Origin of the sequence: Halomonas sp. 328 (assembly GCF_015645095.1) — a bacterium.
Classification (GTDB): domain Bacteria; phylum Pseudomonadota; class Gammaproteobacteria; order Pseudomonadales; family Halomonadaceae; genus Bisbaumannia.
Genome location: NZ_JADOTW010000021.1, coordinates 1 through 86087, shown reverse-complemented (window position 1 = coordinate 86087; position 86087 = coordinate 1). Strand labels below are relative to the sequence as shown.

Sequence of the window (86087 nt, the reverse complement as noted above, 5' to 3'; positions counted from 1 at the left end):
ACCCGCCCTGGTATTTCTGGGCGAGTATTCAGGAGCACTGGACACATCAGGTGCTGCGCTTATTGGTTGAATTCAGGTATCGCTTAAAGCCGCATAAGCGCATACCTCCCATTGCCGGCCAGCGCCCAGATTAACAGGCGATAGAGGGGCCCCTGACCGCTCTCCCCCCGGCTATGGATGGGCCCGCAGTAGTCAGGAGGCGACGGCCAGCGCCGCCCCCCACACCTATGCTACTCCCGCGGTTCCAGCCGGTAGAGGCCGCCGTCGCTCTCGTCGCTGAGCAGGTAGATGCGGCCGTCGGGGTCGGCGCGCACGTCGCGGATACGGCCGATCTCTCCCTCCAGCAGCACCTCGCGTACCACCACGCGGTCGCCGTCGATCACCAGGCGCACCAGGCGTTCGCTGCGCAGGCCGCCGGCCAGCAGGTTGCCTTGCCAGCCGGGGAAGGCGTCGCCACTCACCAAGGCCAGCCCCGAGGGGGCGAAGCGCCCCTCGAAGACGAAGGCCGGGTCGCGCATCCCGGGGCGGCTGTCGTCGCCAATGGGGCGCCGGGTCATATAGTCCCGGCCCAGGCTCACCTCCGGCCAGCCGTAGTTTTCGCCGGCCTCGATCAGGTTGAGCTCGTCGCCGCCCAGGGGGCCGTGTTCGCTGGCCCAGAGGCGGCCCTCGCCGTCCACCGTCAGGCCCTGGATATTGCGGTTGCCGAGGCTGTAGAGCTCGTCGAGCACGGCGGGGTCATCGACGAAGGGGTTGTCCGCCGGCACGCCTCCCGCATCGGTCAGGCGCAGCACGCTGCCGGCGTGGTCGCCGCCGTCCTGGGCGCGGGATGGGTCGCGGCCCCGGTCGCCGATGCTCATGGCCAGGCTGCCGTCGGGCAGGAAGGCCAGCCGCGAGCCGTAGTGACGGCCCGGGTCGGAATAGCGGTCCTGGACGAAGAGGGGCTCGAGCTCGGTCAGGCCGCCGTCGCCGAGCCGGGCCCGAGCCAGGGCGCTGGCGCTGCCGCCGGGCCCCGGGCGGGAGTAGGTGAAGTAGAGCCAGTCGTTGTCGCCGTCGCCACTGCCGTAGTCGGGATGAAGGGCCAGGTCGAGCAGGCCGCCCTGGCCGCGACTGACGATCTCCGGCAGGCCGTCGAGGGCGCGCCGTTCATCGCCCTCCAGCAGCCAGAGGCGACCGCCGCGCTCGCTGATCAGGGCACGGCCGTCCGGCAGCAGGGCCAGGGCCCAGGGGTGGCTCAGCTCATCGGCCAGGCGCACCAGGCGGAAGTCGTGGCGCTCGCTGGTCAGGCGCTCGTGAAGCACCTCGGCGGCCTGAAGGGGCAGGGGGGCGACCAGCAGGCCGGTGAGCAGGGCGCGGGATAGCGGCATGGGACCTCTCCTGTGTCGACGATGCCTCCAGCCTAGGCGCGGGGGCGTTCGGTCGTCCAGGCGCACCCGCCGGCCGTCGGCAAGGCGCTCGCCGGGGGGGGAGCCCCCCCGGCCCGGCCGGCTTGATCCGGGTCAGACCGGCGGCAGCAGGCCCTTTAGCAAGGCCAGCAGCAGCGGCAGGTAGAGGAAGGCCAGCAGGGTGGAGCAGAACACCAGGCTGGCCACATAGGCGGGCTCGCGGCCGGCGCGCTGGGCGAAGAGGTAATTGAAGACGGCGATGGGCATGCTCATCTGCAGCACCAGGATGCCGTGGGCCAGGGGCGGCAGCCCCAGCAGCCACCCCACCAGGTAGGCCAGCGTCGCCGCCGCCAGGGTACGGATCAGGCTGAAGCCGACCCCGGCGCTCAGGCTCTTGACCTGGATGCTGGCCAGCGAGACCCCCAGGGTGATCAGCATCAGCGGCACCGTGAAGCCGGAGATCAGGTCCAGGGTGTTGTCGAGCCACAGCGGCACCTGGGTGTCGCTGAGCAGGATCGCCAGGGCGATGGCGATGGCATAGACGGTGGGGGTGCGGGCCAGGGTACGCAGCGGATTGCCCTGGCTGGCCATCACGGTGCCGAAGGTGAACTGCACCAGGGAGACGGTGACCATCACCGCGATGGCGAAGGCGAAGCCGGCGCTGCCGAAGGCGTAGAGCACCACCGGCAGGCCCATGTTGCCGGTGTTGGGGTACATCATCGGCGAGATCACCACCCGCCAGGGCTTGCCGAGCAGCGGCGCCACCAGGAAGCTGGCCAGGCCCATGGCGGTGAGTACCAGCAGGGTGCCGAGCATGGTCAGGCCGAAGCTTCCGGCATCCACCTCGGCCCCGGAGAGGGAGGCGAGGATCAGCGCCGGGGTGCCGATATTGAAGACCAGCTTGGTGACGAACTCCACCGGATAGGGGTGGCCCAGGCGCACCCACAGGAAGCCCAGGCTGGCGCCGATAAAGACCGGGGCCATCACGGCAAAGAGTTCGACAAGCATGGGCGCTCCTCGCTGGCGGTAAGGGGACGCCCATTGTCGTGAATCGGATGCTTAGAGGGCAAACGAATTCACCCGAATCCGGCGTTCGGGAAAAAGTTTGTCAGTCGCGACACTCGTGTCGCAAACGCACCGGGTCGTGACGTCGCCAAGCATCTTGGCCCCCAGGCCCAGGGATACCATCGCCGCAAACCACAACAATCTCTGGAGGCCGACATGACCCTGCGCAACGAGAGCCTGGCGCAATACGACACCCCCCTGGCCGCGGCTATCGCCGAAGAAGTGGCCCGTCAGGAGGCCCATATCGAACTGATCGCGTCTGAGAACTACACCAGCCGCGCGGTGATGGAAGCCCAGGGCTCCCAGCTCACCAACAAGTATGCCGAGGGCTACCCGGGCAAGCGCTACTACGGTGGCTGCGAGTTCGTCGACAAGGTCGAGGCGCTGGCCATCGAGCGCGCCTGCGACCTGTTCGGCGCCGACTACGCTAACGTCCAGCCCCACTCCGGTGCCCAGGCTAACGCCGCCGTCTTCATGGCGCTGGTCTCCCCGGGCGACACCGTGCTGGGCATGAGCCTGGCCCACGGCGGCCACCTGACCCACGGCGCCGCCCCCAACTTCTCCGGCAAGCACTACAACGCCGTGCAGTACGGCCTCAACCCGGAGACCGGCGAGATCGACTACGAGGAAGTCGAGCGCCTGGCCCGCGAGCATCAGCCGAAGATGATCATCGCCGGCTTCTCCGCCTACTCCCGGGTGGTCGACTGGCGCCGCTTCCGCACCATCGCCGACGAAGTGGGCGCCTACCTGATGGTGGATATGGCCCATGTGGCGGGTCTCGTCGCTGCCGGTCTCTACCCGAGCCCGCTGCCCCACGCTCATGTGGTCACCACCACCACCCACAAGACCCTGCGCGGTCCCCGCGGCGGCCTGATCCTCTCCGCCCATGGCGACGAGGCCCTCCACAAGAAGCTCAACGGCGCGGTCTTCCCGGGCCAGCAGGGCGGCCCGCTGATGCACGTCATCGCTGCCAAGGCGGTGGCCTTCAAGGAGGCCATGAGCCAGGACTTCGTGCGCTACCAGCAGCAGGTGATCACCAACGCCCGGGCCATGGCCGAGGTCTTTATCGAGCGTGGCTATGACGTGGTCTCCGGCGGCACCGACGACCACCTCTTCCTGGTCTCGCTGATCAAGCAGGGCGTCACCGGCAAGGATGCGGACGCCGCCCTGGGGCGCGCCCATATCACCGTCAACAAGAACTCGGTGCCCAACGACCCGCAGAGCCCCTTCGTCACCTCCGGGTTGCGCCTCGGTACCCCGGCGGTCACCGCCCGCGGTTTCGATGCCGCCGAGTGCACCGAGCTGGCCGGCTGGATCTGCGACATCCTGGATGCCCTGGCCGAGGGCGGCGACACCGCGGCCGTGGAGACCGAGGTGCAGGCCAAGGTCGCCGAGGTGTGTGCCCGGCATCCGGTCTATGGCGCGGCCAACAGCGTCGCCGCCGAGAGCGCCGTCGAAACCATCGCTTGAACCGGCCGCCGGGCCCACCCGGCGAGGCCGAACTGAGGAGACCCCTATGCAACGCTATTCTGGCTTCGGGCTGGTCAAGCACGCGCTTAGCCACCACGAGAACTGGCAGCGCCAGTGGCGCAATCCCACGCCGAAGAAGCAGTACGACGTGATCATCGTCGGCGGCGGCGGCCACGGCCTGGCGACCGCCTACTACCTGGCCAAGGAGTTCGGCGTCACCAACGTGGCGGTGATCGAGAAGGGCTGGCTGGGTGGCGGGAATACCGCGCGCAACACCACCATCGTGCGTTCCAACTACCTGTGGGACGAGGCGGCGGCCCTCTACGAGCATGCCATGAAGCTGTGGGAGGGGCTCTCCCAGGACCTGAACTACAACGTGATGTTCTCCCAGCGGGGCGTGCTCAACCTGGGCCACACCCTGCAGGACATGCGCGATATCCAGCGCCGGGTCAATGCCAACCGCCTGAACGGCATCGACGGCGAGGTGCTGGACGCCAAGGGCGTGCAGGAGCTGGTGCCGATCATGGACTGCTCTTCGAACGCCCGCTACCCGGTGATGGGGGCCTCCTGGCAGCCCCGCGCCGGCGTGGCCCGTCACGACGCCGTGGCCTGGGGCTATGCCCGGGGCGCCGATGCGCTGGGCGTGGATATCCTCCAGCAGACCGAGGTCACCGGCTTCAAGATCCGCGACGGCCAGGTCTATGGCGTGCACACCAACCGTGGCGATATCGAGGCCAAGACCGTGGGCTGCGTGGCCGCCGGTAACTCCAGTGTGCTGGCCAAGATGGCCGGGTTCAATCTGCCGCTGGAGTCGCATCCGCTGCAGGCCCTGGTCTCCGAGCCGATCAAGCCGGTCCTCGACACCGTGGTGATGTCCAACCACGTGCACGGCTACATCAGCCAGTCCGACAAGGGCGACCTGGTGATCGGCGCCGGCATCGACGGCTACAACGGCTATGGCCAGCGTGGCAGCTACCCCACCGTGGAGCACACCCTGCAGGCCATCGTCGAGATGTTCCCGATCTTCTCCCGGGTGCGCATGAACCGCCAGTGGGGCGGCATCGTCGACACCTGCCCGGATGCCTGTCCGATCCTCTCCAAGACCCCGGTGAAGGGCCTGTTCTTCAACTGTGGCTGGGGCACCGGTGGCTTCAAGGCGACCCCGGGTTCGGGCCATGTGTTCGCCGCCAGCCTGGCCAAGGGCGAGATGCACCCCATCGCCGAGCCCTTCTCCATGTTCCGCTTCCATAGCGGGGCGCTGATCGACGAGCACGGCGCCGCCGGCGTGGCCCACTAAGGAGAATTCGCCATGTTCTACATCTATTGCCCCTACTGCGGCGAATACCGCGAGGAAGAGGAGTTTCACCCCAAGGGCCAGGCGCATCTCGAGCGACCCAAGGACCCGGAGGCGTGCAGCGACGAGGCGTGGGGCGACTACCTCTTCTTCCGTGACAACCCCCGGGGCGTGCATCACGAGCTGTGGGTGCATGCGGTGGGTTGCCGCAAGTTCTTCAACGTCACGCGTCACACCGTGACCTACGAGATCCTCGAGACCTACAAGATGGGCGAGCAGCCGTCGATCACCGCCGATGCCCAGGGCCAGCCCCGCGAGGCCGTGGCGGCCAGCCGTCAAGAAGGAGTGCGCGCATGAGCCAGTCCAAGAAACAAGTGCACCGCCTGGCCAAGGGCGGTCGGATCGATCGCTCCCGTACCTTGAGCTTCACCTTCAATGGCCAGAGCTACCAGGGGCACCCGGGGGACACCCTGGCCTCGGCGCTGCTGGCCAACGGCGTGGATATCGTCAACCGCAGCTTCAAGTACTCGCGGCCCCGGGGCATCGTCGCCGCCGGCGCCGAGGAGCCCAATGCCATCGTTCAGCTGGGCAGCACCGAGGCGGCCCAGGTGCCCAACGTGCGCGCCACCCAGCAGGCGCTGTTCGCCGGCCTGACCGCCCGCAGCACCAACGGCTGGCCCAATGTGCAGCGCGACCTGATGGGCCTGTTCGGCAAGCTGGGCGGCAAGTTCATGCCCCCGGGCTTCTACTACAAGACCTTCATGGCCCCGGCCTCGCTGTGGATGACCTACGAGAAGTACATCCGCAAGGCCGCCGGCCTGGGGCGCAGCCCCATGGAAGCCGACCCGGACATCTATGATCACCTGCACCAGCACTGCGACGTGCTGGTGGTGGGTGGCGGTGCCGCCGGCCTGGCCGCGGCCCTGGCCGCCGCGCGCAGTGGCGCCCGGGTGATCGTCGCCGACGAGCAGGAGGAGATGGGCGGCTCGCTGCTGGACAGCTGCGAGACCCTGGATGGCAAGCCGGCGGACCAGTGGGTGGCCAAGGTGCTCGAGGAGCTGGCCGGGTGCGAGAACGTTACCCTGTTGCCGCGCACCACCGCCAACGGCTACCACGACCACCACTTCGTCACCCTGCACGAGCGGCGCACCGAGCATCTCGGCGAGACCGCGCCCCTGGCCAAGGGACGCCGCCAGGTGCGCGCCCGCATGCACCGGGTGCGTGCCGGCCAGGTGATCCTGGCCACCGGCGCCCACGAGCGGCCGCTGGTCTATGCCGGCAACGACGTGCCGGGCAACCTGCTGGCCGGCGCCGTCTCCACCTATATCCGCCGCTATGGCGTGGCGCCGGGCCACAAGCTGGTGCTGACCACCAGCAACGACTACGGCTATCGCGCCGCCCTCGACTGGAAGGAGGCGGGTCGCGAGGTAGTGGCCATCGTCGACGCCCGTCAGTCGCCCGCCGGCGAGTGGGTGGAAGCCGCCCGCGCCCAGGGCATCAAGATCATCACCGGCAGCGCGGTGATCGAGGCCAAGGGGTCCAGCCGCGTCAGCGCGGCGCGGGTCGCCAAGATCGATATCGACGCTTTCCAGGTGAACGGTCCGGTCCAGGAGCTGGCCTGCGACACCATCGCCAGCTCCGGCGGCTATAGCCCGGTGATTCACCTGGCGTCCCACACCGGCGCCCGGCCCACCTGGCGCGACGATATCCTCGGCTTCGTGCCGAGCCTGGTGAAGGGCGTCCACGCCTGTGGCGGGGCCAAGGGCACCTATGCCCTGGGCGAGGTGCTCGCCGAGGGCGTGGAGGTCGGCATCAAGGCCGCCGCCGTCACCGGCCACGCCGCCCCGGCGGTGAGCCTGCCCCAGGTCAAGACCCTCAAGCAGGGCCCGGCCGCGGCGCTCTTCCAGGTGCCCCACGAGAAGCCGACCCTGCGCGCGCCCAAGCAGTTCGTCGACCTGCAGAACGACGTCACCGCGGCGGGCATCGAGCTGGCCACCCGCGAGGGCTTCGAGTCCATCGAGCACGTCAAGCGCTATACCGCCATGGGCTTCGGCACCGACCAGGGCAAGCTGGGCAACATCAATGGCATGGCCATCGCCGCTCGCTGCCTGGGTCGCCCCATCCCCGAGGTGGGCACCACGGTGTTCCGTCCCAACTACACCCCGGTGACCTTCGGCGCCATCGTCGGCCGCCACTGCCGTGACCTCTTCGACCCGGAGCGCTACACCGCCCTGCACCAGTGGCACGTGGAGAACGGCGCCGAGTTCGAGGACGTGGGCCAGTGGAAGCGCCCCTGGTACTACCCGCAGCGCGTCAACGGCAAGGTCGAGACCATGCACGAGGCGGTGGCCCGGGAGTGCAGCGCGGTGCGCGAGAAGGTCGGCATCCTCGACGCCTCGACCCTGGGCAAGATCGATATCCAGGGCCCCGACGCCCGGGAGTTCCTGGCCCGGGTCTACACCAACAAGTGGGAGAAGCTGGCGGTCGGCAAGTGCCGCTATGGCCTGATGTGCAAGGACGACGGCATGGTCACCGACGACGGCGTGACCAGCTGCCTGGCCGACAACCACTTCCTGATGACCACCACCACCGGCGGCGCCGCGGCGATCCTCGAGTGGCTGGAGCTGTGGCACCAGACCGAGTGGCCGGAGCTGGACGTCTACTTCAGCTCGGTGACCGACCACTGGGCCACCATGACCATCACCGGCCCCGAGGCGCGCAAGCTGCTGGCCGAGATCACCGATATCGATCTCGACAAGGAGAGCTTCAAGTTTATGGAGTGGCGCTCCGGCAAGGTGGCGGGCGTGCCGGCGCGGGTCTATCGCATCTCCTTCACCGGCGAACTGACCTTCGAGATCAACGTCCAGGCCAACTACGCCATGCACGTCTGGCAGACCCTCTTCAAGCACGGCGAGAAGTACGGCCTGACCCCTTACGGCACCGAGACCATGCACGTCCTGCGCGCCGAGAAGGGCTTTATCATCGTCGGCCAGGACACCGATGGCTCGGTGACCCCGGAAGACCTGGGGATGCAGTGGTGCGTGGGCTATGACAAGCCGTTCTCGTGGATCGGCAAGCGGGCCCTGACCCGCTCCGATACCAAGCGCGAGAACCGCAAGCAGCTGGTGGGCCTCAAGCCCAAGGACCCCAAGGTGGTACTGGAGGAGGGTGCGCAGATCGTCTTCGATCCCAAGCACGCCATCCCCATGCCGATGGCCGGGCACGTGACCTCCAGCTACTACAGCCCGACCCTGGACTCCGGCTTCGCCCTGGCGGTGGTCAAGGGTGGCCACAAGAAGATGGGCGAGACCGTCTACCTGCCCATGGCGGACGGCCAGACCCATGAAGCCGAAATCGTCAGCCCGATCTTCTACGACCCCAAGGGAGAGCGCCAGAATGTCTAACGCGGCTACCTTCGATACCCGTACCGATAGCGCCATCCCGGTGGAGTCGCCGCTGGCCTACAGCTACCGCCGCAGCGGAGCCCCGGCGGCCGGTCCCGAGAGCCGCGTCACCCTGCGCGAGCGGGCCCTGCTGGGCCAGCTGGTGCTGCGCGGCGGCGCCATCGTCCTCGACGAGGCGGTGCGCGAGGTGCTGGGCCTGAACCTGCCCGGCGAGCCCCAGGAGCTGGTCCAGGACGAGCGCGGCGAGCGCTCGATCCAGTGGCTCTCCCCGGACGAGTGGCTGGTGATCGTCCCCGGCGGCGAGGAGTTCGAGCTGGAGACCCGGCTGCGCGAGCGCCTGGGTGACGCCCACTACGCCATCAGCGACCTCAGCGGCGGCCAGACCCTGCTGGAACTGGAAGGCGAGGCGGCCCGTGAGCTGCTGATGAAGACGGTGATCTACGACGTTCATCCCAGCCATTTCCCGGTGGGCCGGGGCGTGACCACGGTCTTCGCCAAGGCCACCGCCATCGTCCGCCGCCCCTCCGAGGAGCGCTGGGAACTGGTGGTACGCCGCAGCTTCGCCGACTACTGTTATCGCTGGCTGCTCGACGCCGGCGAGGAGTACGCCATCGGCGTGGTACGCTGAAAGCAATGATCAAGGCCGGGGGCAGGGTGTACCTGCTCCCGGCTTGGTCATCCCCTGATTCTTGGTGCTTCGCACCTTGGCGTGAGTACTCTTGTGGGAGCACGGCTTTGCCGCGCGATATCGCCCGAAGGGCGATCCTGACTGGCAGCAGGTGTCAGCCAGGCCATGGTGTCATGCACGATCCGCGAAGCACCGGCCTTTTCGAGTGAGGCGCCAATTATGAGCCAAGCATCTTCCACCTGGATCCTGGCCGCCCAGTGCCCCAGCCGTCTGGGCACCGTGGACGTGGTCACCCGCTTCCTCAAGGAGAACCGCTGCTATATCACCGAGCAGCACTCCTTCGATGACCGGCTCAGCGATCGGTTCTTTATTCGTACCGAATTCCGTCCCCTGGACGACGACTTCTCCGCCGAGGCCTTTCAGGTCGCCTTCGCCGAGCGCGCTGGCGAGTTCGCCATGACCTTCGAGTTGACCGCCCCGGGCACCCGCATGCCGGTGGTGATCATGGTCTCCAAGGCCGACCATTGCCTGAACGACCTGCTCTATCGCTATCGCACCGGGCAGTTGCCCATCGAGATTCGCGCCATCGTTTCCAACCACCCGGACCTGGCTCCCCTGGCCGAGTGGCACGACATTCCCTATCACCACTTCCCCATCACCGCCGAGACCAAGGCCGAGCAGGAGGCCCAGGTGTGGGAGGTGATCGAATCCAGCGGCGCCGAACTGGTGATCCTGGCGCGCTATATGCAGGTGCTCTCCAGCGACCTCTGCACCAAGCTCAGTGGCCGGGCGATCAATATCCACCACTCCTTGCTGCCCGGCTTCAAGGGCGCCAAGCCCTACCACCAGGCCTACGACAAGGGCGTCAAGCTGGTCGGTGCCACTGCCCACTACATCAACGACGACCTGGACGAAGGGCCGATCATCACCCAGGGCGTCGAGCCGGTCAGCCACGCCGACTACCCGGAAGACCTGGTGGCCAAGGGCCGTGATATCGAATGCCTGACCCTCTCCCGCGCGGTCGCCCAGCACGTGGAGCGGCGGGTCTTTCTCCACGCCAATCGCACCGTGGTGTTCGGTCGGTAAGGGGCCTATCCCCAGGCGCCTTGATTGCCCGAAGGGCGACCCTACCTGTCCCTCAGCCACCCTCCCGCAATGCCTTGTCCTCACCCCAGGACAGCGCCCAGCGGGAGGGTGGCTTTTCGCGGTACTGGGCCAAGCCCCGCGCGGCTTATGTCGTCAGCCTCCCACTACTTACCTGTCTGCCTTTATGCTAGAGAGAAAGAGGGGGGCATGGGACATGCCTCCATGACGTTTTATCTGCCACAGGCTGGGCGTTAACCATCAAGGAGCAGCCGATCATGGAAGTCGTGATTCAGGAAGAAATCTCGGGATGTGGCATCGCCTCGGTTGCCAATATTCTTGGCAAGTCCTATGCGGAAATGAAGGCCGTGGCAAATGCCATGGGCATTTATGCCGAGGATGAATCGCTGTGGTCAGACACCCGCTATGTCAGAAGGCTGCTGGCCAGCGCCGGGATCGAGGCCTCTGCCGGTGAGACTCCCTTCGAGTCGTGGAGCAAGCTGCCCGATCTGGCCTTGCTGTCTATCAAGCACCATCAGGAGGAGGGGAGAGACTTCTGGCACTGGGTGGTGTTCAGGCGCCTGGAGGGGCAGGCCGTGGTGCTGGATTCGGCCAGCTACCTGCCCTCGAATATCCGCACGGATTTCGATGCAATGCAGCCAAAATGGTTTATCGAAGTGAAAAAGTAAGATTCTTCGCACTTCGGCGTAAATACCATCACACCTCATCCTGGCCAAGTCCCAGGGCGCCTGCGGCGTCAATCGCGAGGGAACCCGGGGCGCCGGACCGCCTCGCTCCCACCACCCCAGTGGCCACTCTGCCTAGGTGTTTAGTCCCGGAGTGTAATGGGGGAGCCTCGGCCCGGGCCCCGGCCCTACTGGGCCGGGTAGCGGGTGGCCTGGAGGGAGTCCTTGATCTTCTTCAGGTGGCCGAGGAAGTCTTCGCCGCGGCGCAGGGTCACGCCGGTGGCCAGCACGTCGATCAGCGCCAGGTGGATCATCCGCGAGGTCATCGGCATATAGACGTCGGTGTCCTCCGGGGCGGTGACCTCCAGGGTCTCGGTGCACTCCTTGGCCAGGGGCGAGTCGGGGGCGGTGATGCCCAGCACCACGGCGCCGTTCTCCCGGGCCAGGCGGGCGATCTCCACCAGCTCGCGGGTGCGCCCGGTATAGGAGATGATCACCACCACATCGCCGGTATGGCAGGCGGCGGCCACCATGCGCTGCATCAGCACGTCTTCGTAGGCCATCACCGGCAGGTTGAAGCGGAAGAACTTGTGCTGGGCGTCCTGGGCCACCGGGCCCGAGGCCCCGAGGCCGAAGAAATGGATCTGCTTGGCCTGGATCAGGTAATCCACGGCGCGCTCGATGCGCTTGGCGTCGAGGGCGCGGCGGGCATCGTCGAGGGCGGCCACGGTGGCGCCGAAGATCTTGTCGCCGTAGTCGGCGGCGCCGTCGTTGCGCTCCACGTTGCGGCTCACATAAGGAGTGCCGCCGGCCAGGCTCTGGGCCAGCTTGATCTTGAAGTCCGGGTAGCCCTTGGCGTCGAAGTTGCGGCAGAAGCGGTTGACCGTGGGTTCGCTGACCGAGGAGGCCTGGGCCAGGGCGGCGATGCTCATTCCGGTCGCCGAGGCGGGGTCCTGGAGGATGACGTCGGCGACCTTGCGCTCGGAGCGGTTGAGCTCGTCGAGGCGGGCGCGGATGCGTTCGATCAGGTCATGGCTGGCCATCGTGGGTCGCGTTCTCTCTGCTAACTTGGGCGGTGACTGGGTCGTTGAGACGCGCCCCTGTGACTCGATCCCGGGCGCGCTATCATGTAGTTATTTCACTACATTGTCTGGCACTATCCTAGACGGTCACTCCTTAGGGCGCTAGGCATAGGTGCCAGGAGGGCCCCCAGGGGTGACACTTTGGTTGTAAAATTACCTAAAATAGTTGCCTGTCACGGCATGTATGGCGTATTTTTTAGGTAAGTTAACCATTTTTCAGAGGGTGCGGCATGACCCAAGAGACCCGTTCCGTCGCCTCGGCGACACCCAGCGTCGATCTGGCGATGTTCGGCGCACTCGGCGACCTGGCCCTGCGCAAGCTGTTTCCGGCGCTCTATCACCTGGAGCGGGAGGGGCTGCTGGGCGAGACCACCCGCATCCTCGGCCTGGCGCGACAGTCCATCGAGACCTCGGCCTTCCGCGACAAGGTGACCGCGGCGCTGAAGACCTATCTCAAGGGCGAGACCCTGGACAAGGCCTGCCTGGCCCGCTTCCTCGAGCGCCTGGAGTTTATCAGCGTCGACTTCGCCAAGCCCGAGGGTTATGCGGCCATCCGCGACTGGCGCCAGCAGGCCCCGGATGCCCGCCCGCTGATGATCTACCTGGCGGTGCCGGCGAGCATCTATGGCGCCATCTGCCATAACCTCAAGGCCGGCGACTGCCTGGACGACAGCGCCCGGGTGGTGGTGGAGAAGCCGATCGGCTACGACCTGGACTCCTCCAATGAGATCAACGACGCCATCGGCGCCGTCTTCCCCGAGTCGCGGGTCTATCGCATCGACCACTACCTGGGCAAGGAGACGGTGCAGAACCTGATCGCTCTGCGCTTCGCCAACCCCTTGTTCGGCACCCAGTGGAACCAGAACCATATCTCCCATGTGGAGATCACCGTGGCCGAGAAGGTCGGCATCGAGGGGCGCTGGGGCTACTTCGACCAGGCCGGCCAGCTGCGCGACATGGTCCAGAACCACCTGCTGCAGCTGCTCTGCCTGATCGCCATGGACCCGCCCTCCAACCTGGACGCCGACGCCATCCGTGACGAGAAGGTCAAGGTGCTCAAGGCCCTCAAGCCCTTCACCCCGGAGGTGCTGGAGCGGGACGTGGTGCGCGGCCAATATATCGCCGGCTCGGTGGACGGCCAGGGCGTGCCCGGCTACCTGGACGAGGAGGGTGCCAACACCACCAGCCGCACCGAGACCTTCGTGGCCATGAAGACCGAGGTGGCCAACTGGCGCTGGGCGGGGGTGCCCTTCTACCTGCGCACCGGCAAGCGCATGCCGGAGAAGCTGTCGCAGATCGTCATCCACTTCCGCCAGCAGCCGCACTATATCTTCGACCCGGATCAGCGCGGCCTGGCCAGCAACAAGTTGATCATCCGCCTGCAGCCGGAGGAGGGCATCGCCCTGCAGGTGCTGACCAAGGACAGCGGCCTGGACAAAGGCATGCGTCTGCGTCCGGGGCCCCTGGACCTCGACTTCAACAGCGCCTTCCCCAAGTCGCGGATTCCCGATGCCTACGAGCGGCTGCTGCTGGAGGTGATGAAGGGTCAGCAGTACCTGTTCGTGCGTCGCGATGAAGTCGAGTTCGCCTGGCGCTGGATCGACCAACTGATCGGTGCCTGGGAGGCCCGGGACGATGCGCCGCGGCGCTACCCGGCGGGCTCCTGGGGCCCGGTCGCCTCGATTGCGATGATCACCCAGGATGGTCGTAGCTGGTATGAAGACTACTAAAGACGGCCGATGGGCCCCGGGGGGCCGTGTCGGCTCACTCCAGACCGCCATGATCACCCAGGACGGTCGTAGCTGGTACGAGGATTACTAAGATGAGCGATCTGTCCCGTGAACATCTGGCCGTGCAGCTGGCCGAGGCGGTGGCCGAGGCGCTGCGCGAAGACCTGAGCCGCCAGGAGCGGGCCCTGCTGGTGGTCTCCGGGGGCTCGACCCCGAAGCCCTTCTTCACCGCCCTGTCCCGGGCGCAGCTGCCCTGGGAGCGGGTCGACGTGACCCTGGCCGACGAGCGCTGGGTGGCCGAAGACGCCGCCGATAGCAACGCCCGCCTGGTCCGCGAGACCCTGCTGCGAGGCCCCGCCGAGGCGGCCAACTTCGTGCCTCTGACCAGCGACGCCGCGACCCCCGAGCAGGGCGTAGCGGAGGTCGCCGAGCGCGTCATGGCGCTGAGCTGGCCGGCCAGCGTGGTGATCCTCGGCATGGGCGGCGACGGCCATACCGCCTCGCTGTTCCCCGACAGCCAGGAGCTGGGGCTGGCCCTGAGTACCGCCGAGCCTCTGGTGGCGGTGCGCACCCCGAGTCAGCCCCAGGCGCGCATCACCCTGAGCGCGGACCGACTGCATCAGGCCCGTCGCCACTTCCTGCACCTCAGTGGCGAGGACAAGCGCAGCGTCCTGGGCCGGGCCCTGGCCGGCGACGACGTTCGCGAGCTGCCGATCCGCGCCTTCCTGGCCTGCCCCCTGGCGATCTACTGGGCGCCCTGAACTTTCCGATTACCCGGCCGGGTGCCCGCGCCCGCCCCGATGTGGAGTTCCCGACATGACCATCGATAAACAGCTGCCTTCCACCCGCACCACCGAGATCGACAGCATCTGCCTCAAGGCGGAAGTGATCCCGGTAATCACCATCGAGCGCCTCGAGGACGCCGTGCCCCTGGCCCGCGCCCTGGTGGAGGGCGGCCTGACGGTGCTGGAGGTGACCCTGCGCACCGACTGCGCCCTGGACGCGGTGGCGCGCATGAAGGCGGCGCTGCCCAAGGCCAGCATCGGCGTCGGCACCGTGCTGACCCCGGCCCAGTATCGCCAGGCCGAGAAGGTCGGCGCCGACTTCGTGGTCACCCCCGGCGCCACCGAGGCCCTCTACCGTTACGGCGTGGAGAGCCCGGTGCCGATGCTGCCCGGCGTGGCCACTGTCTCCGAGCTGATGACCGGCTGGCAGTACGGCTACCGCCGTTTCAAGTTCTTCCCCGCCGAGTCCAGTGGCGGCGTCAAGGCGATCAAGGCCTTCGGCGCGCCGATCCCCGAGGCACGCTTCTGTCCCACCGGCGGCATCACCCTGGACAACGCCGCCGACTACCTGGCGCAGCCCAACGTGATGTGCGTGGGCGGCTCCTGGTTGACCCCCAAGGCCCTGATCGAGGCCGAGGACTGGGACGGCATCCGCGACCTGGCCCGCCAGGCCGCCGAGCGCTTCCACCACTGAGACCCTGTACCGCTTCTCTCTCGACAGCCCGTAGCTACAGGCTAGTGCTGTGCCTTCGACCCGCCATCCGGCGGGTCTTTTTTATCCAGACAACGGCAACGCCCCGCCCTGGGGGGCGAGGCGCTGGTTTGAGCCGCTGGTGTCGAGGCGCTGGCGTTAAGCCAGAGGAAGGTCAGTGCCTCGCCAGGTCCTCCCGGGTGGGCAGGGCGGCGTAGGCGCCGGGGCGGGTCACCGCATGGGCGCCGCACTGGCAGGCGGTGGTCACCGCCCGGGTCAGGAAGGCGTCATCCTGGTGCCAGTCGCTGGCGATGCCGGCGCTCTCCAGGTGAGTGGCCAGCTCCGCCAGCAGGCCGCCGATAAAGGCGTCGCCGCCGGCGGTGGTGTCCACCGCCTTCACTTGGGGCGGGGCCACGCTCAGCTCGCGGCCGGCACCCAGCAGGCGCACCGGGCCGGGGCCGTCGGTGATGACGATGGCCTTGACCCCGGCGGCCAGGCGCTCGGCCAGCCAGGCGGCTTCGGGGTGGTCGCCGCGCAGGTCGTCGACCTCCTCCCGGGAGAGCTTGAGCAGGTCGGCGCCATCCAGCAGCCGGGTGACCAGGGGTGCGTCGGCCCGGCCGTCCGCCCAGAGGTTGTGGCGCAGGTTGGCATCGACGCTGACCAGGCAGCCGGCGCGGCGGGCCGTCTCGGCCATGGCCAGGGTGGTCTCGGCGATGTCTGGTTCGGTGAGGCTGTTGCTGCACAGGTGCAGGATGGCCGGCGCGGCGAAGACCCCCTGGGGCAGGTGCTCCAGGCGGTAGAGCAGGTCGGCGGCGGGCGGCCGGTAGAAGTCGAAGGTGCGCTCGCCGCTGGCGTCCCGGGAGACGAAGGCCAGCGCCGTGCGGGCGGCCCGGGTGCGCACCACGCCGTCGGTATCGACGCCGTGGGCGGCCAGCTCCTCGGCGATGAAGTCGCCGAAGTGATCGTCGCCGAGCATGCCCAGGAAGCGGCTCGGCACGCCGAGGCGTGCGCAGGCCACCGCCACATTGGCCGGGGCGCCGCCGGCATAGGGGGTAAAGGTTTCCGGGGCGTTGCCGGCCGCCTCGCCGAGGCGACTGGAGAGCATATCGACCAGGGCTTCGCCGAAGGCGATCACCGGGATCATCGGGCCTGCTCCTTGCCGCGCTTGGCCTTGCCGGCCTTGGCGGAGCTGCCTTGCTCGGGGGCCGTCTTGGCCGCCTCGGCCTTATCCGCGGCGCGGGCCGGGTCGCGGCCCGGGAAGTGCTGGCGGACCAGGGCCAGCAGCCCCTGGGTGGAGGCATCGAAGTCCTGGGTGCGTTCGTCGATGCGCTCGCTGATCTCGCCGGCGATGCGCTTGCCCAGCTGCACGCCCCACTGGTCGAAGGAGTTGATGTTCCAGATCACCCCCTGGACGAACACCTTGTGCTCGTAGAGGGCGATCAGGGCGCCCAGGTTCTTGGGCGTCAGCTCGTCGAGCAGCAGGGTGCTCGAGGGGCGGTTGCCGGGGCAGCTGTAGGGGTCGAGCTGGCCGCCCTCCTGGCTGCCCTCCATGAAGGCGTTGGCCTGGGCCAGCATATTGGTGAGCAGGGCGAAGTGGTGGTCCTCGAAGCCCGGCTCCGGCTTCAGCGAGGCGATGAAGTCGATGGGCACGAAGCGGGTGCCCTGGTGGAGCAACTGGAAGAAGGCGTGCTGACCGTTGGAGCCGGTCTGGCCCCAGACGATGGGCCCGGTCTTGTAGTCGACCGGGTGGCCGAAGATATCCACCGACTTGCCGTTGGACTCCATGTCCAGCTGCTGCAGGAAGGAGGGCAGCTGATGCAGGGCCTGGTCGTAGGGCACGATGGCCTGGGTCTCGGCGCCCAGGAAGTTGATGTACCAGATGCCGATCAGCGCCATCAGTACCGGCATGTTCTCGGCGAAGGGGGCCGAGATGAAGTGCTCGTCCATCTCATGGGCGCCCTCGAGCAGCTCCATGAAGCCGTCGAAGCCGACGGACAGGGCGATGGGCAGGCCGATGGAGGACCACATGGAGTAGCGCCCGCCGACCCAGGCCCAGAACTCGAAGACGTTCTCCTCGCGGATGCCGAACTCCATGGCCGCCTTGCGGTTGGTGGAGGCGGCGACGAAGTGGGCGCCCACGTCGGCGTCCTCGCCGGCGTGGTCGAGGAACCAGCGTCGCGCCGTCTTGGCGTTGAGCAGGGTCTCCTGGGTGGAGAAGGTCTTGGTGGAGACGATGAACAGGGTGGTCTCGGCATCGAGGCCGCTGAGCACCTTCTGGATATGGGTGCCGTCCACGTTGGAGACGAAGTGGAAGCTGAGCTCCGGGTGGCGGTACTTGAGCAGTGCCCGGCAGGCCATGTTGGGGCCGAGGTCCGAGCCGCCGATGCCGATGTTCACCACGTGCTTGATGCGCTTGCCGCTGTAGCCCTTCCACTCGCCGCTGCGGATCGCCTCGGAGAAGCGCTGGATCTGCTCCCGGGTGCGGCGGATCTCCGGCATCACGTCCTTGCCGTCCACATGGACCGGCGAGTCGCCCAGGTGGCGCAGGGCGGTATGCAGCACCGGGCGGTCCTCGGTGACGTTGATGATATCGCCGGAGAACATCTGGGCGCGGCGCTGGACCAGGGCAGAGTGGTCGGCCAGCTCCAGCAGCTTGGCCAGCACCTCGTCGGAGACCAGGTGCTTGGAGTAGTCGAGGAAGAGTCCACCGACCCGCAGGTTCATCTTGTCGAAGCGCGCCGGGTCGGCGGCGAAGTAGTCGTGGATGCGGTCCTTGCTGGTCTCGCGGCAGAGCCGCTCCAGGGCCTGCCAGGTGACGCTACGGGTCAGCTGAAACATGGGTTCCTCCGGGTCGTGACTGTGGTTGTTAGTAGAGCCTCAGGCCACGCGATGGCAGCGCGCGGCCTCCAGCAGGGCATACCAGGGCGGTGGCGCCAGGGCCGGCTCGGGGGCCTGCAGCAGCGCCTCCAGGCGCTCGGGCTTGAGGGTGCCGACCACCGGGACCGGGCCACCGGGCAGGCGGCGCAGCCAAGCCAGGGCCAGGGCGCCGGGGCTGCAGCCGTGGGCCTCGGCCTCGGCGGTCAGAACCCGGCCCAGGCGATCCTCGAAGACGCTCCCGCCACCCAGCGGCGACCAGGCCAGGGGCGCCAGGCCGTCCCGCAGCAGGGCGTCGTAGCTGCCGTCGAAGAGCGGCGTGCTATGCCCCAGGGAGAGCTCCAGCTGATGCACCGCCAGCTTGTGGTGCATGGCCCCCTGCAGGCGCCGCCACTGCTCCGGCAGGAAGTTGGAGACCCCGGCGGCAGCGATCTTGCCGGCGGCCACGGCGTCGTCCAGGACGCGACCGGTGGCCTCGGCGTCCATCAGCGGGTCGGGGCGATGCAGCAGGAAGTGATCGAGGCGCTCGACCCCCAGCCGGGCCAGGGCCGCGTCGATGGCCGCGCCCAGGTAGGCCGGCGAGGCGTCGTAGTGCTTGACCGCATAGCCGGAGGCGTCGCGCTGGGGGGTGATGATGCTCGCCTTGGTGATGATGCGCACCCGCTGGGCCAGGCCCGGGCGGCTCTTGAGGGCGGCGCCGAACAGCGTCTCGCCCTGGCCGTCGCCGTAGATATCGGCGTGGTCGAACCAGTCGAGGCCCTGGTCGAGACGCGCTTCGATCCAGTCGGCCAGGCGCTCGGGATCCTGCAGGTCCCGGGCCTCGTGGAGGCGCATCATGCCCAGCACCAGGGGCACGTCGAAGGCGGCGCTCATGGGGTGTCCTCCGCGAGAGAGAGGGTGGTGCCCAGCAGGTGCTGGGCGCCGGGTACCAGCCACACCGGGTCGAGGCGGGTATTGGCGGCCTCCACGCAGAGGAAGCGGCGGGCCGCCTCGGCGGCGGTGTCCTCGGGCGGGGCCTCGCCGGGGTGCCAGACCACCGCCGAGTCGCTGCCCTGGCGGGCGATGCGCAGGCGGCGCCGGCCGTCGTCGAGGACCAGCTCGGCGTTGCTGTGGTAGATGCGATCCACGGCGCCGCGGATCCCCAGCTCGCCCTGCTGATCGGCCTCGGCGAAGTCGCGGTGCTTGTCCAGGTAGCGGGCCCCGGCCAGCCCCTCGACGCGGCAGGCCTGGGCGTCGCTCACCGCCAGGTAGCTGTGCAGGGCGCCGCTGAGCTTCACCGGGGTCTCGCCGGTGTGCTCGGTGATCAGTTCCACATGCAGGCGGTTGGCGTTGGCCTGGACCAGCAGCCGTGGACTGAGCTGGCTATGCAGGCGGCTCTCCGGGGAGAGGTGCAGCTCGATGCCGCCCTCGTGCTCGTCCACCGCGTCCAGGCGCCAGTCCGCCTTGCGGGCCGGGCCGTGGAAGGGGCCGCTATGGTCTTCCGATTCGTCCGCGTAGCGTTCGTCGGCGAACCAGGGCCAGCACAGCGGGATGCCGCCGCGGATCGCCCCGGGCAGGGGCTGGGGCGAGGGGGTGACCCAGAGCCAGCCGCCGGCGTCATGGCTCGTGGGGCGGAAATGAAGCACCTGGGCACCCTGGAGGGAGAGCGCGAGCTCTCCCCAGGCTTCGTTGGCCAGCCACACCTCGCGGCCTTGCCATTGGGTGCGGCGCTGGCCCTGGGTGGCATCCAGCAGCTGGCGCAGGGAATCGGGAATCATCGGGCTCTCCTGGGGGACGTTGACAAGACCTAGTCGACCTCGGGGTTGTGGAGGGCCTCGGCGGCGCCCAGCAGGCCGGGCCAGGCGGCGGTGACCACCTGCACCGGGATCGCCGCGGTGTAGTCGCCCATGCGCCCCTTGGCGGCGAAGGCCTCGCGGAAGCGGCTGCGCGGCAGCCAGTCGAGCAACCGCGGCAGGATGCCGCCACACAGGTAGACCCCGCCCCGGGCGCCCATCGTCAGGGCCGCATCGCCACAAACGTCGCCGAGGATCTTCAGGAACCGCAGCAGGGTATCACGGGCCACCGGGTCTTCTCCCGCCGCCTCGCTGACCTCGGCGGGGCTGGCGTAGCGGGGCGGGGCGCCCTTCAGGGAGCAGTGGGCCAGGTAGAGGTCGAGCAGCCCCTGGCCGCAGAGGATGCGCTCCACGCTGACCCGCCCGTAGCGGTTGCGGAAGTGGCGCAGCAGGTTCTGCTCGCGCTCGTCGGTGGGGGCGAAGGTGACATGGCCGCCCTCGGTGGGCAGCGGGATCCAGGCCTGGCGGCCGGGAAAGAGTCCGGCCACGCCGAGCCCGGTGCCGGGGCCGATCACCAGCCGGGCGGTATGCGCCAGGGCCTCGCCGGGCTGCACCTCGACGAGGTCCTGGTCGGCCACATGGGGCACGCCGAGGGCCTGGGCGGTGAAGTCGTTGATCACCTTGAAGAGCGTCAGGCCCAGCGCCTGCTGCGCCTCGCGCCGGGAGAAGGCCCAGTGGTTGTTGGTCATCTTGACCCGGTCGCCGCGGATCGGGCAGGCGAAGGCCAGGCAGGCCTCCCGGGGCGCCTGGGCCCCGGTGGCGCCGACCCGGGCCAGGTAGTCGTTGACCGCCTCCACCAGGCCCGGGTAGTCGGCGCAGGGTAGGCTGAGGATATCGTGGGGCTCGAAGGCGCCGGGGGTCACCAGGGCGAAGCGCGCATTGGTGCCACCGATATCACCGATCAATGCCGGTCGAATCATCGTAAGCTGGCCTCTTTAAACAGTCGCAGATACAAGGCTTAGGCGTCTTCGTCGTGGATCTGGCCGGCCTGCTGGGCCAGGTCGTCGGCCTCGAAGCCGCCGAACACCGAGGCGCCATGCTCGGAGCCGCTGGCCAGGTGACGGAAGCCGGCGAACAGCTCGCGACCCAGCCCCTGGTGGTAGTGCTCCAGGTGGGGCTCGCCCAGCTCGCGCTCGGCCAGGTCATGGGCGGAGACCCTGACCTCGAGGGTGCCGGCATTGGCGTCCAGGCGGATGATGTCGCCGTCGCGCAGCCGCGCCAGGGGGCCGCCGTCGAGGGCCTCGGGGGTCATATGGATGGCCGCCGGGACCTTGCCTGAGGCACCGGACATGCGCCCGTCGGTGACCAGCGCGACCTTGAAGCCGCGATCCTGGAGCACGCCCAGGAAGGGGGTCAGCTTGTGCAGCTCCGGCATGCCGTTGGCCTTGGGGCCCTGGAAGCGCACCACCACCACCAGGTCGCGGTCCAGCTCGCCGGCCTCGAAGGCCGCCTTGAGCTGGTTCTGGTCCTCGAAGATGCGCGCCGGGGCCTCGACGAGGCGGTGTTCCTCGGCCACCGCCGAGACCTTGATCACCCCGCGCCCCAGGTTGCCGTCGAGCACGGTGAGCCCGCCAGTGGGGGCGAAGGGCTCGGCCACACCGCGCAGCACGTCGGCGTCGAGGCTCTCGGTGGGACCCTCACGCCACACCAGCTTGCCGTCCTCGAGGAAGGGCTCCTGGGTGTAGGCGGTCAGGTCGGTGCCGAACACCGTGGGGATATCGGCGTGGATCAGGCCGGCCTGGATCAGCTCGCGGATCAGCAGGCTCATGCCGCCGGCGGCCTGGAAGTGGTTCACGTCGGCCTGGCCGTTGGGGTAGATGCGGGTCAGGCTGGGGGTCACCGCGGAGAGCTCGGTGAAGTCGTCCCAGGTGATGGTGAGTCCCGCCGCGGCGGCCATGGCCACCAGGTGCAGGGTGTGGTTGGTGGAGCCGCCGGAGGCGAGCAGGCCGACCATGGCGTTGACGATGGCCCGGGCATCGACCTGCTTATAGAAGGGGCGATAGGTGCCGCCGGCGTCGCTGTTGCGGATCGCCTGTTCGGCGGCGTAGCGGGTCAGGGCCTCGCGCAGCGGCGTGCCCGGGTTGACGAAGGAGGCGCCGGGCAGGTGCAGGCCCATGATCTCCATCATCAGCTGGTTGGAGTTGGCGGTGCCGTAGAAGGTGCAGGTGCCGGGGCTGTGGTAGGAGGCGGACTCCGCCTCCAGCAGCTCGTCGCGGCCTACCTTGCCCTCGGCATAGAGCTGGCGGATGCGCGCCTTCTCCTTGTTGGGCAGGCCGCTTTGCATGGGGCCGGCGGGCACGAAGAGGGTCGGCAGGTGGCCGAAGCGCGCCGCGCCGATAAACAGCCCCGGGACGATCTTGTCGCAGACGCCCAGGTAGAGGGCGGCGTCGAACATGTTGTGGGAGAGGGCCACGGCGGTGGCCATGGCGATCACCTCCCGGGAGAAGAGCGACAGCTCCATGCCCGGCTGGCCCTGGGTGACGCCGTCGCACATGGCCGGCACGCCGCCGGCGAACTGGGCGGTGGAGCCCATGGCCCGGGCCGCTTCCTTGATGATCTCCGGGTAGCTCTCCAGGGGCTGGTGGGCGGAGAGCATGTCGTTATAAGACGAAATAATCCCCAGGTTGGCGCTGTTCATCAGCTTGAGGCGGCCCTTGTCGGTCTCGCCGCAGGCGGCGAAGCCGTGGGCCAGGTTGCCGCAGGAGAGCTCGCCCCGGTGGACGCCCCGGCGGTGTTGCGCCTCCATGCGCGCCTCATAGAGGGCGCGGCGCTCGGCGGAGCGTTCGGCGATGCGCTGTGTCACACGGTTGACGACGTCATTGAGCGGGGGAGTCTGGGCAGTCATGGCAACCTCGTCTGATCGAAGTGAGAAGACTTCGCCGGCCCGGCGATGTCCGATGTTGTAAACTTAGCAAAAAAATACCTTGAAAGCTCCCCGACTTTGGGCCAAATTGGGGGTCATAGATAGTAATCTTTCACTGTTACCAGGCGTCGGCTCCTTTCAGCGGGGTCGCCGTCATCGACTCGACAGCACAAGAACGCGAGGATGCCAGCATGACCCTACGTGTCGCGATCAATGGCTTTGGCCGCATCGGCCGCAATGTCCTTCGGGCCCTCTACGAAAACGGTTACCGCGACCGGGTTCAGGTGGTCGCCATCAACGACCTGGGCGACCCGGCCCTCAATGCCCATCTGTTGCAGCGCGATAGCGTCCACGGCCCCTTCCCGTTCAAGGTCGAGCATGACGAGGAGAGCCTCAGCGTCGACGGCGATCGCATCGCCATCTCCTCCCAGCGCGACCCGGCCCAGTTGCCCTGGTCCGCCCTCAACGTCGACCTGGTGATGGAGTGCACCGGCCTGTTCACCAAGCGTGAGGCCGCCGCCAAGCACCTGGAGGCGGGGGCTCGCAAGGTGCTGATCTCCGCCCCCAGCCCCGATGCCGACGCCACCGTGGTCTATGGCGTCAACGAGGACGTGCTCGAGGCCGGGCACCAGGTGGTCTCCAATGCCTCCTGCACCACCAACTGCCTGGCGCCGGTGGCCAAGGCCCTGCAGGACACGGTGGGCATCGAGAACGGCCTGATGACCACGGTGCATGCCTACACCAACGACCAGAACCTCTCCGACGTCTACCATAGCGACCCCTATCGGGCGCGCAGCGCCACCCAGTCGATGATTCCCACCAAGACCGGTGCCGCCGCCGCCGTGGGCCTGGTGCTGCCGGAGCTCAACGGCAAGCTGGACGGCCTGGCGGTGCGGGTGCCGGTGATCAATGTCTCCCTGGTGGACCTGGTGTTTACCGCCGGCCGCGACACCACCAAGGAGGAGATCAACGCCATCGTTGCCAAGGCCGCCGAGGCCTCGCCGGTGCTGGCGGTCAACGCCCTGCCGCTGGTCTCCATCGACTTCAATCACGATGCCCACTCTTCCACCTTTGACGCCAACCACACCCGCGTCAATGGTCGCCTGGTCAAGGTGATGGCCTGGTACGACAACGAGTGGGGCTTCTCCAACCGCATGCTGGACACCGCCCTGGCCATGGCCGCGGCGCGCTGATCCGCCCCAGGCACGATATGGCGTCGCCATGCCCACGGCGACTCACGGCTCCGCTCCGGTGTCATGGTGACGTCATGTCCTGCGCTTCACGGGTGCCCTTCGGGCACCCGTTCTCGTTTCTGGTTTCTGCCGCCACGCTTGACTTCCGCGCTGGCCAACGGTGCTTGTCCGGCGCTAAGCTGCTAGGCTTAGTCCCATCAGCGATGGACGCTGAATGGTCACTAACATGGAGCAGCGGCCGTGACAGGCAGAGTGAGATTCCCGCCCCCCGTCGATGTGCAGCCCCTGCTGGGGCTCTCGCTTCGCGATACCCAGAAGGGCCGTGAAGGGCGCATCGTGGGCGTCGATCAGTCCCAGGCCACGCCGGTGCTCTGGGTTTGCTGGGCTCCTGGCCAGGGCAGCGAGCGCGTGGAGCTGACCCGCGAGCAGTTCGAGGCCCTGCTGGCCGCCTGCCGCCCTCCGGCCCCCAGGCCGTCATACCGGGCCGCCGAATCCACGGCTGACGCCGATACCCAGGCAGGGCCCGAGCCCCGACGCCAGGTCGCGCGGCGTTAGTCCCCCCGCCTTTTCGCGTCGTTTGGCGGCGCCCACTTTCCTGGCCAGGTCGTCCGGCGCTAGCTTTTCCGTTTTCCCATCTCGGCTTTTTCGCGTCGTTTGGCGGCGCCTACTTTCCCGGTGGGCGTCGCTTCGCTATGGTCGGAAGGTTGTCATCCGAGAGTCTGTCCGTATGCATGGAACTGCGCGCCCCGCCCTGCGGGTGCAGGCCCTGGCCGCCATCGACGAGGTGGCCGCCGCCCGCTGGAATGCCCTGGTCGGGGAGGATTACCCTTTCCTGCGCCACGAATTCCTGGCCGCCCTGGAGGCGAGCGGGGCGGTGTCCACCGCCACCGGCTGGACGCCGCGGCACCTCTGCCTGTGGCAAGGCGAGCGACTGGTCGGGGCCCTGCCGCTCTATCACAAGGCTCACTCCCGGGGCGAGTACGTCTTCGACTGGGGCTGGGCCGATGCCTGGGAACGGGCGGGGGGCCGCTACTACCCCAAGGCCCTGAGTGCGATTCCCTTTACCCCGGCCCCGGGACCGCGGTTGCTGCTGGCGCCGCATATCGACCCGGCGGAGGCACGGCAGCAGCTGGCCGCCGATTGGGAGGGTGGCGGGCTCTCCGGCTGGCACCTGCTGTTTGCCGAAAGCGCCGAGGTGGATGCCTGGCTCGCGGCCCGGCCGAACCTGGTCGTGCGCCACGGGGTGCAGTTCCAGTGGCGGGATGCGGGCTTCGGCGACTTCGAGGGGTTTCTGGCCGCCATGACCTCCAAGCGGCGCAAGGCGATTCGCCGTGAGCGGCGCCTGGTCGCCGACCAGGGGCTGCACCTGGAGCGCCTGGAAGGCGAGGCCATCGATGCCGAGGCCCTGGACCACTTCTACCGCTGCTACTGCCTGACCTACCTGGAGCGGGGCCAGCGCCCCTACCTGTCGCTGGCGTTCTTCCAGCGGCTGCGGGAAACGATGCCCGAGGCGCTGCTGCTGGTACAGGTTCGACTGGAGGGGCGGCCGGTGGCGGCGGCGCTGAGCCTGCAGGGCAGCCGCACCCTCTACGGTCGCTACTGGGGCAGCGAGGTGATGGCCGACAGCCTGCACTTCGAGGCCTGTTACTACCAGGGCATCGAGCACTGCCTGGCCAAGGGACTGACCACCTTCGACCCGGGCACCCAGGGCGAGCACAAGCTGGCCCGGGGCTTCGCTCCGAGCCGCCTGCGCTCCCTGCACCATATCGCCGACCCGCGGCTGCGCGACGCCGTGGTGCGTTTCTGCGCCGAGGAGGCCCAGCACCTGGCGGCCTACTGCGACGCCGCCGAGGCGGCCCTGCCGTTCAAGGATTGCGTGGGGAATGCGACCGGATAACCCACAGGGCTATCACAGTCGGAATCGCCGAGGGGCGCTGGGGGCAGAATGGAGCGGGGGTTTTTTGCCAGGGATGGCAAAAGTAGCGCCCAGGGAGGGGTTCACAGCGCCCCGCGACGGGCTGCCCCCAGGGTAGCCCCGGATCCCAAAGCTAACGGTGATAGTCCTGGATAACCCCGGCCGCGACTCGCCGCCATGGCGGCGATAATGGCATAATCGCCGCCGACCTTTTCCGTGGATGGGATGACCTCATGCTCAAGTGGCTGGCCGGCGTGCTGCTGGTGCTGATCGCCCTGCTCCAGTACCGCCTCTGGTTCGGCGAGGGCGGCCTGCGCGAGCTGGCCGAGACCCGGGCCCGGGCCGATGTGGTGGAAGCGGCCAACGAGCCGCTGCGCGCCCGCAACCAGCGCCTGGCCGCCGAGGTGAACGACCTCAAGACCGGCCTCGATGCCATCGAGGAGCGGGGCCGCAGCGAGCTGGGCATGGTACGCAGCGACGAGCAGTTCTTCTGGGTGCCCGGGGTGGTGATCGAATCGGCCCTGATCGAGCAGAACGCCCTGCCCCTTGACGCCGGGGAGGGCCGCCCATGAGCCGTCGCCTCTGGCTGATCGTGCCCGCCGCCGGGCAGGGGAAACGCATGGGTGCGGACCGTCCCAAGCAGTACCTGGAACTGGCCGGCCAGCCGATCCTGGCCTGTACCCTGGCGCGGCTGCACCAGGCCTTCCCCGAGGCGCGGCTCTGCCTCTGCCTCGATCCCGACGATGCCTGGTTCGATCCCCGCTGGGTGCCCTTCGCCGACTGGCGGCGCAGCCCCGGCGGCGCCGAGCGGGTGGATAGCGTCGGCGGCGCCCTGACGGCCATCGCCGCCGAGGCCGACGCCGACGACCTGGTGCTGGTCCACGACGTGGCTCGCCCCTGCGTCACCGTCGATGACCTGCACCGGCTCCGAGACGCCGCCCTGGCATCGCCCGCCGGGGCCATCCTCGCCGCGCCGGTGGCCGACACCATGAAGCGCGACGATGGCCGGGGCCATATCCGTGCCACCGAGCCCCGGGACGGCCTCTGGCACGCCCTGACTCCCCAGGGCTTCGCTTACGGGCTGCTGAGTCGTGCCCTCGAGGCGGCCCGGGCCCAGGGCGTGGTGATCACCGACGAGGCCTCGGCGGTGGAGGCCCTGGGCCTGGCGCCGCGCCTGGTGAACGGGCGCCGCGACAACCTCAAGGTCACCCATCCCGACGACCTGAGCCTGGCGGGGTGGATCCTCGCCGCCCAGGACGAGACCAGTCGCCACCCTTATCGCAATTCTGATCGCAACCCTTTTGGCAACCCCGGAGAGTCCACCTGATGCGCCTGAGAATCGGCCACGGCTTCGATGTCCACCGCTTCGGCGAGGGCGACCACCTGATGCTGGGCGGGGTACGCATCCCCTTCGATCACGGCTTCGTGGCCCACTCCGACGGCGATGTGCTGCTGCATGCCATCTGCGATGCCCTGCTCGGCGCCTGCGCCCTGGGCGATATCGGTCGCCACTTCCCCGACACCGATGCTGCCTGGGCCGGCGCCGATAGCCGCGACCTGCTGCGCCACGTCCATCGCCTGGTGACGGAGGCCGGCTACCGGCTCGGCAACCTGGACGCCACCCTGATCGCCCAGGCCCCCAAGATGGCGCCCCACCTGGCGGCCATGGTGGACCACCTGGTCGAGGACCTGGACTCGCCCCGGGACGCCATCAACCTCAAGGCCACCACCACCGAGCGGCTCGGTTTCACCGGTCGCGGCGAAGGCATCGCCGCCGAGGCGGTGGTGCTGCTGGAACGCCAGGCATGAGCGAGATCCACTGGCCGCCGAACTGGCCGCGGGTCCTGGAGGCACGCTTCGGCACGCCGCCGCCGGGGGAATATCGCGCCACTCCCGAGGCCTTCCTGGTGGAGGAACTGCTCGACTTCGCCCCGGAAGGGCAGGGCGAGCACCTCTGGCTGTGGGTGGAGAAGCGCGACCTGACCACCCCGGAGCTGGTCAAGCGCCTGGCCCGGGCCTGCGAGGTGCGGCCCCGGGACATCGGCTACGCCGGCCTCAAGGATCGCCAGGCGGTGACCCGCCAATGGCTCTCGGTGCATCTGCCGGGCCGCGAGGCGCCGGAAGACCTGGAAGCGCGCCTGGGGGAGACCCCGGTGAGGCTGCTGGAATACCACCGTCATCCCCGCAAGCTCAAGCGCGGAGTGCACAAGGGCAACCGCTTCCGCCTGCGCCTCACCGGCGAGGCCTGCGAGGCCGCCGACTTCGATGCCCGCTGGCAGGCGCTGATCGAGCAGGGCGTGCCCAACTACTTCGGCCCCCAGCGCTTCGGCCACGAGGGGCGCAACCTGGGGCGCGCCGAGGCCCTGTTGGCGCGCGGCTGGCGCAAGCGTGCCGATCCCGAAGGCCTGCTGCTCTCCGCGACGCGCAGCTACCTCTTCAACCAGTTGCTGGCCAGGCGCATCGCCGAGGGCAACTGGGCCCGGCCGCTGCCCGGCGAGCTGGTGATCCTGGACGGCACCGCCAGCCAGTTCCTGGTGGAGACGCCGGACGAGGAGCTTCTGGCCCGGGCCGAACGCCTCGACCTGCACCCCAGCGGCGTGCTCTGGGGCAAGGGGCGCCTGGGCAGTGGCGACCAGGCGGCCGAGTATGAGCAGGCCCTGACGACGCTGGCGCCGGCGCTCTGCGCCGGCCTCGAGGCCGCCGGGGTGAGCCTGGGGCGGCGCGCCCTGCGCCTGCGCCTGGGCAATCCCAGCCTGCAGCGCGATGCGGGCGGCGTCTGGCTCGCCTTCGACCTGCCCCGGGGTGGTTTCGCCACCGCCGTGCTGCGGGAATTGATCAGTCACCCGACCCTTTAAGCTCCCGGCGGCATTTCGCCGGACGTATCATCCGCTCAGTCGGCGGACAAGACGAGGACCCAGGATGCGACGACTGCTGCTCTCCAATGACGATGGCGTCCATGCCCCGGGGCTGCGCGCCCTGCATGACGCCCTGACCGGCCTGGCCAGGCTGCGGGTGGTGGCCCCGGATCGCGACAAGAGCGGGGCCAGCAACTCCCTGACCCTGACTCGACCGCTGGCCCTCAATGCCCTGGACAACGGCTTCTACAGCGTCGACGGCACCCCGGCGGACTGCGTCTACCTGGGGGTCAGCGACCTCTGGGAGGAGACCCCGGACCTGGTGATCTCCGGCATCAACCATGGCGCCAACCTGGGCGACGACGTCCTCTATTCCGGCACCGTGGCGGCGGCCATGGAGGGGCGCAACCTGGGCATGCCGGCCATCGCCATGTCGCTGGTGGGCCATCGCCATTTCGAGACCGCCGGCCGGGTGGCGGCGAGCCTGGTCAATGCCGCCGACACCCTGTCGCTGCCGCCGCGCAGCCTGCTCAATGTCAATGTGCCGGACCGGCCCTGGAGCGAGATCCAGGGCTTCAAGGTGACCCGGCTGGGCTTTCGTGGTCCCGCCGCCCGCCCGTTGCGGGTGCAGGACCCCCGAGGCCGCGAGCGCTACTGGATCGCCGCCGTGGGGGAGAGCGCCGACGATGGCCCCGATACCGATTTCGCCGCCGTGGAGGCGGGCTATGTCTCCATCACGCCGCTGCAGACCGACCTGACCCGGCATGCGGCCCTGGCTGACGTACGAGGCTGGCTGGATGCACTCGCTTGACCTGCGCGGTATCGGCATGACCTCCCAGCGCACCCGGGACCGCCTGGCGCGGCGCCTGGCCCGGGCCGGCATCGAGGAGCCCCGGGTGCTGGAGGTGATGGCCGCCGAGCCGCGCCACCTGTTCCTCGACGAGGCCCTGGCCCATCGGGCCTACGAGGATACCGCCCTGCCCATCGGCCATGGCCAGACGCTCTCCCAGCCGGGGATGGTGGCACGCATGAGCGAACTGGTGGTCAATGAGTCACCACGGCGGGTGCTGGAGATCGGCACCGGCTCCGGCTACCAGACCCTGATCCTGGCGCGGCTGGTGCCCGAGGTGTGGTCGGTGGAGCGCATCGCCGCCCTGCACCGCCGCGCCGCGGGGCGACTGCGGCGGCTCGGGGCCCATAACACGCACCTGCGCCTGGCCGATGGCGGCCACGGCTGGCCGGAGGCGGCGCCCTTCGATGTGATCCTGCTCACTGCCTGCGCCAGCGAGTTGCCCGAGGCGCTGCTGGAACAGCTGACCGAGGGCGGGGTGCTGATCGCGCCCCTGGAGGAGCGCGATGGCCAGCAGTGGTTGACCCGGGTTCAGCGCCAGGGGCAGGGTTACGATTACCGGCGGCTCGAGCGGGTTCGCTTCGTGCCGCTACTGGAAGGAGTCATTCGTTGAAGTTCAAGGCTAGCGTTTTCCTCAAGGGGGCCGGCATGGGCGCCGCCGATGCGGTGCCCGGGGTATCCGGAGGCACCATCGCCTTCGTCACCGGCATCTACGAGGAGCTGATCCATACCATCAAGCAGTTCGGCCCCAGCGCCTTCGGCGCCTGGCGCCGCGGCGGCCTGAGCGGCCTGGCGCTGCACCTCAACCTGACCTTCGTGGTGCCCTTGCTGCTGGGCATCGGCATCAGCCTGGTCAGCGTGGCGCACCTGGTCACCTGGCTGCTGGAGGCCCATCCGCTGCTGCTGGATGCCTTCTTCTTCGGCCTGGTCGCCGCCTCGGCCCTGGTGGTCAGTCGTAGCCTGACGAACTGGCGCCTCTGGCATGTGTTGCCGCTGATCGGTGGCCTGCTGCTGGCCCGGGCCCTGCCGGGGCTGATGCCCCTGGTGGCGGAGCTGGGGGCGGAGTCGCTGATGCTGGTGGTGGCCGGTGCCATCGCCATCAGCGCCCTGCTGCTGCCGGGGCTCTCGGGCAGCTTCCTGCTGCTGACCATGGGGCTCTATGCCACCGTGATGGAGGGCATCAAGGGCTTCGATCTGGCGCTGATCGCCCAGTTCGGGGTGGGCTGCGTACTGGGGCTGTTCTTCTTCTCGCGGCTGCTCTCCTGGTTGCTGCACCATGCCCGGACCGGCACCCTGCAGCTGATGATCGGTTTTATCGTCGGTTCCCTGCCGCTGCTCTGGCCGTGGCGGGAACTGGTGCGTTACCAACTCGGGCCGGCGGAGCAGATGATCCCCCTGGATTATCGCTACCTGCTGCCCCATGACTATGCCCTGCTCACCGGCGAATCGGCCCAGCTCGTCCCCGTGCTGGCGCTGATGCTGGCAGGCTTGATTCTGGTGCTGGTGATCAGCCGACAGGCCGGATCCCGGGCACCCCAAGGAGGACATTGATGCGTAAGGCACTCTTGGTATCGGCGGTGGCCCTGGCCATGGCGGGCTGTGCCGCCCAGCAGCAGCCCGGGGGTCAGGTTTCCGTGCGTGATCTCTCGGTGGCTCGGGAAGCCACGGCGCCCGCCAGCTACACCGTGGAGCCCGGCGATACCCTCTATGGCATCGCCTGGCGCCACGACATGGATTATCGCGAGCTGGCGCGACTCAACCAGATCGGCCCGCCCTACCTGCTGCAGCCCGGGCAGCAGCTGCGCCTGGGCAGTGGTGAGACGGGGCAGGCCCTGGCCGGCAGCGCCGAGGCAACGCCGGCCCGCGGCGTTCAGGTCACGCCCCTGGGCGAGGCCCCGGCGGATCGCGATCTGGACTGGCTGGCCCCGGACGAGTCCGCCATCGAACGCAATCGGCAGCTGAGCGCCACGCCCCTGGAGGGTGAAGCGGTAGCGGCGGCCGGCCAGGTGGCCGAGGCCGAGACGGCGGCTCCCGGTCCGGTCGTCAACCCCGAGAGCCCGGGGGCCGATGGTCGCCTCAGCGAGCGCGACCTGGCGGAGCGCGAGGCGCGCCAGGCCCAGGAGACGGCGAGCCGTGAGCCCGCCGTTGAGAGCCCCCGCGCCGAGAGTCGGGATACTGGGGCTCGTGAGGTTGCCGACACCGAATCGTCATCAGCCCCGGTGGATACTGACTCCCGGGAAGCGGCCGCCGCCCCGGCCGAGGAGGCCGCCCCGGCCAGCCGCAATGGTCAGCGCACCTATACGCCGGTGGCCGAGGTGCCCTGGCAGTGGCCGGCGGAGGGCGAGCTGGTGGGCAGCTTCGGTGATGGGGGCAACATCACCGCCGGCATTGATATCGCCGGACAAAAGGGGCAACCTGTCAAGGCAGCCGGGCCGGGGATCGTGGTCTATGCGGGCAGCGGCGTCAGGGGCTATGGCAACCTGATCCTGCTTAAGCACAACGACGAGTACCTGAGCGCCTACGCCCATAACGACAGCCTGCGCGTCAGCGAGAACGACGTGGTGGAGGCGGGCGAGGTGATCGCCACCATGGGCGATACCGACGCCGACCGGGTCAAGCTGCACTTCGAGGTACGCCGTAACGGCCAGCCTCAGGACCCCCTGACATTCCTGCCGTCGCGCTAACGCGGCGGCACCTTATAACAACAAGCATGGATAGAGAGGCGGCCGCCCTCGGCGGCCACTGTTCCAGGGTCTGATGAATGGGGTAGCACTATGAGCATACTCGAACGCGATCTGCAGGACATGGACATCGAGTCCGTCGACGAGGCCATCGATGACGATGCGGAGGTGGTCGACGAAGACAAGGCGTCCGATGAGTTCGAGAAGGCCCTTAGCCGTGAGGAGAACACCTACCATCACAGCCTGGACGCCACTCAGATCTACCTCAACGAGATCGGCTTCTCGCCGCTGCTGACCCCCGAGGAAGAGGTCCACTTCGGGCGCCTGGCCCAGGCGGGGGACCCCGCCGGTCGGGCAAGAATGATCGAGTCCAACCTGCGCCTGGTGGTCAAGATCGCCCGGCGTTACCTCAACCGGGGCCTGTCGCTGCTCGACCTGATCGAGGAGGGCAACCTGGGGTTGATCCGCGCCGTGGAGAAGTTCGACCCGGAGCGGGGCTTCCGCTTCTCCACCTACGCCACCTGGTGGATTCGCCAGACCATCGAGCGGGCGCTGATGAACCAGACCCGCACCATCCGCCTGCCGATCCATGTGGTCAAGGAGCTCAACATCTACCTGCGGGCGGCCCGGGAGCTGACCCAGAAGCTCGATCACGAGGCCACCCCGGAGGAGATCGCCGATTTCCTCGACAAGCCGGTGGCCACGGTGAAGAAGATGCTCGGCCTCAACGAGCGGGTCTCCTCGGTGGATTACCCCATGGGCAGCGAGAGCGACAAGCCGCTGATCGAGACCCTGGCCGACGACAACGAGCAGGGCCCGGAGTCCTGGCTGCTGGACGTGGACGTCAAGCAGCACGTCGACGACTGGCTGGCGGAGCTCACCGACAAGCAGATGGAAGTGGTGGTACGTCGCTTCGGCCTGCGGGGCCACGAGGCGGCTACCCTGGAAGAGGTGGGCGAGGAGATCGGCCTGACCCGGGAGCGGGTGCGGCAGATCCAGGTGGAGGCCCTGAAGAAACTGCGCCGGGTGCTGGAGAAGCAGGGCCTGAACCTGGACGCCATCTTCGAGTGATCCGGGGGGTAGCGAGAGTCCGAGGGGGCGGCGCCAGTGGCGTCGCCCCCTGTTCGTTGGGGGATATCACTCGCCTTTCGTCGACAGGTTAGAGCTTCTTTCTGATCGATCGGTATATGACAAATAAAGTTATTGAAATTCATGCCATATTTGGTGGTTAGATGGCGTGAAATCGGCGCTTTTCTGGCAAATAATCATGCCTTCCCGACGAGTTGCCGAAAAATACCCCGGAGACAACGATGGCACGTCCCCTGATCGCCGATATCGACCTCGAGGCCCTGCGCCACAACTACTGCCTGGCCCGCGACCTGGCGCCCGACAGCCAGGCGGTGGCGGTGCTCAAGGCCGATGCCTACGGGCATGGGGCCGTGGCCTGTGCCCGGGCCCTGGAGGACCTGGCCCCGGCCTTCGCGGTGGCCTGCATCGAGGAGGCCATCACCTTGCGCGAGGCGGGCATCACCACCCCCATCGTGCTGCTGGAGGGGATCTTCGAGGCCGGCGAGCTGGAGCGGGTGGATGCCCATGGCCTGTGGATCGCCGTGCACAGCGACTGGCAGCTGGAGGCGCTGCTCGCCTATCGTCCCCAGCGACCGATCCCGGTGTGGCTCAAGGTGGACTCCGGCATGCATCGCCTGGGCTTCGCCCCGGAGCAGGCCGAGGCGGCCTGGGCGCGGCTGGCATCGGCCCCCGGGGTGGTCGGCGATCGGCTGCTGATGAGCCACTTCGCCACCGCCGATGCGGCCCATCCGGCCTATTTCGAGACCCAACTGCTGCGCATGCAGGCCCTGGCCGAACGTCTCAAGGCGCCCCTGTGCCTGGCCAACTCCCCGGCCACCCTGGCTCATCCCGAGGCCCACGGGGCCTGGAATCGCCCCGGGGTGATGCTCTACGGCAGCGATCCCCTCGAGGTGGCCAACGAGGCGAGCCGTGGCCTGAAGCCGGTGATGACATTGCGCTCCGAGATCATCGCCGTGCGCGAGCTGGCTCCCGGCGAGCCGGTGGGCTATGCCGGTCGCTGGAAGGCGCCGCGTCCGGCACGGATCGGCGTGGTGGCCTGCGGTTATGGCGACGGCTACGATCGTCACGCCGTGGATGGCACCCCGGTGCTGGTCGATGGCCGGCGCACCGCCATCGCCGGCAAGGTCTCCATGGACATGCTCACCGTGGATATCACCGAGCTTCCCGAGGCGGGGATCGGCAGCGAGGTGGTGCTCTGGGGCCGGGCAGCCAATGGCACCGTGCTTGGCGTGGACGAGGTGGCCCGCCACTGCGACACCATCAGCTATACCCTGCTCACCGGGGTGCTGCCGAGGGCCCCGAGACGCTATAATCGCGACTGAATTGGCCGGCCAATCGGGGACAGACCCCCATTGAGGCCCCGCGAGTCTGGAGGCTTTCTGCATGAATCTGAGTCATCAATGGGGGTCTGTCCCCCAATGAGCTTCGCCCACCCCCGCTACTGGCCCACCTGGCTGGGCATCGGCGCCATGCGTCTCGGGGCCTGGCTGCCCTGGCGCCTCAAGCTGGCCCTGGGCAAGAGCATCGGCCTGCTGGCCTGGCGGCTGGCCAGGCGCCGCCGGCATATCACCGAGACCAACCTGCGGCTGTGCTTTCCGGAACTGGACGAGGCGCAGCGCGCCGCGCTGGTGCGCGAGACCTTCATCGCCAATGGCATCGGCCTGCTGGAGACCGCCACCGGCTGGTGTCGCGACCCGGAGCACCTGCGCCACCGGGTCACCTTCAAGGGGCAGGAGCATATGGCGCGAGTCCAGGCCGAGGGCAAGGGCGCGCTGATCATCGGCATCCACTTCTCCACCCTGGACCTGGGGGGGGCCCTGCACTCGCTGTTCTTCCCCGCGGACGTGGTCTATCGGCCCCACGATAACGCCCTCTTCGAGCGTTTCATGACCCGCGCCCGTTCGCGGATCTTCGGCGCCGCCATCGATCGCCGCGATCTGCGCGGCGTGGTCAAGCGCATCAAGTCGGGCCACCATGTGTGGTACTCGCCGGACCAGGACTTCGGTCGCGATGCCAGCGTCTTTGCGCCCTTCTTCGGCATCGATGCCGCCTCCATCAAGCTCACTGCCAAGATCGCCAAGATGACCGGCGCCCCGGTGATGCCGCTGATGTTCCACCGCAACCCGGATAACCGCACCTACACCCTGGAGTACCTGCCGCCGCTGGAGAACTTCCCCAGCGGCGACGAGGTGGCCGATGCGGCCCGGGTCAACGCCTTTATCGAACAGGCGATCCGCAAGCACCCGGAGCAGTACCTGTGGCTGCACCGGCGCTTCAAGACCCGCCCCGAGGGCGAACCGGGGTTCTACTGACGCTTCGCGTCAAGCTGGAAGCTAGAAGAAGAGAAAACCCCACGGACCTTGCGGTCGTGGGGTTTCTTCCAGCTTCAGGCTTCCAGCTTCAAGCTTAAGCGTCGATCCGCTTGTACTTCATGCGGTGCGGGGTGTCGTTGCCGACCCGCTTCTTGTGATCCGCCTCGTACTCGGTGTAGTTGCCCTCGAAGAACACCACCTGGGAGTCGCCCTCGAAGGCGAGCACATGGGTGGCGATCCGGTCGAGGAACCAGCGGTCGTGGGAGATCACCATGGCGCAGCCGGGGAAGGCCAGCAGGGCTTCTTCCAGGGCGCGCAGGGTCTCGATGTCGAGGTCGTTGGAGGGCTCGTCGAGGAGCAGCACGTTGGCGCCCTGCTTCAGGGTCTGGGCCAGCTGCAGGCGACCGCGCTCCCCCCCGGAGAGGTCCGACAGGCGCTTCTGCTGGTCGTTGCCCTTGAAGTTGAAGCGTCCCACGTAGGCGCGCGAGGAGACCTCATAGCCATTGATATTGAGGATATCCTGGCCGTCGGAGACCGCTTCCCAGACCGTCTGCTTGTTGTCCAGGGCGTCGCGCAGCTGCTCCACGTAGGCGATTTCCACGGTCTCGCCGATCACCACCTCGCCGGCATCGGGCTGCTCGGTGCCCTTGACCAGCTTGAACAGGGTCGACTTGCCGGCACCGTTGCCGCCGACGATGCCGACGATGGCCCCCTGGGGCACGGTGAAGGAGAGGTCCTCGTAGAGCAGCTTGTCATCGAAGCGCTTGGAGACACCGTGGAACTCGATCACCTTGTCGCCCAGGCGCTTGCCGGGCGGAATGTAGATCTCGTTGGTCTCGTTGCGCTTCTGGAAGTCGCCGGACTGCATCTCCTCGAAGCGGTTCAGGCGCGCCTTGCTCTTGGCCTGGCGGCCCTTGGCGTTGGAGCGCACCCACTCCAGTTCGTGCTTGATGGCCTTCTGGCGCGAGGCTTCCTGCTTGGCCTCCTGCTCCAGGCGCTTCTCCTTGGATTCCAGCCACTGGGAGTAGTTGCCCTCGAAGGGGATGCCCTGGCCGCGGTCGAGCTCGAGGATCCAGCCGGCCACGTTGTCGAGGAAGTAACGGTCGTGGGTGATCGCCACCACGGTGCCGTTGTAGTCGTGGAGGAAGCGCTCCAGCCAGGCCACGGACTCGGCGTCCAGGTGGTTGGTGGGCTCGTCCAGCAGCAGCATGTCGGGGCCGGAGAGCAGCAGGCGGCACAGCGCGACGCGGCGGCGCTCGCCCCCGGAGAGGTTGCCGACCTTGGCGTCCCAGGGCGGCAGGCGCAGGGCGTCGGCGGCCACCTCGAGCTTGCGCTCCAGGTTATGGGCGTCGGCAGCCTCGATGATGTTCTCCAGGCGCGCCTGTTCGGCGGCCAGGGCATCGAAGTCGGCGTCCGGCTCGGCGTAGGCGGCGTAGACGGCATCGAGCTTGGCCTGGGCCTCCTTGATCTCGCCCAGGGCCTCTTCCACGGTCTCGCGGACGTTCTTGGCGTCGTCGAGCTCGGGCTCCTGGGGCAGGTAGCCGACATTGATGCCCGGCATGGGGCGGGCCTCGCCCTCGAACTCGGTGTCGACGCCGGCCATGATGCGCAGCAGGGTCGACTTGCCCGCGCCGTTGAGGCCCAGCACGCCGATCTTGGCACCGGGGAAGAAGGACAGGGAGATGTCCTTGAGGATCTGCTTCTTGGGGGGCACGATCTTGCCCACCCGGTTCATGGTGTAGACGTATTGCGCCATGGAAAGCCACTTCGGTTGAGGGGTTTTTTCGCTGGCACGATGATAGTGCCCGGGGCCCGGAAAGGCCAGCCAGTGGCAAGTTCGGACGGGCTATCGCAGCTGGAATGGCTCAGGGGCGCTGGGGGCAGGCTGGAGCGGGGGTTTTTTGCCAGGGATGGCAAAAGTAGCGCCCAGGGAGGGGTTCACAGCGCCCCGCGACGGCCTGTCCCCAGGGTAGCCCCGGGCCAAAAAGCTAACTCCAATAGCCCTGAGGCGGTCGGCTGGGCGATGACACGTCGAGATAAAAGAGCGGGGCGCCCTGGGGCGCCCCGCCGGGTGGGTTGTGATGGGGGTTAGAGCAGCTCTTCGGCGGCCAGGGCCAGCCGCGAGCGCTCGATGCTGCGTAAGGTGATATGGCCGGCATGTGGCCAGTGGCGGAAGCGCTGCACCAGCGCTGCCATGCCGCAGGTGTTGGGGGTGAGGTAGGGGGTATCGATCTGCCCCACGTTGCCCAGGCAGACGATCTTGGTGTTGCGCCCGGCCCGGGTAACCAGCGACTTGAGCTGCTTGGGCGTGAAGTTCTGCGCCTCGTCGATGATCAGGAAGGTGTCGTTGAGGGTCCGGCCGCGCATGAAACCCGGCGAGCGGATCTGCACCCGGGAGCCGATCAGCGAGCGAGTGGCGTCCTCGCTCCAGCTGCTGGAGCCATCCTTCTCGTCGCGCAGCAGGTTGTCCATGTTGTCGTGGAAGGCGCCCATCCAGGGCGACATCTTCTCCTCCTCGGTGCCCGGCAGGAAGCCGATGTCCTCGCTCATGGAGATCGGCGCCCGGGTGAAGACGATGCGCTCGAACTGCTTGCCGTCCAGGGTCTGCTGGAAGGCCGCCGCCAGGGTCATGTAGGTCTTGCCGGTACCGGCGCCGCCGGCGATGGTCACCAGGTCCACCTCGGGGTCCATCAGCAGGTTGAGGGCGAAGTTCTGGCGGCTGTCGTGGGCATGCACCCCCCAGACGCTGGCCTTGTGGCGGTAGTTGGTGAGCAGCTGCAGGCGCGCCCGGCCCGGCTCCAGCTCGCGGACGATGGCCTCGAAATGAGCGCCGTTCTCGTCGTCGGAGACCAGCATGCCCACGTGCCAGTCGTCGGGCAGCTCGCCGCGCAGGGCATAGAAGGTGTGGTGGTCGGCGCGCTCCACCTCCACCTCGACGGCCAGCGATTCCCAGAGGGCCGTGCCGTCATGACCGGCGTCGGCGACGATCTGGGCGCCCTCGGTCATGGCGTCGCTGTCGTCGAAGGCGCGGTCGGTGAGGTAGTCCTCCACCGGCACCTTGAGGGCGGCCGCCTTGACCCTGAGGTTGATGTCCTTGGTGATCAGGATCACCGAGGCATCCGGGTACTCGTCGCGTAGCCGGCAGGTCTCGGCGAGGATCTGGTTGTCGGGGCTCTCTTCCAGGTGATCCAGGGGGGCCAGGTCCCGGTAACAGAGAAAACGCAGGCGACCGCTGGGGGCATCGTTGGCCCGGGGAATGGGAATGCCGTGGGGGATCTCGTCGAAGTCGACCTGGTTGGTCAGCTCCGAGAGGGTACGGCTGACCTGGCGGGCGGTCCGGGCAATTTCACGAATGCCGTTCTTGTGCTTGTCGAGCTCCTCGAGGACCGTCATGGGAATGGCGACGTCATGTTCCTCGAACTGGTAGATGGCCGTGGGGTCATGCAGCAGGACATTGGTATCCAGCACGTAGAGCCGAGTGGGCTTCTTGTCGATTCGCACCATCGTTGGAAGCGCTCCTTGGTTGACGGCATGATCGACATTGGCAGTGACACCTTACGGTCATATGACAGCCTGTCATAAGGGCACCGCGCCAATGCCGCTTCCCTGGTATGACCTGCCTCCTCTATGGCCGGGGATACTCCCTTTGACCCTAGAATGCGCCGACGATTTCGCGATCGCCAGCGTCCTGGTTCAACGTTTTTTAGCGTCTGTCGATGTGCCCGGGAAGTGCCGGCTCCCGGGCGGAGCCGGCGGGGAGTCCCGCGAGAACGATAGCGTGATAACATTAAGGCGATTCTTATGAAGGCGTGCCGCCGCTTCCCATGGCGAGCCTTCCCTGGATCGTCGCTTCCTGGAGATGGCATGACACTATTGCGTGGCTTCCTGTGGCTGCTCGGTTTCCAACTGCTGGGGCAACTGGCCGTCGAGTGGCTGGCGCTGCCGGTCTCCCCTGCCATGGCCGGGCTGCTGTTGCTGCTGGCCTGGCTGCTGGTAACGCGGCGGCTGAACGAGGGCGTGGCCGCGGCGAGCCAGGCGCTGATACCGCTGCTTGCGATGCTGATCATGCCCGGGGTGGTGGGGGTCTTCTTCGTGATCGACGAGTTCGCCGGCCACTGGACGGCGGTGATGGTGGCCCTGGTCCTGGGGACCCTGCTCAGCGTGCTGACCACCTTCTGGCTGATGCGGCGCCTGATGCCCGGGGACGCCGCGAGCCTGGATGATAGTAAGGAGTCGCGGCCATGAGCGCTTATCCGATGCCAAGGGACGATGCGAGCCTCGATAGCGAGGAGCCGCAATCATGAGCCATTGGCACGCCGTCCTGGACGGCCCGATCCTGGCCATCGCCCTGACCCTGGCCGCCTATCTCGGCGGGGTGCGCCTGTTCGAGCGGCTCGGCCGGCCGAACTGGTGTCCGGCGGTGTTGATCGGGGCGCTGCTGACCGCGGCGGGCCTCTGGCTGCTGGGCATCCCCTATGCCGATTACCGGCACGATGTCGCCTGGCTGACCCTGCTGCTGGGCCCGGTCACCGTGGCCCTGGCGGTGCCGCTCTATCAGCAGCGTCGGCATATCCTCGCCCTGTGGAAGCCGATCCTCGGCTGCCTGCCACTCGCCGCCGCCCTGGCGGCCTGCTATGCGGTGGCGATCGCCTGGCTGCTGGGTGCGCCGCCCGCGGTGCTGGCCTCCCTGGCACCGAAGTCGGTGACCGCGCCCCTGGCCATCGGCATCCAGGAGCAGATCGGCGGCTCGCTGTCGTTGATGCTGGGCGGCCTGCTGATCACCGGGGTCGTGTCGACCCTCTGCGTGACCTGGCTGGCGCGCCTGCTCGATATCCGCGACCCGCGGCTGATCGGCTTCACCCTGGGCGTGAACGGCCACGCCATCGGCACCGTCCGCGCCTTCGAGCTCGGCCCCACGGCCGGCGCCTTCGCCTCCCTGGGCATGAGCCTGACCGGGGTCTTCACCGCGCTCTTCCTGCCGCTGGCCTGGCGGCTTACCGGCTTCTGAGCGACGGGCCTCTTTCAGGCCTGGATCAGCACCCGCTCGCCGTCCAGGCGCACCGCCCAGGTGCGCAGGCGGATATCGTCGTGCTCCAGGCACTGGCCGTCGGTGAGACGGTAGTGCTCCTTGTAGATCGGCGAGGCCACCACCAGATGCCCCTTGAGATCGCCGACGATGCCCCGGGCGATCACATTGGCCTTGGCGATGGGGTCGTGGTGATCGATGGCGAAGAGTTCCTGCTCTCGGTCGGGGGTGGCGGGAAGGTAGAAGAGGGCCACCTGGGCTGGGCCCTCGGCGGTCTCGATCCAGGCGGCGACGCCGGAGAAGGGCACCAGGTCGGCGCGGTCACAGAGAGGTTGCCAGGTCATCTCGGTCTCGTGCTTAAGGGCGGTAGCGGTGGTCATGGGGAGTCTCCATTGGTGCGGCCCGGTGGGGTCAGACCCCGCTCGAGTCGCAGCCGGTTGTCGGGCATCGTGCTAGCGGTGCTGGCGCCGCCGGGGTCTGACCCCTGGCGGCGTTTCATCACGCAGGGCGCAGCTGGCCGCGCTCGCTGGTCATGATGATGTCCGGGTCGGGGCGGCTGTCGTTGACGAAGCTGCGGAAGCGCTTGAGCTTCTCCGGGTCCTTGATGGCGCCCGCCCACTCGCACTCGTAGCTGTCCACCACCGCCTGCATCTGGCGCTCCAGCTCATCATTGATGCCGAGGCTGTCCTCCAGGACCACCTGCTGCAGGTACTCCAGGCCACCTTCCAGGTTCTCGCGCCATACCGAGGTGCGCTGCAGGCGGTCGGCGGTGCGCACGTAGAACATCAGCACGCGATCGATGGTCTTGACCAACTGCTCGTCGTCGAGGTCGGTGGCGAACAGCTCGGCGTGGCGGGGGCGCATGCCGCCGTTGCCGCAGACATAGAGGTTCCAGCCGTTCTCGGTGGCGATCACGCCGATGTCCTTGCTCTGGGCCTCGGCGCACTCGCGGGTGCAGCCGGAGACGGCGAACTTGATCTTGTGCGGCGAGCGCAGGCCCTTGTAGCGATGCTCGAGCTTGATCGCCATGCCCACGCTGTCCTGGACGCCGTAGCGACACCAGGTGCTGCCGACGCAGGACTTCACGGTGCGCAGCGACTTGCCGTAGGCGTGACCGGTCTCGAAGCCCGCCTCGATCAGCTCGCCCCAGATCGCCGGCAGGTCCTCCTGGCGGGCGCCGAAGAGGTCGATACGCTGGCCGCCGGTGATCTTGGTGTAGAGGTCGTACTTCTGCGCCACCTGGCCCAGCACCACCAGCTTGTCCGGGGTGATCTCCCCGCCGGCGATGCGCGGCACCACCGAGTAGGTGCCGTTCTTCTGCATGTTGGCCATGAAGGTGTCGTTGGTGTCCTGCAGCGGGATATGCGCCGCATCGGTGATCGGCTCGTTGAAGCAGGACGCCAGGATCGAGGCCACCGCCGGCTTGCAGATATCGCAGCCCAGGCGATGGGTGTGTGAAGCGCCATGCTTTTCCATCAGCTCGCTGAAGGTCTTGATGCCCTCGACGCGGACGATGTCGAAGAGCTCCTGGCGGGTGTAGGCGAAGTGCTCGCAGAGGGAGCGGTCCACCTCGACGCCGCGGCTCTCCAGTTCATGGTCGACCACGCTCTTGAGCAGGGCCGCACAGCCGCCGCAGCCGGTGCTCGCCTTGGTGTCGCCCTTGACCGTGGCGAGGTCCGCGGCACCGGCGTCGATGGTCGTGCAGATATCGCCCTTGGTGACGTTGTGGCAGGAGCAGATCATGGCGCCGTCGGGCAGGGCGTCGGGGCCCAGCGCCGGGGCGCCGTCGCTGGAGGGCAGGATCAGCGCGGCGGGATCCTCGGGCAGCGCCAGGCCGTTGGCATAGTACTGCATCAGCGATTCGTAGTAGCTGTTGTCGCCGACCAGCATGGCGCCGAGCAGTTTCTTGCCGTCGCCGGAGACCACCAGCTTGCGGTACTCCTGCTTGATCTGGTCCAGGTAGCGGAACATCCGCGCGCCGGGGTGCTGGGTGCCGTGGGCGTCGCCGATGGAGCCCACGTCGACGCCGAGCAGCTTGAGCTTGGTGCTCATGTCGGCGCCGCGGAAGGTCTCGGGGTCACGGCCCAGGGTATCGGCCATCAGGGTGTCGGCGGTGACCCGGGCCATCTGGTAGCCGGGGGCCACCAGGCCGAAGATGCTCTGGTTCCACAGCGCCACCTCGCCGATCGCCAGGATCATTGGGTCGCTGGTCAGGCAGCGGTCGTCGATCACCACGCCGCCGCGCTCGCCGATCTCCAGGGCGCTGTCGCGGGCCAGCTCGTCCCGGGGGCGGATGCCGGCGGAGAAGACGATCAGGTCGGCCTCCAGCACCTTGTCGTCCTGGAACACCATGCGATGGCGGCCGGTGTCGCCGTCCTCGATGCGCTGGGTGGCGCGCTCGGTGAGCACCTGCACGCCCAGCGCCTCGATCTTCTCGCGCAAGAGCTCGCCGCCCTCGGCGTCCACCTGCATGGGCATCAGCCGCGGGGCGAACTCCACCACGGCGGTGTCGAGATTCAGGCCGCGCAGGGCGTTGGCCGCCTCCAGGCCCAGCAGGCCGCCGCCCACCACCACGCCGGTGGTGGCGTTCTCGGCGGCGGCGCGGATGGCGTCCAGGTCCTCCAGGGTGCGGTAGACCAGGCAGCCCTCCCGGTCGTTGCCGGGAATCGGCGGCACGAAGGGGTAGGAGCCGGTGGCCAGCACCAGGCGGTCGTAGGGGTAGCGGCCCAGGGGGGTGACCACCTCGCCTTTGTTGCGGTCGATGGCGGTGACGGCCTCGGAAAGGCGCAGTTCGATGCCGTGCTCGGCGTAGTAGTCCGCGGTGGAGAGGGCCAGGGACTCGGCGTCGCGGTCGGCGAAGTACTCGGAGAGGTGCACCCGGTCGTAGGCGATATGGCGCTCCTCGCCGAAGACGGTGATGGCATAGCGCTCGGTGGCGCCGCGTTCGACCAGTTGCTCGACCAGGTGGTGGCCGACCATGCCGTTACCGATGATGATCAACTGCTGTTGCGTGGACATGTTATGCGGCCTCCTTCACGGGGCGGGGCTGAGTGGCAGAATTGGGATCGTCGAGCAGGGCGTCGGCATCGGCCGCGCCCAGCAGCAGGGCAGGGCGGCAGGCGCCGAGATCGCGGCCGGCCTGGGCCTGGGCGAAGTACCAGGGGCCCATGGCGGTATCGCCATAGAGCACGGCGCCCTCCAGGCGGCCGTCGCGCAGCAGCAGGCGGCGGTAGTCGCCCTGGTCGGGGTCCTGGTAGACCAGCACCTCGTGGTCGTCGTCGGCCTCGGTGGGGCCGAAGGCGTAGAGGGCGATGCCGCTGATCTTGAGCTTGGTGGCGGTCGCGGCCTCCCGGTAGCCGGGCGTCGGCTCGCCGCACAGGCGCGCGGCCAGCACCTCCACCTGGCGCCAGATCGGCTCCACCAGGCCATAGGTGTGGCCGGCGAACTCGCAGCATTCGCCGAGGGCATGGATATGCGGATCGGAGCTGGTGAGGTGGTCATCGACCCGGATGGCGCGGCCCATGGCCAGGCCGGCAGCCTCGCCCAGTTGGGTATTGGGGGTGATGCCGGCGGCGATCACCACGCAGTCGGCGGGCAGCCGGCGCCCGTCCTCCAGGTGCAGCGCCGCCACCCGGCCGCGGCCGTCGTCCTCCAGCCATGCCAGGCGCGCGCCGGTATGGATCGCGAGGCCGCGGCCGCGAAGCTCTTCCTCCAGCAGGGCGGCGGCGGTGGCGTCGAGCTGGCGGTTCATCAGCCGGTCGGCGCGTTGCAGCACGCCGGCCCGGGCGCCGCGCTTGCGCATGCCCTCGGCGGCCTCCAGGCCCAGCAGGCCGCCGCCCACCACCAGGGTCTCGGCACCGCTATCGGCGGCGGCCATCAGCGCCTCGGCGTCGTCCAGGTCGCGGAAGCCGTGCACGCCCGCCAGCTCGATGCCGGGCACCGCCGGCATGGCCGGCCGCGAGCCGGTGGCCAGCACCAGGCGGCCATAGTCGAGGGTGCGTCCGGCGTCGGTGGTCAGGCGCCGGGCCTGGCGGTCGATCCCGGTCACCCGCTCGCCGAGGATCAGCTCGATGCCCTGGTCGGCGTACCAGTTGGTATCGCGCAGGGTCAGGGCGTCGCGGGCCATCTCGCCGGCCAGCCAGGGAGAGAGCAGGATGCGGTTGTAGGCCGGGGCGGTCTCCTCGCCCAGCACGATGATGCGTGCCGGCCGATCGGCCCGCTTGATCAGGGCCTCCACCAGCCGGTGGCCGGCCATGCCGTTGCCGATGATCACCAGGGGCTCGTCCGGGGTGAGTTGAGGCATGGGGAGCGTCTCCTGTCGTGGCGAAAACCAAAAACGGCGTCTTCCCCGGGCCCGTAGGCCAGGGGAAGACGCCGTTGTCTGAATCCTGTCGGGGCGATCGCCGTTGATGCCCCGTGCTGATCAAGAACCTTCAAGAACCCGGCCAAGATGCCGGGGTAAGACGATTTTTTACGTGATTACATAGGGTTGCTATTCGGCTGTGGATCCGGGGACGCGCCACCTTTGGCGTCCTCTGCACCGGCCTGGTGCAGGGCCGCGTCGTAATGCACGGGGTCATGGCAGGTGCGCAGGCTGGCCAGGTCCAGGCGCCGCCCCTCCCGGCGCAGGGCCTGGTCCAGGTGCTCGGCGAAGCCGGCGGCGCTCTCGGGATCGGGGCGCAGTACCTCACTGCCGCACAAACGCTGGCGAATCGGCGTCTCGTTGAGGGGCAGCCGCGAGAGGTGGGCCACCGAGCGATCCAGGTAGGGGGGCAGGGCCAGCCACTCCAGGGTGCGCCGGGCATGGCCAGGATCCGCCGCCAGCCAGTCGCTGGCCTGGTGCAGGGCGGCGATCAGCCGGGCCAGGGTGGTCGGATAGCAGCGCGCCCAGGAGCGGGTCACTCCCAGCACCTTCTCCGGGGCCTCCGGCCACAGCTGGGCGCCGGTGGCGACGATGCGCCCCGCGCCCCGGTGCTGGGCCAGGCTGCCCCAGGGCTCGCCGACACAGAAGCCGTCGATCTCCCCGGCCTCCATGGCATCCACCATGCGCGGCGGCGGCAGCACTACCAGCTCGACGTCGCGGTCCGGGTCGAGGCCGCCCAGGTCGAGCCAGTGGCGCAGCTGATAGTGCTGGCAGGAGTAGGGGTAGACCATGGCCAGCCGCGGTGGGCGGGACAGCGTCGGCAGGGCCGCGGCCAGGGCCTGGGCGCTGCGTGCCGGGTCCACCGCCAGGTGGGCGTGGCTGGCCTCGGCGAGGCGCTCGGAGAGCACCAGGGCGTTGCCGTTGCGGGACAGGGTCACCGGGGCCAGGGTCTCGCAGGGGGCCCGGCCCAGCCCCAGGCTCATGGCCAGCGGCAGGGGGGCGAGCATCTGGGCGCCGTCGAGCAGGCCGGCGGCCACCTTGTCGCGCAGGGTCGACCAGGTGTTCTGGCGGGCCAGGGTCACGTCCAGGCCCTGGTCGGCGAAGAAGCCCGCCTCCCGGGCGATCACCAGCAGGGCAGAGTCCAGCAGCGGCACGAAGCCCAGGGTCAGGTCGGGACGTTCGGCATCCGGTAGGAAGGTCATAGGCCGTTCTCCAGGCGTTCGAGGATATCGATGACGTTGTCGGCCACCTGGGCGAGACGCTGGCCACGGTCCATGGCCAGCTTGCGCAGCATGCGGTAGGCCTGCTCCTCGTCGGTATTTTGATGCTTCATCAGCAGTCCCTTGGCGCGCTCGATGCGCTTGCGCTCGCTGAGCTGGTTGCGGGTCTTGTCCAGCTCGCGGCGTAGCGACTGGAAGGCGTCGAAGCGGGCGATGGCCACCTCGATGATCGGCTTGACCCGGCCGGGCACCAGGCCGTCCACCACATAGGCGCTGACCCCGACCTTGAGGGCGGCCTGGAGGGTCTCCGGGTCGTGCTGGTCGGCGAAGAAGACCACCGGGCGGGGGTTCTCGCGGTTGAGCAGCGCCATGCTGTCCAGGGTGTCCCGATCCGGGGACTCCATGTCGATGATCACCACATCGGGGGCATGGCGAGCAACCATCTCGTTGAGGCTGGCGGGGCTGGTCAGGCGGCAGATCACCCGGTGCCCCTCGTGGGTCAGGGCCTCCTCGACCATGGCGGCGCGCACCACTTCGTCGTCGACCAGCAATATCTTCAGGGAGGTGGGTGGGGACATAACGGGACTCGCTGGAAGATCAGGTCTTATGCCTAAGCAAGAAACGTTCCAATTGTCCGGGGATCGGGAGAGGGAAAATGGGGCTATCGCTGTCGCAGGCCTCTTGCAGGCAGCCCGGGGCTACCCTGGGGGCAGGCCATCGCGGGGCGCTGTAAACCCCTCCCTGGGCGCTACTTTTGCCATCCCTGGCAAAAAACCCCCGCTCCATCCTGCCCCCAGCGCCCCTCATCAACTCGGCGGCGATAACCCGAGGGAGGGCATCGGCCTCCAGGCGGCTCGTCGATGGCCCGTACTGGAATGAGCCACCCTCGGCCTGCGCCGCCGGGGTGCAGTCACGCCTGAAGGTGCCTTCTTATGGTGCGTGGGGTATCGCGGGGGCGCCGGGCGGGACCGGCTTCTCCATAGATAAAAATTGAATAATCAATAACTTGCTAGTTGCTAGCGTGAGCATGGCACAGGGCTTGCTTTAATCGAGGTAACCCGGGACCAATGGCGGTCCTATTGATAGCAGCAGTTCAGCGAACACGACAATGGCGTCCTGCCCACGGCCTAGCGGCCGAGGGAGGGCGCCATCGTCGTTTCAAGAGGCAAACCTATGCATCAGGCGCGAACCACCTGTCCGTACTGCGGCGTCGGCTGCGGCGTCGTGGCGGAGCTGGAGGGCGAGCGGATCGTCGGCGTCAGCGGCGACAGCGAGCATCCGGCCAACTATGGCCGCCTCTGCGTCAAGGGCTCGGCCCTCCACGAGACCCTCGGCCACCGGGGGCGCCTGACCCGTCCCCGGGTCGATGGCGCCGAGGTGGACTGGGAGACGGCGCTCGACGCCGTGGCCGAGCGCCTGGCGGCGACCCGTCGCGAGCACGGCGACGGCGCGGTGGCGGCCTACCTCTCCGGGCAATTGCTCACCGAGGACTATTACGCCGCCAACAAGCTCTTCAAGGGCTTCCTCGGCACCCCCCACCTGGACACCAACTCGCGGCTCTGCATGGCCTCGGCGGTGGCCGCTTACAAGCGCAGCCTGGGCGCCGACGCCGTGCCCTGCAGCTACGAAGACCTGGAGGAGGCCGAGCTGGTGGTGCTGGTGGGCTCCAACCTGGCCTGGAACCACCCGGTGCTCTACCAGCGCCTCAAGGTGGCCAAGACCCGCAACCCCTTGATGCGGGTGGTGGTGATCGATCCCCGGGTCACCGACAGCTGCGAGATCGCCGACCTCTACCTGGGCCTCAAACCCGGCAGCGACGCCCGGCTGTTCACCGGCCTGCTGGCCTGGATGGCCGACAAGGGCAAGCTCGACCGGGTCTACCTGGCGCAGCACACCCAGGGGTTCGACGAGGTCCTGGCCGCGGCCCGGGAAGACGATGCCTCGGTGGAGGCCATTGCCGCCGACTGCGACCTGGACCCGGAGCGCCTGGAGACCTTCTACTACTGGTTCGCCAGCCAGCTGCATGTGGTGACCCTCTACTCCCAGGGGGTCAACCAGTCCTCCAGCGGCACCGACAAGTGCAACGCCATCATCAATTGCCACCTGGCCGGCGGCAAGCTCGGCCTGCCCGGGGCCGGGCCCTTCTCCATCACCGGCCAGCCCAACGCCATGGGCGGCCGCGAGGTGGGCGGCCTGGCCAACCAACTGGCCGCCCATATGGACTACCACACCCCGGGCGCCCTCGACCGGGTGACCCGCTTCTGGACCACCGGGTCGCTGACCCCGACCCTGCCCGAGGGCCCCGGCCACAAGGCGGTGGAACTCTTCGAGGCCATCGAGCGGGGCGAGGTCCGGGCGCTATGGATCATGGCCACCAACCCGGCGGTCAGCCTGCCCCGAGCCGATCGGGTGCGGGCGGCACTCGAGAAGTGTCCGCTGGTGATCGTCTCCGAGTGCATGGCCGATACCGACCTGCTGGCCTATGCGGATATCGTGCTGCCGGCATCGAGCTGGTCGGAGAAGAATGGCACCGTGACCAACTCCGAACGGCGTATCTCCCGCCAGCGCGGCCTGTTGCCGCCGCCGGGGGAGGCGAAGCACGACTGGTGGATCATCACCCAGGTGGCGCATCGCCTGGGTTATGGCGAGGCCTTCGACTACTCGCATCCTTGCGAAATCTTCGACGAGCACGCCCGGCTCTCCGGCTTCGAGAACCTTCCCGGCACCCCGGGCGAGCGGCTATTCGATATCTCCGCGCTGGCCGGGCTCGATCGCGCCGCCTACGACGCCCTGGCGCCCATCCAGTGGCCGGTCACCACCGCCGCGCCCCAGGGCACCGCCCGGCTCTTCGAGGATGGTCGCTTCGCCACCCCGGATGGCCTGGCCAGGCTGATCCCGGTGCGCCCGCGGGCCCCCGAGCAGGCGCTCTGCGAGGCGCGGCCGCTGCGCCTCAATACCGGGCGCATCCGCGATCAGTGGCACACCATGACCCGCACCGCCCGGGCGCCGCGGCTGATGAATCACCGCGCCGAGCCCTTTATCGAGATCACCCCCGAGGATGCCCTGGCGCTGGGCGTCGGTGACCAGCAACTGGCCCGGCTGCGTGGTGCCGGCGGCGACTACCTGGGCCGGGTGCGGCTCACCAAGGGGCAGCGCCGTGGCGAGGTATTCGTGCCCATGCACTGGAGTGATCGCTTCAGCGGGAACGCGCGTATGGGCAGCCTGCTGGAGGCCCACCTCGATCCCGTCTCCGGCCAGCCCGAGTCCAAGCATGGCGCCGTGGCCCTCGAGCCCCTGGCCGTCGCCTGGGAGGCGACCCTGCTGGTGGCCGATGACCTGGCGGTGACGCCCGGCTGGTGCACGGAGGCCGCCTACTGGGCGCGTATCCCCCTGGCCCATGGCCAGCGCTGGCAACTGGCCGGGGCCCCCGAGAGCGCCGGTCGCGACTGGCTGGCCTGGGTGACGCGCGAGCTGCCGGTGGCCCCGGCGCTGTGGCTCGACGATCCCACCGGTGGTCGGCTGCGCGCCGCCGGGATCGAGGACGGACGCCTGCGCTGGTGGCTGATGGTGGGCCCCCCGGCGGAGCTGCCGGGGCTGGCCTGGCTCGATGAACGTTTCGCCGAGGCCGCCCGCGGCGAGGCCCTGGCCCCCGAACGCCGGCGCCGCCTGCTGGCCGGTTGCGACGATGGCGCCGCCGATAGCGGACCGGTGGTGTGCAGCTGCCACCAGGTGGGCCAGAAGGCGATCGTCGCGGCGATCCGCGGCGGTGATATCAGCGTCGAGGCGCTGGGCGCCCGGCTGGCCTGCGGCACCCAGTGCGGCAGCTGCATTCCCGAACTCAAGTCTCTGATCGAAGAGCACCGCACGGCGTGTGCCGCGGAGGAGAAGGCCCCATGCGAACCCTGAATCAGACCCTCAAGACTCGCGCCTTATGGTACGCCCTGCTGGCGCCGCTGCGCGGCCTGGCGCGGTTGATCGGTGCCCCCGCTCCCTGGCGGACCGATGGCGCGGATCACCGGAAGGGCACGGCCCTGGGCGGTGACTGTCGCCCCGGCAGCGTCTACCTGGTGGGGGCCGGCAGCGGCGCGGCGGAGCTGCTGACCCTCAGGGCTGCCCGCCTGCTGGGCGAGGCCGATGCGGTGGTCTATGACCGCTTGGTGGGGGATGAGGTGCTGGCGCTGATTCCTGCCCACCGGGAGCGCTACTATGTGGGCAAGGCGAGTGGCCACCATAGCGTGCCCCAGGCGGAGATCGGCGAGCTGCTGGTGGAACTGGCGGGGCAGGGCAAGTCGGTGGTACGCCTCAAGGGCGGCGACCCCGGGGTCTTCGGGCGCATGGGCGAGGAGCTCGCCGCCCTGGATGCGGCGGGGGTGCCCACCGAGATCGTGCCCGGCATCACCGCCGCCTCGGCGGCCTGCGCCGGCATGGGCATCCCGCTCACCGACCGGGCCCATGCCCAGCAGCTGCGCCTGGTCACCGCCCAGCTGTGCCGCGCCGACGGCGAGCCCGACTGGGCGGCGCTGGCGCGTCGTGACGAGACCCTGGTGTTCTATATGGGCCTGGCCAAGGTCGAGGCGATCTGCGACGGGCTGCGCGGCGCCGGCCTGCCCGACGACTGGCCGATCATGTTGGTGGCCAATGCCAGCCTGCCCGAGCAGCGGGCGCTGATCGGCACCCTGGCTGAGATGCCCGCGAAGTTGGCGGCCGAGCCACTGCCCTCGCCCTGCCTGATCGTCGTGGGCAGCGTGGTGCGGATGGCGGCGAGCCGGGCGAGCCTCAAGGCGCTCGCCGAGGCTCGGTTGGCCGAGGCCTGATTCGGCACGAGAAGAGGGAACCCCCGGGCGCGGTGCCAGTCATAGAGGCGCCGGGAGGCGGTGTTCGCCTCCTGTGACGTCCAAGGAGTGTTCCGATGAAGACCGGCAAGATTCGCGATAACGCCCTCAAGGCCGCGCTACGCACCCCGCTGTTCAAGCAGCGGCGCGAGACCCCCAAGAAGGGCAAGGGCAGCTACTCACGCAAGGGGCGGGCGCCTCGCCAAGCGGCCTGAACCGGCCGTTTCGCCAGGCGTCTGCCCCTGACTGCGGAGTTGTTGCCGATTGCCTATTACCTATTTACGCCTTAGCCGCCTGGCCCGACATGAAGGAGAAGGACAATCGCGAGCCCCCATAGTGTCAGCAGCGTATTGGATACCGCATAGGGAACCGTGTAACCCAGCATGGGCACATTGCTCTTGGCAACTTCAGATACCATGGCACTCGAAGCCGTAGACGTCCTTGCGCCACCGCAGCAGCCAAGGTTTATTGCTGGATCAAGCCGAAAGATATACTTACCGATCAGCGGGGCGAGTATCATAGGCATGCCGGTAGCAAAAAGGCCGGCGAAGAAGATGCCAAACCCCGCTTGCTGAAGGCCTGATATAAAAGTAGGACCTGCGCTGATACCCACCACCGCAATAAAGACGTTCAGCCCCACCGAGTTCATGAACCAGAGCGTTGACTCCGGAACATTGCCTATTCTCGGATTGACCGTGCGATACCAGCCAAGAAGAATACCCGCTACCAGCGCACCGCCTGAAGTGCCCAGCGTGATGGGTACGCCATGAATGGGCAGGATCAGCGAGCCAATCAGCCCTCCAATGCAAATCCCTAGCCCGACCAGAACCATATTGGTGATGGTGGCGGGCCTATCAGCATAGCCTAGCGCCTCGACTACCCTGGCGGTATGCATGGCGGTGCCCGAGATGCGCACGATGTCACCACGGTGAAGCTTGGTATTGGCCAGGATCGGGACTTCCACGCCAGCGGATCCGCGGCGAATGCTGTTCAGATAAACCCCGCGGGCAAAGGGCTCCTGTGCCAGCTCGATCAACTGACGCCCATTGGCGGACTTGGCGGTTACGAGAACGTCTACAGCCTCCACCGGGATATCGATGAGCTCTCGATCCTCCACTTCCTCGGTCATATTGGACAGTGTTACCAGCGCTTGCCGACGGCCGGAGACTGCCACCACATCGCCTGCTTTCAGAACCAGGTCGGGGCTCGGCTGAACGCGTTGACCATCTTGTCGCAACCCCTCGATAAAGAGCCGCTCACCCGCCGCTGCTTCTGCCTGGGCAACGGTCAACCCATCAACGCGACCGCCTGCCGGGATGCGGAAGGCCCGTATTTCATGCTGGTTCCAGGCGCTTTCCATGCCACCTTCCGGGGCCCCGACAGAGTGCTCACGCTCGTATCGTGCACACTCAGCGGCGATGTCAACGCGAAGCAGCTTCGGGCCGAGGTAAGCCAGAATCCAGCCAGTCCCTACCGTGCCGAAGATATAGGTGATGGCATAGGCAACAGGAATGAGGTTTTCCTGTGCGACGATCTGCTCTGGCGACATGCCGGTACGGGCCATGGCATCCGTGGCGATCCCGATGGAGGCAGAAATCGTTTGCGAACCTGCCAGCAGGCCAGCCGCCAATCCTGGGCCATACCCTGCCACCATGGCGGCACCCGCCACGCAGGCAAGGATGACCACACAGACCACGACAGCAAACAGCGCTTGGGGCAGGCCATCTGAAGCGACACCTCGGACGAACTGTGGCCCCACGCCGAATCCCACGGAAAACAGGAACATGATAAAGAAGATCGACTTGATCTGATCCGATATCTCGATGCCAAGCTGCCCAACGATAATCCCGGTGAGTAGTGTTCCTGTGACTGCGCCGAGGCTGAATGAGCCAAACTGTCTTGCGCCTACCCAGTAACCCAGCGCCAAGGTGATGAAAATAGCAAGCTCAGGGTGACTTCGCAGCGTGGTCGGAGTCCATTCGATGAGATGCTCAATCATGTTGCTCGTTCCTTGAAGGCGTTGATTGATCGTTGCCCGCATGGGCCGGCCGCTTTCGACAGTCCATGGTCTACGGTCTTACGGCAGCATATTACAACACAGCCTGAGTATTGATTTTAGTGAAGGCGAGGGCGGTGTCAGGCCATTTTTTGTATGCATATGATTTTGTTGGATTTTTATCCGAATTTCGGTCGATTCATGGTGCTGAATACCCATTCTTCAGAAAAAAATCATGAAAAACAACGGTTTGATTAGGTTTTCATGATTTTTACAAAACTTGTAGTGAAAACTCCATGTGAGCGGTCTATGGTTTTCTCACCGTCGTAATGCAAAGCATGGAGAAGCTGGCATGGCTGATCAGAATGACCTGTCCATGGACAAGATGTCGCCCTGGGATATGTTCAACATGGAAGTGCCCGAAGATCATATGCCGCGACACGGTGTGCACCCGCGTGCGGCCAAGGCCATTGTGAACAGCGAGGCTTGGACAGACGCGCGTCCCGAGATGAATCTTTCATCTTTCGTCACCACCTTTATGGAGCCAGAGGAAGTCGAGCTGGCGCGGGAACACATACTCAAGAATCATATCGATCATGACATGTACCCGCAGCTGTTCAGCATGGAACGGCGAATGGTGAAGTGGCTGCATGCGCTCTGGAATGGGCCTCAGGATGTCGAGTCCTACGGGGCTGCGACCGTTGGCTCATCCGAGGCTTGTATGCTTGCGGGGCTCGCTCACAAGTGGAATTGGCGACAGGCGCGTGAGCAGGCAGGCAAGGATGCGACGCGTCCCAATATGGTGACAGGTGGTAACGTTCAGATCGTCTGGAAGAAGTTCCTACGCTACTTTGATGTTGAGCCCAGAATCGTTCCCCTTAAGCCGGGAAATTATCGCCTGACGGCCGAGCATCTGGATGAGTATGTCGATGAGAATACCATTTGCGTAGTAGCGATTGCTGGCCAGACCTTCACCGGAGAAGACGACGATATTCAGGAAATTCACGATTGGCTGGATGATTACGAGAAGCGTACCGGTATCTCTATACCCATGCATATCGATGGGGCGTCGGGTGGTTTCGTCAACCCCTTCTGCTATCCCGACTACGAATGGGATTTCCGCCTACCAAGAGTGCAGTCGATCAATGCCTCGGGACACAAGTTTGGGCTCGTACCTCCGGGACTTGGCTGGATCGTCTTTCGAGAAAAGAGGGTGTTTAATGAGGACCTGATTTTCTACGTCAATTATCTGGGCGGCGAAATGCCGACCGCAACGCTCAATTTCTCGCGCAATGCCGTACAGATTGCGCTGCAGTATTATGGCTTCATACGTTTGGGGTTCGAGGGCTATCAGCGGATCATGATGAAAACGGTGGAGAACTCCCAGTATCTCCGTGATCTTCTGGTGGAGAGCGGATACTTCACTATCATGAACGAGACTCAGCGCATTCCTGTGGTTGCGCTGACGCTGAAGGATCAATACAGGAACTTCAACGAATTCGATGTCTCGGCCAAGGTTCGCGAGCGCGGTTGGGTGCTCTCCGCCTATACAATGCCGCCTGCGGCCGAGGAGGTTCGCTCGCTGCGTGTGGTGGTTCGCCCCCATCTCAATAGAAATGTCCTCAAAGGGCTTGCGAGCGATATCGTGAGCGCCTGCAAGTGGCTGGAGGAGCACGGAGGCAACACTACGCCTCCCCAGCTCCACTCCCACTCCTCCGAATCCTACAAGGTGTCACCCAGCAAGTGTTGAGATAAGGCGTGACGATTGTCTGCCTTGGGAGGCGCGAGCCTGATATGGCCCACTCGCCTCCCATAGCCTCGGCGGCCTGACGCGGCCGTTTCGCCAGGCGTCTGTCCTCTCTCCTTCGCTTCCCCCCAGTTTTCGTACAAAGCCTAGTCACGCTTCCTTCAGGCCCTCACCCGAGGGCCTTGTGCATGATATGGGTGTCCACCAGGCCCTCCCGGGCGTGGCGGTAGGCGTCCGGCACGGTGCCGACGATGGTGAAGCCCAGCGCGCGCCATAGCCGGATGGCGGCGTGATTGCTGGCCACCACCGCATTGAACTGCATGCCGCGATAGCCGGCCTCCCGGGCCACCCGCTGGGAGTGTTCGCACAGTGCCCGGGCCACGCCGCGGCCGCGGGCCTCGGGGGCGACCATATAGCCGCAGTTGCAGATATGGTCGCCGGGCCCGGCGGCATTGGGCTTGAGGTAATAGCCGCCCAGCACCTGGCCCTCGGCCTTGGCCACGAAGCTGAACTGGGGAAGTTCGCACCACAGGTGATAGGCCTGCTCATAGGTCAGCGCCGGATCCAGGGCATAGGTCTCCCGGGCCTGGACGATGGCCCGGAAGGTGGGCCAGAAATGCGCGAAATCCTCGGGGCTGATGGGGGTGATCTCCATGGGGGCTCCGGTCAGGGGTAAAGGGGGGTGGCGATACGCCAGTCGGCGGCGCTCAGTCGATAGAGGCAGTGGAGGCACAGCGGATGGCTCGGGGGCAGGGCGGGATGCTCGAAGGTCTCGGCGCGACGCATGCCGAGTCGCCTCATCACCGCCTGTGAGCGGTGATTGTCGAGGCTGGTGAAGGAGACCACCTCGTCGAGCCCCAGCGAGTCGAAGGCCACCGCCAGGGCGGCCTCGGCCGCTTCCCGGGCATAGCCGTGTCCCCAGTAGGGTCGCGCTAGGCGCCAGCCGATCTCCACACAGGGTGCGAAGGGTAGGTCGTCCCGGGGGATATGCAGCCCCACGAAGCCGATAAAGGACGCCTGTAAGGACGTTTCTGCTTTCGCCTCCACCGCCCAGAACCCCCAGCCCCGCTCGGCGATCCGCTCACGAATGCGTTCGGCCAGGGCATCGCTCTCGGCGCGGCTCAGCAGTGCCGGGAAGTGTGCCATCACCTCCGGGTCGGCATTGAGGGCGGCGAAGGGCGCCAGGTCGCTCTCCCGCCACTGACGCAGCCGCAGGCGCGGTGTCTTGGGTTCGATAAGGCGTGTCATGTCGGTTCTCGGTGACAAAAAGGGCCGGCATGATCACCGGCCCTTAAACACGGGTAGAGACTCGTTACAGCTGGGCGAGGATGGTGTCGGCGCTGCTCTTGTCGACGCCCTTCTCGTCGACGCCCAGGTACTCCACGACACCGTCGTTGGCGATCAGCGCGTAGCGCTGGCTGCGTACGCCCATGCCGGCGGCGGTGAGGTCCTTGCTCAGGCCGATGGCCTCGGCGAAGTCGGCGCTGCCGTCGGCCAGCATGGTGATGGCCTGGGCATTCTGATCCTTCTGCCAGGCGCCCATCACAAAGGCGTCGTTGACCGAGGTGCAGACGATGGCGTCCACGCCCTTGGCGAGGATCTCGTCGGCCTTGATCACGAAGCCCGGCATATGGGTGTTGGAGCAGCCCGGGGTAAAGGCGCCGGGCACGGCGAAGAGCACCACCTTCTTGCCGGCGAAGAGGGTATCGGTGTCGATCTCCTCGGGGCCCTGGGCGCCGTTGGTCTTGAGGGTCAGGTTGGGCAGTTTGTCGCCGATGGCAAGACTCATGTCGGGGATCCTTCTCGTCGATGGAATCGGTCGCGCCGGGGCATCCCCCGGCGCGACCAATGTAGCAGGAGCGGCGTCTCCCGGAGAAGCGCCGTTACTCCTGCCGGGCGAAGGCGGCGAAGACCTCGGCGCCGGTCATTTTGTGAGTGGGGTTGGCGAAGTCGTAGAAGGCGGGCTTCTCGTCGACGAAGATCTCGGCCTCGAAGCGCCAGGCGCGACCGTCATCGATCAGGCCCACCGGCACGGCGACATGGCCGCCCTCCTTCAGGCGATAGAAGAGGTGAGTGCCGCAGCGGCTGCAGAAGCCGCGCTCGGCCCATTCCGAGGAGGCGTAGGTGGCGACGTGCTTCTCGCCGTGCAGGGTCATGGCCGCCACCGACTCCAGGGCCAGCAGGGGGCCGCCGCCCCAGGTGCGGCACATGGTGCAGTGGCAGGCGCCTACCTTGGCGTCGCCGAGGCTCAGTTCCAAAGTCACGGCGCCGCATAGGCAGCGTCCATTGGCGGTCATCGACATGGCGGTCTCCTCCTTGAGTGTGGTTTGGCCTTGCAGTGTAGTTCACCGCTCAGCGGTAGCCCTTGGCCTGGAGGCGGAACAGCCGGGCATAGCGGCCATCCCGGGCCAGCAGCTCGGCGTGGGTGCCGCGCTCGAGGATGCGGCCGCGATCGATCACCAGGATCTGGTCGGCGGCGCGCACCGTGGAGAAGCGGTGGGAGATCAGGATGGTCATCTTGTCGCGGCTGTGCTCGCGGAAGCGGGCGAAGACCTCCGCCTCGGCGGCGGCGTCCATGGCGGCGGTGGGCTCGTCGAGCACCAGGATATCGGCGCCCTCGCGCATATAGGCCCGGGACAGGGCGATCTTCTGCCACTGGCCGCCGGAGAGCTCCTGCCCGCCCTTGAACCAGCGCCCCAACTGGGTGCGGTAGCCGCCGCCCAGGCGCTCGATAAAGGCGTCCGCCAGGCCCAGGCGGGCGGCGGCCTGCCAGCGGGCTTCGTCCTCGAAGGCGGCCACGTCGCCGACCCCCAGGTTCTCGCCGACCTGCAACTGGTAACGCACGAAGTCCTGGAAGATCACCCCGATGCGCCGACGCAGGGCCTGGACGTCCCAGTCGCGCAGGTCGCTGCCGTCGAGCAGGATGCGCCCCGCCGAGGGGGGATAGAGGCGCGTCAGCAGCTTGATCAGGGTGGTCTTGCCGGAGCCGTTCTCGCCCACCAGGGCCAGGCTCTGGCCCGGGCGCAGGTGCAGGTCGATGCCCGCCAGCACCGGGGTCTCGGCGCCGGGGTAGGTAAAGGCGACCCCCTCTAAGCGGATGCCATCGCCGGGAAGCTCGCCCGCGGTCAGGGTGCCGGCGTCGTGCTCCACCGGCTGCTCCAGGTACTCGTAGAGGTTGGAGAGGTAGAGGTTGTCCTCGTACATGCCGCCGATGGCGGTGAGTCCCGCCGAGAGCGCCGCCTGGCCCTGCTTGAAGACCATCAGGTACATGGTCATCTCGCCCAGGGTCAGGGCGCCGCCTACCGTCTCGATCACCACCCAGGCATAGGCGCCGTAGAAGGCCAGGGTGCCCAGCAGGCCGAGCAGGAAGCCCCAGCTGTCGCGGCGGATGGTCAGACGGCGATCCTCGCCGTAGAGGGTCTCGAAGATACCGCGATAGCGGCCCAGCAGCAGCGGCTCCAGGCCGAACAGGCGCACCTCCTTGATGCTGTCCTCCCGGGCCAGCACCGTCTCCAGGTACATCTGCATGCGGGTCTGGGGCGAGCGCCAGCGGAACAGCCGGAAGGCGTCGCCGGAGAACTTGGCCTCGGAGAGGAACACCGGCAGGGCACCCACCACCAGGATCAGCAGCGCCCAGGGCGAGAAGCCCACCAGCAGCACCCCGAAGCTGACCAGGGAGATGCCGTGCTGGCCCAGGGCGAAGGTCTTGTTGACCAGCGCCAGGGGGCGGGTGGAGGCCTCGCGGCGGGCCCGGGTCAGCTTGTCGTAGAGCTCCGAGTCCTCGAACTGGGCCAGCGACAACTGCCCCGCCTTCTCCAGGATCAGCACATTGACCTTGTGCCCGAGCTGGGCGCGCAGCAGCGACTGCTGGGCGGAGAGGCCGCGCTGGGCCAGGGCGATCAGGGCGATCACCCCGGCCTCGGCCAGCACATAGCGCAGCACCGGCCAGAGGCTCTCGAAGGTCGGCGCCTGGCCGCTCTCCCGGTGGGCCGCCATGGCCGCCACCACCGCATCGACGATCAACTGGCCGAGCCAGGCCGCCACCGCCGGCAGTACCCCGGCCACCAGGGTGCAGACCGCCAGGCCCAGGGTCAGCGGCCGCGAGGTCTCCCACACCAGGCGGATCGCCCGGCGGCTATAGCGGAAGACGCCGAAGAAGCCGGCGAAGGGATTGGCGGGGGGCGTGGGCGGGATGGGGGCCGACACGGCGAGGACTCCGGCAGAGCAGAAGGGCCGAGTGTAGCAGAGCCCAGCGTTAGCGCCTTGTCGGTCGGGTAAGCCTGCCTTGCCGCTGAGGACCGGGGCTATCCTGGGGGCAGGCCATCGCGGGGCGCTGTGAACCCCTCCCTGGGCGCTACTTTTGCCCTGCTTCGCTCTCGCATCCTGCTCCGCTTGCAGGACCGGTGCTGGCCATCCCTGGCCAGCCCGTTCGGAGGAATCCTCCTCACCCCTGGCAAAAAACCCCCGCTCTGCCCTGCCCCCAGCGCCCCTTGGCTATGCCAACGCTGGAGGAGGGAACACTGGCGAGCGGGGCCAGGTCTGGCATCATAGGACTCGTCTATCACTGCTACCCCGAGGGGGGGGACGCTTGGATCATCGTCAACTCGCCTTCCTGGCCGCCCTGGCCCGGGAGCGCCACTTCGGCCGCGCCGCCGCGGCCTGCCATGTCACCCAGCCGACCCTCTCGGCGCGGCTGCGTGGCCTGGAGGAGGAACTGGGGGTACGGCTGATTCGCCGGGGGCGTCGCTACGAGGGGCTGACCCCGGAGGGAGAGCGGGTGCTGGGCCATGCCCGGCGCATCCTCGGCGAATTCGAGGCGCTGCGCGGCGAGCTGGCCCCGGATGCGCCCCTTACCGGGCGCCTGACTCTGGGGGTGATCCCCACCGCCCTGGGCGCCCTGGCCGCGCCGCTGGCCGGCCTGCGGGCGACCCATCCGCGGCTGCGGGTGCGCCTGCGCGAGCTGGCCACGCCGCGCCTGGCCCAGGGGCTGGAAAACGGCGAGCTGGACCTGGTGCTGGGCTACCTGGATGCCCCGGCCATGGCCGGCTTCGCCCATCGTCCCCTCCACGCCGAGCGCCCGGCGCTGCTCGCCTCGCCACGCCACTTCCGCTTGCCCGAGGCCCCCGACTGGACGAGCCTGGGGGACTATCCCCTCTGTCTGCTGACCCCGGAGATGCATAACCGCCAGTTGCTGGCGGCGCGCCTCCAGGCGCAGGGTGAGTCCCCGGGGGAAGCCTCGACAGCGCCCCTGAACGAGTCCCTGGAACCCCAGTTGGAGGCCAACTCCATCGCCGCCCTGCTGGCGATGGTGGGGGCCGGGCTGGGGGTCGGCGTATTGCCGGAGGAGTGCCTGCCGGCCACCGCTTCCGGGATCCTCGCCCGGCGACTGCCGGGGCCGGGGGATCGGGTCGGCCTGCTGTGGCGGCCCCAGCGGCCGCGCAGTCGCCTGCTGGAGGAGGTGCTGGCGGCCTGGCCGGCTTCCTCCTGAGTCGTTTGATAGATGGCATCTATGATGAGATCGCTCGCCTCCATTGGCGAGGGAGCGACGCCCCCGAGTAGGCTGTCGGCATCCGTTGCTGTCCCCGGGGCGACCCCTGATGCCTATCACTGCGACCTCCCTTGTCACGACTCCAGCGCCTGCCGCGGCGCCACTACGGCGCCGTGCCCGCTTCGATGGTGCCGCGACCTATCGGGATAGCCGCCGGCGGCCGCTGCGCGACCAGAGCGGCCCCTGTGAAGCGCCCCTGACCCTGCTGCTCAACGACCGCCCCATGGCGACCCTGTTGGCGACCCCGGAGTCCCTGGAACCGCTGGCCCTGGGCCATGCCTATACCGCCGGCTGGATCACCCGGGCCGATCAGGTCACCGAAGTGCGTCTGGCCCGGCTGCGCCATGGGTTGGCGGTGCATCTCTCGGTGGCACCGCGGATCGAGGCCCAGGCCCTGGCGTTGCGGCGTGCCGCCCCCTCGCTCTCCAGCTGCGGCGCCTGCGGGCTGGCCGAGGAGGGGCAACTGCTGGCCGGGCTGCGGCGTCTGCCGGCACGGCCGCCCCTGGCGGCGGCGGCGCTGCGGCGCGGCCTGGAGGCCTTGAACACGCATTCGGCGCCGGGCCTGCATCTCGCCCTGGGGCTGGATGCAGGGGGGCGCCCCCTGACCCTGGGGCGCGATATCGGTCGCCATAACGCCCTGGACCGGGTGATCGGCGAAGGGCTGCGTCGGGGGCGCGATCCGGGGCGGCACTTCGCGGCCCTGCTGGTCTCCAGCCGCTGCAGCCTGGAACTGGTGCACAAGGCGGTGCGTGCCGGCATCACCACCCTGGCCACCCTGGCGCTGCCCTCCGATATGGCGGTGGAGGTGGCCCGGGCCTGTGACCTCAACCTGATCTGTTGCCACCGCGGCCGTGACCTGGAGCTGCTTAGCGGCCAGGCCCCCGATACCCCGGAGAACCTGTTATGAGCCAAGTCGACACCTCGCCCGAGGCGACACTGCCGTTGACCGAGAAGCGCCTGGCCGGCACGCCCTCCCTGGCCCCTTACCATGGCCCCGCCGGGGGCTGGGGCGCGCTGAAGAGCGTCGGCCGCCAGCTGGCGCGCAGCGGTGCCCCGTTGACCGGGGTGCGGGCGCTGCTGGCGATGAATCAGGCCGACGGTTTCGACTGCCCGGGCTGTGCCTGGGGCGACCCGACCCATGGCGCCGCCTTCGAGTTCTGCGAGAACGGCGCCAAGGCAGTGGCCTGGGAGGCCACCGCCAAGCGGGTGGGCCGCGACTTCTTCGCCCGCCATGCGGTGAGCGAACTGCTGAATTGGGACGACTGCCGCCTGGAGGCCCAGGGCCGCCTCGTCGAGCCCCTCTACTATGATGCCGCCACGGATCGCTATCGGCCCATCGGCTGGGACGCCGCCTTCGCGCTGATCGCCGAGCGCCTGGCCGGCCTCGATGACACGGATCGGGCGCTCTTCTACACCTCGGGGCGGGCCAGTAACGAGGCCGCCTACCTCTACCAGCTGTTCGTGCGCCTGTACGGTACCAACAACTTCCCCGACTGCTCCAATATGTGCCACGAAGCCAGCGGCCTGGGCATGACGGCGAGCCTGGGGGTGAGCAAGGGCACGGTGCGCCTGGAGGACTTCGAGGCAGCGGATGCCATCTTCGTGCTGGGCCAGAACCCCGGCACCAATCACCCGCGGATGCTGGGGGACCTGCGCCGGGCGGCGGAGCGGGGCGCCACCATCGTGGCCATCAACCCCCTGCGCGAGCGCGGCCTGGAGCGCTTCGCCGACCCCCAGCGCAAGGTCGAGATGCTGCATGCCGGCAGCCACCCCATCGCCGGCCACTATGTGCAGCCGCGGCTGGGCGGCGACATGGCGCTGCTGCGCGGCCTGGCCAAGGCGCTCTTCGCCAGGCAGGCGGCGGGCACCTTCACCCCGGATCGCGCCTTTATCGAGGCTCATACCCGGTGCTACGCGGCCTGGCGGGAAGCGGTGCTGGCCTGCGACTGGGCGACGCTGGAGGCCCAGGCCGGCGTGGGGCGGGAAGAGATGGCGCGCCTGGCCGAGATCTACGCCGGCGCCCCGCGGGTGATCATCACCTGGGCCATGGGTATCACCCAGCACGAGCACTCGGTGGCCACGGTGCGCGAGATCATCAACCTGCTGCTGCTGGGCGGCCATGTCGGTCGCGTCGGGGCCGGTGCCTGCCCGGTACGCGGCCACTCCAATGTGCAGGGTGACCGCACCATGGGCATCGACGAGACGGCACCGACCTGGCTGCTGGATGCCCTGGAGGCGCGCTACGGGGTGCCCATGCCGCGCCACCCCGGGCTCAATACCAAGGGTGCCCTGCAGGCCCTGGAGGCGGGGCAGGCCGAGGTCTTTATCGGCCTGGGCGGCAACTTCGCCCGGGCCACCCCGGACACGCCGCGCACCGAGGCGGCCCTGCGCCGGGCCGGGCTGACGGTGCAGATCAGCACCAAGCTCAACCGCAGCCACCTGATCACCGGGCGGGAGGCGCTGATCCTGCCCTGCCTGGGGCGCAGCGAGATAGACCGCCAGGGCCCCGAGGGCCGGCCCCAGCGCATCAGCGTCGAGGACTCCATGTCGGCGGTGCATGCCAGCGCCGGGCGCCTGACGCCGGCCTCGCCCGAGCTGCGCTCGGAGCCGGCCATCGTCGCCGGAATCGCCGCGGCGACCCTGGCCCGGGTGCTGCCGCGGCGGGGTATCGATCCGACGGTGGTGGACTGGACGGCCCTGGTGGCGGACTACGACCGTATCCGCGACGAGATCGCCGCGGTGATTCCCGGCTTCGCGGACTTCAACGCCCGCTTGGCGGCGCCCCGGGGCTTTACCCTCGACAACCCGGCCCGCCGGCGTGACTTTCCCACCGACTCCGGACGCGCCGAGTTCGCCGCCGGTGGCCTGCCCGAGGCGGTGATGCACCAGCGCCTGGCCGGGCGCCCGGGCTGGCTGACCCTGCAGACCCTGCGCAGCCACGACCAGTACAACACCACCGTCTATGGCTATGACGATCGCTATCGCGGGGTCAAGGGGCAGCGCCGGGTGCTCTTCGTCCATCCCGACGACCTGGCGCGGCTGGGCCTGCGCGCCGGCGACTGGGTGGACCTGCTGGGGGAGTCTTATCGAGGAGAGAGGCGAGGCGAGCCGCGCCGGGCGCCGGCCTTCCGCCTGGTGGCCTATGACACCCCGCCGGGCTGTTGCGCCGCCTACTACCCGGAGACCAATGCGCTGATGCCCCTGGAGCGGGTGGGCGAGGGCAGCGATACCCCGGTGGCCAAGGCGGTGGCGGTGCAGCTGGTACCCAGCCGCCGCCTGGCTTAGCGTCACGGAAGCTGGGATCGTGGTGGGGTTGGCTTAGCGTCGATGCAGCCAGGGCGAGACCCGGCGGACGACTCGCGGCATCACCACATAGACCACCAGGGCGACGATGGTCGCCGCCACCAGCCCATGGCGCAGGCCCCAGGTCTCGAGTACCGGGGCGACCCGGAACAGCGGCCACCAGAGCAGCGGTACCAGGATGGTCAGGGGCCAGATCACTGAGGTGGTGATCAGCCACTGCTTCCAGCGCACCGGCACCTTGGCGCCGGACTCCGGGGGGGTGAACCAGAAATCGATACCGCTGAGGATTTCGAGGCGCTCGTCCTGGGCGAGTTCCGGCTGGATCACCGCCAGCAGCTCCCGGCGCTCGTTGGACTCTCGCCAGCGCTGGGCATCTTCTTCGCTGGCGAAGCGCACCGCGATCTCGTAGTCCTGGCCCTGTGCCGGCGGGCGCAGGATATGCACCCCCTGGTGGCCGGGGAAGCGCCCGGCGGCCTCGATGATCTGGCGCAGCCAGGTCTCGTAGCGCTCCCGGGCCTCGGGCCGAACCTTATGGTGAATCTGCAGGGTGGCGCCGTCGCAATGGATATCCGCGGGAGGGGAGGTATCGCTCATGGGGTCTCTCCATCGGTGGGATTCAGGCGGCCGAGGGTATTCACCAGGCGGTGGCAGAGGGCATCGAGGCGCTGGCGCACGGCGTCTTCCTCCAGGTCGCCGTCCTCGCCGAAGGCCTGGGCGGCGCGGGGCAGGGCCAGGGGGTTGGGTAGCACCATCACCCCCAGGTTGCCGAGCAGCTGGCGGGTCAGGCCCAGGCTGCGCATGCCGCCCAGGGCCCCGGGGGAGGCCGCCACCACCGCCGCCACCTTGTCGGCGAACAGGGCCAGGCCGCTGCGCTCGCCATCGGGACGGGTCATCCAGTCCAGGGTGTTCTTGAGCAGCGGGGTGGGGAAGCCGTTGTACTCCGGCGAGGCGATCAGCAGCCCCTGGTGCTCGGCGAGCAGGGCCTGCAGGCGCCGGGCCTGGGCCGGCAGCCCCTCGGCGGCCTCCAGGTCGCCGTCGTAGAGGGGCAGGGGGTAGTCCTTGAGGTCGATCCGGGTGACTCGGGCGCCGTGGCGCTCCAGGGACTCGGTGGCGAGCCGGGCCAGGTGGGCGTTGTGGGAGCCGCGCCGGGTACTGCCGGCGAAGACCAGGATGCGGGGGCTGTCGCTCATGGGGCCTCCTTGGCTGGGGTCGAGAAGAGAATCAGGCTTTCCAGGGCAGCGGCGGGGCGGTCAGCCGTGGGCCGTCGAACTCGGGGATGGTGCCGAAGCGGGGGCTCTCGGCCTCCCAGTCGCGCTGGGCCTCGGCGATCTCGGCCTTGCTGTGGCCGACGAAGTTCCACCAGATCAGGATCTCCTCGCCCAGGGGCTCGCCCCCCACCAGCAGGACCCGGCCGCCGGTTGGCAGGGTCACCGTCACCTCGTCGCGGCCGCGGCCCAGGTAGGCCAGCTCGTTGGGCGGGAAGGTCTCGCCCTCGATCGCCAGGTCGCCCTCCAGGGGCAGCAGGCCGTATTCGAAATCCGCGCGTAGCGGCAGGCGCAACTGGCCGCCTCGGGGGCTGGCCAGGTCGAGGGCCACCAGGGGCGAGAAGGTCAGGGTCGGGGCCCGGTGACCGGCGAAGTCACCGACCAGCAGGGTCAGCTCGGTGCCTTCTTCTTGCCAGCGCGGCAGGGTCGGGTAGTGATCGAAGCGCGGGTCGGTGGCGCGATCCGCCTCGGGCAGGGCGATCCATAGCTGGGCGGCGTGCAGGGTCGCCTCGCCGGGGAGCGACTCTTCGGTATGGCTGATGCCGCGGCCGGCGGTCATCAGGTTGACCTGGCCGGGGCGGATCACCTGGGCGGTGCCCAGGCTATCGCGATGGAGGATCTCGCCCTCGATCATCCAGGTGAAGGTCTGCAGGCCGATATGCGGATGGGGCCCGACCTTGAGGCCGGGGTCGTCCGCCGCGAAGTCGGCGGGGCCGATATGATCGAGGAAGCACCAGGCGCCGATCAGCCGGCGCTGGCGGCGGGGCAGGGCGCGATTGACGGGGATGCCGCCCACCTCGGCGCTGTGCGGCGTGACGTGCTGCACCTGGCGCTTGCCATCGACGACCGGACAGTCGAGGGAGGTGGCGAGCTCGCGTTCGTTGACGAGATTGCTCATGGTTCGGGTTTCCTGAAGTCAAGGGAGAAGGCTCGGCCCTTAGCATAGGCCCTGTGGGGCCTTGCCAGGTGCCGAGCCTTCGACGCTATTCCGATGGAGTCGCCCCGGGGGGCGGGCCTACCGGTCGAGCCAGGCGGGCGCTGCCTCGCGGGGCGATGGCGGATGCCTCGGCTTAGCCTTGCTGGCTCTGCTGGTTGTAGCTCTGCATCAGGTTGGCATAGGCGGGCAGGTGGCCGGCCAGCAGGCCGCCGAAGCCCTCGATATCGTTGCGCCAGTCGCGGTGCAGCTCGCAGCCCACCCCGAACCAGGTCATCAGCTGGGCGCCGGCCTGGGACATGCGATCCCAGGCGGCGTCCCGGGTGGTCTGGTTGAAGGTGCCGGAAGCGTCGGTGACCACGAAGACCTCATAGCCCTCCTCCAGGGCGGAGAGGGCCGGGAAGGCCACGCACACCTCGGTGACCACCCCGGCGATCAGCAGCTGCTTCTTGCCGGTGGCCTTGATGGCGGCGACGAACTCTTCGTTGTCCCAGGCGTTGATCTGCCCGGGGCGGGCGAAGTAGGGGGCCTGGGGGAACATCTCCTTGAGCTCCGGGACGATGGGGCCATTGGGGCCGGTCTCGAAGCTGGTGGTGAGGATGGTGGGAATGTCGAAGAACTTGGCGATGTCGGCCAGGGCCAGGACGTTGTTCTTGAAGTCGTCCGGGCTGTAGTCGCGCACCAGGGAGAGCAGGCCGGCCTGGTGATCCACCATCAGCAGGGCCACGTCATCCTTGTTCAGTCGGTTATAGGTAAAGGACATGATCGTTCTCCTTTCGCGGTCGTGGGTTACCCTGGCCGGCGATCATCGCCGGCCAGGGAGTGGAGGGCATGAGTCGATTCATGCGCCTCCTGGGTTGCCGAACTTCCCGGTCTGGAAGTCGGCAAAGGCTTGGTGGAGCTCGGCCTCGTGATTCATCACGAAGGGGCCCTGGCCGGCCACCGGTTCATCGATGGGCTCGCCGCTCAGCAGCAGTAGCGTGGCGTCGTTATTGGCCTCCAGGTGGAGGGTGTCGCCGCGACGCTCGAAGGCGACGACGCTCTCGTCGCGGACGATGCGCTCGCCGTTGACCAGCAGCGTGCCCTCCAGCACCACCAGCAGGGTGGTATGGCCCTCGGGAACCTCGAGGTGGGCATCGCCGCCGGCCACCAGGCGCAGGTCCCAGACATTGATCGGGGTGAAGGTGCGCGCCGGGCCCGTTTGATCAAGATAGCGGCCCGCCACCACCCTGACCTGTCCGGCCTCATTCGGCAGGGCGATTCGCGGAATCTCGCCGTCGAGCAGGGTCTGGTAGGCCGGCGGGGCGGACTTGTCCCGGGCCGGCAGGTTGACCCACAGCTGCACCATCTCCAGGATGCCGCCGGCCTCGGCGAAGGCCGGGGCGTGGTACTCCTCGTGGACGATGCCGGCGCCGGCGGTCATCCACTGGACGTCGCCTTCGCCGATCCGGCCGCCGTGCCCTGCCGAGTCGCGGTGCTCCAGGGCGCCCTGGTAGACCAGGGTCACGGTCTCGAAGCCCCGGTGGGGATGGGGGCCCACGCCGCGGCGATACCGGCTAGGCTCGAAGCGATGGGGGCCGGCATGGTCGAGCAGCAGGAAGGGGCTGAGGTGCTCGGCGCCCAGGCGGTCGTAGCTGAGCAGGGAGCGCACCGGGAAGCCATCGCCGACCCAATGGCCGTGCGGGGCACCGTATACTGCCTGGATCTTTTTCATCGGTTGGCTCCTATCAAGGGGGAGAAGCGTCGTCTCCCGATGATGGATAGCCTATTTAAAGAACGGTGATTCCACTAGACGGCTAATATAACACCCAGCGTTGCAATAATAGGACGATAGAATGCAGGACCTCAATGACCTCTACTACTTCGTGCAGGTGGTGGACCATGGCGGCTTCGCCCCGGCCGGGCGCGCCCTGGGCATTCCCAAGTCGAAGCTGAGCCGGCGTATCACCCAGCTCGAGGAGCGCCTCGCCACCCGCCTGATTCAGCGCTCCACGCGACACTTTTCGGTCACCGAGCTGGGGCAGGCCTACTATCGCCACTGCCTGGCGATGCTGGTGGAGGCGGAGGCCGCCGAGGAGCTGATCCAGCGCCATCACGCCGAGCCCCAGGGCACGGTGCGGCTGAGCTGTGCGCCCAGCGTGCTGCACTACCTGATCACGCCGCTGCTGGTGCGCTTCATGGCGCGCTGTCCCCGGGTCGAGGTGCAAGTGGAGGCGACCAGCCGGCGGGTGGACGTGATCAAGGAGGGGTTCGACCTGGCGATCCGGGTGCGCTTCCCGCCCCTGGAGGACAGCGACCTGACCATGAAGGTGCTGGCGGCGAGTCCCCAGCGGCTGATGGCCGCGCCGACGCTGTTTGCCGACCGGCCACGGCCGCGCAGTCCGGCGGATCTCGCCGAGCTGCCGAGCCTCGATTTCGAGCAGTATGACCACCGCCACTGCTGGGATCTGGTGGGGCCCGATGGCGCCAGCGCGCAGATTCCCCACCGGCCGCGGCTGGTCACCGACAGCGCCGAGACCCTGCATACCGCGGCCCTGGAGGGGCTCGGGGTGGTCAAGCTGGGGCTATTGGTGGGGGCGCGGGATATGCAGGCGGGGCGCCTGGTCGATGTGTTGCCGGGCTGGGAGCCCCGGGGCGGGATCCTGCATGCGGTCTTCCCCTCCCGCCGGGGGCTCTTGCCGGCGGTGCGGGCCCTGCTCGACTTCCTGGACGAGCAGATCGCCGAGGAGGATTTTGCCACCCCGGAGGCGCTGATCAACGCGGGCGGTGCGTCCTGACGGAGCAACGAAAACCGCCGCCCTGGAGGGCGGCGGTTTGGCGTCGTGGTCGCGGGGATCAGCGTAGCGAGAGGGCGCCGGCGCCGCTGTCGTCGCCCACTGCCTCGCGGTAGGCCTTGGCCTCCTCGGCCTCGACCTCGGGGGAGAAGCGCACCAGCAGGGCGCAGGAGGCCAGCACCAGGACCGCCAGGCCCAGATAGAAGAGCCCCTGCTGGTAGGTGATGGCCTCGGAGCGGAACAGGAAGGCCGCGGCCACCGCCCCGACGTTACCGCCGGCGCCGACGATGCCGGCCACGGCGCCGATGGCCTTCTTGTTGACGAAGGGCACCACGCCGTAAGTCGCGCCCTCGGCCATCTGCACGAAGAGGCTGAACACCAGCATGATGCCGATGGCGTACGACAGCACGTGCATCTGCGAGAAGGCCACCAGGGCGATGCCTTCGCAGAGCAGGGCGATGAAGAGCCAGCGCACCCGGCCCTTGAGGCCGCCCTGGCGGGCGAAGAGGTCGGAGAAGACGCCGCCCAGGGTACGGGCGAAGATGTTCATCAGCCCGAACAGCCCGGCGAGCATGCCGGCGGTGGCCAGGGTCAGGTCGAAGTGGTCGAAGAAGTAGATGGCGGCGATGTTGTTGATGGTCAGCTCGACCCCGAAGCAGGCGGCATAGACCAGGAACAGGGCCCAGACGCGAATGTCCTTGGCGGCGGCCAGGAAGCTCTGGCCGGCGCCGTTCTCGCCGTTGGCCGGGGGCAGCTCGCCGCGCTCGCGGAGCTCATCGAAGTTGCCGTCGGGGGCGTCCTGGGTAAAGCGGTAGTAGGCGATGCCGGTGACGAAGAGCACCACGCCGGGCACCACCATGGCCAGGCGCCAGCCCAGGGTCTCGCTGACGCCGAGCATCAGCAGGCCGGAGAAGATCAGCGGCATCAGGATCTGGGTGGTGCCGCCGCCCAGGTTACCCCAGCCCGCCGAGGTGGCATTGGCCGTGCCCACCACATTGGGGGCGAACATCATGGTGGTGTGGTACTGGGTGATGACGAAGGCGGCGCCGATGGCGCCGATCGCCAGCCTCGCCAGCAGGAAGGCCTCGAAGCTGTTGGCCAGGCCGATGCTCATCACCGGGATCGAGCCCAGCACCAGCAGGCCGCTATAGGCCTTGCGGGGGCCGATCTTGTCGCACAGCACGCCGATCGCCAGGCGCACGATCACGGTGATCAGCACCGAGGCGATGATGGTATTGCCGATCTGGGTCTGGGTGAGGGAGAGATCCTCGCGCACCACCGCCATCAGCGGGGCGATGCCGAACCAGCCGAAGAAGCAGATATGGAAGGCGAACCAGGAGAAGTGGAAGGCGCGCATCTGCGGGGTATTGAAGCTGAACAGGCGAATCCTGTTGGCCTTGTTGCGAATGTCCATGGCTATGACCTCGTCGAGTAAGTGGGACGACCGTCGCGGCGGAAACAGGGGGGGCCGCTGTTTCGCCGAGCCTTCGACATTGAAGGGGGGGCGACGCACTCGTACTCCGAGGAGCCTGGTCTACGCCTACCAGCAAGGTATCCAATCCATAGCAATCACCTTGCCGGAATCGCTATTCCTCTTTTATTTCAGCTTGTTGAGGTTTGGCTCCCGGGGCGGCGAGGGCTCGCCGGGCCAGCGGAGTGGCCCAGGCTGGTGCAGGATGGTGGCGTCCGGCGCCCTCCTGGCGCATGGGCCCCAAATGCAGAACGCCCCGCGTTGGCGGGGCGTTCTGGGTAGAGGAACGGCGGAGGAATCAGCTATCGCTATCCGGGCGTGGCTCGCGGGGCGTGCTGGCCAGGACGGTGCCGGTCTCGCCGCTCTCCAGGCGCGCCAGCAGCAGTTCGGACTCGCGCTGGAAGGCGGCCAGGGCATCGCCCTCCAGGCGCTGGCTCTCCGGCAGCTCGACGCGCATGGCGTCGACCGGCTGGTTGTTGACGATCACCTCGTAGTGCAGGTGGGGACCGGTGCTGCGCCCGGTGTTGCCGGACAGGGCGATCTGCTCGCCCATGCTGACCCGGTCGCCGCGGCTGACCTGGGGTCGGGAGAGGTGCAGGTAGCGGGTGCGGTAGCCGTTGTCGTGGCGAATCACCACGTAACGGCCGGCGGCGGGGTGGTTGCCGACCTTTTCCACGCGGCCATCGGCCGGGGCGATGATGGGGGTGCCCACCGGCATGGCGAAATCGGTGCCATGGTGGGGGCTGACCCGACCGGTCACCGGATGGGTGCGGCGCAGGTTGAAGCCCGAGCTGAGCCGGTAGCTGCCATTGAAGGGGTAGCGCTCGAAGGCGGGATCCAGGCCGCGGCCATCGGGGGTGTAGAAACGGTCGTCGCTGCTGTTGCGAATCACGGTGAGGTCCATGCGGGCCCCCTCGTATTGCACCGCCAGGATCCGTGAATCGAGGGGCTGGCCGTCGATCATGTCGGACTCGACCAGTACCTGAAACTGATCGCCGCGACGGGTATCGCGGCGAAAGTCGAGCTTCTTGGAGAGGACATTGGTGAGCTGGGCCACCTCTCGGGCATTCAGGCCGGTGGCCTGGGCCGATCGGGCGAAGCTGCCGCTGACGCTGCCGGCGAAGAGGCGCTGGGTGGCTTCGCTGGCGCGTTCGATATCGGCCACGGCGAAGGCGGCCTCCTCGTCGCGCTCGATCAGGTAACCGTGGCGAGCATTCTTCATCACCCGCAGGGCCATCAGTTGGCCTTCTTCATCGCGCATGTAGTCGAAGCTGCTGCCGACCCGCCAGCGGGTCAGGACGTTCTGGTCCGGCAGGGCCTCGAGCAGGCGCAGGGCCTCGCTATACCCCATGCCCAGGTGGCTCTGGGCCAGCACCGCGAAGGTATCGCCCTGCTGTACGGTATAGGTCTCCCAGCGCGGCTCGAAGACCTCCTCGGCCTGGAGCTCGTCCTCCAGATAGATATGCTCGCTGTCGAAGAGTGCCAGGGGGCCATCGCCAAAATCCTCGTAGGAGGTGGCGGTTTCCCAGCCGCCTTGGCGCAGCTCGTTCAGCGCCAGTGCCACGCGCATCGCTTCGGGATCCAGGAGCGTTGCCCTCGCGCTGCCATCTTCCCGGGGGAGGGTCTCGTGGCGGGGCGCCAGGGCCAGCAGCCGAGCTTGGTTGGGGGTATCGCGATGCCAGGCATCGTCGCCGCCCTGGGCGTCGGGGAGAGTGACGCCGGCGGATTCGGCGTGCTCTTCCAGGGAAATCAGTTGGGTGGTCAGGCGAGCATCATCGCGGGAGTCGATGACGGTGAAGATCTGTTGTGCGCCCAGCACGGTGACCATGGTGGCAACGGGTAGCAGCAGCAACTTATGCGTGCGGGGCAGCGAATGAAGGATTCGCAACATAGAAAATGGCCGTAAAAATAGTGAAAAAGGGTGCCAAAAAACCCAAGAACCATACCCTATGCTGTGTAGCCTGCCTAGCCTGTATATGCAAACAGAAACTCCGGGCCTCCCCCTGGGAGGCCCGGTGCGACGCGATCCGCTAGCATAAACTAATTGACCTTTGGCGCAACCTCGAAGCGATGTCCCCTCGATGACAGTGTCGTTGCCGGTGCGATGGGGGCGCTCGCCGAGGCTCGCTTAGCCTTCGATGAAGGTGCCGTTGCGGTAGTCGAGCAGGGCCTGCTCCAGCTCCGCCTGGGTATTCATCACGAAGGGACCATAGTGAGCGATGGGCTCGCCATGGGGGTGGCCCGCCAGCAGCAGCGCCTCGCCTCCCGACTCGCCACCCTCCAGCGCCAGGTGCTCCCCGGCGCCCAGGCTGGCCAGTTGGCCGGTGGCGACGGCTTGCCCGCCGACCGTCAGCTCGCCGGCGAAGACATACACCAGCAGGGTCGGCGCCTCCACCGTCAGGGCCAGCCGGCTGCCCGGGGCGAGACGGGCATGAGCCACGGCGCCACGGCCCGCCAGGGCGTCCAGGGGGCCCTCGATGGCGTCGCCCTCCTCGGCCTGCCAGTGACCGCCGAGGGCGATCAGCTCGGCGCCGCCATGGGCCAGGCGCGGCATCTCGTCGCCGCGCACGTCCCGGTAGGTGGCCGGGCTCAACTTGTCGTCGGCGGCCAGGTTGAGCCACAGCTGGAAGGCGTGCAGCCCCTGGCTATCGGTCAGTGGCATCTCCGAGTGGATGATGCCGCGGCCGGTATGCATCCACTGGGCGTCGCCGGCGGCGATGGTGCTGGAGTGACCCAGGTGATCCTCATGGGTCAGGCCGCCATGCAGCACATAGGTCAGGGTCTGGATGCCGCGGTGAGGGTGGGGCGGAAAGCCGGCCAGGTAGTCATCGGGACGATCCGAGCCCAGTTCATCGAGCATCAGGAAGGGATCGATGCCGCCGCCAAACTCATGGATGCGACGAATCTTGACCCCGGCGCCGTCCTGGCTGGGCTGGTTATGGCGGATCTGGGTGACCCGGCGAAGCCGTTGAGCAGTCATGGCGGGAACCTCCGTTGATGTGTCTGACTGGCATATTAGTCTGATTTTTTCGAAAATTAAGCGCATATATTCGCAATTGATATTCGAGGAAATCGAAATGTCTAGAGTCACCCTGGCCCAATGGCAGACCCTTGCCGCGGTGGTGGATCACGGTGGTTTCGCCCGCGCCGCCGAGGCGATCCACAAGAGTCCCTCGACCCTCAATCATGCGGTGCACAAGCTGGAGGAGCAGCTCGGCGTCAGGGTGCTGGAGCCGGTGGGGCGCCAGGTGCGCCTGACCGAGGCCGGCGAGATGCTGCTGCGCCGTGCTCGCCAGCTGATCGAGAGCGCCGAGTCCCTGGAGGACGTGGCGGGGCGGCTGGCCGAGGGGCTGGAGGCGGAGGTGGTGCTGGCGGTGGATCAACTGTTTCCTCCGGATGCCCTGGCCTGGGCCCTGGATGCCTTTTCCGCCGCCTACCCCCATGTGCGGGTGCAGCTCCACGAGACGGTGCTCAATGGCGGCATCGAAATGCTCTATGACGGCCGTGCCGATCTGGTGGTCACCGGCCTGGCCGCCCAGGGATTCCTGGGGGAGCCCCTGGTGACGGTGCGCTTTATCGCCGTGGCCCACCCCGAGCATCCACTGCACCGGCTGGGGCGTGAGCTGGACCTGCGCGACCTGGTGCAGCATCGCCAGCTGGTGGTGCGCGACTCGGCGCAGCGCCAGTCGATGGACTCCGGCTGGCTCAAGGCCGAGCAGCGCTGGACCGTGAGCCACCTGGACACCTCCATCGGCATGCTGGAGCGGGGCCTGGGCTTCGCCTGGCTGCCGGAAACGCGCATCCAGGCGGCCCTGGAGAGTGGCCGTCTGCGCCCCTTGCCGCTGAGCGCCGGCGGCATTCGCCAGGTGCCCATGCAACTGATCTACCAGGATCGGGATCGGGCCGGGCCGGCCACTCGGGCGATGGGGACCAACCTGGCGGAGGCGGTGAGGCTCTGTGCTGTCGATTCGATTTAATCGAAAGAAATGCCGGAAATTATGGGCTTGATGATCGATTTGATCGGAATACCCTGGAGGTGACGCCAGCTAACTTCAGGAGAGTGACATGGGCCTTTTGATCGACGGCAAGTGGAGCGACCAGTGGTACGACACCAAGACGCACGGCGGCGAGTTCGTCCGCGAGTCCGCCCAGCTGCGGGACTGGGTGACCCGCGATGGTCGCCCCGGCCCCGAGGGCCAGGCGGCCTTGCCCGCCGCCGCGGAGCGCTTCCACCTCTATGTCTCCCTGGCCTGCCCCTGGGCCCACCGTACCCTGATCCTGCGCCGGCTCAAGGGGCTCGATGACCTGATCGGCGTCTCCCATGTCAGCCCGCTGATGCTCGATCAGGGCTGGACCTACGAGGAAAGCGAGGGTTCCAGCGGCGACCCCGTCAACGGCGTCGCCTACCATCGCGAGCTCTACACCCTCACCGACCCCCACTACACCGGGCGGGTCACGGTGCCGGTGCTGTGGGACAAGTGGGAACGACGCATCGTCAATAACGAGTCGGCGGAGCTGCTGCGGATCTTCAACGACGCCTTCGACGACCTGACCGGCAACGACCTGGACCTCTACCCGGCGGACCTGCGCGAGACCATCGACGCCATCAATGACGACGTCTACGACCATATCAACAACGGCGTCTACAAGAGCGGTTTCGCCACCGACCAGAAGGTCTACGAGAAGCATGTGACGGCGCTGTTCGCGGCCCTGGATCGGGTGGAGGCGCGCCTGGCCGAGCATCGTTACCTAGCGGGGGAGTGGCTCACCGAGGCGGACATTCGCCTGTTCACCACCCTGGTGCGCTTCGATGCGGTCTATCACGGCCACTTCAAGTGCAATCTGAAGCGCATCGAGGACTACCCGAATCTCGCCAACTATGTGCGCGAGCTCTACCAGTGGCCGGGGATCAAGGAGACGGTGAGCCTCGACCATATCAAGCGCCACTACTACTACAGTCACGACACCATCAATCCGACGCGCATCGTGCCCCAGGGGCCCGAGCTGGACTTCGAGCGGCCCCATGATCGGGAGCGCCTGCCGGGCCAGGGCATTCGCCGCAAGGGGTAAGGGCCTTACCCTTTCCTGGCCAGCCAGCGGTCCAGGGCATTGGCGAATTCGCGGCGGTCACCGTCCGAGTAGCCCTTGGGACCGCCGGTATGCTCGCCGCTGGCGCGAAGCGTTTCCATGAAGTCCCGCATTTGCACCCGGGCGCGAATATTGTCCTTGTTGAGGGACTCGCCACGGGTGGTCATCACCCGGGCGCCGCGCTCCAGGGCCTCCAGGGCCAGGGGCAGGTCGGAGGTGATCAAGAGGTCATCCGCCTGGATGCGCTCGACGATCTCGTTGTCGGCGGCATCGAAGCCGCTGGCCACGCTCAGCGATTTCACCCACTTCGACGGCGGCAAGGGAATGCTGTGGTTGGCCACGAAGCAGGTGGGGGTGGTGGTGCGCTCGGCGGCACGCACGATGATATCGCGCACCACGCGGGGGCAGGCGTCGGCATCCACCCAGAGCTGGGCCGATGAGGAGGGCGGTGACATGGAGACTCCATACGATAAGGCTGGCTTCGCCGGGGTGTCGATGGTAGCATGCGCCCTCCTCGCATGTGTTGACCCCACCATCGTATTGGATCGTTCTTGTCGTCGCGTGTCGTCATGACCGCCCCGAGACAAGGCTTTGCAGGACGCCCGGCGAACGGCCGGCGTCGCTTTTGGAGATGGAGCGCTCTCGCCCCCGGCGAACCAGCGCATCAAGGTCGCCACAGCGGTTCGCCCAGGAGAAGGCGCGACGCTGCGCCTCCCACGAACCGAATGCCAGGTGCGACCGGCGTCTCAAACCCCCGTTGTCGATGTGGCCACGAGCCGCATGCTCCCGTACGTGTTGCGGGGTAGAGACGCCACCATGTTTCGTTGCCGGCCCGGCCGGCCTATCAAGGTGTGATTAATGACCTCGACTTCCGTCGTTTCCTCCAGCTTTGCCGAGCTGGAACTGCTCCCCGCTGTCCTTTCCGCCATCGAGAGCCAGGGCTATACCGAGCCTTCCCCGATCCAGGCGCAGACCATTCCTGCCCTGCTGGAAGGTCGTGACCTGCTGGGCCAGGCCCAGACCGGCACCGGCAAGACCGCCGCCTTCGCCCTGCCGCTGCTGTCGCGCCTCGAGCTGACTCGCCGCGAGCCCCAGGTGCTGGTGCTGGCGCCGACCCGCGAGCTGGCCCAGCAGGTGGCCGTCTCCTTCAGCAAGTACGGCCAGAACCTCCAGGGCCTGGAAGTGGCCACCCTGTGCGGCGGCCAGGAATATCGTGAGCAGTTGGGGGCCCTCAAGCGGGGTGCCCAGGTCGTCGTCGGTACCCCCGGCCGGGTGATCGATCACCTGGACCGCGGCAGCCTCAAGCTCGACGGTCTCTCCGCCCTGGTGCTGGACGAAGCCGACGAGATGCTGCGCATGGGCTTCATCGACGACGTCAAGCGCGTCGTCGCCGACACCCCCAAGAACGCCCAGCGGGTGTTCTTCTCCGCCACCCTGCCGGCGGAAATCGAGCGCATCGTCGATCGCTACCTGGTGGACCCGGTGAAGGTGGCCATCGAGTCACGCACCACCACCGGCGAGAACATCGAGCAGCGCCTGGTGCGCGTCGAGGGCGCCGCCAAGCTGGAAGCGCTGTCGCGCATCCTCGAGGTGGAGCCGGTGGATGCCGCCATCGTCTTCGTGCGCACCCGGGCCGCCTGTACCACCCTGGTGGAGCAGCTGACCGCCCGTGGCGTCAACGCCGCCGGCCTTTCCGGTGACCTGGACCAGAGCCTGCGCGAGCGCACCATCACCCGCCTCAAGCGCAGCAAGGTGGACGTGCTGATTGCCACCGACGTGGCCGCCCGCGGCCTCGACGTGCCGCGCATCACCCACGTGGTCAACTATGACCTGCCCCAGGACAGCGAGGCCTATACCCACCGGATCGGCCGTACCGGTCGTGCCGGGCGCAGCGGCGTGGCGATCACCTTCGCCGGCTTCCGCGAGACCCGCAAGGTGCGCTGGCTGGAGCAGGCCACCGGCCAGCAGATGAGCGAGATGCCGCTGCCCGACGAGGCCGCCATTCGCGCCCATCGTGACCAGGTCTTCCAACTGCGCGTGCGCGATGCCCTGGTACAGGGCGCCGACGAGCAGCGTGCCCTGGTGGAGGCCCTGGTGGCCGACGGCCAGGACCCGGTGGAGCTGGCCTGCGTGCTGGCCGCCCTGGCCCGCGCCGACGAGGCGCCCATCGGTCGCCTGCCGGCCCCCCGCGAGCGCAACGAGCGTGCCCCCCGTGAGCGTGGCGAGCGCGGCGCGCCCCGCGACCGTGCTCCCCGTGAGGGCATGACCCGTTACCGGGTCTCCGTGGGCCACAAGGACGGCGTCAAGCCGGGCCAACTGGTCGGCGCCCTGGCCAACGAGGGGGGCATCGAAGGCAAGCGCATCGGTCGTATCGATATCCGCAATGCCTTCTCGGTGGTGGAGCTGCCCAACTCCCTGCCGCCCAGCATCCTGGCCAAGATGGCCCGCGCCCGGGTCGCCGGTCGCGAGCTGGAGATCCGCGAGGACGGTGGCGCCCCCGAGCGGGCCCCGCGTCGTCGCCAGGATGGCGATGCGCCGATTCGCCGGCGCCACAGCGCCTAACGCCTGAACTGGCGTCCCCGCCTTCTGGGCGGGTCGTAACCACGCAGGCCGGGGACGTTCCCCGGCCTGCGTTTTTTTGGTTACCACCGAAACTGACGGAACCGCTTATCCAGGAGATGCCCCATGTGGCAAGGACTCTCGAGACGCGCCCGCGGCTACCTGATTACCGGGGCCGGGGTGCTGCTGCTTTCCCCGGACGCCCTCTTCGTCAAGGCCACCCAGGTGGAGGTGGAGGTGTTCATGTTCTGGCGGGCGCTGCTGCTGGGCCTGGTGCTGGGCACGGTGGCCCTGGCCCGCTATGGGCGCGGCCTGCCCGGGGCCGTGCGTGCCTGCGGGCCGGCGGCCCTGTGGTGCCCGCTGGCCTTCGCCGGCAGTGCCTGGGGCTTCGTGGCGGCGGTGCGCCTCACCGCCGCCGGTAACGTGCTGGTGATCCAGAACCTGGCGCCGCTGGTGGCGGGCCTGCTGGGCCTGCTGCTGTTCCGTCAGCGCCTGAGGGCCCAGACCTGGGGGGTGATCCTGCTCTGCGTGCTGGGGGCGGGGCTGATGGCCGCCGGCGAGGTGGGCCAGGGCTCGCCCCTGGGGCTGGTGGTGGCGCTGGCGATTCCGCTGTCGATTGCCGTCAACATGACCGTGGCCAGCGCCCAGCGCGGCGTGGATACCACCGTGATCCTGCCCCTGGGTTGTCTGGTGATGCTGCTGCCGGCCCTGGTGCTGGGCGGCATGCAGCTGCCGTCCTCGGCGGACCTGCTGCGTTTGCTGCTGATGGGGCTGGTGTTCCTGCCGGCGGCCTATTTCCTGATCCAGACCGGGCCCCGCTATCTGCCGGGGGCCGAAGTCAGCCTGGTGATGCTGCTGGAGACCCTGGTGGGCACCTTGCTGGTGTGGTGGTGGGTCGGCGAGGTGCCGCCGGCGCTGGCCTTCGTCGGCGGTGGCCTGATCCTCGCCGCCCTGATGGGCAGCGGCCTGCTGGACCTGCTGCGGCAGCGCCGCAAGGTGGCCGAGGGCGCCCCGGACCCGCAGCAGGCCCTCGCCGAGGCCGCCGCCCGGGAGGCCGGAGACGACTCGCCGGGGCTAGCCGAGCAGCCGGGCCAGTTACAAGAGACGCGCGAAGCGCGCTAGCAGCGAGCTCGCCTCCGGCGTGGTGGTGACCCCGGCCATCAATGCCCGCGGGTCCTGGCCCTGGTCGCGCAGGGCGGCCACCTGGCGGGCCAGGTAGGCATGCATCACCGCCGGGGTGAACTCCGGATGGAACTGCAGGCTCCACTGGCGCGGCCCGTAGCGCAGCGCCTGGTGGGCATCGTGGGCATTGCGGGCCAGTACCACGGCGTCCCGGGGCGCCTCGAGCACCGACTGGGCATGGGTCAGCTGGGCCGGGAAGCGCTCGGGCAGGGCGCCGAGCAGGGCATCCTCCCGGCCGGCCGGGGTCAGCGTCACCGCCCGGGTGCCGGATTCGCGTCCCGCCGGGTGGTAGTCGACCGTACCGCCGAAGGCCGATGCCATCAACTGGTGGCCATAGCAGACCCCCAGCATCGCCAGATTGCGCTCCTGGGCCTCCACCAGCCAGGGCTTGAGCGCCTCGCTCCAGGGCTCGGCCTCGCTCACCATGCTATGGGAGCCGGTGAGATAGAGGCCATCGACCTCGTCCAGGTCGGGCAGCGCCTCATGGCGGGCATCGAACACCGAGGCCTCGAAGCCCTCCCGGGCCAGGGCCTGCCGGAACAGCGCCTCGAAGTCGCCATGGGCCGCCACCACCTCGGGGAAGGCCTCGCCGGTCTTGACGATCAGCAGTCGTGGCATGGCAGGCACCTCACGCCTTGGTCAGGCGCTGGCCCAGCGCCGCCATAAAGTGGCTGCCCGCCTCCAGCTCGGCGACCTCGATATACTCGTCCGGCTGGTGGGCCTGAGCGATGCTGCCGGGGCCGCAGATTACCGTGGGCAGCCCCCGGCGCTGGAACTGGCCCGCCTCGGTGGCGTAGGCCACGGCGCCGGCGGGGCGCTCGCCCAGCAGGGCCTGGCAGAGTTCGAGTACCTCGGCATTATTGTCGTCGGCCAGGGCCGGCACCGTCTCGTTGAGGGCCTCGGTGACGATGGATGCCTGGGGCGCGCGCTGACGCATCTCGGCCTCGAGCTCGGTGGCCCGGGCCTGGACCCGGCCCAGCAGCTCCTCGAAGCGATCCGACGGCAGGTGGCGAATCTCCCACTCGAAGACGCACTCCCGGGCCATGATATTGATCGCCGTGCCGCCGGCGATCTTGCCCACGTGCAGGCTCGAGTGGACCACGTTGAAGGCCTCGTCGACGCGTCCCTCGGCCTTGAGCTCCGCCATCACCTCCTCGATATAAGTGACCAGCCGCGCCGCCACATGGATCGCCGAGACCCCCTGGTCGACCTGGCTGGAGTGGCTGGCGCGGCCGGTGACGGTGGTGCGCAGGTTGGTGGCGCCCTTGTGGGCCACCACCGGGTGCATCAGGGTCGGCTCGCCGACGATCACCGCGGCGGGGCGCGGGTGTTCGGCCATGAGTTTCTCGATCATGCGCGGGGCGCCGATACAGCCCACCTCCTCGTCGTAGGAGAGCGCCAGGTAGATGGGCACCGGCAGGTCGAGTCCGACCCACTCGGGCACCTGGGCCAGGGCACAGGCGATAAAGCCCTTCATGTCGCAGGTGCCGCGACCATAGAGGCGGCCGTCGCCCTTGTCGGTGAGGGTGAAGGGATCGCTGGACCAGGGCTGGCCGTCCACCGGCACCACGTCGGTATGCCCGGAGAGCACGACGCCCCCGGCCACTTCGGGCCCGATGCGCGCCAGGAGGTTGGCCTTGCGCCCGTCGTCGCTCTCGATGCGCTGATAAGGCACGCCATGGTCGTCGAGATAGGCCTCGACCCAGCGGATCAGCTCCAGGTTGGAATCCCGGGACACGGTGGCGAAACCCACCAGGGTCTCGAGCAGTTGGCTGGCGGTCATGATCTGACTCCTGTCGATGATACGGCCAGCCTACCATGGCCGCCCCGCCGCCGGCAGCGGGGCCAGGGCAGGAGGCCGATGGCGGCGCGCACAGTATCGGAAATCGGGGGCCTAGCCCAACACTGCCAGGGGAGGAGGGTTTCAGTAGTGATACCGTAGCTGGGCAATCAGCAGTGAGTCGTCCACGACCTTGTAGACGAGGCGGTGCTCATCCGTGATACGCCGGGACCAGTAGCCGGCAAGGCCGTGCTTGAGAGGCTCTGGCTTGCCGACTCCTTCGAAGGGGGTGCGCTGGATCTCTTTGATCAGTTGATTGACCCTGCGCAGCACCTTCTTGTCGGTCTTCTGCCAATAAAGGTATTCCTCCCAGGCGTGCTCGGAAAACATGAGCTTCATTCCTCGATGAGCTCTCGTTCCGCGCCTTTGCCTTCTTCCAGTTGCGCGATGGATTCGAGCAAGCGCCGTGCATTCCTGGGGGAGCGCAGCAGATAGGCGGTTTCCTGCAGGGCCTCATAATCTTCCAGCGAGATCATCACCACCGAGGGGGCCTTGCTGCGAGTGATGACGATGGGTGCATGGTCATCACAGACCTGCTGCATGGTCTTGGCAAGCTGAGTGCGAGCCGCAGTGTAGCTGATGGCGTCCATGATGATTCACCTGTACGGGATGTTGAATGTACAGAATATTGTACATGGTGGGCGGTAGCAATCGGCAATAACCGGCAACCTGCCCCTTTTTCCCGGCGGCAGGCGCTAGAGCAGCTCCCGGGTCGCCTCCATGACCCGCCCGTCCACGCCGCGTTGGATCTTGTCCTCGATCTCCGCGAGCAGCGACTCCACCTTTTGCGGTGTCGTGGCCACGGCCACGAAGGTCCATTCGCTGGCCTCCAGGCGGTCGAGGTCGCCGCTCTCGCAGACCGCTATCGCCGGGTGGCGCCCGAAGCGTTCGTGGAGGCCACCCATGCGCTGGCGTTTCTCCTTGAGGGAGCGACAGCCGGGCAGCGAGAGTCGCAGGGTCAGGATACCGATATGCATGGCGTCACCTTTGCCCCCATTCCCGGGGCACGCCGTCCAGGCGTGCCAGGAAAAGGTGGGTGTCACTCTTCGAATGAATGGCGTTGCTGGCTTGCGCAGGCCATCAGTCGGCCATCATCGCCGTGATCGCCCGCATCAGCTCGGGATTGAAGGCCTCGGGCCTGGCCATGTGCAGGAAGTGGTCGCTCTCCTCCAGGATTACCGCCTCGAAGCCGGGGAGATGCCCCCGATTGGCCTCGATGTCGGTGGGCCACAGGTCGGCGTTGATGGCTACCACCGGCACCGCCAGCGCCGCGAAGCGCTGGGCGGCATCACCGTTCACCTGGGCCGCCATCAGTGCCTCGAAGGCGCCGAGTGCCACCCTTGGCGGTGCCGCCGACATGTCGGCCACGACCCAGTCGCGCAGCGCAGGATCGCTCTGCTCGATGAACATCTGGGCCACGAATTCGCTCGCTCCCGCGGGGAAGTCGGCCTGCAGCGGCGCCAGCCAGTCGTCGAGCTGGGCCTGGGTCAGCGTCATGCCCACGTCGTGGAAGGTATCGACCCCCACGATACCGATGACCCGCTCCTGCATCAGGTGGGCCGCTTCCACGCTCACCGCGCCCCCCATGGAGTGCCCAACGAGGATCACCCGCTCGGCGCCCAGGTCATCGACCACGGCCTTGACGTCCTCGCCGAAGGCCGCCATGTCGTAGTGTTCGCGCCCCAGTCCCGAATGGCCGTGCCCCGCCAGGTCGAGCGTGACCACGCGGTGGTGCGGTGTCAGGTGTGGCAGCTGCGCTCGCCAGTAGCGTGCATCGCAGCTCCAGCCGTGCACCAGGACCAGCGTCGGCTCCCCTGTGCCCCGCACCTCGTAGGCGATCGGCACCCCATCCGCCGATGGGGTCATGCGCGGCCAGTCGGCCTCGCTTGCCAGCGCTCGCCCGGCCAGCGCCAGCAGCACCACCAGCGCGACGAGGCGTATGCCCGGTGAACCCCATGCCGTCATGATCATCTCCTCCGAGGCGTTGCGTCTCTTCGCCAGCATAGTCAAGCCAGCGGCCCCCTGTGGTGGGCGGCGCTAGAGGTTCCTGTCGCTTAGACACTGACCAGGCTGGCGCGGCTGGTGCCGTTGCCCAGCGGTGCCACCTGAATCTGCACCGGGATGCGTTCGTGCATCTCCTGCACATGGGAGATCACCCCGACTCGGCGGCCCAGGGCCTGGAGGCCGTCCAGGGCCTCCATGGCCAGGGCCAGGGACTGGGGATCGAGGCTGCCGAAGCCCTCGTCGATAAACAGCGACTCGATGGTGAGCTCTCCGGAGGCCAGGGAGGCGAGGCCGAGGGCCAGGGCCAGGGAGACCAGGAAGGTCTCGCCGCCGGAGCGGCTGCACCAGCACCTGCGCGAGTTGGGCCCCGTGCCACGGCCAGCTTCCTGCACCAGCATGCCGGCCTGCTCGGCCAGGTGGCCGAGGTGAAGACACGAGCGCCTGCCGGTCATCTACGAAGGCAGGGACGAGCTGCTGGGCCGCACCCAGAGTTATGGGGTGCACGAGAAGCCTGCCGACTACCTGGAGAGCTTCGAGACCTTCATCCGCGAGCGGCTCAACGACTCGGTGGCGCTGGGTGTGGTGGTCAATCGCCCCCGTGACCTTACCCGCGAGACCTTGAAGGAGGTGCGTCTGCTGCTCGATGGCGCCGGCTACAGCGAGGCCCGGCTGGAGAGCGCCTGGCGCAACGCCACCAATCAGGAGATCGCCGCCAGCATCGTCGGGCATATCCGCCGCGCCGCCCTGGGCGAGGCGCTGGTGCCCTTCGAGCAGCGGGTGCGTGACGCCATGCAGCGCATCTACGCCCTTCATGGCTCGACCGCCTGGCCAAGCAGCTCACCCACGAGGTGGTGCTCGACCGCGACTTCATTCACCAGCGCTTTGCCGAGCAGGGGGGCATCAGGCGCCTGGATGCCGTGCTCGACCATTACCTCGACGAGGTCCTCGAGGCCCTCAACGACGCCCTCTGGGAAGCGAGCTGACATGTTCAAGAAACGAGATTTTTTCGACACGTTGCGCGGGCATGTCGATGGCATCGACACGTCGTCACGACATGTTTAAAAATCTCGGTTTTTTCGACACGTCCTCTGGATATGTCGACGGCATCGTCATGACGGCCACCGTAGAGCGGCGCGAAGTTAAAATAGCGGCAGGCCTTATTTTAATTTCAGGCGTAACTTAAAATAAGGCGCGACGCTATTTTACCCAGGCCCGCTTTCGAGCGGTGAGAGGGAGCCCCCATGGAACGCGGACTCACAGGCCACTACGAGGACAGCATCGCTGGCGGCGTACGCTGCCAGGCGTTCATCCCCGACCCGTTGCCGCCACGGCCGGCGCTGGCGCTGGACGGCAAGCTGCAGGGGCGCATCAATCAGGCGATGCTGGCGCTGGGCCGTCTCGACGCCATCAGCACCCTGCTGCCCGACGCCTCACTCTTCCTCTACAGCTATGTACGCAAGGAAGCCGTCATGTCATCGCAGATCGAGGGCACCCAGTCCTCGCTCAGCGACCTGATGCTCTACGAGATGGAGGGCATGCCGGGCGTACCCATGGACGATGTGCAGGAAGTCTCCTGCTACGTGAATGCGCTGATGCTGGGCGTGCAGCGCATCCGCGAGGGCTTCCCCATCAGCCATCGCGTGGCGATGGAAATGCACACGACGCTGATGACGTCCGGGCGTGGCATCAACCGTGGACCGGGGGAGTTTCGCAGCAACCAGGTGTGGCTCGGGGGGCACCGCCCCGATGAAGCGGTCTTCGTGCCGCCGCCGCCCCATCGGCTGGCCGAGTGCTGGGCGGCGCTGGAGCGCTTCATCAATGACATGCCCGAGGCCACCGACCCACTGATCAAGGCCGCCCTGACCCACGTGCAGTTCGAGACCATCCACCCCTTCATGGATGGTAACGGGCGCCTGGGCCGTCTGCTGATTCCGCTGATCCTGGTGGAGGCGGGCATCCTCAGCGAGCCCTTGCTCTACCTGTCGGTGTTCTTCAAGAAGCATCGCCAGGTCTACTACGAACGCCTGCAGCAGGTGCGGGTCACCGGCGACTGGGAGGCCTGGCTGCTGTTCTTCGTGGACGCCGTGGCCGAAACCGCCAATCAGGCAGTTGCAACGGCTCGGCGGCTCAACCAGCTGCGCGAGCAGGACAGGGCACGCCTCGGCGAGCTGGGCCGCCAGGCCGGCTCGGCGGGGCTGCTGCTCGACGCGCTCTTCCAGCAGCCCATCGCCAATGTCGCCCACCTGAGTGAACGCACCGGGCTGACGCCGGCCACCGTCGGGCGTGTGCTGACCCCTCTCGAAGACACCCTCGGCATCGTCCGTGAGCTGACCGGCCAGAAACGCAATCGGATCTTCGCCTACCGGGCCTATATCGACATACTCAATCAGGACCCCTCATGACCCAGAACGACATCGTCCAGAAGCTGTGGAACCTCTGCGACGTGCTGCGCGACGACGGCATCAACTACTCCGACTATGTCACCGAGCTGGTGCTGCTGCTGTTCATCAAGATGGAGTACGAGAACACCCAGGCCGGGCTGCTCAACGCCGGCTAAAAATCGGGCGGGGACGTATCCCTTTTCCCTCCGCCACAGACAAGCAGAGACATCACGATGGCATCACTACAGGAAGAGGACTCGCTGTTTTCCGATCGGCAGCTGATCATGCTGGCCGGCGAGGCCGCCTTCGGCCGCGGCATGGCCTATTACCGTGAGGGTATGGTGGTCGACTGGAACAGGAAGGGCACCACCATCACCGCCGATGTGGAGGGCAGCCAGCGCTATCGCGTGGTGCTGAAACTGAGCAAGCGTGGCCTGGATGGTGGCTGCGACTGCCCGGCCTCCGAGGGCATCGATTTCTGCAAGCACTGTGTGGCGACCGCCCTGGCGTACCGGGCGGAGCAGGGCGAACAGATCGACCCGGATGAAGGCGGGGAAAGCGATCGGGTTCGCACCTACCTGGAGCAGTTGGATAAGGCCTCCCTGGTGGAGGCCTTGGTAGATCTGATCGAGGAAGATCCGGTGTTGCATCACCAGTGGTCACTGCGGGCCGATGCGGTGCTCGGCGTGCTCGACCATAAGGCACTGAAAAAGGGTTCTTCGTCACTTCATGTGGATTTGGCCTGATCGGACAAGCGGCCCACGGGGCTGCCAATCAGGTAGATCATCGC

Annotated in this window: 80 protein-coding genes; 42 read left to right on the top strand and 38 right to left on the bottom strand. The window is 67.9% G+C overall.

The genetic code is table 11. The features are described 5' to 3' along the window. Positions 1–230: 230 nt before the first annotated feature. Positions 231–1364, bottom strand: a complete 1134-nt coding sequence (locus tag IHD13_RS12130; RefSeq protein ID WP_195861313.1) for a PQQ-dependent sugar dehydrogenase — start codon at positions 1362–1364, stop codon at positions 231–233. A 132-nt stretch (positions 1365–1496) separates the two neighbouring features. Next, entirely contained in the window at positions 1497–2390 is an 894-nt protein-coding gene (locus tag IHD13_RS12125; protein ID WP_195861312.1) for an AEC family transporter, read from the bottom strand. A 213-nt stretch (positions 2391–2603) separates the two neighbouring features. Here IHD13_RS12125 and glyA point away from each other — a divergent pair, with 213 nt between their 5' ends. From glyA to IHD13_RS12090, 7 genes are all read left to right on the top strand, one after another. Then, entirely contained in the window at positions 2604–3917 is a 1314-nt protein-coding gene (glyA, locus tag IHD13_RS12120) for a serine hydroxymethyltransferase (RefSeq protein WP_195861311.1), read from the top strand. A gap of 46 nt (positions 3918–3963) precedes the next feature. Then, on the top strand, positions 3964–5214 hold the full coding sequence (locus IHD13_RS12115; protein WP_195861310.1) for a sarcosine oxidase subunit beta family protein: 1251 nt from the start codon (positions 3964–3966) through the stop codon (positions 5212–5214). Positions 5215–5226: 12 nt separating this feature from the next. Next, complete coding sequence (locus tag IHD13_RS12110; protein ID WP_195861309.1) at positions 5227–5568, top strand: sarcosine oxidase subunit delta; 342 nt, start codon at positions 5227–5229, stop codon at positions 5566–5568. Then, positions 5565–8615 carry a sarcosine oxidase subunit alpha family protein gene (locus IHD13_RS12105; protein ID WP_195861308.1) on the top strand — a complete coding sequence of 1017 codons (3051 nt, stop codon included), beginning with the start codon at positions 5565–5567 and terminating at the stop codon, positions 8613–8615. The genes IHD13_RS12110 and IHD13_RS12105 overlap by 4 nt, the downstream gene beginning before the upstream one ends. Then, positions 8608–9243, top strand: a complete 636-nt coding sequence (locus IHD13_RS12100) for a sarcosine oxidase subunit gamma (protein WP_195861307.1) — start codon at positions 8608–8610, stop codon at positions 9241–9243. Before IHD13_RS12105 ends, IHD13_RS12100 begins: the two co-directional genes overlap by 8 nt. 219 nt (positions 9244–9462) lie before the next feature. Then, positions 9463–10329 carry a formyltetrahydrofolate deformylase gene (gene purU / locus IHD13_RS12095; RefSeq protein WP_195861306.1) on the top strand — a complete coding sequence of 289 codons (867 nt, stop codon included), beginning with the start codon at positions 9463–9465 and terminating at the stop codon, positions 10327–10329. A 275-nt stretch (positions 10330–10604) separates the two neighbouring features. After that, positions 10605–11015 carry a hypothetical protein gene (locus tag IHD13_RS12090; RefSeq protein WP_230086271.1) on the top strand — a complete coding sequence of 137 codons (411 nt, stop codon included), beginning with the start codon at positions 10605–10607 and terminating at the stop codon, positions 11013–11015. A 185-nt stretch (positions 11016–11200) separates the two neighbouring features. Here the strand turns inward: IHD13_RS12090 and IHD13_RS12085 are convergent, their stop codons facing one another. Then, positions 11201–12055, bottom strand: a complete 855-nt coding sequence (locus tag IHD13_RS12085; protein ID WP_195861305.1) for a MurR/RpiR family transcriptional regulator — start codon at positions 12053–12055, stop codon at positions 11201–11203. A gap of 269 nt (positions 12056–12324) precedes the next feature. On the opposite strand from IHD13_RS12085, the gene zwf reads away from it, so the two are divergent. From zwf to IHD13_RS12070, 3 genes are all read left to right on the top strand, one after another. Continuing rightward, positions 12325–13824: a glucose-6-phosphate dehydrogenase gene (gene zwf / locus IHD13_RS12080; protein ID WP_195861304.1), complete on the top strand. Its 1500-nt coding sequence runs from the start codon at positions 12325–12327 to the stop codon at positions 13822–13824. A 92-nt stretch (positions 13825–13916) separates the two neighbouring features. Continuing rightward, positions 13917–14585, top strand: coding sequence for a 6-phosphogluconolactonase (pgl, locus tag IHD13_RS12075; protein WP_195861303.1), 669 nt, complete (start codon positions 13917–13919; stop codon positions 14583–14585). A gap of 55 nt (positions 14586–14640) precedes the next feature. Then, complete coding sequence (locus IHD13_RS12070) at positions 14641–15303, top strand: bifunctional 4-hydroxy-2-oxoglutarate aldolase/2-dehydro-3-deoxy-phosphogluconate aldolase (RefSeq protein ID WP_195861302.1); 663 nt, start codon at positions 14641–14643, stop codon at positions 15301–15303. A gap of 172 nt (positions 15304–15475) precedes the next feature. Here IHD13_RS12070 and IHD13_RS12065 read toward each other — a convergent pair whose 3' ends face one another. From IHD13_RS12065 to edd, 6 genes are read right to left on the bottom strand one after another with little or no spacing between them, the layout of a single operon-like run. Beyond that, positions 15476–16444 carry a carbohydrate kinase family protein gene (locus tag IHD13_RS12065; RefSeq protein ID WP_195861301.1) on the bottom strand — a complete coding sequence of 323 codons (969 nt, stop codon included), beginning with the start codon at positions 16442–16444 and terminating at the stop codon, positions 15476–15478. After that, positions 16441–18138, bottom strand: coding sequence for a glucose-6-phosphate isomerase (pgi, locus tag IHD13_RS12060; protein WP_195861300.1), 1698 nt, complete (start codon positions 18136–18138; stop codon positions 16441–16443). Before pgi ends, IHD13_RS12065 begins: the two co-directional genes overlap by 4 nt. 39 nt (positions 18139–18177) lie before the next feature. Further along, positions 18178–19047: an aldo/keto reductase gene (locus IHD13_RS12055; protein WP_195861299.1), complete on the bottom strand. Its 870-nt coding sequence runs from the start codon at positions 19045–19047 to the stop codon at positions 18178–18180. After that, positions 19044–19931: a D-hexose-6-phosphate mutarotase gene (locus IHD13_RS12050; RefSeq protein WP_195861298.1), complete on the bottom strand. Its 888-nt coding sequence runs from the start codon at positions 19929–19931 to the stop codon at positions 19044–19046. The genes IHD13_RS12055 and IHD13_RS12050 overlap by 4 nt, the downstream gene beginning before the upstream one ends. Positions 19932–19960: 29 nt before the next feature. After that, positions 19961–20926, bottom strand: coding sequence for a glucokinase (glk, locus tag IHD13_RS12045; protein ID WP_195861297.1), 966 nt, complete (start codon positions 20924–20926; stop codon positions 19961–19963). Positions 20927–20964: 38 nt separating this feature from the next. After that, positions 20965–22851, bottom strand: a complete 1887-nt coding sequence (edd, locus tag IHD13_RS12040; RefSeq protein ID WP_195861296.1) for a phosphogluconate dehydratase — start codon at positions 22849–22851, stop codon at positions 20965–20967. A gap of 209 nt (positions 22852–23060) precedes the next feature. On the opposite strand from edd, the gene gap reads away from it, so the two are divergent. From gap to lpxL, 14 genes are all read left to right on the top strand, one after another. Beyond that, positions 23061–24062 (top strand): type I glyceraldehyde-3-phosphate dehydrogenase, encoded by a 1002-nt coding sequence (gap, locus tag IHD13_RS12035; RefSeq protein WP_195861295.1) that lies wholly within the window; start codon positions 23061–23063, stop codon positions 24060–24062. Between the two features lie 252 nt (positions 24063–24314). Further along, positions 24315–24617: a hypothetical protein gene (locus IHD13_RS12030; protein ID WP_195861294.1), complete on the top strand. Its 303-nt coding sequence runs from the start codon at positions 24315–24317 to the stop codon at positions 24615–24617. 172 nt (positions 24618–24789) lie between these two features. Further along, on the top strand, positions 24790–25959 hold the full coding sequence (locus IHD13_RS12025; RefSeq protein WP_195861293.1) for a GNAT family N-acetyltransferase: 1170 nt from the start codon (positions 24790–24792) through the stop codon (positions 25957–25959). 251 nt (positions 25960–26210) lie between these two features. Continuing rightward, the gene (locus IHD13_RS12020) at positions 26211–26549 is read left to right on the top strand and encodes a septum formation initiator family protein (protein WP_195861292.1); all 339 of its coding nucleotides are present in this window, start codon (positions 26211–26213) and stop codon (positions 26547–26549) included. Beyond that, positions 26546–27304: a 2-C-methyl-D-erythritol 4-phosphate cytidylyltransferase gene (gene ispD / locus IHD13_RS12015; protein ID WP_195861291.1), complete on the top strand. Its 759-nt coding sequence runs from the start codon at positions 26546–26548 to the stop codon at positions 27302–27304. Before IHD13_RS12020 ends, ispD begins: the two co-directional genes overlap by 4 nt. Next, the gene (gene ispF, locus IHD13_RS12010) at positions 27304–27786 is read left to right on the top strand and encodes a 2-C-methyl-D-erythritol 2,4-cyclodiphosphate synthase (RefSeq protein WP_195861290.1); all 483 of its coding nucleotides are present in this window, start codon (positions 27304–27306) and stop codon (positions 27784–27786) included. Before ispD ends, ispF begins: the two co-directional genes overlap by 1 nt. Continuing rightward, complete coding sequence (gene truD / locus IHD13_RS12005) at positions 27783–28832, top strand: tRNA pseudouridine(13) synthase TruD (protein WP_195861289.1); 1050 nt, start codon at positions 27783–27785, stop codon at positions 28830–28832. Before ispF ends, truD begins: the two co-directional genes overlap by 4 nt. A gap of 64 nt (positions 28833–28896) precedes the next feature. Then, on the top strand, positions 28897–29643 hold the full coding sequence (gene surE, locus IHD13_RS12000) for a 5'/3'-nucleotidase SurE (RefSeq protein ID WP_195861288.1): 747 nt from the start codon (positions 28897–28899) through the stop codon (positions 29641–29643). Next, a complete protein-coding gene (locus tag IHD13_RS11995; protein WP_195861287.1) occupies positions 29630–30295 on the top strand; it encodes a protein-L-isoaspartate(D-aspartate) O-methyltransferase in 666 nt (221 codons plus the stop codon). Before surE ends, IHD13_RS11995 begins: the two co-directional genes overlap by 14 nt. Continuing rightward, entirely contained in the window at positions 30292–31233 is a 942-nt protein-coding gene (locus IHD13_RS11990) for a DUF368 domain-containing protein (RefSeq protein WP_230086270.1), read from the top strand. The genes IHD13_RS11995 and IHD13_RS11990 overlap by 4 nt, the downstream gene beginning before the upstream one ends. Beyond that, positions 31233–32366 carry a peptidoglycan DD-metalloendopeptidase family protein gene (locus tag IHD13_RS11985; protein WP_195861286.1) on the top strand — a complete coding sequence of 378 codons (1134 nt, stop codon included), beginning with the start codon at positions 31233–31235 and terminating at the stop codon, positions 32364–32366. Before IHD13_RS11990 ends, IHD13_RS11985 begins: the two co-directional genes overlap by 1 nt. Before the next feature lie 90 nt (positions 32367–32456). Beyond that, positions 32457–33434 (top strand): RNA polymerase sigma factor RpoS, encoded by a 978-nt coding sequence (gene rpoS, locus IHD13_RS11980; protein WP_195861285.1) that lies wholly within the window; start codon positions 32457–32459, stop codon positions 33432–33434. A gap of 239 nt (positions 33435–33673) precedes the next feature. Beyond that, the gene (alr, locus tag IHD13_RS11975; RefSeq protein WP_195861284.1) at positions 33674–34774 is read left to right on the top strand and encodes an alanine racemase; all 1101 of its coding nucleotides are present in this window, start codon (positions 33674–33676) and stop codon (positions 34772–34774) included. Positions 34775–34870: 96 nt separating this feature from the next. After that, the gene (gene lpxL / locus IHD13_RS11970) at positions 34871–35764 is read left to right on the top strand and encodes an LpxL/LpxP family Kdo(2)-lipid IV(A) lauroyl/palmitoleoyl acyltransferase (protein ID WP_230086269.1); all 894 of its coding nucleotides are present in this window, start codon (positions 34871–34873) and stop codon (positions 35762–35764) included. 94 nt (positions 35765–35858) lie between these two features. Here lpxL and ettA read toward each other — a convergent pair whose 3' ends face one another. Together ettA and IHD13_RS11960 are read right to left on the bottom strand one after the other, a co-directional pair. Beyond that, entirely contained in the window at positions 35859–37520 is a 1662-nt protein-coding gene (ettA, locus tag IHD13_RS11965) for an energy-dependent translational throttle protein EttA (RefSeq protein ID WP_195861282.1), read from the bottom strand. Positions 37521–37852: 332 nt separating this feature from the next. Next, positions 37853–39268, bottom strand: coding sequence for a PhoH family protein (locus IHD13_RS11960; RefSeq protein WP_195861281.1), 1416 nt, complete (start codon positions 39266–39268; stop codon positions 37853–37855). Positions 39269–39628: 360 nt separating this feature from the next. Between IHD13_RS11960 and IHD13_RS11955 the strand changes: the two genes are divergently transcribed. Both IHD13_RS11955 and IHD13_RS11950 read left to right on the top strand, forming a co-directional pair. Next, positions 39629–40009, top strand: a complete 381-nt coding sequence (locus IHD13_RS11955) for a CidA/LrgA family protein (RefSeq protein ID WP_195861280.1) — start codon at positions 39629–39631, stop codon at positions 40007–40009. 55 nt (positions 40010–40064) lie between these two features. Then, positions 40065–40772, top strand: a complete 708-nt coding sequence (locus IHD13_RS11950; protein ID WP_195861279.1) for an LrgB family protein — start codon at positions 40065–40067, stop codon at positions 40770–40772. A gap of 14 nt (positions 40773–40786) precedes the next feature. On the opposite strand, the gene nirD is transcribed toward IHD13_RS11950, so the two are convergent. The 5 genes from nirD to IHD13_RS11925 form a co-directional block, all read right to left on the bottom strand. Then, positions 40787–41170, bottom strand: a complete 384-nt coding sequence (nirD, locus tag IHD13_RS11945) for a nitrite reductase small subunit NirD (RefSeq protein WP_195861278.1) — start codon at positions 41168–41170, stop codon at positions 40787–40789. A 118-nt stretch (positions 41171–41288) separates the two neighbouring features. Continuing rightward, positions 41289–43808, bottom strand: coding sequence for a nitrite reductase large subunit NirB (nirB, locus tag IHD13_RS11940; RefSeq protein ID WP_195861277.1), 2520 nt, complete (start codon positions 43806–43808; stop codon positions 41289–41291). Position 43809: 1 nt separating this feature from the next. Further along, positions 43810–45093, bottom strand: coding sequence for an NAD(P)/FAD-dependent oxidoreductase (locus IHD13_RS11935; RefSeq protein ID WP_195861276.1), 1284 nt, complete (start codon positions 45091–45093; stop codon positions 43810–43812). 176 nt (positions 45094–45269) lie between these two features. Further along, positions 45270–46355, bottom strand: coding sequence for a CmpA/NrtA family ABC transporter substrate-binding protein (locus IHD13_RS11930; protein ID WP_195861275.1), 1086 nt, complete (start codon positions 46353–46355; stop codon positions 45270–45272). Beyond that, complete coding sequence (locus tag IHD13_RS11925; RefSeq protein WP_195861274.1) at positions 46352–46951, bottom strand: ANTAR domain-containing response regulator; 600 nt, start codon at positions 46949–46951, stop codon at positions 46352–46354. Before IHD13_RS11925 ends, IHD13_RS11930 begins: the two co-directional genes overlap by 4 nt. A gap of 595 nt (positions 46952–47546) precedes the next feature. Between IHD13_RS11925 and IHD13_RS11920 the strand changes: the two genes are divergently transcribed. From IHD13_RS11920 to arfA, 3 genes are all read left to right on the top strand, one after another. Further along, positions 47547–50279, top strand: a complete 2733-nt coding sequence (locus tag IHD13_RS11920; protein WP_195861273.1) for a nitrate reductase — start codon at positions 47547–47549, stop codon at positions 50277–50279. After that, on the top strand, positions 50267–51187 hold the full coding sequence (gene cobA, locus IHD13_RS11915) for a uroporphyrinogen-III C-methyltransferase (RefSeq protein WP_195861272.1): 921 nt from the start codon (positions 50267–50269) through the stop codon (positions 51185–51187). Before IHD13_RS11920 ends, cobA begins: the two co-directional genes overlap by 13 nt. A gap of 95 nt (positions 51188–51282) precedes the next feature. After that, entirely contained in the window at positions 51283–51420 is a 138-nt protein-coding gene (arfA, locus tag IHD13_RS11910; protein ID WP_195861271.1) for an alternative ribosome rescue factor ArfA, read from the top strand. Positions 51421–51491: 71 nt separating this feature from the next. Here the strand turns inward: arfA and aspT are convergent, their stop codons facing one another. Beyond that, positions 51492–53204 carry an aspartate-alanine antiporter gene (gene aspT, locus IHD13_RS11905; protein WP_195861270.1) on the bottom strand — a complete coding sequence of 571 codons (1713 nt, stop codon included), beginning with the start codon at positions 53202–53204 and terminating at the stop codon, positions 51492–51494. Between the two features lie 349 nt (positions 53205–53553). Between aspT and IHD13_RS11900 the strand changes: the two genes are divergently transcribed. Then, on the top strand, positions 53554–54951 hold the full coding sequence (locus IHD13_RS11900; RefSeq protein WP_195861269.1) for a glutamate decarboxylase: 1398 nt from the start codon (positions 53554–53556) through the stop codon (positions 54949–54951). Positions 54952–55117: 166 nt separating this feature from the next. On the opposite strand, the gene IHD13_RS11895 is transcribed toward IHD13_RS11900, so the two are convergent. The 5 genes from IHD13_RS11895 to IHD13_RS11875 all read right to left on the bottom strand — a co-directional run bounded on the left by IHD13_RS11895 (position 55118) and on the right by IHD13_RS11875 (position 59154). After that, positions 55118–55603 (bottom strand): GNAT family N-acetyltransferase, encoded by a 486-nt coding sequence (locus IHD13_RS11895; RefSeq protein ID WP_195861268.1) that lies wholly within the window; start codon positions 55601–55603, stop codon positions 55118–55120. 11 nt (positions 55604–55614) lie between these two features. After that, positions 55615–56196, bottom strand: a complete 582-nt coding sequence (locus tag IHD13_RS11890) for a GNAT family N-acetyltransferase (protein ID WP_195861267.1) — start codon at positions 56194–56196, stop codon at positions 55615–55617. A gap of 64 nt (positions 56197–56260) precedes the next feature. Then, a complete protein-coding gene (locus tag IHD13_RS11885) occupies positions 56261–56737 on the bottom strand; it encodes a peroxiredoxin (protein ID WP_195861266.1) in 477 nt (158 codons plus the stop codon). A 94-nt stretch (positions 56738–56831) separates the two neighbouring features. Beyond that, positions 56832–57251 carry a GFA family protein gene (locus IHD13_RS11880; RefSeq protein WP_195861265.1) on the bottom strand — a complete coding sequence of 140 codons (420 nt, stop codon included), beginning with the start codon at positions 57249–57251 and terminating at the stop codon, positions 56832–56834. 49 nt (positions 57252–57300) lie between these two features. Then, the gene (locus tag IHD13_RS11875; protein ID WP_326838349.1) at positions 57301–59154 is read right to left on the bottom strand and encodes an ABC transporter ATP-binding protein; all 1854 of its coding nucleotides are present in this window, start codon (positions 59152–59154) and stop codon (positions 57301–57303) included. 382 nt (positions 59155–59536) lie between these two features. Here IHD13_RS11875 and IHD13_RS11870 point away from each other — a divergent pair, with 382 nt between their 5' ends. From IHD13_RS11870 to IHD13_RS11860, 3 genes are all read left to right on the top strand, one after another. Continuing rightward, positions 59537–60436: a LysR family transcriptional regulator gene (locus tag IHD13_RS11870; RefSeq protein ID WP_195861264.1), complete on the top strand. Its 900-nt coding sequence runs from the start codon at positions 59537–59539 to the stop codon at positions 60434–60436. Between the two features lie 109 nt (positions 60437–60545). Next, positions 60546–61403, top strand: a complete 858-nt coding sequence (locus IHD13_RS11865) for a formate dehydrogenase accessory sulfurtransferase FdhD (RefSeq protein WP_195861263.1) — start codon at positions 60546–60548, stop codon at positions 61401–61403. Beyond that, entirely contained in the window at positions 61400–63781 is a 2382-nt protein-coding gene (locus IHD13_RS11860) for an FdhF/YdeP family oxidoreductase (protein WP_195861262.1), read from the top strand. Before IHD13_RS11865 ends, IHD13_RS11860 begins: the two co-directional genes overlap by 4 nt. A 33-nt stretch (positions 63782–63814) precedes the next feature. Here IHD13_RS11860 and IHD13_RS11855 read toward each other — a convergent pair whose 3' ends face one another. From IHD13_RS11855 to IHD13_RS11835, 5 genes are all read right to left on the bottom strand, one after another. Continuing rightward, a complete protein-coding gene (locus tag IHD13_RS11855; RefSeq protein WP_195861261.1) occupies positions 63815–64393 on the bottom strand; it encodes an antibiotic biosynthesis monooxygenase in 579 nt (192 codons plus the stop codon). Beyond that, positions 64390–64989, bottom strand: coding sequence for an NADPH-dependent FMN reductase (locus IHD13_RS11850; RefSeq protein WP_195861260.1), 600 nt, complete (start codon positions 64987–64989; stop codon positions 64390–64392). Before IHD13_RS11850 ends, IHD13_RS11855 begins: the two co-directional genes overlap by 4 nt. 31 nt (positions 64990–65020) lie before the next feature. Next, entirely contained in the window at positions 65021–65962 is a 942-nt protein-coding gene (locus tag IHD13_RS11845) for a pirin family protein (RefSeq protein ID WP_195861259.1), read from the bottom strand. Positions 65963–66134: 172 nt separating this feature from the next. Then, positions 66135–66761, bottom strand: a complete 627-nt coding sequence (gene ycaC / locus IHD13_RS11840; RefSeq protein ID WP_195861258.1) for an isochorismate family cysteine hydrolase YcaC — start codon at positions 66759–66761, stop codon at positions 66135–66137. 78 nt (positions 66762–66839) lie between these two features. Beyond that, a complete protein-coding gene (locus IHD13_RS11835) occupies positions 66840–67712 on the bottom strand; it encodes a pirin family protein (protein ID WP_195861257.1) in 873 nt (290 codons plus the stop codon). Positions 67713–67833: 121 nt separating this feature from the next. On the opposite strand from IHD13_RS11835, the gene IHD13_RS11830 reads away from it, so the two are divergent. Continuing rightward, the gene (locus IHD13_RS11830) at positions 67834–68775 is read left to right on the top strand and encodes a LysR substrate-binding domain-containing protein (protein ID WP_195861256.1); all 942 of its coding nucleotides are present in this window, start codon (positions 67834–67836) and stop codon (positions 68773–68775) included. Between the two features lie 58 nt (positions 68776–68833). On the opposite strand, the gene IHD13_RS11825 is transcribed toward IHD13_RS11830, so the two are convergent. The 3 genes from IHD13_RS11825 to IHD13_RS11815 all read right to left on the bottom strand — a co-directional run bounded on the left by IHD13_RS11825 (position 68834) and on the right by IHD13_RS11815 (position 73223). Next, positions 68834–70186: an MFS transporter gene (locus tag IHD13_RS11825; protein ID WP_195861255.1), complete on the bottom strand. Its 1353-nt coding sequence runs from the start codon at positions 70184–70186 to the stop codon at positions 68834–68836. 355 nt (positions 70187–70541) lie between these two features. Continuing rightward, positions 70542–72134, bottom strand: a complete 1593-nt coding sequence (locus IHD13_RS11820) for a peptidoglycan DD-metalloendopeptidase family protein (protein WP_195861254.1) — start codon at positions 72132–72134, stop codon at positions 70542–70544. A gap of 237 nt (positions 72135–72371) precedes the next feature. Then, entirely contained in the window at positions 72372–73223 is an 852-nt protein-coding gene (locus IHD13_RS11815; RefSeq protein WP_195861253.1) for a pirin family protein, read from the bottom strand. Between the two features lie 97 nt (positions 73224–73320). Here IHD13_RS11815 and IHD13_RS11810 point away from each other — a divergent pair, with 97 nt between their 5' ends. Together IHD13_RS11810 and IHD13_RS11805 are read left to right on the top strand one after the other, a co-directional pair. Beyond that, a complete protein-coding gene (locus tag IHD13_RS11810; protein ID WP_195861252.1) occupies positions 73321–74220 on the top strand; it encodes a LysR family transcriptional regulator in 900 nt (299 codons plus the stop codon). A gap of 88 nt (positions 74221–74308) precedes the next feature. After that, positions 74309–75313 carry a glutathione S-transferase family protein gene (locus IHD13_RS11805; RefSeq protein WP_195861251.1) on the top strand — a complete coding sequence of 335 codons (1005 nt, stop codon included), beginning with the start codon at positions 74309–74311 and terminating at the stop codon, positions 75311–75313. A 5-nt stretch (positions 75314–75318) separates the two neighbouring features. Here the strand turns inward: IHD13_RS11805 and IHD13_RS11800 are convergent, their stop codons facing one another. Next, on the bottom strand, positions 75319–75786 hold the full coding sequence (locus IHD13_RS11800) for a YaiI/YqxD family protein (RefSeq protein ID WP_195861250.1): 468 nt from the start codon (positions 75784–75786) through the stop codon (positions 75319–75321). A gap of 403 nt (positions 75787–76189) precedes the next feature. On the opposite strand from IHD13_RS11800, the gene IHD13_RS11795 reads away from it, so the two are divergent. After that, entirely contained in the window at positions 76190–77893 is a 1704-nt protein-coding gene (locus IHD13_RS11795; protein ID WP_195861249.1) for a DEAD/DEAH box helicase, read from the top strand. A gap of 123 nt (positions 77894–78016) precedes the next feature. Further along, positions 78017–79012: a DMT family transporter gene (locus IHD13_RS11790; protein WP_195861248.1), complete on the top strand. Its 996-nt coding sequence runs from the start codon at positions 78017–78019 to the stop codon at positions 79010–79012. Here the strand turns inward: IHD13_RS11790 and IHD13_RS11785 are convergent. From IHD13_RS11785 to IHD13_RS11755, 7 genes are all read right to left on the bottom strand, one after another. After that, on the bottom strand, positions 78986–79690 hold the full coding sequence (locus tag IHD13_RS11785) for a glutamine amidotransferase (RefSeq protein ID WP_195861247.1): 705 nt from the start codon (positions 79688–79690) through the stop codon (positions 78986–78988). The genes IHD13_RS11790 and IHD13_RS11785 overlap by 27 nt on opposite strands. 10 nt (positions 79691–79700) lie before the next feature. Then, complete coding sequence (gene argE, locus IHD13_RS11780) at positions 79701–80855, bottom strand: acetylornithine deacetylase (RefSeq protein ID WP_195861246.1); 1155 nt, start codon at positions 80853–80855, stop codon at positions 79701–79703. 141 nt (positions 80856–80996) lie between these two features. Next, the gene (locus IHD13_RS11775; protein WP_195861245.1) at positions 80997–81251 is read right to left on the bottom strand and encodes a Txe/YoeB family addiction module toxin; all 255 of its coding nucleotides are present in this window, start codon (positions 81249–81251) and stop codon (positions 80997–80999) included. Beyond that, positions 81248–81502 carry a type II toxin-antitoxin system Phd/YefM family antitoxin gene (locus IHD13_RS11770; RefSeq protein WP_195861244.1) on the bottom strand — a complete coding sequence of 85 codons (255 nt, stop codon included), beginning with the start codon at positions 81500–81502 and terminating at the stop codon, positions 81248–81250. The genes IHD13_RS11775 and IHD13_RS11770 overlap by 4 nt, the downstream gene beginning before the upstream one ends. A gap of 105 nt (positions 81503–81607) precedes the next feature. Then, positions 81608–81889: a DUF503 domain-containing protein gene (locus IHD13_RS11765; protein WP_195861243.1), complete on the bottom strand. Its 282-nt coding sequence runs from the start codon at positions 81887–81889 to the stop codon at positions 81608–81610. Positions 81890–81992: 103 nt separating this feature from the next. Continuing rightward, complete coding sequence (locus IHD13_RS11760) at positions 81993–82877, bottom strand: alpha/beta fold hydrolase (protein WP_195861242.1); 885 nt, start codon at positions 82875–82877, stop codon at positions 81993–81995. Positions 82878–82966: 89 nt separating this feature from the next. Next, positions 82967–83314, bottom strand: a complete 348-nt coding sequence (locus IHD13_RS11755) for an SbcC/MukB-like Walker B domain-containing protein (protein ID WP_230086268.1) — start codon at positions 83312–83314, stop codon at positions 82967–82969. Between the two features lie 100 nt (positions 83315–83414). Here IHD13_RS11755 and IHD13_RS18225 point away from each other — a divergent pair, with 100 nt between their 5' ends. The 4 genes from IHD13_RS18225 to IHD13_RS11735 all read left to right on the top strand — a co-directional run bounded on the left by IHD13_RS18225 (position 83415) and on the right by IHD13_RS11735 (position 86043). After that, entirely contained in the window at positions 83415–83978 is a 564-nt protein-coding gene (locus IHD13_RS18225) for a type I restriction-modification enzyme R subunit C-terminal domain-containing protein (protein WP_442786572.1), read from the top strand. 179 nt (positions 83979–84157) lie between these two features. Further along, the gene (locus IHD13_RS11745) at positions 84158–85318 is read left to right on the top strand and encodes a Fic family protein (RefSeq protein ID WP_195861241.1); all 1161 of its coding nucleotides are present in this window, start codon (positions 84158–84160) and stop codon (positions 85316–85318) included. Next, positions 85315–85473: a type I restriction-modification system subunit M N-terminal domain-containing protein gene (locus tag IHD13_RS11740; RefSeq protein WP_326838346.1), complete on the top strand. Its 159-nt coding sequence runs from the start codon at positions 85315–85317 to the stop codon at positions 85471–85473. The genes IHD13_RS11745 and IHD13_RS11740 overlap by 4 nt, the downstream gene beginning before the upstream one ends. A 57-nt stretch (positions 85474–85530) precedes the next feature. Next, positions 85531–86043 (top strand): SWIM zinc finger family protein, encoded by a 513-nt coding sequence (locus tag IHD13_RS11735; RefSeq protein WP_195861240.1) that lies wholly within the window; start codon positions 85531–85533, stop codon positions 86041–86043. The last annotated feature ends 44 nt before the right edge of the window (positions 86044–86087 follow it).

Bases quoted from the DNA above. Each gene is read 5' to 3' on its own strand.
- IHD13_RS11885 (WP_195861266.1), bottom strand. From the start codon at position 56,737: ATGAGTCTTGCCATCGGCGACAAACTGCCCAACCTGACCCTCAAGACC.
- IHD13_RS11805 (WP_195861251.1), top strand. From the start codon at position 74,309: ATGGGCCTTTTGATCGACGGCAAGTGGAGCGACCAGTGGTACGACACC.
- IHD13_RS11950 (WP_195861279.1), top strand. From the start codon at position 40,065: ATGAGCCATTGGCACGCCGTCCTGGACGGCCCGATCCTGGCCATCGCC.
- IHD13_RS12090 (WP_230086271.1), top strand. From the start codon at position 10,605: ATGGAAGTCGTGATTCAGGAAGAAATCTCGGGATGTGGCATCGCCTCG.
- ettA (WP_195861282.1), bottom strand. From the start codon at position 37,520: ATGGCGCAATACGTCTACACCATGAACCGGGTGGGCAAGATCGTGCCC.
- IHD13_RS12125 (WP_195861312.1), bottom strand. From the start codon at position 2,390: ATGCTTGTCGAACTCTTTGCCGTGATGGCCCCGGTCTTTATCGGCGCC.
- ycaC (WP_195861258.1), bottom strand. From the start codon at position 66,761: ATGTCCTTTACCTATAACCGACTGAACAAGGATGACGTGGCCCTGCTG.
- arfA (WP_195861271.1), top strand. From the start codon at position 51,283: ATGAAGACCGGCAAGATTCGCGATAACGCCCTCAAGGCCGCGCTACGC.
- IHD13_RS11785 (WP_195861247.1), bottom strand. From the start codon at position 79,690: ATGCCACGACTGCTGATCGTCAAGACCGGCGAGGCCTTCCCCGAGGTG.
- purU (WP_195861306.1), top strand. From the start codon at position 9,463: ATGAGCCAAGCATCTTCCACCTGGATCCTGGCCGCCCAGTGCCCCAGC.
- IHD13_RS11830 (WP_195861256.1), top strand. From the start codon at position 67,834: ATGCAGGACCTCAATGACCTCTACTACTTCGTGCAGGTGGTGGACCAT.
- IHD13_RS11900 (WP_195861269.1), top strand. From the start codon at position 53,554: ATGGCTGATCAGAATGACCTGTCCATGGACAAGATGTCGCCCTGGGAT.
- pgl (WP_195861303.1), top strand. From the start codon at position 13,917: ATGAGCGATCTGTCCCGTGAACATCTGGCCGTGCAGCTGGCCGAGGCG.
- IHD13_RS12055 (WP_195861299.1), bottom strand. From the start codon at position 19,047: ATGAGCGCCGCCTTCGACGTGCCCCTGGTGCTGGGCATGATGCGCCTC.
- IHD13_RS12130 (WP_195861313.1), bottom strand. From the start codon at position 1,364: ATGCCGCTATCCCGCGCCCTGCTCACCGGCCTGCTGGTCGCCCCCCTG.
- IHD13_RS11810 (WP_195861252.1), top strand. From the start codon at position 73,321: ATGTCTAGAGTCACCCTGGCCCAATGGCAGACCCTTGCCGCGGTGGTG.
- IHD13_RS11765 (WP_195861243.1), bottom strand. From the start codon at position 81,889: ATGCATATCGGTATCCTGACCCTGCGACTCTCGCTGCCCGGCTGTCGC.
- IHD13_RS12070 (WP_195861302.1), top strand. From the start codon at position 14,641: ATGACCATCGATAAACAGCTGCCTTCCACCCGCACCACCGAGATCGAC.
- IHD13_RS12100 (WP_195861307.1), top strand. From the start codon at position 8,608: ATGTCTAACGCGGCTACCTTCGATACCCGTACCGATAGCGCCATCCCG.
- IHD13_RS11925 (WP_195861274.1), bottom strand. From the start codon at position 46,951: ATGTCCCCACCCACCTCCCTGAAGATATTGCTGGTCGACGACGAAGTG.
- IHD13_RS11760 (WP_195861242.1), bottom strand. From the start codon at position 82,877: ATGACGGCATGGGGTTCACCGGGCATACGCCTCGTCGCGCTGGTGGTG.
- IHD13_RS11775 (WP_195861245.1), bottom strand. From the start codon at position 81,251: ATGAAGCTCATGTTTTCCGAGCACGCCTGGGAGGAATACCTTTATTGG.
- IHD13_RS12020 (WP_195861292.1), top strand. From the start codon at position 26,211: ATGCTCAAGTGGCTGGCCGGCGTGCTGCTGGTGCTGATCGCCCTGCTC.
- IHD13_RS11920 (WP_195861273.1), top strand. From the start codon at position 47,547: ATGCATCAGGCGCGAACCACCTGTCCGTACTGCGGCGTCGGCTGCGGC.
- IHD13_RS11735 (WP_195861240.1), top strand. From the start codon at position 85,531: ATGGCATCACTACAGGAAGAGGACTCGCTGTTTTCCGATCGGCAGCTG.
- IHD13_RS11855 (WP_195861261.1), bottom strand. From the start codon at position 64,393: ATGAGCGATACCTCCCCTCCCGCGGATATCCATTGCGACGGCGCCACC.
- IHD13_RS11865 (WP_195861263.1), top strand. From the start codon at position 60,546: ATGCCTATCACTGCGACCTCCCTTGTCACGACTCCAGCGCCTGCCGCG.
- IHD13_RS11985 (WP_195861286.1), top strand. From the start codon at position 31,233: ATGCGTAAGGCACTCTTGGTATCGGCGGTGGCCCTGGCCATGGCGGGC.
- argE (WP_195861246.1), bottom strand. From the start codon at position 80,855: ATGACCGCCAGCCAACTGCTCGAGACCCTGGTGGGTTTCGCCACCGTG.
- IHD13_RS11815 (WP_195861253.1), bottom strand. From the start codon at position 73,223: ATGACTGCTCAACGGCTTCGCCGGGTCACCCAGATCCGCCATAACCAG.
- IHD13_RS11755 (WP_230086268.1), bottom strand. From the start codon at position 83,314: ATGCTGGTGCAGGAAGCTGGCCGTGGCACGGGGCCCAACTCGCGCAGG.
- IHD13_RS11880 (WP_195861265.1), bottom strand. From the start codon at position 57,251: ATGTCGATGACCGCCAATGGACGCTGCCTATGCGGCGCCGTGACTTTG.
- edd (WP_195861296.1), bottom strand. From the start codon at position 22,851: ATGACTGCCCAGACTCCCCCGCTCAATGACGTCGTCAACCGTGTGACA.
- IHD13_RS11745 (WP_195861241.1), top strand. From the start codon at position 84,158: ATGGAACGCGGACTCACAGGCCACTACGAGGACAGCATCGCTGGCGGC.
- cobA (WP_195861272.1), top strand. From the start codon at position 50,267: ATGCGAACCCTGAATCAGACCCTCAAGACTCGCGCCTTATGGTACGCC.
- surE (WP_195861288.1), top strand. From the start codon at position 28,897: ATGCGACGACTGCTGCTCTCCAATGACGATGGCGTCCATGCCCCGGGG.
- truD (WP_195861289.1), top strand. From the start codon at position 27,783: ATGAGCGAGATCCACTGGCCGCCGAACTGGCCGCGGGTCCTGGAGGCA.
- glk (WP_195861297.1), bottom strand. From the start codon at position 20,926: ATGATTCGACCGGCATTGATCGGTGATATCGGTGGCACCAATGCGCGC.
- IHD13_RS11850 (WP_195861260.1), bottom strand. From the start codon at position 64,989: ATGAGCGACAGCCCCCGCATCCTGGTCTTCGCCGGCAGTACCCGGCGC.
- IHD13_RS12105 (WP_195861308.1), top strand. From the start codon at position 5,565: ATGAGCCAGTCCAAGAAACAAGTGCACCGCCTGGCCAAGGGCGGTCGG.
- IHD13_RS11795 (WP_195861249.1), top strand. From the start codon at position 76,190: ATGACCTCGACTTCCGTCGTTTCCTCCAGCTTTGCCGAGCTGGAACTG.
- IHD13_RS12085 (WP_195861305.1), bottom strand. From the start codon at position 12,055: ATGGCCAGCCATGACCTGATCGAACGCATCCGCGCCCGCCTCGACGAG.
- alr (WP_195861284.1), top strand. From the start codon at position 33,674: ATGGCACGTCCCCTGATCGCCGATATCGACCTCGAGGCCCTGCGCCAC.
- gap (WP_195861295.1), top strand. From the start codon at position 23,061: ATGACCCTACGTGTCGCGATCAATGGCTTTGGCCGCATCGGCCGCAAT.
- IHD13_RS11790 (WP_195861248.1), top strand. From the start codon at position 78,017: ATGTGGCAAGGACTCTCGAGACGCGCCCGCGGCTACCTGATTACCGGG.
- IHD13_RS11825 (WP_195861255.1), bottom strand. From the start codon at position 70,186: ATGGACATTCGCAACAAGGCCAACAGGATTCGCCTGTTCAGCTTCAAT.
- pgi (WP_195861300.1), bottom strand. From the start codon at position 18,138: ATGTTTCAGCTGACCCGTAGCGTCACCTGGCAGGCCCTGGAGCGGCTC.
- nirD (WP_195861278.1), bottom strand. From the start codon at position 41,170: ATGACCACCGCTACCGCCCTTAAGCACGAGACCGAGATGACCTGGCAA.
- IHD13_RS11835 (WP_195861257.1), bottom strand. From the start codon at position 67,712: ATGAAAAAGATCCAGGCAGTATACGGTGCCCCGCACGGCCATTGGGTC.
- IHD13_RS12110 (WP_195861309.1), top strand. From the start codon at position 5,227: ATGTTCTACATCTATTGCCCCTACTGCGGCGAATACCGCGAGGAAGAG.
- glyA (WP_195861311.1), top strand. From the start codon at position 2,604: ATGACCCTGCGCAACGAGAGCCTGGCGCAATACGACACCCCCCTGGCC.
- IHD13_RS11740 (WP_326838346.1), top strand. From the start codon at position 85,315: ATGACCCAGAACGACATCGTCCAGAAGCTGTGGAACCTCTGCGACGTG.
- IHD13_RS11820 (WP_195861254.1), bottom strand. From the start codon at position 72,134: ATGTTGCGAATCCTTCATTCGCTGCCCCGCACGCATAAGTTGCTGCTG.
- IHD13_RS11895 (WP_195861268.1), bottom strand. From the start codon at position 55,603: ATGGAGATCACCCCCATCAGCCCCGAGGATTTCGCGCATTTCTGGCCC.
- IHD13_RS11960 (WP_195861281.1), bottom strand. From the start codon at position 39,268: ATGGTGCGAATCGACAAGAAGCCCACTCGGCTCTACGTGCTGGATACC.
- zwf (WP_195861304.1), top strand. From the start codon at position 12,325: ATGACCCAAGAGACCCGTTCCGTCGCCTCGGCGACACCCAGCGTCGAT.
- IHD13_RS12025 (WP_195861293.1), top strand. From the start codon at position 24,790: ATGCATGGAACTGCGCGCCCCGCCCTGCGGGTGCAGGCCCTGGCCGCC.
- IHD13_RS11995 (WP_195861287.1), top strand. From the start codon at position 29,630: ATGCACTCGCTTGACCTGCGCGGTATCGGCATGACCTCCCAGCGCACC.
- IHD13_RS11845 (WP_195861259.1), bottom strand. From the start codon at position 65,962: ATGAGCAATCTCGTCAACGAACGCGAGCTCGCCACCTCCCTCGACTGT.
- lpxL (WP_230086269.1), top strand. From the start codon at position 34,871: ATGAGCTTCGCCCACCCCCGCTACTGGCCCACCTGGCTGGGCATCGGC.
- nirB (WP_195861277.1), bottom strand. From the start codon at position 43,808: ATGTCCACGCAACAGCAGTTGATCATCATCGGTAACGGCATGGTCGGC.
- IHD13_RS12065 (WP_195861301.1), bottom strand. From the start codon at position 16,444: ATGATCCCGGTGATCGCCTTCGGCGAAGCCCTGGTCGATATGCTCTCC.
- IHD13_RS11860 (WP_195861262.1), top strand. From the start codon at position 61,400: ATGAGCCAAGTCGACACCTCGCCCGAGGCGACACTGCCGTTGACCGAG.
- rpoS (WP_195861285.1), top strand. From the start codon at position 32,457: ATGAGCATACTCGAACGCGATCTGCAGGACATGGACATCGAGTCCGTC.
- IHD13_RS11800 (WP_195861250.1), bottom strand. From the start codon at position 75,786: ATGTCACCGCCCTCCTCATCGGCCCAGCTCTGGGTGGATGCCGACGCC.
- ispF (WP_195861290.1), top strand. From the start codon at position 27,304: ATGCGCCTGAGAATCGGCCACGGCTTCGATGTCCACCGCTTCGGCGAG.
- IHD13_RS11955 (WP_195861280.1), top strand. From the start codon at position 39,629: ATGACACTATTGCGTGGCTTCCTGTGGCTGCTCGGTTTCCAACTGCTG.
- ispD (WP_195861291.1), top strand. From the start codon at position 26,546: ATGAGCCGTCGCCTCTGGCTGATCGTGCCCGCCGCCGGGCAGGGGAAA.
- IHD13_RS11935 (WP_195861276.1), bottom strand. From the start codon at position 45,093: ATGCCTCAACTCACCCCGGACGAGCCCCTGGTGATCATCGGCAACGGC.
- IHD13_RS11930 (WP_195861275.1), bottom strand. From the start codon at position 46,355: ATGACCTTCCTACCGGATGCCGAACGTCCCGACCTGACCCTGGGCTTC.
- IHD13_RS12050 (WP_195861298.1), bottom strand. From the start codon at position 19,931: ATGATTCCCGATTCCCTGCGCCAGCTGCTGGATGCCACCCAGGGCCAG.
- IHD13_RS11890 (WP_195861267.1), bottom strand. From the start codon at position 56,196: ATGACACGCCTTATCGAACCCAAGACACCGCGCCTGCGGCTGCGTCAG.
- IHD13_RS11770 (WP_195861244.1), bottom strand. From the start codon at position 81,502: ATGGACGCCATCAGCTACACTGCGGCTCGCACTCAGCTTGCCAAGACC.
- aspT (WP_195861270.1), bottom strand. From the start codon at position 53,204: ATGATTGAGCATCTCATCGAATGGACTCCGACCACGCTGCGAAGTCAC.
- IHD13_RS12115 (WP_195861310.1), top strand. From the start codon at position 3,964: ATGCAACGCTATTCTGGCTTCGGGCTGGTCAAGCACGCGCTTAGCCAC.